The organism is Acidimicrobiales bacterium, assembly GCA_022452035.1.
Classification (GTDB): Bacteria; Actinomycetota; Acidimicrobiia; order Acidimicrobiales; family MedAcidi-G1; genus UBA9410.
Window position 1 is genome coordinate 1 of the sequence record JAKURV010000008.1, and the last position, 82,408, is coordinate 82,408.

The 82,408-nt window shown below is 67.3% G+C and carries 78 protein-coding genes; 30 read left to right on the forward strand and 48 right to left on the reverse strand.

The annotated features are described in order from the left end of the window. The 3 genes from MK181_04140 to MK181_04150 all read right to left on the reverse strand — a co-directional run. The coding region (locus tag MK181_04140; GenBank protein MCH2418988.1) for a hypothetical protein at positions 1 to 270 on the reverse strand (270 nt) is incomplete at its 3' end. Positions 271 to 472: 202 nt separating this feature from the next. Further along, entirely contained in the window at positions 473 to 1,252 is a 780-nt protein-coding gene (locus MK181_04145) for an SDR family NAD(P)-dependent oxidoreductase (protein ID MCH2418989.1), read from the reverse strand. Positions 1,253 to 1,271: 19 nt separating this feature from the next. Then, a complete protein-coding gene (locus MK181_04150) occupies positions 1,272 to 2,069 on the reverse strand; it encodes an SDR family oxidoreductase (protein ID MCH2418990.1) in 798 nt (265 codons plus the stop codon). A gap of 138 nt (positions 2,070 to 2,207) precedes the next feature. Here MK181_04150 and MK181_04155 point away from each other — a divergent pair, with 138 nt between their 5' ends. Continuing rightward, positions 2,208 to 4,355, forward strand: a complete 2,148-nt coding sequence (locus MK181_04155; GenBank protein ID MCH2418991.1) for a molybdopterin-dependent oxidoreductase — start codon at positions 2,208 to 2,210, stop codon at positions 4,353 to 4,355. A gap of 27 nt (positions 4,356 to 4,382) precedes the next feature. Here MK181_04155 and MK181_04160 read toward each other — a convergent pair whose 3' ends face one another. The 5 genes from MK181_04160 to MK181_04180 form a co-directional block, all read right to left on the reverse strand. Then, on the reverse strand, positions 4,383 to 5,864 hold the full coding sequence (locus tag MK181_04160) for a sulfatase-like hydrolase/transferase (GenBank protein MCH2418992.1): 1,482 nt from the start codon (positions 5,862 to 5,864) through the stop codon (positions 4,383 to 4,385). Further along, positions 5,861 to 6,934, reverse strand: coding sequence for an aminoglycoside phosphotransferase family protein (locus MK181_04165; protein ID MCH2418993.1), 1,074 nt, complete (start codon positions 6,932 to 6,934; stop codon positions 5,861 to 5,863). Before MK181_04165 ends, MK181_04160 begins: the two co-directional genes overlap by 4 nt. 66 nt (positions 6,935 to 7,000) lie before the next feature. After that, positions 7,001 to 7,411: a VOC family protein gene (locus MK181_04170; GenBank protein MCH2418994.1), complete on the reverse strand. Its 411-nt coding sequence runs from the start codon at positions 7,409 to 7,411 to the stop codon at positions 7,001 to 7,003. Between the two features lie 152 nt (positions 7,412 to 7,563). After that, positions 7,564 to 8,844, reverse strand: a complete 1,281-nt coding sequence (locus MK181_04175; GenBank protein ID MCH2418995.1) for a cytochrome P450 — start codon at positions 8,842 to 8,844, stop codon at positions 7,564 to 7,566. 55 nt (positions 8,845 to 8,899) lie between these two features. Continuing rightward, complete coding sequence (locus MK181_04180) at positions 8,900 to 9,898, reverse strand: TIGR03621 family F420-dependent LLM class oxidoreductase (protein MCH2418996.1); 999 nt, start codon at positions 9,896 to 9,898, stop codon at positions 8,900 to 8,902. Positions 9,899 to 9,988: 90 nt separating this feature from the next. On the opposite strand from MK181_04180, the gene MK181_04185 reads away from it, so the two are divergent. Beyond that, a complete protein-coding gene (locus MK181_04185) occupies positions 9,989 to 10,519 on the forward strand; it encodes a pyridoxamine 5'-phosphate oxidase family protein (protein ID MCH2418997.1) in 531 nt (176 codons plus the stop codon). Here the strand turns inward: MK181_04185 and MK181_04190 are convergent. From MK181_04190 to lpdA, 7 genes are all read right to left on the reverse strand, one after another. Then, entirely contained in the window at positions 10,511 to 12,052 is a 1,542-nt protein-coding gene (locus MK181_04190; GenBank protein MCH2418998.1) for an AMP-binding protein, read from the reverse strand. The two genes, MK181_04185 and MK181_04190, sit on opposite strands and share 9 nt — an antisense overlap. Positions 12,053 to 12,553: 501 nt before the next feature. After that, complete coding sequence (locus MK181_04195; protein ID MCH2418999.1) at positions 12,554 to 13,693, reverse strand: thiolase family protein; 1,140 nt, start codon at positions 13,691 to 13,693, stop codon at positions 12,554 to 12,556. Continuing rightward, positions 13,686 to 14,126, reverse strand: a complete 441-nt coding sequence (locus tag MK181_04200) for an OB-fold domain-containing protein (protein MCH2419000.1) — start codon at positions 14,124 to 14,126, stop codon at positions 13,686 to 13,688. The genes MK181_04195 and MK181_04200 overlap by 8 nt, the downstream gene beginning before the upstream one ends. Before the next feature lie 121 nt (positions 14,127 to 14,247). Next, the gene (locus MK181_04205) at positions 14,248 to 15,099 is read right to left on the reverse strand and encodes a hypothetical protein (GenBank protein MCH2419001.1); all 852 of its coding nucleotides are present in this window, start codon (positions 15,097 to 15,099) and stop codon (positions 14,248 to 14,250) included. A gap of 25 nt (positions 15,100 to 15,124) precedes the next feature. Next, positions 15,125 to 16,231 (reverse strand): Xaa-Pro peptidase family protein, encoded by a 1,107-nt coding sequence (locus MK181_04210; GenBank protein MCH2419002.1) that lies wholly within the window; start codon positions 16,229 to 16,231, stop codon positions 15,125 to 15,127. Positions 16,232 to 16,274: 43 nt separating this feature from the next. Then, positions 16,275 to 17,927, reverse strand: coding sequence for a lipoyl synthase (lipA, locus tag MK181_04215; GenBank protein ID MCH2419003.1), 1,653 nt, complete (start codon positions 17,925 to 17,927; stop codon positions 16,275 to 16,277). A gap of 53 nt (positions 17,928 to 17,980) precedes the next feature. Beyond that, positions 17,981 to 19,384, reverse strand: coding sequence for a dihydrolipoyl dehydrogenase (lpdA, locus tag MK181_04220; protein ID MCH2419004.1), 1,404 nt, complete (start codon positions 19,382 to 19,384; stop codon positions 17,981 to 17,983). Between the two features lie 116 nt (positions 19,385 to 19,500). Here lpdA and MK181_04225 point away from each other — a divergent pair, with 116 nt between their 5' ends. The 5 genes from MK181_04225 to MK181_04245 all read left to right on the forward strand — a co-directional run bounded on the left by MK181_04225 (position 19,501) and on the right by MK181_04245 (position 24,454). Further along, positions 19,501 to 19,773, forward strand: a complete 273-nt coding sequence (locus tag MK181_04225) for a hypothetical protein (protein MCH2419005.1) — start codon at positions 19,501 to 19,503, stop codon at positions 19,771 to 19,773. Between the two features lie 69 nt (positions 19,774 to 19,842). Next, positions 19,843 to 20,082: a hypothetical protein gene (locus MK181_04230; GenBank protein MCH2419006.1), complete on the forward strand. Its 240-nt coding sequence runs from the start codon at positions 19,843 to 19,845 to the stop codon at positions 20,080 to 20,082. Positions 20,083 to 20,155: 73 nt separating this feature from the next. Next, positions 20,156 to 21,559 (forward strand): 3-isopropylmalate dehydratase large subunit, encoded by a 1,404-nt coding sequence (gene leuC / locus MK181_04235; GenBank protein ID MCH2419007.1) that lies wholly within the window; start codon positions 20,156 to 20,158, stop codon positions 21,557 to 21,559. Between the two features lie 10 nt (positions 21,560 to 21,569). Continuing rightward, entirely contained in the window at positions 21,570 to 22,163 is a 594-nt protein-coding gene (gene leuD, locus MK181_04240) for a 3-isopropylmalate dehydratase small subunit (GenBank protein ID MCH2419008.1), read from the forward strand. Continuing rightward, positions 22,160 to 24,454, forward strand: a complete 2,295-nt coding sequence (locus MK181_04245; GenBank protein MCH2419009.1) for a beta-propeller domain-containing protein — start codon at positions 22,160 to 22,162, stop codon at positions 24,452 to 24,454. The genes leuD and MK181_04245 overlap by 4 nt, the downstream gene beginning before the upstream one ends. A 153-nt stretch (positions 24,455 to 24,607) precedes the next feature. Here MK181_04245 and MK181_04250 read toward each other — a convergent pair whose 3' ends face one another. The 14 genes from MK181_04250 to MK181_04315 all read right to left on the reverse strand — a co-directional run bounded on the left by MK181_04250 (position 24,608) and on the right by MK181_04315 (position 38,190). Then, positions 24,608 to 26,182 (reverse strand): 2-isopropylmalate synthase, encoded by a 1,575-nt coding sequence (locus MK181_04250; GenBank protein MCH2419010.1) that lies wholly within the window; start codon positions 26,180 to 26,182, stop codon positions 24,608 to 24,610. A gap of 273 nt (positions 26,183 to 26,455) precedes the next feature. After that, entirely contained in the window at positions 26,456 to 28,363 is a 1,908-nt protein-coding gene (locus MK181_04255) for a S9 family peptidase (GenBank protein ID MCH2419011.1), read from the reverse strand. A 65-nt stretch (positions 28,364 to 28,428) separates the two neighbouring features. Next, a complete protein-coding gene (locus MK181_04260) occupies positions 28,429 to 29,628 on the reverse strand; it encodes a pyridoxal phosphate-dependent aminotransferase (GenBank protein MCH2419012.1) in 1,200 nt (399 codons plus the stop codon). A 166-nt stretch (positions 29,629 to 29,794) separates the two neighbouring features. After that, entirely contained in the window at positions 29,795 to 30,208 is a 414-nt protein-coding gene (locus MK181_04265; GenBank protein MCH2419013.1) for a hypothetical protein, read from the reverse strand. A gap of 37 nt (positions 30,209 to 30,245) precedes the next feature. After that, positions 30,246 to 30,878: a hemolysin III family protein gene (locus MK181_04270; protein ID MCH2419014.1), complete on the reverse strand. Its 633-nt coding sequence runs from the start codon at positions 30,876 to 30,878 to the stop codon at positions 30,246 to 30,248. Between the two features lie 106 nt (positions 30,879 to 30,984). Then, the gene (locus tag MK181_04275; GenBank protein ID MCH2419015.1) at positions 30,985 to 31,281 is read right to left on the reverse strand and encodes a hypothetical protein; all 297 of its coding nucleotides are present in this window, start codon (positions 31,279 to 31,281) and stop codon (positions 30,985 to 30,987) included. Then, the gene (locus MK181_04280) at positions 31,278 to 31,961 is read right to left on the reverse strand and encodes an AzlC family ABC transporter permease (protein ID MCH2419016.1); all 684 of its coding nucleotides are present in this window, start codon (positions 31,959 to 31,961) and stop codon (positions 31,278 to 31,280) included. The genes MK181_04275 and MK181_04280 overlap by 4 nt, the downstream gene beginning before the upstream one ends. A gap of 11 nt (positions 31,962 to 31,972) precedes the next feature. Continuing rightward, complete coding sequence (locus MK181_04285; protein MCH2419017.1) at positions 31,973 to 32,491, reverse strand: hypothetical protein; 519 nt, start codon at positions 32,489 to 32,491, stop codon at positions 31,973 to 31,975. Further along, positions 32,488 to 33,183, reverse strand: coding sequence for a PaaI family thioesterase (locus MK181_04290; GenBank protein MCH2419018.1), 696 nt, complete (start codon positions 33,181 to 33,183; stop codon positions 32,488 to 32,490). Before MK181_04290 ends, MK181_04285 begins: the two co-directional genes overlap by 4 nt. A gap of 52 nt (positions 33,184 to 33,235) precedes the next feature. Next, on the reverse strand, positions 33,236 to 34,264 hold the full coding sequence (locus MK181_04295; GenBank protein ID MCH2419019.1) for an acyl-CoA/acyl-ACP dehydrogenase: 1,029 nt from the start codon (positions 34,262 to 34,264) through the stop codon (positions 33,236 to 33,238). 11 nt (positions 34,265 to 34,275) lie between these two features. Next, complete coding sequence (locus MK181_04300; protein MCH2419020.1) at positions 34,276 to 35,442, reverse strand: acyl-CoA dehydrogenase family protein; 1,167 nt, start codon at positions 35,440 to 35,442, stop codon at positions 34,276 to 34,278. 3 nt (positions 35,443 to 35,445) lie between these two features. Beyond that, positions 35,446 to 36,540, reverse strand: a complete 1,095-nt coding sequence (locus tag MK181_04305; GenBank protein MCH2419021.1) for a nitronate monooxygenase — start codon at positions 36,538 to 36,540, stop codon at positions 35,446 to 35,448. 7 nt (positions 36,541 to 36,547) lie between these two features. Further along, positions 36,548 to 37,309 carry a CoA-transferase gene (locus tag MK181_04310; protein MCH2419022.1) on the reverse strand — a complete coding sequence of 254 codons (762 nt, stop codon included), beginning with the start codon at positions 37,307 to 37,309 and terminating at the stop codon, positions 36,548 to 36,550. Beyond that, entirely contained in the window at positions 37,306 to 38,190 is an 885-nt protein-coding gene (locus MK181_04315) for an acyl CoA--acetate/3-ketoacid CoA transferase subunit alpha (GenBank protein MCH2419023.1), read from the reverse strand. Before MK181_04315 ends, MK181_04310 begins: the two co-directional genes overlap by 4 nt. Positions 38,191 to 38,323: 133 nt before the next feature. On the opposite strand from MK181_04315, the gene MK181_04320 reads away from it, so the two are divergent. Further along, positions 38,324 to 39,130 (forward strand): SDR family oxidoreductase, encoded by an 807-nt coding sequence (locus MK181_04320; protein ID MCH2419024.1) that lies wholly within the window; start codon positions 38,324 to 38,326, stop codon positions 39,128 to 39,130. Positions 39,131 to 39,145: 15 nt separating this feature from the next. Then, positions 39,146 to 39,661 (forward strand): SET domain-containing protein-lysine N-methyltransferase, encoded by a 516-nt coding sequence (locus MK181_04325; GenBank protein MCH2419025.1) that lies wholly within the window; start codon positions 39,146 to 39,148, stop codon positions 39,659 to 39,661. An 18-nt stretch (positions 39,662 to 39,679) separates the two neighbouring features. Here MK181_04325 and MK181_04330 read toward each other — a convergent pair whose 3' ends face one another. Continuing rightward, positions 39,680 to 39,943: a hypothetical protein gene (locus MK181_04330; protein ID MCH2419026.1), complete on the reverse strand. Its 264-nt coding sequence runs from the start codon at positions 39,941 to 39,943 to the stop codon at positions 39,680 to 39,682. A 172-nt stretch (positions 39,944 to 40,115) separates the two neighbouring features. Here MK181_04330 and MK181_04335 point away from each other — a divergent pair, with 172 nt between their 5' ends. The 4 genes from MK181_04335 to MK181_04350 are packed head-to-tail and all read left to right on the forward strand — an operon-like array spanning position 40,116 to position 44,343. Then, on the forward strand, positions 40,116 to 40,745 hold the full coding sequence (locus MK181_04335; protein MCH2419027.1) for a bifunctional precorrin-2 dehydrogenase/sirohydrochlorin ferrochelatase: 630 nt from the start codon (positions 40,116 to 40,118) through the stop codon (positions 40,743 to 40,745). Then, positions 40,742 to 41,509 (forward strand): uroporphyrinogen-III C-methyltransferase, encoded by a 768-nt coding sequence (cobA, locus tag MK181_04340; protein ID MCH2419028.1) that lies wholly within the window; start codon positions 40,742 to 40,744, stop codon positions 41,507 to 41,509. Before MK181_04335 ends, cobA begins: the two co-directional genes overlap by 4 nt. A gap of 25 nt (positions 41,510 to 41,534) precedes the next feature. Continuing rightward, complete coding sequence (locus MK181_04345) at positions 41,535 to 43,325, forward strand: nitrite/sulfite reductase (protein MCH2419029.1); 1,791 nt, start codon at positions 41,535 to 41,537, stop codon at positions 43,323 to 43,325. Positions 43,326 to 43,383: 58 nt separating this feature from the next. Then, the gene (locus tag MK181_04350; GenBank protein ID MCH2419030.1) at positions 43,384 to 44,343 is read left to right on the forward strand and encodes an MBL fold metallo-hydrolase; all 960 of its coding nucleotides are present in this window, start codon (positions 43,384 to 43,386) and stop codon (positions 44,341 to 44,343) included. A gap of 15 nt (positions 44,344 to 44,358) precedes the next feature. Here MK181_04350 and MK181_04355 read toward each other — a convergent pair whose 3' ends face one another. The 3 genes from MK181_04355 to MK181_04365 all read right to left on the reverse strand — a co-directional run bounded on the left by MK181_04355 (position 44,359) and on the right by MK181_04365 (position 46,950). Beyond that, positions 44,359 to 45,135, reverse strand: coding sequence for an SDR family oxidoreductase (locus MK181_04355; protein ID MCH2419031.1), 777 nt, complete (start codon positions 45,133 to 45,135; stop codon positions 44,359 to 44,361). A gap of 31 nt (positions 45,136 to 45,166) precedes the next feature. Then, positions 45,167 to 46,093, reverse strand: a complete 927-nt coding sequence (locus MK181_04360) for an SDR family oxidoreductase (protein MCH2419032.1) — start codon at positions 46,091 to 46,093, stop codon at positions 45,167 to 45,169. An 80-nt stretch (positions 46,094 to 46,173) separates the two neighbouring features. Further along, complete coding sequence (locus MK181_04365; GenBank protein MCH2419033.1) at positions 46,174 to 46,950, reverse strand: SDR family oxidoreductase; 777 nt, start codon at positions 46,948 to 46,950, stop codon at positions 46,174 to 46,176. Positions 46,951 to 47,023: 73 nt separating this feature from the next. Here MK181_04365 and MK181_04370 point away from each other — a divergent pair, with 73 nt between their 5' ends. Next, on the forward strand, positions 47,024 to 47,959 hold the full coding sequence (locus MK181_04370) for a hypothetical protein (GenBank protein ID MCH2419034.1): 936 nt from the start codon (positions 47,024 to 47,026) through the stop codon (positions 47,957 to 47,959). Positions 47,960 to 47,969: 10 nt separating this feature from the next. Further along, positions 47,970 to 48,887, forward strand: coding sequence for an NAD(P)-dependent oxidoreductase (locus MK181_04375; protein ID MCH2419035.1), 918 nt, complete (start codon positions 47,970 to 47,972; stop codon positions 48,885 to 48,887). A gap of 15 nt (positions 48,888 to 48,902) precedes the next feature. Here the strand turns inward: MK181_04375 and MK181_04380 are convergent, their stop codons facing one another. Further along, a complete protein-coding gene (locus MK181_04380; protein MCH2419036.1) occupies positions 48,903 to 50,150 on the reverse strand; it encodes a cytochrome P450 in 1,248 nt (415 codons plus the stop codon). 76 nt (positions 50,151 to 50,226) lie between these two features. On the opposite strand from MK181_04380, the gene MK181_04385 reads away from it, so the two are divergent. Both MK181_04385 and MK181_04390 read left to right on the forward strand, forming a co-directional pair. Further along, complete coding sequence (locus tag MK181_04385; protein ID MCH2419037.1) at positions 50,227 to 50,652, forward strand: nuclear transport factor 2 family protein; 426 nt, start codon at positions 50,227 to 50,229, stop codon at positions 50,650 to 50,652. Positions 50,653 to 50,699: 47 nt separating this feature from the next. Beyond that, the gene (locus MK181_04390) at positions 50,700 to 51,527 is read left to right on the forward strand and encodes a coniferyl-alcohol dehydrogenase (GenBank protein MCH2419038.1); all 828 of its coding nucleotides are present in this window, start codon (positions 50,700 to 50,702) and stop codon (positions 51,525 to 51,527) included. Between the two features lie 33 nt (positions 51,528 to 51,560). On the opposite strand, the gene MK181_04395 is transcribed toward MK181_04390, so the two are convergent. Beyond that, on the reverse strand, positions 51,561 to 52,382 hold the full coding sequence (locus MK181_04395; GenBank protein MCH2419039.1) for an SDR family NAD(P)-dependent oxidoreductase: 822 nt from the start codon (positions 52,380 to 52,382) through the stop codon (positions 51,561 to 51,563). Positions 52,383 to 52,481: 99 nt separating this feature from the next. Between MK181_04395 and MK181_04400 the strand changes: the two genes are divergently transcribed. The 6 genes from MK181_04400 to MK181_04425 are packed head-to-tail and all read left to right on the forward strand — an operon-like array spanning position 52,482 to position 59,631. Further along, complete coding sequence (locus MK181_04400) at positions 52,482 to 53,669, forward strand: CoA transferase (protein MCH2419040.1); 1,188 nt, start codon at positions 52,482 to 52,484, stop codon at positions 53,667 to 53,669. After that, the gene (locus MK181_04405) at positions 53,666 to 54,415 is read left to right on the forward strand and encodes an NUDIX domain-containing protein (protein ID MCH2419041.1); all 750 of its coding nucleotides are present in this window, start codon (positions 53,666 to 53,668) and stop codon (positions 54,413 to 54,415) included. Before MK181_04400 ends, MK181_04405 begins: the two co-directional genes overlap by 4 nt. Positions 54,416 to 54,459: 44 nt before the next feature. Further along, positions 54,460 to 56,808, forward strand: a complete 2,349-nt coding sequence (locus MK181_04410) for an HAD-IC family P-type ATPase (GenBank protein MCH2419042.1) — start codon at positions 54,460 to 54,462, stop codon at positions 56,806 to 56,808. Between the two features lie 57 nt (positions 56,809 to 56,865). Further along, positions 56,866 to 58,131: a Glu/Leu/Phe/Val dehydrogenase gene (locus MK181_04415; protein ID MCH2419043.1), complete on the forward strand. Its 1,266-nt coding sequence runs from the start codon at positions 56,866 to 56,868 to the stop codon at positions 58,129 to 58,131. Positions 58,132 to 58,183: 52 nt separating this feature from the next. Further along, positions 58,184 to 58,864 (forward strand): SDR family oxidoreductase, encoded by a 681-nt coding sequence (locus tag MK181_04420; GenBank protein ID MCH2419044.1) that lies wholly within the window; start codon positions 58,184 to 58,186, stop codon positions 58,862 to 58,864. Continuing rightward, a complete protein-coding gene (locus MK181_04425) occupies positions 58,861 to 59,631 on the forward strand; it encodes an SDR family oxidoreductase (GenBank protein MCH2419045.1) in 771 nt (256 codons plus the stop codon). Before MK181_04420 ends, MK181_04425 begins: the two co-directional genes overlap by 4 nt. A gap of 58 nt (positions 59,632 to 59,689) precedes the next feature. Here the strand turns inward: MK181_04425 and MK181_04430 are convergent, their stop codons facing one another. Then, positions 59,690 to 60,028, reverse strand: coding sequence for a WhiB family transcriptional regulator (locus MK181_04430; protein ID MCH2419046.1), 339 nt, complete (start codon positions 60,026 to 60,028; stop codon positions 59,690 to 59,692). Positions 60,029 to 60,323: 295 nt separating this feature from the next. On the opposite strand from MK181_04430, the gene MK181_04435 reads away from it, so the two are divergent. Beyond that, entirely contained in the window at positions 60,324 to 61,340 is a 1,017-nt protein-coding gene (locus MK181_04435; GenBank protein MCH2419047.1) for a hypothetical protein, read from the forward strand. Positions 61,341 to 61,359: 19 nt separating this feature from the next. Here the strand turns inward: MK181_04435 and MK181_04440 are convergent, their stop codons facing one another. The 3 genes from MK181_04440 to MK181_04450 form a co-directional block, all read right to left on the reverse strand. Further along, positions 61,360 to 62,574 carry a CoA transferase gene (locus MK181_04440; GenBank protein MCH2419048.1) on the reverse strand — a complete coding sequence of 405 codons (1,215 nt, stop codon included), beginning with the start codon at positions 62,572 to 62,574 and terminating at the stop codon, positions 61,360 to 61,362. Positions 62,575 to 62,596: 22 nt separating this feature from the next. Continuing rightward, a complete protein-coding gene (locus MK181_04445; GenBank protein ID MCH2419049.1) occupies positions 62,597 to 63,049 on the reverse strand; it encodes a peroxiredoxin in 453 nt (150 codons plus the stop codon). 101 nt (positions 63,050 to 63,150) lie between these two features. Further along, entirely contained in the window at positions 63,151 to 64,638 is a 1,488-nt protein-coding gene (locus tag MK181_04450; GenBank protein MCH2419050.1) for an aldehyde dehydrogenase family protein, read from the reverse strand. A gap of 208 nt (positions 64,639 to 64,846) precedes the next feature. On the opposite strand from MK181_04450, the gene MK181_04455 reads away from it, so the two are divergent. Both MK181_04455 and MK181_04460 read left to right on the forward strand, forming a co-directional pair. Further along, on the forward strand, positions 64,847 to 65,572 hold the full coding sequence (locus tag MK181_04455; GenBank protein MCH2419051.1) for an O-methyltransferase: 726 nt from the start codon (positions 64,847 to 64,849) through the stop codon (positions 65,570 to 65,572). A 124-nt stretch (positions 65,573 to 65,696) separates the two neighbouring features. After that, positions 65,697 to 66,899 (forward strand): acetyl-CoA C-acetyltransferase, encoded by a 1,203-nt coding sequence (locus MK181_04460; GenBank protein MCH2419052.1) that lies wholly within the window; start codon positions 65,697 to 65,699, stop codon positions 66,897 to 66,899. 38 nt (positions 66,900 to 66,937) lie between these two features. Here the strand turns inward: MK181_04460 and ilvC are convergent, their stop codons facing one another. The 3 genes from ilvC to ilvB form a co-directional block, all read right to left on the reverse strand. Continuing rightward, positions 66,938 to 67,969: a ketol-acid reductoisomerase gene (ilvC, locus tag MK181_04465; GenBank protein MCH2419053.1), complete on the reverse strand. Its 1,032-nt coding sequence runs from the start codon at positions 67,967 to 67,969 to the stop codon at positions 66,938 to 66,940. An 84-nt stretch (positions 67,970 to 68,053) separates the two neighbouring features. Beyond that, complete coding sequence (gene ilvN, locus MK181_04470) at positions 68,054 to 68,566, reverse strand: acetolactate synthase small subunit (GenBank protein ID MCH2419054.1); 513 nt, start codon at positions 68,564 to 68,566, stop codon at positions 68,054 to 68,056. Next, positions 68,563 to 70,305, reverse strand: a complete 1,743-nt coding sequence (gene ilvB, locus MK181_04475) for a biosynthetic-type acetolactate synthase large subunit (protein ID MCH2419055.1) — start codon at positions 70,303 to 70,305, stop codon at positions 68,563 to 68,565. Before ilvB ends, ilvN begins: the two co-directional genes overlap by 4 nt. 248 nt (positions 70,306 to 70,553) lie before the next feature. Between ilvB and MK181_04480 the strand changes: the two genes are divergently transcribed. Next, positions 70,554 to 71,069, forward strand: coding sequence for a hypothetical protein (locus MK181_04480; protein ID MCH2419056.1), 516 nt, complete (start codon positions 70,554 to 70,556; stop codon positions 71,067 to 71,069). A gap of 21 nt (positions 71,070 to 71,090) precedes the next feature. Here the strand turns inward: MK181_04480 and ilvD are convergent, their stop codons facing one another. Next, a complete protein-coding gene (gene ilvD, locus MK181_04485; protein MCH2419057.1) occupies positions 71,091 to 72,785 on the reverse strand; it encodes a dihydroxy-acid dehydratase in 1,695 nt (564 codons plus the stop codon). A 106-nt stretch (positions 72,786 to 72,891) separates the two neighbouring features. Here ilvD and MK181_04490 point away from each other — a divergent pair, with 106 nt between their 5' ends. Next, the gene (locus tag MK181_04490) at positions 72,892 to 74,214 is read left to right on the forward strand and encodes an MATE family efflux transporter (protein ID MCH2419058.1); all 1,323 of its coding nucleotides are present in this window, start codon (positions 72,892 to 72,894) and stop codon (positions 74,212 to 74,214) included. Here the strand turns inward: MK181_04490 and gatB are convergent. The 4 genes from gatB to MK181_04510 are packed head-to-tail and all read right to left on the reverse strand — an operon-like array spanning position 74,211 to position 79,375. After that, positions 74,211 to 75,659 carry an Asp-tRNA(Asn)/Glu-tRNA(Gln) amidotransferase subunit GatB gene (gene gatB, locus MK181_04495; protein ID MCH2419059.1) on the reverse strand — a complete coding sequence of 483 codons (1,449 nt, stop codon included), beginning with the start codon at positions 75,657 to 75,659 and terminating at the stop codon, positions 74,211 to 74,213. The genes MK181_04490 and gatB overlap by 4 nt on opposite strands. Further along, the gene (gene gatA / locus MK181_04500; GenBank protein ID MCH2419060.1) at positions 75,656 to 77,089 is read right to left on the reverse strand and encodes an Asp-tRNA(Asn)/Glu-tRNA(Gln) amidotransferase subunit GatA; all 1,434 of its coding nucleotides are present in this window, start codon (positions 77,087 to 77,089) and stop codon (positions 75,656 to 75,658) included. Before gatA ends, gatB begins: the two co-directional genes overlap by 4 nt. After that, positions 77,086 to 77,388 (reverse strand): Asp-tRNA(Asn)/Glu-tRNA(Gln) amidotransferase subunit GatC, encoded by a 303-nt coding sequence (gatC, locus tag MK181_04505; protein ID MCH2419061.1) that lies wholly within the window; start codon positions 77,386 to 77,388, stop codon positions 77,086 to 77,088. The genes gatA and gatC overlap by 4 nt, the downstream gene beginning before the upstream one ends. Before the next feature lie 19 nt (positions 77,389 to 77,407). Further along, positions 77,408 to 79,375 carry a PASTA domain-containing protein gene (locus MK181_04510; protein MCH2419062.1) on the reverse strand — a complete coding sequence of 656 codons (1,968 nt, stop codon included), beginning with the start codon at positions 79,373 to 79,375 and terminating at the stop codon, positions 77,408 to 77,410. Between the two features lie 43 nt (positions 79,376 to 79,418). Here MK181_04510 and MK181_04515 point away from each other — a divergent pair, with 43 nt between their 5' ends. Beyond that, positions 79,419 to 79,832: a hypothetical protein gene (locus MK181_04515; protein MCH2419063.1), complete on the forward strand. Its 414-nt coding sequence runs from the start codon at positions 79,419 to 79,421 to the stop codon at positions 79,830 to 79,832. A gap of 25 nt (positions 79,833 to 79,857) precedes the next feature. On the opposite strand, the gene ligA is transcribed toward MK181_04515, so the two are convergent. Next, on the reverse strand, positions 79,858 to 81,879 hold the full coding sequence (gene ligA / locus MK181_04520; protein MCH2419064.1) for an NAD-dependent DNA ligase LigA: 2,022 nt from the start codon (positions 81,877 to 81,879) through the stop codon (positions 79,858 to 79,860). Positions 81,880 to 81,943: 64 nt separating this feature from the next. Here ligA and MK181_04525 point away from each other — a divergent pair. Beyond that, positions 81,944 to 82,408, forward strand: a 465-nt coding sequence (locus tag MK181_04525; GenBank protein MCH2419065.1) for a hypothetical protein, incomplete at its 3' end; no start/stop codon positions are given.

Below are 82,408 nucleotides of genomic sequence, written 5' to 3' on the forward strand. Positions count from 1 at the left end.
CGTCGACTCCAACATCGCACCAACGGCGTAAACGCCAGCGATCTGGGACGACCAGTTGTGAATCGGCAACTTGATCGGATCAGACGAATCCGCAGCAGCAGCCTCTTCAGCAGCTGGCGCCGCCGTAGTAGCCGCCGGCGCAGCCGTAGTAGCCGCCGGAGCCGCCGTCGTAGCGGTGCTCTGACCACCAGACGCGGCATCGTCATCCGACCCGCAGGCCGAGGCCACCATCGCCAGAGCGGCGAAGATGACAATGAGTCGCTTCAACATGAAGACGTTTCCCCTCTGTATGAATCGGAGAAGCGAACTGCTCCCCCCGTTAAATGGCCCCATGAACCCGAGATCGGATCCCAGCAAATAGGGCCTCTGCCCAGATTAGTGACAGCAGACGCAGTCTTCAAGAAGTAACTAGTCAGTTAATAAGAAAAAGTGTGAAGTTGGCGGGAGCCAGGACCTAGCGGGAAGCCGGGATCTAGTAGTAGGCGTCTCCCCCATCAAGCGAGATGGTCCCACCGCTGAAGCCAGCACCCTCATCAGAGGCTAGATGGACCGCGAATGCTGCAACTTCACCCACAGTGACCGGACGCTGAAGAGCGGTATGCGCCGTGTAGAAGGAAACCAATTCGTCGACGCCGCCTAATCCCTGAGCGCGTCCAGCCCGCTCGTGGACCATATCTGTCACCACGATCCCTGGGCAGATGGCATTGACAGTGATCCCTTCTACCCCAACTTCTCGAGCTACCGACTTGACGAACCCGTTGATCGCATGCTTGTTCGCCGCATAACCGGCGATGTTGGGCTTAGCCACCTTTCCTTCGACTGAAGAGATGGCAAGAACCCGTCCTGACCTCTGGGGGACCATGTACCGCAAGGCCCTTCTCGTAGCCCAGAACGTGTGGTTCAAATTCAGGTTGAGTTCGTACTGCCACTCCTCGTCAGACATATCCACCACCGGGGCTGTATCTCTGACACCACCTGCGTTGCAAACCAGAATGTCGATCTGACCGTAGGTCTCCACGGCGTGGTCAACGAGCCCCTCGGCTACTACCTGATCAGTCACACTCCCCGGCCAGAAGGCCACTCGGTCCCCACCGTTCATCTCAGCGAGAGCGGCTGCACCCTTTTCTGGACTCCGACCGTTGATGACAACCGACGCACCCTCGTCAAGAAATGCCTCTGCGATGGCACGTCCGATGCCCCGAGTCCCTCCCGAGACTGCAGCAACTCTTCCGTCAAGTCTGGATCCACCCATCTGATCGCAATCCTCTCCTCTAAGAGTCGTTTTCCTGCCTCGGTCGATAATGATGGGCCCGTTGGGTTCGCCCCCCCGCGACCAACAAGAGTTGGCCGGTCACCCACGATGCAGCATCGGACGCGAGGTAAACCACGGCCGCGGCGATGTCATCTGGGACGCCCATCCGAGCCAAGGGGATGGTGGCCTGGATCTCGTCCAACTGGTCGTCAACGTTAAGTACCTCTCGGAATGCCTCGGTGACCACCGGCCCGGGTGCAACGGCATTGACGCGAATCGCCGGCGCGAGTTCAAGGGCCAGGGTCTGGGTCAAGTTGTTCATCCCAGCTTTCGCGGCCGCATAGGGGCCGGTGAACGGTGAGCCACGGGTCCCTGCGCCTGAGGAAATGTTAATGATGGAACCGGCTTCGCCCATCCGCGGTGCTGCGGCCTTACATCCCTGAAAGGCAGATGTGAGGTTGAGATCGAGTTGGGACCTGAATACTTCATCGCTTGTCTCTACAAGTCGCCTAGTGGTCTTCTCGTCTGACCCACCGACATTGTTGACCCAGATGTCCAGGTGCCCGAATCTCTCCATGGCCTGATCCGCAAGCGTTTCGGAGAAATCTCGGATATCGCCTTGCACTATCAGAGCCGAGCGCCCTCGTTTTTCGATCTCCGCAGCAGTGGCCTCAAGATCATGGATACGCCGGGAATTCAACACGACATCACAACCGAAATCGGCAAGGCCTAACGCAATAGACCGGCCAATCCCCTGTCCCGAGCCAGTGACCACGGCAACTCGGCCGTTCATCTCGAAGAGGTCACGTACCGTCATGCCTTCTGATCCTCACATATCTTGAATGTGCCCAAGCCAGGAAAACGATGATCCACCCAGTCGGATGGCCTATTCAAAAAGTAACCCGGCGATTAGTTTGTCTAGGTGGTCGGACCGAGCGCAACACCAGAGCAGAGAGTGGAGAGGCACGCCTCCTTCTGCCGCTTCTGTCACGCGGCCTGCCCGGTCCTCGTCGACATTGAGGACGGTGACCGGATAGTTGACATTCGCGGCGATCGCTCAGACCCTCTCTTCCAGGGCTTTACCTGCGTGAAGGGCCGACAACTCGCCGACCATCATCATCATCCCGATCGCGTCAGGACTTCCCTTCGGCGAACCCCCACTGGCTCCTTTGAACCAATCTCTTCGACATCAGCCCTGGACGAGATCGCTTCGAAAATCGACCAGATCGTTGCCGATCATGGCCCCCGGGCGGTAGCCAGCTATACGGGAACGGGCGCCTACCAGAACTCGACCGCTGTGCCAGTGGCCGCCGCTTGGCATGAAGGTCTCCAGTCGCCCTCCTTTTACACTTCCGTCACTATCGATCAGCCGGCCCACCGTTCGGCCGCCCTGCGTATGGGGGCTTGGGAGGCTGGCTGGCACAACTTTTCTGACTCCGATGTTCATCTAGCCATCGGCTACAACCCGCTCGCCTCGAGTTACGGCCCAGCCGGAGGCCTACAGGGAACCAACCCGTTCGTTGCTCTGCGGGAGGCGAAAGATCGAGGCCTGAAGACAATTGTCGTGGACCCGCGACGTACTGAATTCGCGGCCAGTGCCGACATCTGGCTACAAGTCCAACCGGGTGAGGACCCGACGCTCCTAGCCGGACTTATAAGAGAGGTCATCCGACTGGGTTATGCCGACAAGGCCTTTTGCAGCCGGCACGTATCCAACATCGATGAACTGACTGCGGCGGTAGAGGCCTTCGATCCTGGATACGTCGCTAGGCGGGCGGGGATCGACGCTCAGGCTGTTACGGAGGCAGCAGAACTCTTTGGGGCGGCCGAGCGCGGATCTGCCGGCACCGGAACCGGGCCGAATATGGCCCCACACTCGATGTTGACCGAACATTTGGCCCTTTGCCTTAACGCCATCTGCGGCCGGGTGAACCGTGCTGGCGACGAACTTGAGAGTGGCCATTTCCTGTCCCCGGGGAACACGCGCCGCGCTGCAGTAGTGCCACCATCGGATCCAGCGCCGGGCGCTGCACACCGTGTTCGGGACTTGCACGGCATGGCAGACGAGATGCTGACCAACACCCTCGCCGATGAGATCCTCCTCGATGGCCCAGGGCAAGTCCGGGCGCTCATCGTCTCAGGTGGCAACCCAGTCGTCGCGTGGCCAGACCAGAAAAAGACCGTTGCTGCACTCAGAGCTCTCGAACTTCTGGTGGTCATTGACCACCGCATGAGCCCGACCAGCGAGCTCGCGGATTTCGTCATTGCTCCGAGACTCCAACTCGAGCGAGCCGACGTGCCCCACATCATGGATCGGCGCTTTCCAGCGCCATACACGAATTACACCCCGGCGATCCTGAACTCGAACGACGACCTCCTAGCGGAGTGGGAGGTGTTTGCCGGTATCGCTGCTCGAAACGGCAGCCCCATAAACCTTCCCGGCGGAGCCATCCCCTTCTCAGGCAACGACGTCGAGCCGGGCATTGGTGACGAGGAGGTACTTGATCTCGTCTACGGGTCCGCCAGAATGCCAATGGCAGAGATCCGCAAGAATCGGGGCGTCATCCACCCGGACCGCGTTCGGGTCGTACCTGATGAAGGCAGATCCGCTGCCCTACTCGATGTCGGCCCAGCGGATGTAGTCCATGAACTGGGAGAGGTCTTGGCTGAGCGGAGTTCAGCCGACCGGTTGCTGGGAGGCCATAGTGAGGCGCAGTTCCCCTATCGCCTCATCAGCCGTCGGGCCAAGCACGTCCTGAACTCCTTCGGACGCGAACTACCGGGGCTAGCACGATTGGGAACGACCAACCCAGCGTTCATGCACCCGAGAGACCTGGCCTCTCTGGGTATTGCTGCAGGTGAACTCGTGCGGATTGAGTCGCCGAACGGGGCCGTCGAAGGCGTCGCCGAACCGTCGCCCGCCGTCAAACAGGGTGTCGTCTCGATGTCCCACGCCTGGGGAACGGCTTCCCAGACAGACGAGGACGTTCGCACGGAAGGTTCACCAACGAACCGACTGGTCTCCAACGAGAGAGGCACCGACCCGATCACCGGGATGGCCGTACAGAGCGCTATCCCAGTCCGAGTAAGTCGCCTGGGTTGACCCGGCGGATTAACTGTTCCGCAGGCTTCAGCGGTCTCTGAACTCCTGACGCTCGAGCTCGAGGAGGTCTTCGAACCTGCGCCGGACCTCTTGGCGACGGCCGCGGTCCATGGCGAGGTTCACTAGCTCATGAGGGTCTTCTTGGAGATCGTAGAACTCGTGCTCGTGGTCTTCGAAGGCTGCATCTCGGTCGACTTGTTTCGCTGAGGTGATCGGTGTACCCCGCGTGGTGCTTGAACCACCAATCCCGTAGTAGCGGCAGTACTTGAATCGGCCATCGAACACTCCGCGGCTCGCGTAGCGGGTTTCTAGGAGGCCGTCGTACCAGGCCCAGTCCTGCGCGAAGAGAACTTCAGGGCGACCGTCAGTCGACGGGTCGGCCAGGACTCCGCTCATCTGTCGACCTGGCCAACCCTCCAGACGGTCCTCTCCGGCTCCACTGAAGCCGGCCAAGGTTCGGGCTAGGTCGACATGGCTGAACATCGCGTCCGTAGTCGAGCCTGCCGCTGTCACCTCGGGAGCGACGATGTAGAGGGGAATCCTCATGGTTTCCTCGTAGTTCCAGGGCCCTTTCGATCGCAGTCCGTGCGAACCACATTGATCGCCGTGGTCCGAGGTGAAGACGACAACGGTGTTGTCCCAGCCTCCCGTGTCATCTAGTGCATCAAGGATGTGGCCGATGTTCGCATCGCTCAACTGATGCAACTTGGCGTAGTAGTCGAGTTGGCGCAGCCAGTGTTCGGTATCAGAACGTTCTAGCCAGCCGCATGACTTGCTTGATTCGTAGAGAAAGCGTCGGTGCACGTCCGGTTTGGTGTGCAGATCATCGTCAAAGTTGGCCGGCAGCTCAGTGAACCACTCTTCGTAGGGGAGTTCGAACGCCGGAAGCGGGTCATCGCGACCCCAGTCCCGCTTGGCGTGTCGGTCTCGCACCGACTCGAAATGAAGGGGATTGGACTCCTGATACCAGGGTTGGTCCATCGGATACCACATGACGTCATGAGGGTTCACCAAACCCACTGCGAGGAACCAGGGCTGATCTGAGGGCGCCGAGTTGCGGATCCAATCAGCAGCCGAAGTCGCTATCGGCCCGTCGAACTCCGTTCCACTTCCTGCCTGGCCCCAGAACGATTTGTCATTTCCTTCCCAGTCCGAGAAGCCGTAGGCGTCCATGTCTGGATACGCCTCGAAAGTGAGGTGCCATTTTCCCTTGTAGGCCGTGTAGTAGCCCTGCTCGCGAAAGATCTTGCCCAAGGTGTCCGCGTCAGTCCCCAGTTCGCCGTTGGCCGGCTCGATGCAGTTCTCGTTCACACCGTGGACGGGCATATAACCGCCAGTGAACAAGGTCCCGCGTGATGGAGAGCACGGCGAGGTGTGTGTGTAGTAGCGGGTGAACTCGAGGCCCTCATCGATGAGGCGCTGCCTGTTTGGGAGTTCCAGGCCGTTGGGAAGCCAGTCCCTCTGGCGCTCTTGATCCGCCAACAACAGGAGCACGTTTGGACGGTTCATGGAAGTTCTGCCTCCAACTGCCCATGGTCGTCCAGGGCGGCCAACGCTCTCAGCGCCATAGTCTCGGCTAGGAGTCGGGTCCGTGGCTCGTCCATGTCTCCGACAACCATAAGTGCGGCCGCGATCGTCAGGCCGTACCACATCGCCTCCTCATACCCGACCATTAGCTCGACGGGATCCAAGCCCGGTTGCAGCGTCCTCACGACATCCGCGTAGAGGTCCAGGAGCTCTTTCTCGTGGTTCCGCCTGTTCTCGATGGTGAGCGACTGGGAGATGAAATAGGCGAGGTCCCACGAAGCAGGTCCGACGCCTACCCCTTGCCAGTCGATGACGGTCACCGTGGTCCCATCAGGCGAAAACAACAGATTGTCGAGTCGAAGGTCCAGATGGATCAGGGTCGCCAGGCACCCGCGGCTATTAGCCAGCGCCTCGTCGAGTCGCCGTTCTAACAACTCCCCCGCAACCGAAATCTTCGGATCCGAACCGGGTCCGATCATCTCGGCGAGAGGGTTCCAGCCGTTGCGGACATGATCCCCCAGAGATCTACGACGATCCGGTGAACCCAAGGTGGGGAGCCACTCGAGGCCCTCGATCTCCGGGTCACCTGCCCATTTCGCATGAAGCGAGGCCATCTCCCGGATGACCAGCTTGGCTCGACCGGCGTCAATCCCGTTGAGTTGGTCCACCTCGACATCCGCCTCGATCGCCTCGAGGAGAAGCAGGAACTCTGCACTCTTGGCGTCGTACCAGGAGGCATATACGTCTGGCAGCCGCATCGGAGTGCGGTTCGCCAAAACGTCAAAGAAGCGCAACTCTCTCTCGTAGATGCCTACGGCCAGAGCCCGACTTCGCACCAGTTCCCGGGAGGAACTGAACTTCGCAACCACGCGAGGCGGGCCATGCGCTGCATCGCCATATCGGAGGTCGAGGAGAAAGAGCTCGCACAGCATTCCGCGGTCTAGGCCCAGTGGTTCGGCCTCGAAGTCCAGGATTTCGACCCCGAGAGCCCTGGAGAGCACCTCTGTGGTCAGGTCATTCAGGCTGACCGGAAACGGTGCAGAACCGATCATGAGAGAAGGCGCCGAAGGCTTGAGCCGCAAATCTGCGAGCGAGGTCGAAGCATTAGTTGTAGTTGATCAGGCGAAGGTCGCGCCTGCCCACCACGCCTCCATACGGGGTCGGACACCAAGGGACACCAGTTCGATGACTCCGATCGCTGGGGTTTCGAGATAGGCAAAATTTCCAAAGCTCTCAGAGGGTGGGCGCGCTGCTGCCAAAAGCGTCGCTCCATGATCCAGAAGGCCCTGTACTCGGACTGAAATGTCGTTGACCCATACCCCAAAGTGATGGATGCCCGACGTTTGCGAACTGTCCCAGATGCTCCCATCAGGTCCTTCGACCAGTTCGACGTGGACCGGCCCCTCCGTTGAGTAGACGAAACGAAGTGGAACAGAAAGTTGTCCTTCTTCGGGGGTCCAAACCGGCTGGTTGGGAACCTCGGCTGGCTCAGCCCAACTGATACCTAGAGTCGATCCCCAGTCCTTCATTGCCTGTGGAAGGTCGTCAACTAAGAAACCAAAATGGAAGATGTCCGCTGGGTCCACGAGGATGCCTTACGCCTCGGGACGGCGATCGATAGTTCTTGGGATACGTAGTAGCGCCACTCGGGAATCGGTCTCCCTCGACTGACGGAGGTGGTTCACGACGTCGTCAATTCGAGGTCAAGCCGTTTCAGCCCGCGGAGCATGAAGCTGGGTTGATACCGGATTTCGTTACCAGAACTTAGGGAGAAGGAATGGATCCGTCGGCTGAGCTCTTCCAACGCAACCGTGGTTTCAAGCCTGGAAAGGCTTGCCCCAAGGCAGAAATGGTTGCCTTTCCCAAAGGACAAGTGCTGCGAGAGGTTGTCCCGATTCGGCTCGAACGAGTCTCCATCGGGAAACAGCGTCTCGTCACGATTGGCGGACGCGTACATGATCACGACCCTGGAGCCAGCGGGGATACTTGTGCCTGCTACGTCAACATCACGTGTGGCAATCCGCCACATCCCCTGGGTGGGAGATGAAAGACGCAGGCTCTCTTCGGCAACCCGACCCGCCATCGTGGGGTCGGTCTGCAACTGATTCCAGACCTCTGGCCGCTCGCTGAGGAGGAGCATCGCCTCGGCTAGGAGCTTCGTCGTGGTCTCGTTCCCCGCGACGAGTATCTGCTGGAGGATGCTGAGAATCTCCTCGGTGGACAGCGGTTCGTCGGGCAGGTCAGGGTCCTCCTGTATGTCGATACGTGCTTGGACCAGGTTTGTCAGGATGTCTTCACGGGGTTCTGCACGCCGCTGATCCAACTGCTCGGCGAAGTAGTGCTGGAACTCGATGATTGATTTCTCACACTCGACCTGCTCATCGACTGTGAGTTCTCTCCCAGTGCCGGCAACCGCATCGTCGCTCCAACGCTTGAAGTCCTCCAGCCGATCACCGGGAACGTTGAGAGCCCGAGCAATGACGGCCACCGGAAGCGGTACCGCGAACTCCTCAACGAATTCACAACGACCAGTGGGAAGGAAACGGTCTATCAACTCATTGGTACGACTCCGGATGAACGGCTCGAGGTCAGCTATGGCACGTGAAGTGAAGGCACGGCTTACGAGTTTCCGATACCGGGTATGTTCCGGCGGGTCGACCGTCAAGAGGGTGTCCCGGCGGGGATAGGCCCCGTATTCCTCCTGTACCTCAATAAGTCGTTTGACTGCTTCCTTGCTCGGCGGAAGGCCAGAACGCCCGAACTTGGAAGAAAACGTCCCAGGGTCCATCAGGACCCGCATGACATCCTCATGTCTGCTGATCAGATAAAACTCGGTTCCTGCTGCTTCGGCGAGAAATACGGGACACGACTCGCGCATGGCCGCGTAGTACAGGTGGGGACACTGCTGGACTTCCGGGTCCAAGATGTCGAAGTCACCAAGGTCTGAATGGGCACCGGTCATGATCTGAGCTCCTCCATCTTTTGCACCTTTGGCGATAGCCCTGCGGCCACCAGAGTCATCGGCCGGCCAACCGTTCGACGATGGGCGCAAAGTCTTCGAGAACCGCTGCGCCAACAGTCACGTATGAGATGCCGTTGACCTCTCGCTGGCTCTCAAGCTGCTCCACGATCTCTTCGACAGAGCCGATAAGCACGTGGGGGTGGTCTCGCAGATCTTCACTCGCCACACCAACCCTCTGCGCTACAAGTTCTGTGTCTGATTGTGCGTTGTGAGTGACCGACGTGAAGTAGGCGCCTATCTCAAGCTCGAGGTCCCCGAATCGTTCTCCGGCTCCTTCTCTAACCCAGTCGATCTTCTTTGACGTCTGGTCTGAGCTGCCCGAACGCACGCCGTCGGAACCGATCCGGCCACTTGAGTTGTCGAAGTTCAGTGACACGATGTCAGCAATACGACCAGCGGCCTTGAGCACCCGTGGTGATCCACCACCCACCATGACGCGGGGACCATCCGGCTGGACCGAAGCGGGCACGGCCCGCATGTTTCTTGCAGTCACATGTGCTCCATGAAACGAAAGTTCCGCACCAGAGAAGAACTCCCGGGTGAACTCCACCGTTTCGATTAGGCGTTCAATCCGGACGCCAGGCGCTTCCATCGGGATCCCGAGTGCCTCGTATTCCGACCCAGCCCAACCAGCTCCGAAACCTGGCTCAAGACGACCATCTGAGAACAGGTCGATTGTGGCGAGCTCCTTGGCCAGTACCACGGGGTGGTGATAGTCGACACAGAGGACCCGACAGCCGATTCGGAGCGATTCCGTCACCCCTGCTGCTGCAGTCATTGCGGGTATGGCAGCAACCGTCTGGAGCGGGTGCCTGGCTTCCTCCAGGGCAAGACCAGGACCGAAGTAGTGGTCCGCGACGTGCAAAGTGGAATAACCCAAGTCTTCGACACGCCGCGCGGTGTCTAGCCATTCGGCCTTCGACGACGGCGCGTATGCCTGACAGGCGAAGCGAAAGGCCCTAGCCAACTCGAGAAGCCCCCGGAAGTTCCTCACATCTCATGTACATTTCTGCAAACTAACCAGTTGATTAGTTTGATGCCAAGGGGTTCCCCACTGTTTCGGGGGATGGGCAAGGAGCACGAAATGACCGAACCGGAAAGCGGAACCGATTATGTCGACAGCTACGAAGACGTGTCGAAGTTCCACCTAGACGACGATCGGGAAGCCGTACTGCTCTCTAAGCAAACCGAATGCACCTTTATGTGGACAACCACCGCAGGTGAACCGGTTGGGGTAATCATGAACTTCGTCTTCCACGAAGGACGGTTCTGGGTTACCTGTACTCGACGTCGGAAACGGGTACCCGCGGTGGAACGTAGGCCAAGAGTCGCCTTGGCGATCTCCAGCCGAGGCACCGACATCGGAATCAGCCAGACGGTGACCTACAAGGGCAACGCAAGAGTGTTGGATGATGCTGCAACTACCGGATGGTTCTACCCCGCCCTAGCTGCCAAAGTCCGACCGGAGACCAACGAGGCTCAGGCTGCGTTCGTTAAACACCTAGACAGCCCTGGTCGGGTCGTGATCGAAATCACTCCCGACCAGCGAATCGGATTCGACGCGGAAGAGATGTTCCGGGACTCACCCGCTGGACCGTCCCGCTCCTCAGTCTGAGGTCGTTGCCGGTTCGTCCCACCACGGTGAACGAAGCTTTCGTTTGTCGATCTTTCCCATGGTCGTCCGACCAAGATCCTCAACCAAGGTGACCGTACGCGGACATTTGTGATGTGAAAGCCGCTGCAAGCAGTACCCAAGAATCTCGCTCTCGTCTACCCGCTTTTCAGGATCCGACAAAACCACAAGGGCCTTGAGTTCCTCACCCATCTCGCGGTGCGGAACGCCGATACAGGCAACATCCGCTACGTCTGGGTGACCAATGAGTACCTGCTCGGCCTCAGCCGGGTAAAGGTTGACACCACCCGAGACGACCATGTCCGAAACGCGGTCACCAATGTAGACATAGCCGTCTCTGTCTATATGGCCAAGCTCACCAAGAGTGAAGACCCCTGGCTTTAGGTGTGCTGCGGCAGACTTAGCCGGATCGCCCGGATACACAACTCCGCGGCCAGTCGAGTCTTGGAAGAAGAGCCGACCCTCTGTCCCTGACGGGACCTCTTCGCCCTGATCGTCCACGACCAATGGAGTAAACGGTGGGACAGCCCGCCCAACAGAACCAGGGTGTTCAAGCCACTCCTCGCTCGTGATCGAGCAAGTAGTGCCTACCTCTGTCGCTCCGTATGCCTCCACAAAGACCGGGCCCCACCACTCGATCATGGCTCGCTTCACTTCAATCGGGCACTTCGATCCCGTGTGGACGACAAGCCGAATCGAGGACACGTCGTATTGCTCTCGAATCTTGGACGGGAGGTCGATGAGTCGAACAAAATGCGTCGGTACCATTAGCGTCGATTCGACCTGGTTGTCGCTGATGACACGCAGCGTCTCCTCAGCGTCAAACCGTCCTGTCACGATTGATGGCACCCCGGCCAACAGCGAGCGCATCCCACTCAGCGGGCCTGTGTGATACATCGGCCCGAGGACGAGGTGGGTCCCGAGTTTCGCGAACCTGTTCTCCCTCACGTTTTCAAGGTGTTCTCGAATTGTCGAACCCCCAGCGAACATGGTCGGAGGGAGCTCCGTTCCTTTAGGGACTCCGGTTGTACCTGAGGTGTACAACATGTTCGGTAGGGGACGCACATCATCAGGGGGCGGAGAATCCGAGCCGGATTCAAGCCACTCGTCCCAAGACAGAGCGCCTGAGGTCTCACAATCCCCCCACGCGACAACGGTCGATACCTCAGCAAGCCGCGCCGCCTCGACTGCCCACTCAACCGTTTCCGGCCCCGCGAAGACGACCTCTGTGCGCGAATCCCGGAGGATGTAGGCAACTTCTGAGGACGTGAGGTGAAAGTTCACCGGAACAGTCGACGCCCCACCAAACAAGCCAGCAAGATGGGCCATGGCTGTTTCACAGGAGTTCTCTGCAAATACGGCAACCCGCCGAGATGCCCCTAAGTCGGCCTGCAAAAGTGCGTTGGCGCACCGGTTGAGAACGAGATCGACTGCCGCCCATGTCAGCCTGGAGTCCGGGCCGACGATTGCAATCGATCCCGGTTCGAGGCCGAGTTCTTCGATGAAGTCCGGCACGACTAGCGGTCGTTCTGACCAGTCGCCGTCGAGACCTCAGGGCCGAGAGGGTCAACTATCGGAGTCGGCCCAGTTTCATCTTCGGCCCCAGAGGTTTGTCGATCGTGTAAGACCAGAGAGCGAACCGCGAAAAGCCATTGGCCATTGACCTTTAGGTATTCGTCGTCATAGTGAGCGACCATGAAACCGGAAGTGCCGTCATTCCGCTCGAAGTGTTCTTTGAAGTACCAACGACCGGAACCGGAACAACCGGACTGGTCAAGATCAACCGTGCCACTGTCGACGATCTGGACGACCTTCCGGAATCGCTGCATCTCCTTAGTCCAAAGACTCAAGATCTCGGCTCGGCCTTTGACTGCCCTTTCGGGCCCCAAGTCCCACGAAGCCTCTAGGGCAAAGGTGCTAGACCAGGCTTCCGAATCGCGATCGTTTACCGCATTGGCATAGCGGTGAACTAGGTCAGAGATTGCGTTATGACTTCGCAGATTCTCTGTCATCAAGTCACCTGCTGAGAATCGTGACCCCAGAAATGCCTGGTGCTCCGTAAACGTGTGTATAGGCCACTCGCGGGTCTCGCGGCACCTGCCGCGGTCCTGCATCTCCTCGGAGTTGCAGAACATTCTCGTACACCTGCCGGAGACCAGAAGCTCCAATAGGTTCACCGTTGGCAAGGCAACCACCGTCAGTATTGATCGGGAGCCGGCCATCGATCTCTGTCTCTCCATGAGCGATGATCCGTTCCTGCTCACCGTGTTGGCATAAGCCGTTCTCTGCCATGTGCATGACCTCTGCGCCCGACTCCGTGTCCTGCAGTTGGGCTAGATCCACATCTTCCGGACCGATCCCCGCCATTTCGAACGCAGTGCGCGACGCGTCGACGGTCGGGCCATCAGAACGCTCAATGGCAAGATGGGGAGCCGTTACCTCAAAAGAACCGAAACGTCGGGAACGGACGGCAGCTGCCCTGAGGAAGACGGGCCGAGCCGCCATCTTCCGAGCCCGCTTGGCGCTGGCAAGGACAATGGCCACGCCACCCTCGCCAGGCGAGCAAAACATGTACTGGGTCAACGGATAGGAAAGCATTTTCGAGCCCTTGATTTGGTCTGCAGACAATGGCTCGCGACGCCAAGCCATAGGGTTCATCGCTCCGTTTCTGTAGGCCTTCTCGGCTACTTGGACTAGAGCCGAATGGGTAACACCAAACTCGTGCATGTACCGGTTGATCTTCATCGCAAAGAACTGAGTGGTCAGGGCAAGGCCGGATCGCCCATACCATTCTCCGATTTCTGCAGTACTCGGGCGGAACGCGCCCCGTTCATGTTTATCGAAGCCGATCGCAATACCCAGGTCGAACATCCCTGATTCGATGGCGTTCCAGGCTGCGAACAGTGCTGAACCCCCGGTCGCGCAACCGTTCGAAACGTTGATGAACTGCAGGCCAGTCAACCCCAACTTTGAAACCATGAGGTCGGCGGCACCTGCTGACTTACTTCCACCAAAGGCGAACTGCATGTCCTGCCAGGTAAGACCTGAGTCGACCAAAGCTCTTCGGACGGCAACCACACCTTGGTCCATGCCCGAAAGCCCCTCATGACGGCCAAACTCATGCATCCCAATACCGACAATCGCTACTTCACTCATTGCTGGCATCCTTCGGAGCAAAGGCGAATGTCACGACCTCTTCGTCCAAGTCGTTGATCGTCAAGGGAACCAACACCAGTTTCATCGGCATTCCGATCCGGAGACGTGACGGGTCATTTTCGGTCAAGCGGGCCTCGACACGGAGTTCATCGGGCAGTTCCACATAACCAACGCCAAATGGTTCAAAGTCGTGCTCTTCGGCATCACCAACATAGGGCGGAGCCTTTGGCGGGTATCCCTGGATGGTCCATGTCCAAAGTTCACCCTCGGCGCCCAACTCGACCTGCTCTACTTCGGTTCCGCTGCACTTGGGACACCCGGTCTGATACGGAAAGACGTGGTTCTGGCAGTCAATGCACCGCCCACCGATAAGTCGGACGGTCTCTGCCGAACCGGAGAAGAGACCGTCTTGAACCGGTACCTGCTTCCTCATGTTCACTGCCTTCCAGTCCAGGGGGTGGTAGTTACGAAAGTAACCATACGATCAATTAGAGACCAACCTCACTGTTTGCCGATTTGGGGCGTTACATCATCCCCTGCCGGGTGGCCGGGCCTCAGGCCAGCGTGGCCCGGGCCACCAGGTCCATGCCAAAGGCAGTGAGGATGGCCAGGTAGAGAAGGCCGGTAGCCGCCATGACGGCCGAATACTGGCGTTCCCGGAGGGCCGCCCGGGTCAGGGCCACCAGTGCGATGGAGGTCACCGAGCACGCCGCCCAGAACCAGCCCAGAAGGCCGTTGTAGCCGTCGTCGATGGTGCCATTCAGTACTGAGCCCATACCGGTCGGCCATAGCAAGACAGCCAACTCGAACGGCCACACCACACCCGTCCACCGAACCAGTTCCAGCAATGGTCCCCGGGCCAGGCCGGGCTGCACGAGGTACCAGTGGCCCAGCAGCATGGCGTCGGTGACCGCTCCCAGGAACAGCGCCCCGACCAGGGTGCGTGCCACGGCTAGCAACGCCGGGTCTCCGGCGTCGAGGCCGCCCGCCACAAGGGCTATCAGGCCCAGGGCGGGCGCCACCAAGTCCAGGGCAGGCGGGAACTCCGACACCGAGTCGTCGAAGGTCCGCCGGTCCCGGTCGATACCAGTCATCTCGGCCACCCGGGTGGTCCGGCGCTCCTCGACCCCCCGCTGGCCGGCTACTCCGGCTCGGCGACGCAGTACCGAGATCACCAGGGCCACTGCGGTGGCGGTCACCATCCCCGCTCCAGCCACCTCGCGGACGGGCACCGGGTCCAGAGCTAGGCCTGCCGCTACCCCGCCCGCCGCTATCAGACCAAACGTGGTCCGCATCATCCAGCCGTAACCGATGCCTACTTCTCGGCGTCGGCTGGTCACCCACAGGAAGAACAGGCCCCCGGCCGCCCACTGGAGCAGCACGGTGGCCGCGTCGAGGTCGATCACCGGCGTACGCGAACTGTCGGACCGGTCAGCCCTCGACCACGGCCAGGCTGCGGTCGATCTGGTTCATAGCCACCGGGCCGTCGGCAGTAGCCACCACGATGTCCTCCAACCGGGCGCCCCACACGCCAGGCACGTAGATACCCGGTTCAACGGAGAAGGCGTGGCCGACAGCTAGCGGCAGTTCGTTGCCGGCCACGATGTTGGGGTGCTCGTGTGCCTCCACGCCGATGCCGTGACCGGTCCGGTGAACGAAGTGCTCACCGTGCCCGGCGTCGACGATGACCCGTCGGGCCGCCGCGTCGACGTCCTCACATGGGGTACCAACGGTGGCTTCTGCCACCCCGGCGGTCTGTGAGGCGTGCAGCACCCCGTAAAGCTCGGCGAACCCATCGGGAGGCGGGCCAATGTGGACGCACCGGGTGATGTCGGAGCAGTAGCCGACATCGCCCGGGCCGACCATGGTGCCGCCGATGTCGAACAGCACCCCCTCGCCGTCGCCGATGACCCGGCCCCCCGGCTCGTGGTGGGGGCTGGCCGCGTTAGGTCCCGAGGCCACGATCACGAAGTTGATCCGGTGGTGACCTTCGTCCAAGATCCGCCGCCCAATCTGGGCTGCCACGTCGGCCTCGGTCCTGCCGACCAGCGGGACCTGCCCGGCCTGGACGTCGGCCAAGATGCGGTCCACGGCGGCACCGGCCCGGCGCAGAGCCTCCACCTCGTCGGCATCCTTAACCATCCGTAGCGGCGCTGTGACCTCCGAGGCCCGGGTGAACGACAGGGTGGGACACGCTGTGCCGAGGTCGACTAGGAACCCGGCCCACATCTGGTCGCCGACGGCCGCCGTAGCCGCCCCGCCGACCAGGTCGACCACCCGGGCAATGGGATCCTCGCCGTCCCGCCAGGTGACTAGGTCAAACACCTCCGGACGCTCCACGACCCGCGGAGCCTCCAGGTGAGGCACCACCAGATGGACATCGCCGTCGCGGGGCACGACCAGCATGGTGAGGCGCTCCAGCGGCATGGCCTCATATCCGCAGAAATACGGCAGGTCGGCACCCACCGACAGGAGCAAAACGTCCACGCCCCGGTCGGCCATAGCCTCGCGGGCCCGATCGATGCGCTGGCTGAACACAGCGACAGGCTACGAGGACTGCGGCGGCCGGGCGGCGACGGGCTCAGCCCCCTCGGGCGGACAGGGACACGGCCACCGGGCCCGTCGCGGCGGACTCGGCGGCCTGGCGGGCGTGGTAGCTGGACCGGGTTAATGGTCCGGCCTCCACGTGGTCGATCCCCCGGGCTTCGCCGTACACCGCCCAACGGTCGAAAGTAGCCGGCTCCACCCAGCGCTCTACCGGAAGGTGGCTGGTGGTCGGCTGCAGATACTGACCGATGGTCACGATGTCGCAACCCACCGCGGTCAGGTCGGCTAGACAGCCCTCCACTTCATCGTCGGTCTCCCCGAGGCCGACGATGATCGACGACTTAGTAGTCAGGCCAGCCGCCTTCGCCCGGGCCAGCACCGACAGACTGCGGGCGTAAGACGCCGACGGCCGGACCCGCCGCTGCAGGCGGGCCACCGTCTCGACGTTGTGGCTCAGGACGTCAGGCCGGGCGTCAAAGACTGCCCTAAGAGCCTCAGGATCGCCCTTGCAGTCCGGGATCAACACCTCGACGGCCGTCCCCGGGTTGCGGTCCCGGACAGTGGTGATAGTGGCCGCGAAGGCCGACGCTCCGCCATCGTGCAGGTCGTCTCGGGCCACCGCGGTCACCACTGCGTGGCGCAGGCCCATCTCGGCCACCGCCTCAGCCACCCGGTGAGGCTCATCGAGATCCGGGGCGTCGGGCCGGCGGGTGTCAACCATGCAGAAGCCACAGGCCCGGGTACATCGCTCGCCGTTGATCATGAAGGTAGCCGTGCCGTCATTCCAGCAATCGAACACGTTGGGGCAGCCAGCCTCCTCGCACACCGTGGTGAGCCGACGGCTACGCATCACGGCCTTGAGGCGCAGGTAGTCGGGCCCCGTCTCCAGCGGCACCCTCATCCACTCGGGCTTACGACCCACCAGCGGACGGGCCCCAACCTCTCCACGCCGGCTAAAGACGCTCAGATCGTCTGCCCGGTAAGCCCATGCCACGTCGGCCCGGTCCAGTGGGCCAGCCGCCCACTGGTCGACGGCCCGGTCGACCACACGGTCGACGACCCGGCGCATCGGGACGTTGACCCCCTCGGCGGCCAGCGACGTGACCCCGTAACCGGTAATCCCGCAGGGAACCATGCGGTCGAAGTACGAAAGGTCGGGATCCACGTTGAGGGCGAAACCGTGCATGGTTCTGCTCCGGGTTAACTTCACCCCGATGGCCGCCACCTTCCGAGGTCGGGGACCTTCGGGTTCTACCCAGACCCCGGGGTACCGGTCCAGGCGGCCCACATCAACAAGGCCGAGGTCTCTGCAGACGTCGATAAGGAGGTCCTCCACCGAGCGCACGTAGGCCACCGTGTCGGCCATGCCACCGCCCCGCTTGCCGGGGAGGTGGAGAAGCGGATAGCCGACTAGCTGGCCGGGACCGTGGAAGGTGATATCACCGCCCCGGTCGGCCCGCTCAAGGTCTGCTCCCACCTCGTTGGGGGGAAGCAGCAGGTTGTCCAGAGAGGCCCGTACGCCGAGCGTGTAGACGGGATGGTGCTCGAGGAGGAGTAGATGGTCCTGCGGATGGTCGGCCGACCCGGCGGGGGCATGGATGCCCTGCTGGAGAGCCAGAGCGTCGCGATAGCGAACACGGCCCAACCATCGGACCCGGAACGGTCGGGAGTGAGAGTTGGAGGTCACGGTGCCACCACCACCTGCAGGGTGATGGCCACCAGTTCGGTGTCTGCCATGACTTAGCCGTGCAGCGGCCGGCCGGTGAGGGCCAGTACCGTCTCGCCAAACATCTCGCTGAGCGTCGGGTGTGGCTGGATAAACGCCGCTACCTCGTCCACCGTGAGCTCCCAGTTGACGGCCAGGTAGCCCTGTCCCAACTGCTCAGTCGCCCACGGTCCGACCAGGTGGACCCCCAAGATCCGCCCGGCGCGACCGGCGGGGTCCCGCTCGGCCACCACCTTCACCAGGCCATCTGTGTCGCCCAAGATTCGGGCCCGCCCATTACCGGCGAGCCGGTGACTGCTAACCACCACGTCGTGTCCGGCCTCTACGGCCGCTGCCTCAGTCAGGCCGGCAAACGCCACCTCGGGGTGGCTATAAATACACCACGGCACGGTTGTCGGGTCGAGAGGAACTGGCGCCTCGCCGAGAATGTCCTTCACCACAAACATCCCCTCGGCGAAGCCAACGTGGGCCAACTGCGGGGTGGCCACCACGTCTCCCGCTGCGTAGACGCCTGGCTCGCCGGTTCGGAGGCGGTCGTCAACCTGGATGAAGCCTCGATCGTCAACCACCACTCGGGTGTCAACTAGGCCTGCCGAATCACCCCGGGGTTGGCGGCCTACAGCCATCACGACCAGGTCGACCTCGACGGCCTCGTCGTTGCCGAACCGGACGGTGGTGGCGCCGCCGGCCGGGTCGTGGCCGTGAACGACCACCCCAGCGTGCACGGAGATCTGACGGCGGTGAAACGAGCGCCGGACGGCCCCGGCCACGTCGGTATCACAACCGGGGAGGATCTCCGGGAGAGCCTCTAGGAGGGTGATCGTCGAGCCATAGTCGGCCAGCATCGAGGCGAACTCGCAGCCGATGGCGCCGGCCCCGATCACCGCTACCCGGTCCGGTACCTCAAGCAGGGACAGCAACTCGTCGCTGGTGACGACCAGCGTCCCATCGACCTCGAAGCCGGGAATGGTGCGAGGCGTCGACCCGGTGGCCAGCACGATGTGGTCGGCAGCCGCCACGGTCGACCCGTTGGGACCGTCCACGGTGACGACATGGTCCGCGCCAAGGCGTCCCGTACCGTCGTAGACGGTGACGTCACGTCCGGCCAGCAGGGAACTCAGCCCGCCGGCCAGGCCGTCGATGACCTCCTGCTTGCGCTGCTGGCTAACCGCCAAGTCCACGACTGGCTTGTGGTCACCAGTCGACACGCCGAACTGGGAGGCGCCCCGGACGGTGCGCAGCACCGAGGCCGTCTCTAACAGTTCCTTGGCCGGGATGCAGCCGAGGTGGAGACAGGTCCCGCCAATCCGCCCCTCTTCGACGAGGCCCACGTCGAGGCCGGTCGCCGCCCCGTAGAGCGCCGCCGCATACCCCGCCGGGCCACCGCCCACCACCAGCAGGTCGTGACGGAGGGTCATAGCGCCACCACTACCTGCACGGTGAAGGCCACCAGTAGCGCCATCCCGCACACCAGGGCCGAGATGATCAGGACGCGGGTGCTCACGACGCCGACGGTACCCCGTAGGGTCGTGATATGACCCCGATCAGGACGGGCTTTCTGGCCGTCCTGGTGCTTGTAACGGGTGCCTGTGGCGGCGCAGTCGATACAACCGCCCCTGTTCCAATACCGGCCCCCACGACCGCCATGGAGGTGGCCGCCTCCGAGTTGGGGTCGGCGGCCGGCGTACGGGGCGCTGCGGTACCGGACGAGTTGGGGTTCGAGGCGGTACTGATTGGCGGCGGCATGCTCCACGGTGCTGATCTGGCCGGCCAGGACGTCCTGTTCTGGTTCTGGGCTCCTACCTGAGCGACGTGCCGTAGAGAGGCCTCGGCGGTCGCCGAGCTCAGCCGCCGACCGGACATCACGGTGGTCGGAGTGTCCACCATCGGCCCGGACGTTGACCCGGAGTGGTCAGCATCCATCCTCCGGGAGTGGGGCATCACCGGGTTCTCACACATTGCTGACGACGGGCGGGTGGGAGTCCTCTTCGATGTCTTCGGGACACCGGGCATGGCCGTGGTCACCGCGAGTGGCTCGGTGGCCTCCCGAACTGGTGACCCGGGACCGGGTGGTTATGACGACCTGATTCAGGCCGCCCGGGCGATGGACACTTAACCACCGCCGGCGCGGGCGCCCTCAACGGCCGACCCCGTATCCTGTCCTGACCCGACCCCTACGAGGAGTCCCGATGTCCGGGAAGACCCTGAGCCAAAAGGTCTGGGACCGTCACGTAGTGCGGTCGGCCGACGGCCAACCCGACTTGCTGTTCATCGACCTGCACTTGGTCCACGAGGTCACCTCCCCACAGGCCTTCGACGGTCTCCGCACGGCCGGACGGCGGGTCCGCCACCCGGAGTTGACGGTGGCCACTGAGGACCACAACGTGCCCACGGTCGACATTGACCAGCCCATCGCTGACCCGATCAGTCGCACCCAGGTCGAGGCCCTGCGGACCAACTGCGAGGAGTTCGGCGTGCCGCTCTACCCGATGGGTGATCCGGGGCAGGGCATCGTGCACGTCATCGGCCCCGAGAAGGGCCTGACCCTGCCCGGCATGACCGTGGTGTGCGGCGACAGCCACACCAGTACCCACGGGGCGTTCGGGGCGCTGGCCTTTGGCATCGGCACCAGTGAGGTGGAACACGTTTTGGCCACCCAAACTCTGCCCCAGCAGGTGCCCGGCACCCTGGCCGTCACCGTGGACGGCACCCTCCCCGAGGGCTCCACGGCCAAGGACGTGATTCTGGCGATCGTGGGCCGCCTGGGCACAGGTGGTGGGATCGGCTCGGTCATCGAGTACCGGGGCGAGGTGATCCGCAACCTTTCAATGGAGGGCCGGATGACTGTCTGCAACATGTCCATCGAGGCCGGGGCCAAGGCCGGCTTGATCGCCCCTGACGACACCACCTTCGAATACCTGGCTGGTCGCCCCCACGCCCCGTTTGGTGCCGACTGGGACGCCGCGGTGAACGATTGGCGGAGCCTGGCTACCGACGACGACGCCGTGTTCGACCGGGAGGTCGTCCTGGACGGTGCCGACATCGTCCCTCACGTGTCGTGGGGCACCAACCCCGGTCAGGTCATGCGCATGGACGGCACCGTGCCCGACCCCGGGTCGTTCGAGGATCCCAGCCAGGCCGAAGCCGCCCAGCGGGCCCTGGACTACATGGGACTGACCGCCGGAACCCCGATCCGCGACGTGGCCGTCGACACCGTGTTCATCGGCTCGTGCACCAACAGCCGCATCGAGGACCTCCGGGCCGCCGCTGAGGTGGCCGACGGTCGCCAGGTGGCCGACGGGATGCGCACGCTGGTCGTTCCCGGCTCCGGGGCGGTCAAAGCCCAAGCCGAGGCTGAGGGCCTCCCCGAGGTGTTCACCGCTGCCGGCTTCGACTGGCGGGAGCCCGGGTGCTCTATGTGCCTGGCCATGAACCCCGACAAGCTCACGGCCGGCGAACGCTGCGCCAGTACCAGCAACCGGAACTTCGAGGGCCGACAGGGACGGGGCGGGCGCACCCACCTGGTCTCCCCGGCCGTCGCCGCTGCCACGGCCATCGCCGGCACGTTCGCCACACCGGCCGACCTGGACTGAGGAGGACAACATGGACGCCGTCCAGATCGTCTCGGGCACCGCGCTGCCGCTCCGACGTTCCGACGTGGACACCGACCAGATCATCCCCAGCGACTGGCTGAAGCGCGTGGAGCGCACTGGCTTCGAGAAGGGTCTGTTCTCCGAGTGGCGCGACAACCGGGACTTTGTGCTCAACGATGAGCGCTACTCCGAGGCTGTGGTGCTGGTGGCCGGGCCCAACTTCGGCACCGGTTCGTCGCGCGAGCACGCCGTATGGGCCATCCAGCAGTACGGGTTCGGGGCCGTGGTCTCGCCGCGGTTCGCTGACATTTTCCGGAACAACTGCACCAAGAACGGCCTGGTGCCCGTGCAGGTAACGCCCGAGGTGGGTGCCGCCCTTCTGGACGCCGTCGAGGCCGACCCCGACCTGGTGGTCACCATCGATCTGGCCAACTTGACGCTGGAGGCCCCGGATGCCGGGATCTCCTGCACGTTCCCGATGGATGACGCCACACGTGAGCGCTATCTGGAGGGCCTGGACGACATCGGCATCTCGCTGCGTCACGAGGACGACATCACCGGCTACGAGTCAACCCGACCGTCCTGGCTACCCACCACGGGATGACCTCCGGGCGGCGGGTCCTGCGCAACGGCCTGGCGGTCACAGTGGTGAGCTTGGTGGTCGTCGGGTGCGGCACCGACCCGGCTGGGCTGGGCCGGTCGGGTAACCCGGTGGCACCCACCACGATGACGGTGGCCCCGTCGACCACCGGTCCGACGGCCACCGTGGCTCCCTCGACGACCGGGGTAGTCGACGTGTCGGGTACCGAGTTAACCGCTGGGCTGGTCCCGTTCACGGAATGTGACGAGTTGTTGCGTCACCTGCGGACGGAGGCCACTGAACGGGTCGGGCCCTACGGCCTAGGCGGTGGGTGGTTCGGCGGACCGGTCGTCATGGAAATGGCGACGATGGACGTGGCGATGGCCGCCCCGGCAGTCGGCATGGCCCGGTCCATGGAGGAAGGTGTCGACTACTCGGGTACCAACGTCCAGGAGGTCGGGATCGACGAACCCGACATCCTCAAGACCGACGGCCGGCGGATCGTGGTCGTCGAGGACGACTACCTCTACTACGTGGACGTGTCCGGTCCGGCGGCGGTGCTGACCGGCTCGCTGCGCCTGGAGGGCCACTGGAGCCGCGACCTGCTGCTGGCCGGGAGCCGGGCGTTCCTTATCGCCGACACCCATATCCCGGGCGACGGTGACACGGACGTCACGGCGCCTGCCCTGACCCGGCTCTCGCCGCCCGGCACCTGGACACCGCTGACCAGCGTGATCGAGGTGGACCTCTCCGATCCAGCCAACCTCCGCATCGTCGGTGTCCTGACCGTGCAGGGCCGGCACGTCAGCAGCCGGGTGGTGGGCGGGGCAGCCCGCGTCGTCGTGGTCTCCACGCCGAGCGAACTGCCGTTCGTCTACCCGGCCAGCCCGACCGGAGAGGAACGTGCCGAACGGTTCAACCGCGAGGTGGTGGCCGAGACCGTCCTGGCCGATTGGATGCCCGACTTTGTCCTCGAATCCGCTGGCACCACGGTGGCCGAAGGGTCACTGAACGCCTGCACCGACGTGTCTCACCCGGTGGACTTCGCCGGCTTCTCCACCCTGTCGGTCCTAACCGTGCCCCTCTACGAGCCGCTGGCCGCTCCGGCGACCACCGCCGTGCTGGCTGAGGGAACCACCGTCTACGCCGGGCACGAGAACCTGTACGTGACGACTAACGCCTGGGTCGATCCCGAGGAGATGCAAGACGAGTCCCTGATGCGGTGGTGGAACGACAACTGGGACACCGCCGTCCACCAGTTCGACGTCACCGACCCGACGGCCGCCACCTACACAGCCTCGGGTGAGGTTCCGGGACACCTCCTGAACCAGTTCTCGCTGTCCGAGCACGACGGTTACCTGAGGGTGGCCACCACCACCGGCGGCCCGTGGCGGTTCGACGAGGACGCCGAGTCGATGGTGACCGTGCTGGCCCGCAACGACGCGACCTTGGAGATAGTGGGCCAAGTGGGTGACATGGGCCGGGGCGAGCGGATCTTCGCCGTGCGCTACGTGGGCGACGTGGCCTACGTGGTGACCTTTCGCCAGACCGATCCCTTCTACACCGTGGACCTCTCGGACCCCACGGCGCCCACCGTGCGGGGCGAGTTGAAGATCACTGGGTTCAGCGGCTACCTGCACCCCGTCGGCCCCGATCGGGTGCTGGGCATTGGCCAGGAGGCCACCGACGAGGGCCGGACCACCGGCACCAAGGTCACCCTGTTTGATGTGTCGGACCTGGACGCGCCCCGCGACCTGGCCACCTGGACCCAGGGTGGCGGCCACAGCGGCGTGGAGTGGGACCACCGAGCCTTCCTGGCCTGGAAGGACCTGGCCGTTCTCCCCTTTAACGACTGGCAGGCCGAGGAGAACGGAGCGGTCGTCCTGCGGGTGGGCCATGACTCTCTCGACGAGGTGGGTCGTATCGACCACGCCGACGATCCGGGTACCGAGCCGGTGCCGCCGTGCCCCGAGGTGGACCCGGCCGAACTGGCCGACGAGGCGACACGCCTGGAGATGATGGGCGGCCCTGTGGTCATGTTTTGCGACCGGGGCGTGAAGGCCACCTTGAAGGGGCACTGGTGCGACCTGCTGCCTCGCGACGACGCCCACTGGTGGGCCGAGGAGTTCGGGGTCGACCCGGACGCCATTCCCGCCGACGTCGACGTGGTGGTCTGCTGGCCGGACGGCGGCTATGTGCAGCCCATCCAGCGCACGCTGGTCATCGGCACCGGCCTGTGGTCGTACTCCCGCCAGCGGCTACAGGAGAACGCCCTGGAGGACCTGGCCCGCCAACAGGTCGTCGACCTGGGCTGAGCCCGGTAAGGCCTCCAGCATGGTGAACGAACCGTGGACGACGGCCGGCATGGCCACATGCCTCACCGTCGATCCCGTCGTCGATGGTGAAGTCCAGAAGCGTCGGGAGGGATAACTCCCCGTACCCAGGGTCGGCAGTCTTCAGGTGCTGTCTCAGCCGATGTGGCCGGGACGGTCCACGGCGTTGGGGTCCTCACCAGACTCCCGGATCCGGGCGATTTTGTTGAGGGCCCCGATAAAGGCCCGTGCCGAAGCCTCTACCACGTCGGTAGACAGACCCCGACCGGAAACCTTGACACCGTCGTTGCTCTCGAAGGTGAGCGCCACGTCGGCCAGGGCGTCCACGCCACCGGTTACCGAGGTGACGTTGTAGTCGGTCATCCGACCCTCGACCCCGGTGGCCTGCTTGATGGCCGTGCAAGAGGCGTCCACCATCCCGTCGCCTTCGCAGGACACCGAGACCTCCTCGCCGTCCACTCGTATCACCAAGTCGGCCGACGGCGTGCTGACGCTGCCGCCCCGTACGTCCAGGCTCAAGAACTCGTAAGCGTGGTCGACCCTGCCGCCCACTTCCTCGATGGCCAGGGCCTCCAGGTCGGCATCACTGAGCTGCACCTTGCGGTCGGCCAACTCCTTGAACCGGGTAAAGGCCGCGTTGAGGGCATCGCCCTGGATGTCGTGGCCGAGTTTCTGGAGGGCGTCGCGGAAGGCGGCCCGACCCGAGTGCTTGCCCAACACCAGCTGGCTCTCGCCCTGGCCCACGGCCGCCGGGTCCATGATCTCGTAGGTGGTGCGCTCGTTCAGCACGCCGTGCTGGTGGATGCCTGCCTCGTGGGCGAAGGCGTTGCGCCCCACCACGGCCTTGTTGTACTGCACCGGGTAACCGGTGAGGCGGCTGACGATCCGGCTGGACTTCGCTAGCTCCTCGGTCCGGATGTCTACCTCGATGTCGGCGTAGGTGTCGGGCCGGGTGCGGATGGCCATGACGATCTCCTCCATGGCCGCGTTGCCAGCCCGCTCGCCGATGCCGTTGATGGTGCACTCCACTTGCCGGGCTCCGGCCTCAACGGCAGCCAGGGAGTTGGCCACGGCTAGGCCGAGGTCGTTGTGGCAGTGCGTGGAGAGCACGTAGTTGCCCGACACCCGCTCCCGGATGGCCCGGATGCGTGCCGCCCACTCCACCGGGGTGGCGAATCCCACGGTGTCCGGGATGTTCAGAGTTCCGGCCCCGGCGTCCACCGCGGCCTGCAGCACGTCGCACATGAAGTCGAAGTCGGAGCGCGATGCGTCCTCGGGGCTGAACTCGACGTCGTCGGTGTACTCCCGGGCCCGGGTGACCGCCGAGGCGGCCTCGGTCAGCACCTGGGCGGGGCTCATCTTGAGCTTGTGTTCCATGTGGGTGGGGCTGGTAGCGATGAAGGTGTGGATGCGTCGTTGGGCCGCCGGTTCGATGGCCTCCCAGCAGCGGTCGATGTCCTTGTGGGCGGTGCGGGAAAGCCCGCAGATGGTCGGTCCCTCTATGGACGAAGCAATGGCGTGGACGGCCTCGAAGTCGCCCTGGCTGGCGATGGGGAACCCGGCCTCGATGTAGTCGACGCCCAGGCGGGCCAGCTGATCGGCGATCTCCAGTTTCTCCCCAACGTCTAGGGAGATGCCCGGCGACTGCTCGCCGTCGCGGAGGGTGGTGTCGAAGATGATCACCCGATCGGTCTTCGTCTGCTCGCTCATGGCTGGTTCCGTTTCTGGTCTGGTCTGGTCTGGTTTGGTCTGGTGGGTGTGACGGTCTCGTTCCGGCTGCGGATCCCCTCCGGCGGACGGTTCCCGAAAACCGAAGAACCTCCTGGCCCAGTGGGCGCAGGAGGTTCGGGCGAACGCGTATGTGGGGCGTTCGCCCTAGGTCAGCAGCAGGAGGTCGAGGACGGGTTGCATTGGGAACCAGTGTAGACGACGTAGTCGGCTCGGCGACAACTCGTCGATCCTTGCCCGGCCTGTCGGGGCTGCTCAGGCGCCGCCGCCCTCCACGGCCAGGGGTGGAAGGTCGTCGGCGGGTTTGAACCCGAAGCTGTCGGCGAAGAAGGCCAGCTCGGCCTCTACGGCCCGAATCACGTTGGCCGCCTTCCGGAACCCGTGGCCCTCGTCCGGGAACTCGATGAGGGCGTACGGCACGCCTCGGTCGCGCAGAGCGTCGGCCATGGCGTGGGCCTGGGCGGGCGGCACCACGGCGTCCTCCGAGCCCTGGAGCAGCAGGAGGGGCGTGGACAGGCGATCCACGTGGTGAATGGGCGACCGCTCCCGGTAGACGGCTTCGTCCTCAGGCCAGCGGCCAACCAGGCGGTCCAGGTAGCGGGCCTCGAACTTGTGCGTGTCGGCGGCTAGGGCGGCCAGGTCGCCAATCCCGTACCGGCTGGCCCCGGCGGTGAACACGTCGTGGAAGGTCAGGGCGGCCAGCACGGTGAAGCCGCCGGCGCTGCCGCCCCGGATGGCCAGGCGGTCCGGGTCGACCCGGTCAGCGTCGGCCAGGTGGCGGGCCACGGCCACACAGTCCTCGACGTCCAGGATCCCCCATCCGGCATGCAGACGGTGCCGGTACTCCCGTCCGTAGCCGGTAGAACCCCGGTAGTCGACGTCGGCCACCGCAAATCCCCGGCTGGTCCAGTAGGTCACGGCCAGCTGCAGTTGGGTGCGCACCGAGCCGGTAGGGCCGCCGTGGACCAGCACCAGCAGCGGGGGGCGTTCGCCGGCTGGGCCCTCATGGTCGGGGCTGGTGGGCGGGTGGATGATGGCGTGGGCTACTTCGCCCCCCGTCGTCGGGAAGGTCACCGGTTCGGGGCGGGAAAACCAGGTGGGGTCCAGGCCCAGGTCGCGGGGTGCCCGCAGGGTGCGGACCCCGGATGGGTCGACTGCCACCACGGCCGGCTCGGTGGTCCACCCGGCAGCCACGGCGATGATCCCGTCCCCGTGGGCGGCCAGCGACCCTAGTGAGGTGGCCGGCCCGTCTCCCGACGGGACTGACACCTCGTCAACGGTGCCGTCGGGTCTCCGCACGGCTAGGCGATCGACGCCGCCCTCCCTGCGGACGAACCACAGGTCTCCGCCGACGAAGGCGTACCGGGACAGGCCGAACACCCACTGGGGGGTGGCCACCTCGGCCTCGCCGCCGGTCAGGGCCTCCAGGTCGCCGGTGTCGGGGTCCACCCGGTGCACGTGCCACCAGTCTCCCCGGTCGGTGACCACGTGCAACATCCCGTCAGACCGCCACTCGGGCTGGAAGAACGACTCGCCCCCGGCGGCTACGCACCGTGCATTGGACAAGGTGCACCCCTCGGTGTCGGCAACCAGGTCGGCCACCCACAGTTCGGTGTCGTCCCACGGCAGGTTGGGGTGGTTCCACCGAACCCAGGCCAGGCGGGTTCCGTCCGGGGAGACCCGGGGCCAGGCCACGAAGTCAGCGCCGGTGGCGAGCACGTCGACCCGCATCGACCCGTCGGTGGCTACGGCTACCAACTCGTTGGCCGGCTCGCCACCTGCCTGGTCGACTGGGTGGGCTTCGCGAACACACACGTACCAGCAACCGTCCGGTGTGGTCCGGCCGTCGGCGTAACGCAGGGCCCTGGGGGCGTCGGGCTCGGGGGTCAGTAGCACGGGACCACTGTCCGGCGTCCGGCGCACCAGCCGCTCGTGGGACCGGTCGGAATGAATGAGGACGCCGTTGGCCACCCACCAGGCCCCTCCGCCGTACTCGTGGACACCGGTCCGCACGTCGACGCCCGGCGGGACCATGTCGGCCACTGTGCCGTCGGGCGAACGCCGGACCACCACGGTCCGCCCACCCTCCTCGGGCCGGCCCTCGGCCCACCAAACATCCCGACCGTCGACCACCACCTCGGCTAGGCCGACCGCGCCGGCCACCAGGGACCCGGCGGTGATGGGCGACGCCCAGCTTCCGTAAGGCAGGACCCGGACCATGGTCCCGGTCAGGAGGTGAGCAGGTCACCCATGCGGGTGAGACCTTCGCCCAAGTCGTCGTCGCCCAGGGCGAACGACAGCCGGGCGTAGCCGGGGGCGCCAAAGGCCTCGCCGGGCACGATGGCTACCTTGGCCTCCTCCAGGATGATGGTCGCCAGCTCCGAGGTGGTGGTGGCCACCCGGCCACCGATCTTCCGCCCCAGGAAGGCCGTCAGGTCGGGAAAGGCGTAGAAGGCGCCCTGCGGGGTGAGTAGGTCCACACCGTCGATGGCCCGCAGCAGTTCGACCATCCGTCGGCGCCGGCGGTCGAACGAGGCCCGCATCTCCTCGACGGCGGTCAGATCTCCGGTAACGGCGGCCAGGGCGGCCCGCTGGGACACGTTGGCCACGTTGCTCGTGCCGTGCGACTGCAGGTTGCTGGCCGCCCGGATGAGGTCGGTTGGCCCGATCATCCACCCCACCCTCCAGCCGGTCATGGCGTATGTCTTGGCCACACCGTTGACGGCCACGAAGTGGTCGGCCAGCTCCGGGACCAGGGCTCGCATCGAGTGGTGGACGTGGTTGTCGTAGATCAGGTGCTCGTAGATTTCGTCGGCGATGACCCAAATGTCGTGTTCCACGGCCCACCGGCCGATGGCCTCCATCTCGTCGGCGGGGTAGACGGCACCGGTCGGGTTGGAGGGTGAGACGAACATCAGGGCTTTGGTAGCCGGAGTGCGGGCTGCTTCCAACTGGTCGACGGTGACCCGGAAGCCGGACGCCGTGTCGGTGGACAGGGGCACCGCCGTACCCCCAGCCAGGGCGATGGACTCCGGGTAGGTGGTCCAGTACGGGGCCGGGAGCAGCACCTCGTCGCCGGGGTTCAGCAGGGTGGCGCACGTGTTGTAGACGGCGTGCTTGCCGCCGTTGGTGACCAGCACCTCGGCCAGCTCGGGTCGCCAACCCGAGTCGCGTTCCGTCTTGTCGACCAGGGCCTCGCGGAGGTCGAGCAGGCCACTGGCCGGCGTGTACTTGTGGTTGGCCGGGTCCAGGCAGGCGGCGACCGCAGCCTCCACGATGTGGGTTGGGGTGGCGAAGTCCGGTTCGCCAGCGCCGAAGCCGATGACCGGCTCACCGGCCGCTTTCAGAGCCTTGGCCTTGGCGTCGACGGCCATGGTGGCCGACTCGGCGATGGCGCTGATGCGTCGGGACAGGCGTTCGGTGGACATGGGACTCCAGTCGGGGAACTCGGAAGATCCCCAGAAGCCTGCCACCGTCGCGGCCGATCGGCGACCGGATTAGGCGGTGTGGCCGTTGGGGCCGGCCCGGGCCCGGTCGTGGGGTGATGGTCACCCGGGGTGCCCGACGGGTCGACGAGGCGGCTCCGCGGTGGGTTCAGTCGCAGGCGGTGAAATAGGGCGCCAGGTAGGCCCGAGCCAGGTCGCCGTGGGCCTGGTGGGACAGCCCCTGGAAAGCGGTGCAGGCCAGGTCGGTCAACTCGGCGTCCCCGCAGCCCAGGTCGGCGGCCCGAGCGGCGAAGACGTCACGACGCAGCACGGGGTTCAGGTCGGCGAACGGCTGGCTGGGATGGTCGGTCTCCAGGTCGGCCAACGTCCGGTTGGCCAGCCTGTCTAGGACTTCCTCTGCGGTGGCCCGACCGGCGTCCACCAGTTCGGCACACGTTGTGGCGCGGACCGGGTCGGTGACCGGCTCCGACCCGCACGCCGGACCCGCCCCTGCGACCAGCACAAGGGCACAGGCCGATGTCCGCCACCACCCGAGCCGGTTTGCCGGGTCGCCGACGATCACGGCGACGACCGTACCGCCGGGAACCCTGGGAGCCCGGTCAGGCGGTGACCACGAGGGCCACCACCCCGAAGTGGGCGGCCACCGCCGTGGTGACCAGTGTGTGCCAGACCTCGTGGTAGCCGAACACCTCCGGGTACGGGTCCGGCCACCGGGCGCCGAGCATCAGGGCGCCGCCGCTGTATAGGAGCCCCTCCACCACCACCAGCAGGATGGCCAGCGGTTCGAGGCCGCGGAACAGGTCCGGCGCAACCACGATCGGCACCCAGCCCAGGGCCAGGAACAGGGAGTTCATCAGCCCCTTCGGAGGGTGGAAGGGCAACAGACGCAGGCCCACCCCGATGGCCGCCCCGATCCACACCGCCCACAGGAGCAGGGTGGCCGACCGACCCTCCAGGACACTCACCCCAATCGGGGTGGCGCTGGCCGCGATCAGCACGAAGATGGCCGCGTGGTCGAAGCGGAAGAGCCCCTCCCAGACCGGGATCGGCCACCGCCGCAGGTGAACCAGGCTGCTAGCCACGAACATGAGGAGGGCGCCAGCCACGAAGACCGCGGCCCCTACCCGGTCGCGACCCGCCGGGGCCGTCGACACCAGCCAACCACCAGCCACCACAGTGGCCGGGACGGCGACCCGGTGCATCACGCCGCGCCAGCGGGGTCGCGGCAGCACCAGAGAACGTTGGACGGAGGGAGAGACGCCCCCGAGGTCCGGCCTCGGGTCAGAAGGTGGCTCGACCCGGCTCACCCTGTCGAACTTAGACGGCGACTCCAGGGGCTCAGGTGACCAGCCGGACCACCGCGGTACCCGCCATGGCCACCAGGACCACCGCCACGAAGGGGGCCCGCCGCCACACGGCGATGGTGGCCAGGCCTACCCCGGCCACACGGGCGTCGATCACGAGGGCTGGCCCGTCAGCCACAGTCATCAGCACGATGATGGCCGAGAAGAGGGCAGGGGGCAGGAGCACGGTCACCGGTTCGAGGGCTGCTGCAAAGCGGGTGCCGGCCACCAGGCCGAGCAGCTTGAACGCGTAGGCGCCCCCGGAGATGACCAGTACAGCCGTCCAGCTCACGTCCCGTCTTCCCCGCCCGGTCCCGCCAGCCGGCTCCGTCGGATCCATAGCCCAGGCAACACGGCCAGGGCGGCCAGCAGCATGGGAACCCCAGCCGCAGTGGTCGGCACGGCCACCACCGCGATGGCCCCACCCCCCAGGGCAGCGGTCCACCCGGGCCGGGTTCGGACGTGGGGCACCAGCAGGGCCACGAATGCGGCCGGGAAGGCGGCGTCCAGCCCCAAGACGCCCGGGTCGTCGAACGTCCCGCCGAGGGCCACCCCGAGCAGTGTGCCGACGTTCCAGAAGGCGAACAGCCACAGGCCAGTGAACCAGAAGGCGTCCCGGGATCGTTCGGCGTCCGGTTGGACGCTGGCCACCGCCGTCGTCTCGTCGATCACGAAGTGGGCGGCCAGGGCCCGCCGCAGTGGCCCGTCTCGCAGTGACGGGGAGAGCACCGGTCCGTAGAGGGCATTGCGGGCCCCGACCAGCAGGGCGCTGCCTACGGCGGCCACCGTCGTCCCGCCGCCGGCCACTACCGACACGGCCGCGAACTGGGAGGCCCCGGTGAAGGTCAGTACCGAGAGCGCTGAGGCCTTCCCTAGTCCCAGGCCGGTGCTGTCAGCGAACACCCCGAAGGTGACGCCGATCAGGAAGCAGGCCGCAGCCAGTAGAAAGCCGTCGCGTCGGTGCGGCGGCATCCGCCGGGGGTTCAGCACGGCGGCCCCAGGCGATCGACTAGCCGGTCGATCAGGGTGGTCAGAGTGGCCGCGCAGGCGTCGAACTCCCCCTGGTCACCGGATGCCGGGTCCACGACCTCCTCCCACTCTTCGACCTCGACGGTGGCCAGAGCCATCGACGCCAGCCGTTCGGACAATGGACCGTCGGTCGGCAGGTGGCGGGCCAGGCGGGGCAGGGTGGCTGTGCGGCCGGCTACTTCCGGGAAGTGCCGTCGAACCCACGCCACCTGGCTGGGTTCCATGGCCACAACGAGGGTGGCCGAGGCGTCGTCCGGTCCGAACTGGCGGCTCCGGTGGTCGGGGTCGGACAGCCCGTGGTCGGCCAGCGCCTGGCGGGTCCGCTGGCTCATGGGCAGGCCCTCCAGGACCAGCGTGCCGGCACCCACCGCCCGGTAGCCAGGTGCACGGGCAGCGAACATGGCCCGAGCCATCACCGAGCGGGCAGCGTTGCCGGTGCACAGGAAGCAGATGGTGGGCCGGTCGGCGGTCACCCGTCGCCCTCCGTGGTCCCACCGGCGGCCTCCTGGGAACGCCGGGGGATGGACACGAAGAGCGCTTCGGCCTCGGCTGTGACGTCCTGGCCTCCGTCGGCCCTAGGGGCCAGGCAGCGGGCCCGAGCCACCAAGCGGCGACCGGAGTGACGGACCACCCGGGCCTCGAACCGCAGGTCGACGTCCAACGGGGTGGGCTGCCGGTATCGGATGGACAGGCGCCCGGTGACCACCGGTCCGGCGTCAACCAGGCTGGGAACCCCGCTCAGGACGTCGTCGAACAGTCCGGCCACGTAGCCGCCGTGGACCCGGGCTGGGGGACCCTCTCGGGACCGGTCTAGGAGGACCTCGCCGATGATCACCGGCTGGCCGTCGTCGTCGGTACCGGTGGTCACCCGCAGCGGTGGGGCCAGCGGGTTCCGGTCCCCCCGGAAGAGGCTGTGGTCGCCGGCTTCCTCTCGCAGGCGAACCGCGAGGTCGTCGTCGATCTCGTCGACGGGAACCTCGTACCACCGGCGGCGGTCGGGGGCCTCCAAGGCCCGACGGGCCGCCGCGACGTATTCGCGGGCCGCCTCTAGCGCCCCGGGGTCTGCTGCCGACCGGTTCACGGCGGCGATCAGGGACCGGACCTCGTCGGCCAGGTCCCACCCGGCACGGCGAGACGTCGCGCCGTCGGCGGGGAGGTCATCCATGGGGCTGCAGTCTGGCGGCTAGGGGAACGTGCGGCGCAGCCGGATGACCAGGTCAGGCGGAAAGGCCCAGTCGGGTGGCAATCCGACGGCGGTGCCAGCGTGCGTCGCCCCACGAGGCGGCCAGCACCCAGCCTCGCTTCAGCCACAGTTGGAGGTCGTACTCGATGGTGTAGCCGATGGCGCCGTGGCACTGGAGGGCTGACCGGCAGGCCCGGTCTACGGCGTCGGAGGCGGCAGCCTTGGCCATCGACGCGTCGACGGCCACCGACCCGCTCTCCTCCGGGCTCTCCCCCGCGGCCAGCGACCAGGCGGCCAGGTGGACGAGGGGCCGGGCGAACTCCAGGGCGATGGCCACTTCGGCGCAGTGGTGTTTGACGGCCTGGTTGGCCCCCACTGGCCTGCCGAACTGCTCCCGGTCGGCCACGTAGGCCACGGTCAGGTCTAGGAGTCGCTGGGCCACGCCGACGGCTTGGGCGGCGGCCGCCCAGGCGCCGCGGTCCACGCAACGGTCGACGACTGCCGAATCGTCGGACAGCAGCGTGTCGGGTGCCGGCGTCCAGTCCACGCTGGCCAGGCGGCGGGAACGGTCCACGCTCTCCTGTTCGACGCAGGCCAGCCGGTCGGCGGGTACGGCGTGGAGTGCACCGTCGGCGGCCAACAGGATCAGGTCGGCCTGTGCGGCAGCCGGGACAAGATCGTCGACAGGCGAGGCAACGGTCACGACCGCGTTGCCGGTGGCCGCCCGTCCAAGCCACTCCCCGACCAGCTTGTCTGAACCGTGGTCGCGGAGGAGGGGAACGGCAACCGCTGCGTGCTCGGCCACCGGCTCTGGACAGGCGGCACGGCCCAGTTCTTCCAGCAGGAGGACCAGGTCGACCTCATCCATGCCCAGCCCGTCGCACGACCCGGGAGCTGTGAGGCCCAGTACGCCGGTCGCCGCCAACGTGTCCCACAGGCCGTCGACCCAACCGGCAGGGTCGTCCCAGGAGGCCCGCACGGCTTCTGGCGGGCAGGTGCCGTCCAGGATGTCGCGGAGGGTCTCAGCGAACAGGCGCTGGTCGTCGGAGAAGGTGGCGTCCATGGTCGGGTCGGTCACTTCCGGGGCAGGCCGAGGACTCGCTCGGCGATGATGTTGCGCTGGATCTCGTTGGTGCCGGCGTAGATCGGGCCGGACAGGGCGAACAGGTAGCCCGACATCCACGAACCACCGTCCACGGCGGCTGGGGCGCCGGCCACTAGTTCGGCCCGGTCGCCGAGCAGTCGCAGTGCCGTGGCGTGGAGTTCCACGTCCAGTTCCGACCAGAACACCTTCATCATTGAGGAGGCTGATCCCAGGTCGCCGCCGCTGGCCAGCCGGGCCGCCGTGGCGTAGGTATGCCATCGGTAGGCTCGGGCCCCGACCCAGGCCCGGACCACCTCGTCAACCAGGTCGGAGTCGGTCGAGCCATCCCCTACTAGTTCCCGGTAGAGGTCGGCTAGACGGTCGGCAGCAGCCAGGAAGCGTCCGGGGGCCCGCAGGTTCAGGCCCCGTTCGCTAGACGTGGTGGCCATGGCCACGTTCCAGCCCTGGCCCTCGTCGCCCAGCAGGTTGGACTCGTGCACCCGGCACTGATCGAAGAACAGCTCGGCGAACGCCGGCTCGCCGTCCAGCCGGCCCACCGGGCGGCGGTCCAAGCCCTCGGAGTCCGCCGGAACCAGCAGGTATGACAGGCCGCGGTGGCGCTCGGCCGACTGGTCGGTCCGCACGATGCAGAACAGCCAGTCGGCCCAGGCCCCCCGAGAACACCAGGTCTTTTGGCCGTCCAGGACGAACCACTCGCCGTCGCGGATGCCCCTGGTAGCGATGGCCGCCAGGTCGCTGCCGGCGTTGGGCTCCGACCACCCCTGGGCCCAGATCTCTTCTCCGGAGGCCATGCGGGGCAGGAAGCGGTCCTTCTGGGCTTCGGTGCCGAAGGCAAACAGGGTTGGGCCGAGCAGCGAGATGCCGTTGTTGTTGACCCGGCCTGGGGCTCCCGACCGGTAGTACTCCTCCTCGAAGATCAGCCACTCCACCAGGCCGACGTCGCGGCCGCCGTAGGCCTCGGGCCAGGACACCACCGACCACCGGGCCTCGTGCAGTTCCCGTTCCCACTGGCGGTGCCGTTCGAAGCCCTCCGGCGTGTCCATCGGGGGGAGCGGCTCGGCCGGGAGGTTGTCGGCTAGCCACCCACGGACCTCATCGCGGAAGGCCTCCTGGGATGGGCTGAATCGGAGGTCCACCGACTAGCCGCCGTCAGGGTCGGGAGCGCACAGGCGGTCGAGGGCCTCGGTGGCCCCGGCCACCATGCGGTCGATCAGTTCGGCACAACTGGGAAGGTCGTCGATAGCGCCGACACCCTGCCCGGTGGGCAGGATTCCTACCTCGGGGTGGCCGTCAACCATGGTGGCCCGGGTGAGCATCGGGGCGTTGGCGGCCATGGCCACCTGGCTCCAGGTCAGGTCGCCTCCCCGCTTCATCCGTAGGCCCTCGGCCAGTAGGTCACGGAGGGACGTCCCGGTCAGCCGGCGGAAGCGCAGGGCGTTGGCCGCTGCCCGAGGGAAGGCCAGCAGGCGGGCCCGCTCCAGCCTGGCCACCATGTCGGTGGCCACCACCCGCTGCGGGGCACCGTCGATGGCCCGTGTAACCACGGTGCCGGTTACCGGGGTAGCCAGGTAGAGGGCCTTGACGGCGTCTGGGACGTCGCTGTCGCTGGTCAGCAGGAAGCGGGTCCCCATGGCGACTCCGGAGGCGCCCCAAGCTAGGGCGGCGGCCAGGCCGCGGCCGTCTGTGATGCCGCCGGCGGCGATGACCGGAACGTCCACGGCGTCCAACACCTGGGGGACGAGCACGGCGGTGGGCACCACACCGGTGTGACCTCCTCCCTCGGCGCCCTGAGCCAGCACGGCGTCCACGCCCCACTCGGCCACCTTCTCGGCGTGGCGTCGGGCGCCGACAGTGGGGACAACTATCACGCCGGCCGACCGCAGACGTTCCACGGTGTCCCGACCGGGGGCCTGGGCAAACGAGGCCACCCGCACCTCGGCGGCAACGAGGTGCTCGACCCGTCGGTCGATGTCGCCGGCGTCGGCCCGGAGGTTGACGCCGAACGGAGCGTCGGTGGCCTCCCGGACCTCGTCGATGGCGGCGACCATCTGGTCGAAGGTCATCGGGACGGCAGCGATGATCCCCAGGCCGCCGGCCCGGGCGGTGGCTGCGGTAAGCCGGGAGCCGGACACCCAACCCATGCCGGTCTGGATGATCGGGTACCGGACGCCCACCAGGTCGCAGAACGCGGTGTGGAGGCGCCGGTCGGCGGTGCCGGGGGTCGTGGTGGACACCGTGGCCTCAGTTGCCGAACTCGGCCTTGCGTAGACCATGGGGATCGATGACTTCCCGGATGAGGCGGAGCTCCTCGTCGGTAGGTAGGCGGGTCTGACCGACCTCGTCACCGACGACCAGCTCGAACCCGGTGGCCTCCACCACATGGTCCACGGTGACGTCGGGGTGCACGGATACGAGCTGCATCCGCTTCTCATCGTTGGCAAAATCGAAAACACCCAGGTTGGACACCACCCGCCGGATCTCGTGCCTGTCCCGCACGGCGGCCGACAGGCCGGCCACCCGGTCGTAACCCGGCCCGGACACCACGTCGACCTCGGGAACGAAGGTCCGGGTGGAGTGGTTGGGCACCCAGTAGGTGGTGGCGTGATTGACCAGGTTCCCTGGGGCACCGCGTAGGCCCAGCAACTGGGCCTTGGGCTTTCGCCAGTCTCCGATTGCAGCCAGGTTCTGGTTACCGCGGGCGTCGATCTGGCTGGCCCCCATGACAATGTGGCGGCGGCCCGACCACACCACGTCGAAGATGTCTCGGTAGGGCATCCAAGCCTCGACCAGCCGCTCGGCGTCTGGGTCTCCTACCGGCAGGGTGTTGGCGGCCAGTACGGAGATCGTGTCGGTCATGACCATGTCGGGCTCGAAGGTGGCCCGGGCCAGGCGTCCGCCAATGATCGGCGTGGTACCGATGGGGTTGCAGAGAATCTCGCCGTCGCCCCGGAAGGCCTCAGCGATGGCCACCGCACAGATCTCGTCGATGGCGACCGGGCTCACGACTCGCTCCCCTCGTCGGACCGGGCGTCCACCCGGGCCAGGTACTCGTCGTGGCTGGGGGCCTCCACGTAGTACTCCCGGAAGGCCTCCCAGGCCTCGGGGTCGCGTGCGGTAGCCGCGTACTCCCGTTGGAAGGCCTCGTCTCTCCCGTAGTCGGGTGGGCACTCGGTGAAGTGGGCGCCCCGGGGGGCCTCCACCACGCCGTCCACGAAGATTCGGGGGATCTTCAGGGTGTGGACTGTGCCCTCGTCGAGGAGGTTCTCGGTGGGCACCACCTTCTCGCACGACAGGTAGGTCCGGCTGGCCGCCTTGGCGAACAGGTCGTCGAAGTAAAGGTCGGGTCCAAGAAACTGGCCGTTGCCGGCGGCGTCGGCCCGGTTCATGTGCACCAGGGCGGCGTCCAGGCGAAAGGCCGGGATGGCCACAAGTTCCTCGTGGTCGCCACCCTCGTCCGGGTACGGGGAGGCCACGGTCCGCAGTTCCGGGTTCATGGTCAGCATGTCGCTGCCCAGACCGGCCCGGGTCGGGTAGAAGGGCACGCGGTGGGCGGCAGCCAGGAGCCCCAGGTAGAAGGCTCCTTCGTCCAGTTCGGTGAACTCGATGGTCGCCTGCTGGCGGGCGTTGCGGAAGTGGGGTTCGAGGGGGATCGAGTCCAGGGAGACGAAGCCATAGACGGCCCGGCGAACCTTGCCCAGTGCGCATAGGACCCCGACGTCGGGCCCGCCGTAGGTGACGATGGTCAGGTCCTCCAGGTTGGAGCGGGCGATGGCCCGGACCAGCGACATGGGCTTCCGACGGGATCCCCAGCCACCGATCCCGATGGTCATCCCACTCTCCAGCTGGGCGACGACGTCGTCCTCGGTCATCAACTTGTCCGGCACGGGCCCGACGGTAGGGCAGGCTGGACCCGACGGCTAGTCCTGACGGTGTGTCAGAAATGGGCATCGGTCACGGCTCCGATGGCCCGGGACCCGGCGACGGCCCCTGCGCAGCGTCGGCGGTAGCGTGCGGTCCGTGAGTAGGACGTCGGATCCACTGGACTTCACCGGCCGAACGGTCGTAGTGACCGGGGGGACTCGGGGATTAGGCCGGGTCATCGTCCGGACCTTTCTGGACGCCGGAGCCGACGTCGTCACCTGTGCACGGTCGGCTCCCGACGAACCGGTGGAATCGACCGATGGGTCGCGAACGGCGGCCTTCGTCGAGGCCGACGTCCGGGACCCCGACCTGGTGGCAGGCGTGGTAGCTACCGCGGTGGAACAGACCGGACGGGTCGACGTTCTGGTCAACAACGCTGGAGGGGCGCCACCGGCCGACTCGGCCACCGTCTCGCCGCGTTTCAATGAGAAGATCCTGGCCCTCAACCTGACCGCCCCGATGACGGCCTCCCAAGCTGTCTACCCCGTGATGTCCGTCCAGGATGGGGGCGGGGTGATTCTCAATATCTCCTCGGTGAGCGGCGGTCGGCCTAATCCCCTGGGTGTTGCCTACGGCGCCGCCAAGGCGGGCCTCGAGAACATGACCCGGACCCTGGCCCACGAGTGGGGCCCGGCCATCCGGGTGGTAGCGGTAACCGTGGGGATGATCGTGACCGAAGAGGCGGGAGCCTTCTACGGCGGCGAGGAGCGCCGCCGCGCCATCGCAGCCAACCTGGCCGCCAGGAGGCTCGGCAACCCGTCGGACGTAGCCGACATGTGCCTGGTCCTGGCCTCCCCCTTGGCCCGGTGGGTCACCGGAACCAGCGTGGAGGTCCACGGTGGCGGCGAGGGCCCCGCCTATCTGGACGCCGGAAGCGCTGACCCGGGTCTCGCCGGCGACTAGGACGGTCCCGGCCCCGTGCCCACCATCCGGAGTTGGCGGTCGCCGAAGGTTGAGGTCCGCGACGGCTCGGTAGCCGGCCTCGGGGTCTTTGCCCGCGAGCCCGTCGCCGCCGGGGAGATCGTGGCTGTCAAGGCCGGGCACATCGTCCACCGCGACGAGGTGGTCCGGCTTACCGCCGAGATCGGCGACCAGAGCCTCCAGATTCACGACGACCTGTACCTCTCGCCCCGGACAGCCGACGAGGTCGACGAGACGTCGATCCGGATCAACCATTCGTGTAACGCCAACGTGGGGTTCCGGGGCCAGGTCCTCTACGTGGCCATTCGCGACATCGAGGTCAACGAGGAACTGTGTCACGACTACGCCATGGACCGTACCGACGACTACCGCCTGGAGTGTGCGTGCGGCACGTTGTCCTGTCGGGGCACGGTGACCGGAGAGGACTGGAGGCTGCCTGAAGTGCAGGCCCGGTATGAGGGGTTCTTCGTGGAGTACGTCGCCGACAAGATCCGGCGGGCGGCCGCCGACTAGGCCCCCGGCCCCGGTCGTTCAGCGGCCGGTGTCCTCTCCCATCTCGGCCAGGGCGTCGCGCAGCGCCTCCCGGAGCCGCCGGGCAATGCCGGGCGAGAGGTGACCCACCAGGCCCTGTCCTGCCCGGCCCACCTCCTCCACGGTCAGCAAAACCCGGGGCCGGGCGTCGGCGTAGTCGTCGCTGATCCCCACCGCCCACGAGATGGGCGTGAGTTCGTCCTCCTCGTAGTCCGGTGGGTAGTCGGCGGCCTCGAAGGGGTAGTCATCGATGGAGCGACGCATGCGGGAAGTCTGACCCGTGGCCGGCCACCGGCCCCGGATCCACGAATCCCGACTATTCCGATCATATTTTGGTTGAATAGGCCAACTGCCGCCGGTAGGTTTAACCCTAATCCCGACTAGACCTATCAGGTTTCACCGAACCCCTCCCCGTATGAACGCCACCCCGTACCCCGTGAACCTCGATCTCCGGGGCCGCCGCGCCCTGGTGGTGGGCGGGGGCTCCGTGGCGGCCCGCAAGGTCGCTGGCCTTCTGGCCTCCGGCGCCCAGGTCACCGTGGTCGCCCCCGAAGCGGTCGACGAGATCGCCGACGACCACCGGGTCCGGTGGCACCAGCGCCCCTACCGTCGCGGCGAGGTCACCTCGTACCGCCTAGCCGTGACGGCCACTGGACACGAGGCCGTGGACCAGCAGGTCTACTGGGACGCCGAGGCGGCCGACGTGTGGCTGAACAGCGCCGACGACCCCGCCCACTGCTCGTTCACCCTGCCCGCTGTGAGCAGGCGCGACGACCTGCAGGTGGCCGTGTCGACCAATGGCCGCAGCCCGGCCGTAGCCGCCTGGCTCCGCCGCACCATCGACAGCGCCATCGGACCAGAGCACGGGACCGTGCTGGCTCTAGCGACCGAGGTCCGGGCCGAACTCCGGGAGTCCACCGGCACCAGCGAGTCGCCCGCCTGGGTCGACGCCCTGGACGACGACCTGCTGGACCTCGTGCGGGCTGGCGACCGGGACGGTGCTCGGGCACGCCTACGCACCGCCTTGGGTCTCGACGGCCCACTGGTCGACGGAGCGTCGCGATGACCGTCCACTTGGTGGGCGCCGGCCCCGGCGATCCGGAACTGCTGACCGTACGGGCCATGCGCTTACTGGAATCCGCCGACGTGGTCGTCCATGACCGCCTGGTGGATCCCCGGATCCTGGACCTGGTTGCCCCGTGGGCCGAGGTCATCGACGTAGGCAAGCGTCCCGGCGGCCCGGCCGACGCCCAGGCCCGTATACACGAGATGCTGGTCGAGGCGTCACGCAGGGTCGACACCGTGGTTCGCCTCAAGGGCGGCGACCCGTTCGTGTTCGGACGGGGCGGCGAGGAGGCCGTAGCACTGCGACGGGCCGGCGTAGATGTGGCCGTCGTCCCTGGCATTACTTCGGCAGTCGCCGGTCCGGCCGCTGCCGGCATCCCGGTCACCATGCGGGGCCACGCCAGTGGCTTCACCGTGGTCACTGGCCATGAGGACCCCGCGGCGGCCCGCCATTTGGACTGGGACGCCCTGGCCCGGCTGGGCACCACGCTGGTCGTCCTGATGGGGGCTTCGCGTGCCGGGGCCATCGCCGAACGGCTACTGGCCGCCGGCATGGACCCCGACACCCCGGTGGCCGCCATTCAGTCGGCCACCACCCAGGCCCAGCACACCCTTCGCACCACCCTGTCCGACCTGGACGGTCGACCGGTCGACGCGCCCGCTGTTCTGGTGGTCGGGTCGGTGGCTGCGCTCGACGTAACCGACGAGGCCCGACTGGACCGCCTGGTTGCCGACCTTGCTCTCGCCGAACCCCCTGCCCGCTGACCTGACTGACCCTGGAGAGCCGACCATGACCCAGCTCACCGACCCCACCGAGGTCTCCCCCATCAATCCCGAGATGGCGGCCGACATCACCAAGTTCGAGGAGATGCTCGCCGACTACCAGGCCGGACGCGTCCCCGAGGATGTGTTCCGCGTCTTCCGGCTGAACAACGGCATCTACGGCCAGCGCCAGGGTGGTACCAACCAGATGGTCCGGGTCAAGGTCCCGTACGGCGCCATGACCGCCGGCCAGCTGGACCTGCTGGCCGACGTGGTCGACGAGCACAGTCGCGGCTGGGGCCACATAACGACCCGACAGAACATCCAGTTCCATTTCGTGGAGCTGGCTGAGATCCCCACCGTGATGCGCAAACTGGCCGAGGTCGGCCTGACCACCCGGGAGGCCTGCGGCGACACGGTGCGCAACGTGCAGGGCTGCCACCTGGCCGGCGCCTGCCCCCTCGAGATCCTGGACGTCACGCCGTGGGCCGAGGCGGCCTACCGGCACTTCGTCCGTAACCCGCTGGCCCAGCGCCTACCCCGGAAGTTCAAGATCAACTTCTCAGGCTGTGACACCGACTGCGGCCAGGCCATGTTCAACGACGTCGGGGTGGTGGCCGCCACACGCACGTTTGACGACGGCAGCGTGGAACGGGGCTTTCGGGTGTACATCGCCGGCGGCCTGGGCACCACCCCGTTCCCGGCCCTCGCTCTGGAGGACTTCACCGCCCGCGAGGACCTGCTTGCCACCATTGAGTCGGTGCTCCGGGTGTTCGAGCAGACCGGCAACCGGGACAACAAGCTGCGGGCCCGTCTCAAGTGGGTCGTTGACCAGTTGGGCATCGACGAGGTTCGACGCCGGGTGGTCGCCACCCGCAAGCTGCTGCCCGCCTCGGCCTCCTGGCCGGGCGGCGTACCGCCCGTGGTCTCCGAATGGGGCGACGATCCGGCCGGTGTGGCCGACGGCGTCACCCCGACGGCTATGGGCCAGGGGACTCCGGTAACCCTGGGCGCCAAGGACGACTACGACCGCTGGATGGAGGCCAACGTGGTTCGAGGGGCCGCCAACGGCACCGTCTCGGCGTACGCCTGGTGCGAGTTGGGCGACGTCACCTCGAATCAGTTCCGGGCCGTGGCCGCCATGGTCCGGGATCTAGACGTGGACGTCCGGGTTACCAACCGACAGAACCTGGTGCTGCGGGACCTCACCGAGGACCAGCTCCCGGTGCTCTACGAGCGACTGGTGGCCGCCGACATGGCCCAACCGGGCGCCGAGCTGTCCCGGGACGTTGTGGCTTGCCCCGGTGCCGATACATGCAACCTGGCCGTTACCCAAAGCCGGGGCCTAGCCAGTGCTATCGGCGCCGCCCTCGACGAGGCCGGCCTGGCCGAGGTGGGCGGGGTCAGGATGAACATCTCGGGCTGCACCAATAGCTGCGGACAGCACCACGCAGCCGACATCGGCTTCTTCGGAGCCGAACGCCGGGCCCACGGCCAGCCCGCTCCCGGATACCAGATGCTGTTGGGCGGCTACGTCGGCCAGGAGCAGATCCACTTTGGTCAGAAGGCGCTGCGCCTGCCGGCTAAGAACGCCGCCGAGGCCACGGTTCGGGTCGTCCGCCGGTTCGCCGGCGAGCGGCAGGCCGGCGAACGCTTCGTGGACTGGCTGGAACGGTCTGGTGGTGCCAAGGAGGTGGCTGTCGACCTCAAGGACCTGGACGAATTCCCCACCCCGGACGAGGCGCCCGAGTTCTACGTGGACTACGACGAGACTGGCCCCTACGTGGCCGAGATCGGCGAGTCGGAGTGCGCCACCTGACGCTGGGTGGCCGGGCCGGTGTCACCCTGTAGGCCCGCCCATCGGGCAGGATCGGGTCGTGGCCCCCACCTACCGCACCGAGGACCCTCCTCCCTACGGGGAGGTTGAGCAGGTCTCGCCCCTGGTTCGACGGGTCGTGGCCCGGAACCCGTCGCCGTTCACCTACCACGGCACGGGCACGTTTCTCGTGGGCCCGCCGTCGGGCGGCGAGGTGGCAATTATCGATCCGGGGCCCGACGACGACGACCACGTGGCCGCCGTGCTGCGGGCCACAGAAGGCCAGCGGGTAAGCCACCTGCTGGTCACTCACACCCACCCCGATCACTCCCCCGCGACGGCCGCCGTGCGGGAGGCCACTGGCGCCCCCGCCTACGGGTTCGGACCCCACCCGGAGGAGGCCGTTCGGGCCCACGAGGAACGGGTCCGCCGGGCCCTGGAGGCCGACCAGGAGCCGGAGTCAGAGGACGGCGAGGGCTCCGGAGACCTTGACTTCGTGCCTGACGTGGCGACCGTCGACGGCGACGTGATCGTCGGCGATGGTTTCACCTTCGAGGCCTTGCACACCCCCGGGCATATCTCCAACCACCTGTGCTTCGCCCTCCGGGAGGAGGCCACGCTGTTCACCGGCGACCACGTGATGGGCTGGTCAACTTCGGTGATTCCGGCCCCCGACGGCGACCTGAACGACTACCTGGCCAATCTGCGTCGGCTCCTGCACCGGAGTGAGACGACCTATCGCCCAACCCACGGCCCTGCCATCACTGATCCGGTGCCCTACGTGGCGGCCCTCGTGGAGCACCGGGAGATGCGGGAGCGCCAGATCGTCGACGCTCTGGCCGACGGCCCCCGGGACATCACCTCGTTGGTGGCCGAGATGTACGCCGACGTGGACGAGAAGCTGCACTTGGCGGCCGGCGCCTCGGTGTACGCCCACCTGCTGGCCCTGTCGCGGTCGGGGCGGGCCGAGAGGCTGGCCGACGACGACTCGGACTGGAAGTCCGACTGGCGGCTCGTCTGAGCTCAATGAGCCAGATCAGGGGTGCTGGCTGGAGACCGACACCACCTCGCCGGTCATGTACGACGAGTAGTCGCTAGCCAAGAACACCACCACGTTGGCCACCTCCCACGGTTCGGCGGCCCGGCCGAACGCCTCGCCGTCGACCAGCGACGCCAGGAGTTCCTCGCTGCTGGTCCGGGCCAGGAAGGGGTGCATGGCCAGGCTGGGCGACACGCAGTTGATCCGGATACCCAAGCCTGCGGCTTCCACGGCCGAGCACCGGGTTAGGGCCATCACGCCGGCCTTGGCCGCCGCGTAGTGGGTCTGTCCGGCCTGGGCCCTCCAGCCGACCACCGAGGCATTGTTCACGATCACGCCGTGGCCCTGGGCCTCCATGATCCGTAGGGCAGCCCGGGTGCACCGCATGGTGCCGGTCAGGGTGATGTCTAGGACCCGGTCCCACTCCTCGTCGTCCATGTCGACGAGGCGAGTGTCGCCCCCTAGGCCGGCGTTGTTGACCAGCACGTCGAGGCGACCGTGCTCGGCCACCGCGGCGTCCAGCAGGTTTTGGACCTGGGTCTCGTCCCGGACGTCACACATGCAAGCCAACGGTCGGCTCCCGCCGAGGGCCTCTAGGGCGTCGGCGGCTTCGGCTAGGCGTCGCTCGTGGATATCGGAGACGACCACCGTGGCGCCCTCCTCGACGGCCCGGGTGGCGACGGCCGAGCCGATGCCGGCCCCAGCCGCTGCGGTGACCACGACGACCTTGCCGGCCAGCAGGCCGTGGCCATCTACGTAAGGGGGTGTGCCCATGGTCGAAGGGTAGGCCAGCCGCCGACGACGCCTAGGACGCCGCGCCGGACTCCTCGGCCGCCTTCTTCTCGGCCATTTCCTTCATCCGACGTTCCAGGTCCGCGAACATCGGCATCTCCTCGACGCCAATATCGGCTGGGAGCTTCTCGGCCACCTCATCGACGGTGAACATCTCGCCGTCGGTGGCCAACATGTGGCGTAGTTCAGCTGGCTGGTTCCAGACGGCGATCCGCTTCCCGGTGCACGTGTAGATCTGGGCCGTGATGTCCCGGGCGGCGTCCGACATGAGGAATACGGCTAGCGGGGCAATGGCCTCGGGGCCGCCGGCCTCGATCTCGAACGGCACGTTCTCCGACATACGGGTCATGGCGGCTGGAGCGATGCAGTTGGCGTTCACGCCGTACCGGCGAAGGGCGAATGCCGCGCTTCGGGTGAGGGAAACAATTCCGCCCTTGGCCGCCGAGTAGTTGGCCTGGGCGGTGGAGGCCACGAAGGCCCCGGAGGTGAATCCGACCAGGCTGCCACCCGTCTCCTGCTTACGCATGACCGCCGAGGCCGCCTTGTAGAGGGTGAAATGGCCCTTGAGGTGGACGGCGACCACGTGGTCGAACTCCTCCTCGCTCATGTTGAACAGCATCCGCTCGCGGACAATGCCGGCCACGCAGGCTACGCCGTCGATGGTCCCCCAGTTCTCGACCGCCGTGTCGACGATGCGCTGGCCAACCTCCATCTGGGACACGTCTCCGGTCACGGCGATCGCCGTGCCACCGGCGGCGGCGATCTCGGCCACTACAGCATCGGCTACCTCGCTGGACGGGTCGCTGCCCTCTATGGACACGCCGTAGTCGGCCACCACCACGTTGGCCCCTTCGCCCGCACAGGCCAGGGCGATGGCCCGGCCGATGCCGTTCCCAGCGCCGGTGACGGCGATGTTCTTTCCTGCGAGGTGGCCGGCCATGGTCTGCTCCCGGTGGGTCGGCGGAGAGGCGAACAAGGATCTGACGGACCGTCAGATCAGGTAGCCACCCTACCGGTCGGTCACCGGGCGGGGACCATCCCTCCGTCGACGGTGAGGCACTGGCCGGTCATGAAGCTCCCGGCGTCCGACGCCATGTAGAGAACTGCCCCCACCATCTCGTCCGGGTCTGCCAGACGCTTCAGGTGGCTGGCCCGGGCCATGGAGGCCGACGCCTCCGGTCCGATGTTGCGAACCATGGTGGTGTCGGTGGCTCCGGGGGCCAAGGCGTTGATCCGGATCCCCCGGGCGGCGTACTCAGCGGCCATGGACCGGGTGAATGACAGCAGGGCCGCCTTACCGGCCCCGTACATCGACACTCCCGGGGTACTCAGGAAGGCCCCAGCCGAGATTACGTTCACCACCGAGGCATGGTCGGAGGCCAGTAGGTGGGGCAGGCAGGCCTGGAACAGGAAGAGGGGCCCCCGCACGTTCACCTCAAACGACTTGGCGAAGGCCTCAGCCGTGATCTCCCCAATGGGCTGGGCCACCGGGTTGGCGGCGTTGTTGACCAGTATGTCGATGCCGCCGTACTCGCCGGCTGCCGAATCAGCCAGGCGCTGCAGGTCATCCAGATTGCCCACATGGGTCGGTACGGCGAGCGCCTCACCGCCGACGGCCCGTATGGCGGCTACCGCCTCGTCGCAGGCCTCGGCCTTGCGGCTGGCCACCACCACCGAGGCGCCCTGGGCAGCGAAGGCCTCGGCCACCGCCCGACCGATGCCGCGGCTACCACCCGTCACCACGGCCACCCGGCCGGTCAGGTCGTGCAGCGCGGCAACCCCATCTCGATCCAGCATGGTCACGCCCCCTCCCGTACGGTCGGGCCGACGGTACTTCCCCACCGTCCCTACCCACTGCCTGGGAGGCGCGGTGACCGAACGACAGGTGGTTGTTCCCACAGGCCTGGACGGCGTGCCGACCGAGCATGGTGACTTCAACGTGCAAGGGCCGTCGGTGCTGCGCTGCCCGACCTGGCTCCCCGATCCTCCGGGCACCTACCTCCTCTACTTCGCCCACCACCGCGGGGCGTCAATCCGGCTGGCCGCTGCCGAGCACCCCACTGGCCCGTGGCACCTCGTGTCGACCGACGTCCTCCACATGGATGATGCGGCGCCAGCTCTTCCCGTCGACCACCCCAACCGCCACGTGGCGTCGCCCGACGTACAGGTTGACGATGCCGGCCGCACCCTCCGGATGACCTTCCACGGCCATGTGTCCCCGGAGGCCGCGGGCCATCTGCCGTCGTGGGGCATCTATCCGGTCTACGACCAGCACACCCTGGTGGCCACCTCCTCCGACGGGAGGCGGTTCACCCCGTTGGCCGACGGCCCAGCCATCTCACCCTCCTACCACCGGGGCTTCACCTGGGACGGGTGGTGGTACGGGCTGTCCATGCCGTCCCAACTGGTCCGGTCGGCCGACGGGGCCACGGGCTACGAGTACGGGCCAACCTTGTTCGACGACCCCGAGATCCGTCACAGCGGCGTGCTGGTCGATGGAAACCGCCTCCGGATCTGGTTCACGAGGGCCGGCGACGCCCCGGAGCGGATCCTGGAGGCTTGGGTCGATCTTCGGGGCGACTGGATGACCTGGACACCGACTGAACCAGTCGAGGTTCTCCGCCCGGTGGAACCCTGGGAGGGCGCCGACCAGCCGGTGGAGCCGACCGTCCGGGGGCCGGCCTTCCGACCCCAAAATGGCCTCCGGGACCCGTTCGTGTTCGATGATGGCGAGGAACGGTGGCTCTTCTACGCGGCGGCCGGCGAGTTCGCCCTGGGTGTCACCCGCCTGCCGGACCCGTCCTAGCGTCAGTGCCGTGCTGTCCGATCGCAGGATCCTCGTCACCGGACTGACTGGCCAGATCGGCCACCCGGTCGCCCGGTTTCTGGCCCGGGACAACGAGGTGTGGGGGGTGGCCCGCTACTCGGCCGACGGCAGTCGGGAACGGGCTGAGGGCATCGGCGTCCACCCCCACGTGGCAGACCTAGCCACCGGCGACTTCGGCGACCTGCCGACCGACTTCACCCACCTTGTGCACTTTGCCGCCTGGCAGGGAGCCGAGGACGACCACGACCGGGCGCTGAGGGCCAACGCCGAGGCCACCGGCCTGCTCATGGCTCATTGCCGGTCCGCCGATGCGGCCCTCATCGCATCGACCAACTCCGTGTACCGGGCCCATGAGGACCCGTTGCACCTTTACACGGAGACCGACCCACTGGGCGATCCCCGGGCACCCCACAGCCCCACCTACGGCGTTTCCAAGGTCTCCCAGGAAGCGGTGGCTCGGACCATGGCCCGGGTTCTGGGCCTGCCCACCACCATCGCCCGCATCAACGCCAGTTACGGCCCCAACGGTGGCTTACCCGCCTACCACGGCGACGCGGTGGCCGCCGGAAAAGCGGTCTGGCTGCGCAATCCCGTTGACGGCCCCTACAGCCCGATCCACGAGGACGACCTGGCTGCCCAGGTAGCACCCCTCCTGAATGCTGCGTCGACACCGGCCACCATCGTGAACTGGTGCGGCGACGAGGCGGTCACCCCCGAGCAGTGGTGCGCCCTGTTCGGGAGGCACCTAGACATCGAACCGCAACTCACGTACTACGACCTACCGGGTAGCCAGCCGGGCAGCGCGGCGGACCCAACCCGTCGACGGTCGCTGACCGGACCGTGCACCGTGGCGTGGCGTGACGGCATGGTGGCCATGGTCGACGCCCGTCACGGCAGCTCTGGCTGACCGGCGTCCGCTGGCTCAGGCCGGGGTGTAGGTGCAGGGTAGGTGCTTGATCCCGTTCACAAAATTGGTCCTGAGCCGGTCCGGTTCGTCGGTGGCCTCGATGTCGGGTAGTCGGGTCAACAGTTGGCGGAACATCGCGCCTATCTCCCGACGGGCCAGATGGGCTCCGAGGCAGAAGTGGGGTCCCGGGCCTCCGAAGCCGACGTGGGGGTTGGGGTCCCGGGTGACGTCGAAGCGGTCAGGGTCGGTGAACACTTCCTCGTCCCGGTTGGCCGAGTTGTACCAGAGCACCACTTTGTCCCCGGCCGAGAACTCGTGGTCGCCGAGGCGGACACCGTCGGTGGTGACCGTCCTACGGAAGTGGATTACCGGGCTGGAAATCCGGACGATCTCCTCGACGGCGGTCGGCGTAACGCCATCGATGTCGGCCTGCCAGAGGGCGCGCTGGTCGGGATTTTCGGTCAGGTAGTGCAGGCCCCAGGAGATGGCGTTTCGGGTCGTCTCATTGCCCGCCACGCAGAGCAGCACGAAGAAGGACGCCAGCTCGTCGGCCGAGAGCCTCTCTCCGTCCACCTCGGCGTTGACGAGCAACGACGTCAGGTCCTGACCGTCTCCACCGCGTCGGGACTCAGATGTCTCGCGCATGATCGCCGCCAGGCCTGCCCCGGCACCCAGAAGCGACTCCAACGGGTCGGCACCAGGCGGTATGTACTCGGGATCCCCTTGGCTTAGAACGACGTTCGAGTGGTTGAAGACCTCGTCATAGCGGTCGGGAGCGATGCCCATCATGTCGCAGATGATCGCCAGCGGCAGGCGCGCTGCAACCTCCGTCACGAAGTCGCACGAGCCCTTGGTGGCCACCCTGTCGATGATCCCGGCTGCGGTCAGCTCCACGCCTTCCTCAAGGGACCGCATCATCCGCGGCGTGAAACCCGCCGAGACCACCTTTCGCAGGCGAGCATGTTGGGGATCGTCCATGGTGATCATCGAACCGAAGAACTCACGGAACTCTGGTGGCAGATCGGTGATGTTGGTGCCCTCTCCTGAGCAGAACCACTCAGGATGGCGGCTGGCCTCGACCACGTCGGCATGACGGGTGATCGCCCAGTATCCGCGTCCTGCCGGCAGGAACTCGGTCTCTTGCTCAGTGAAGAACCGGATCGGGTCCGTCCGTCGGAGGGTGGCGAACCCGGCCTCTCGGTCGGCCATCGGTCCCGACCAGAACGGGTCCACGTTCGACAGGTCAATTTCAGCCAGGTCCATGGCCTTCGAACCTAGGCCGGGGATGGGCAGGCGGCCCGATCCGGATCTCGATCCGACCACCTCCTAGGTTCGAGGGGTGCCCGATGACCGGATTGACGCCCTCACTGACCGCCTCGCTATCGAGGATCTGCTGACTCGCTACGCCACGGCCGTGGATCAGCGGGACTGGGACCTTTACCGGTCGGTGTTCACCGCTGACGCTGAGGTGGACTACACGTCGGCCGGTGGCACCGCCGGGACGGTCGACGAGGTCGTGGCCTTCTTGGACGCCGCCTTGTCCGGCTTCGAGATGACCCAGCATTTGGTGGGCAACGTGGACGCCGTCGTGGATGGTGACGAGGCCCGGGTCACAGCGGTGTTCACCAACCCGCTTCGCCTGGCCGGAGGCGATACCTGGTTCACCGGCGGCTGGTACCACCATGACCTAGTCCGCACCGCCGACGGCTGGCGTAGCCGCCGACTCCGCGAGGAGTCAGCGTGGTTCGACCGGGCTCCTTTCTGATCGCAACGCCCTCAACACCCCACCCAACGCAGAAGAAAGAACCGACCATGGCCCATCCTCTCGACTACAACGACCGGACCGTGGTGGTCACCGGCGCCGCCACCGGTATGGGCGCCGAGACGGTGGCCCTGCTGGACACCCTGGGCGCCTACGTCCACGCTGTGGACATCGTCGACGTCGCTGGCCCGGTGGCCTCCACCCACCGGGTGGACATCGGCGACCCTGCATCTATCGATGTCGTGCTGGCTGACCTGCCTGACCGGATCCATGCCTTAGTGAACTGCGCCGGGATCCCCGGTGGCACCCGCTTCGACGCCCGCACCGTCATGCGGGTCAACTTCCTCGGCCTCCGCTACCTCTCCGAGGCCATCTTCGACCGCATCGCCCCCGGTGGCTCGATCACCAGCGTCGCCTCGTTGGCCGGCGGCGGGTGGACCAACCACGTGGCCGAACTATCCGAACTGATGGCCGCCGATAGCTTCGCCGACGGCGACACTTGGCTGAACGGGCGCGAGGAACTGCTCGGCGACGGATACAGCTTCTCCAAGGAGTGCGTCCAGTACTGGACCATGTGGCGGTCGACCACCGCCGTGAAGGCCGGAGTCCGGGTGAACAGCATCTGCCCCGGCGTAACCGACACCAAGATCTTGGTCGACTTCCGGGAAGCCATGGGCGAAGGGGCTATCCAGATGGCCACCGACGCCGGTATCGGCCGACCGGCCACGCCCGACGAGATGGCTCCGGCCCTGCTGTTCCTGGGTAGCGACCGGGCGGCCAGCTACGTGAACGGCGTCAACCTGATCATCGATGGGGGCTTCATGGCCGCCATGACTACCGGTCAGGTCGACTTCTCGCGCTACGACCTCGGGAGCTGAGGCCCCAAAGGTTGTCGACCTTGATGGTCGACCTCAGCGCAGGGGTTCCGGGTTGCGGTCGGCCCGGAGGTCCTCGATTCGCTTCTCGGCGAACCCCACGGTGAACGGGTGGGTGAACACCCAGAAGCGGTCGGTACGCACGGCGTCCACCACCCGGGCGGCCACGTCAACCGGCTCGATGCCCCGCTCCTCAAGCATGGCCGACAGGCCGGGGATCATGGCATCGTGTCCGTCCTCGACCTCCACCCAGTCGGGACGGACCCGGGCCACGTCGAAAACTTGCGTCCGGACGAACTCCGGGCATAGGCACGACACCCCAACCGGCGTCGGCTCCAACTCGCGGTAAAGGGCCTCGGACAAGCCAACCACAGCGTGTTTGGACGCGCAGTACATGCCCAGGACCTCAGTGGTCATCACGCCAGCCTGAGATGACACGTTGACGATGTGGCCGACGCCCGCCTCCACCATCCGAGGGGCGAACGTCGTCACGCCGTGAGCCACCCCCAGCACGTTGACGCCGATCGTCCACCTCCACTCGGCCGGCGTGGTGGCCAGCATGGGTCCGGTCGGCCCAACACCAGCGTTGTTGCACAGGACGTGCACGTCGCCGTGCCGCTCCCAGCATTGCTCGGCCATCCTGGCAACGGCATCGGGATCGGCTACGTCGCACACCACGCCGAAGACGTCGCCGCCGTCGGCCGACAGCCGGGCCACCTGGGCGTCCAGCCCGGAACCGTCTAGGTCCGACAGCACGACCGACATCCCCTCGCCTAGGAACGCCTCCACCATGGCCAGCCCGATGCCCGACGCCGCTCCGGTCACCACGGCCACCCGACCCTCCAACTGCTCGATCACGGCCCCTCCCTCCGATCACCGGATACATGCGGGTCCGCCGACCGTAGGCGCCCACCGTCCAACTCATCCACCGTCGAACGCCACGGCTACCGTCGCCCTATGCCCGGTCCCCTCGACGGAATCCGTATCGTTGACCTGTCGGTGGCCCTCACCGGACCGCTGGCTACAGGAATGCTGGTCGACCAGGGCGCCGAGTGCATCAAGATCGAGCAGGCCCCCATCGGCGACGTCGTCCGCTGGCTGGGGACCTCGATGGCTGGCGTGTCGGCCATGTTCCAGGTAGCGAACCGGGGCAAACGATCCATCGTGCTGGATCTTCGCCAGGAGGAGGGTTTGGCCATCCTGCGCGACCTGGTGGCCGAGGCCGACGTGTTCGTCCAGAACTTCCGTCCCGGGGTGGCCGAACGCCTCGGCGTGGCCTTCGAAGACATCCGAGCCCTCCGCCCCGACATCGTCTATGCCGACCTGACCGGCTTCGGCCCCGACGGCCCTTACAGCCAGCGTCGGGTCTACGACACGGTGATTCAGGGCCAGTCGGGGCTGGCGGCCAGCCAGACCGGCATCCGCGACGACCAACCCAAGCTCATCAAGCAGTTGATCTGCGACAAGGTCACGGCCTACACGGCCTGCCAGGCCATCACGGCCGCCCTTCTGGCCCGGGAGCGGGGTTCTGGCGGACAGCACCTGGAGCTGTCCATGCTGGACGCCTGCATCGCCTTCATGTTCGTGGACGCCGCCGACCACGAGGTAATCCTGGATGGCGACCACTCAGGACCCCAGGCCGTGGCCGCCTATAACACCCCGTTTGCCTTCCGCGACGGGTTCGCCACGGTCGCCGTTCCCGACGACGAGGAATTCCACGGCCTAGCCCGGGCCATGGGCGTAGATAGCTCCGACCCCGACCTGGCCACCGTGAGGGACCGGGTAGCACACCCCGACAAGACCCGGAGCTTCCACCTCCAGGTCCGGGAAAACGCTCGGCAGCTCACCACGGCAGAGGCTGAGGCCCACCTGGAGAACAACGGCGTCCCGTTCGGCATCGTGCGGCTGGTGAGCGAGGTCGCCCACGACCCGCAGGTAGTGGCTAACGCCCTATTTTCCGAGTTCGACCACCCCGCCGCCGGGCGGATCCGACACCACCGGTCGCCGACTCGGTTCCACGGCACCCCGGCGGAGTTCCGGGAGCCGGCGGCTCCCACCCTGGGACAGCACTCCGACGAGGTCGCCGCGGAGACCGGACGAGGTGACCGAATCAATCAACTGCGGTCCGCCGGCGTGATTCGGTGACGTCGTCCGGGCACCGGGACCACCGGCGCTACGACGCCTACGCCCGAAACCACGAGGAGTACGGGGACTCGGAACTCATCCCGGCCGCCACCGTGGTCGTCCTGCGGGACACCGAAACCGGGCTAGAGACCCTCATGCTCCACAGAAACTCGAAGATCGCCTTTGGCGGGATGTGGGTGTTCCCGGGTGGACGGGTCGACGAGGAGGACACCGTGGCTAGCGCCGACGGCCAAATCGACGAGTTGACCACGGCCGCTGCGGCCGCCGCACGCGAAGCCGCCGAAGAGGCCGCCGTAGTCGTGGACCCGACAGGCCTGGTCTGGTTCGCCCACTGGGTACCCCCGCCGATCACGCCCCGCCGCTACGCCACCTTTTTCTTCGCTGCCCGGCTGGACGACGCAGCCGGCCCGGTTACCGTCGACGAGGGCGAGATCACCGAGCACGAGTGGATGCGACCCGACGACGCCTTGGCCCGCCGTGACGCTGGGGAGATTGAACTGGCCCCGCCCACCTGGATGACCCTGCACCGGCTAGACGGGTTCGATGACGTAAACACCGCCCTGACCGCCCTGACCGCCGCCGAACCTGCCTTCTACGAGACCCACATGGCCCGGACCGACGAGGGCCCGGTGGCCATGTGGGAGGGCGACGCCGGCTACGAGGGCGTTGACCCGTCACAGCCCGGACCACGCCACCGGCTCACCATGGCCGAGGACCGCTACTCCTTCCAGGACGACCGGACCTGACCACGCCCGGGTCAACGGCCCCGCCCGACCTACCATCGGCGCCCGTGGACCCTGCATCGCCCGACCTGGTCGGCCTGAGCGCCGACGACGTCACCACCCGCCGGGCCGACGGCCGGGTAAACGACGTACCCGACGCCCCGGTCCGCACTACAAGCCAGATCCTGCGAGCCAACGTCCTCACCCCAGTCAACGCCATCATGGGCAGCCTGCTGGCCGTCATCCTGGTGGCCGGCTTCCCGGGTGACGCCCTGTTCGCCGGAGTGATTGTCTCCAACAGTGTGATCGGCACCTTCCAAGAACTACGGGCCCGACGCACCCTGACCACCCTGGCCGTGCTCTCGGCCCCCCGAGCCCGGGTAGTCCGCGAGGCAGCCACCAGCGAGGTGCCGGTCTCCGAGGTGGTGGCCGACGAGCTCCTGGCGCTCGAACCGGGCGACCAGGTGGTGGTCGACGGGACGGTCGTGGCGGCCACCGGGCTGGAGGTCGACGAGTCCCTGCTGACCGGAGAGGCCGACCCGGTCGACAAGACAGTTGGCGACGAGGTCCTCTCGGGCAGCTTCGTATCGGCCGGTTCGGGCCACTACCGAGCCACCCGGATCGGGGCCGGCTCGTACGCCGTATCCCTGGCCGAGGAGGCGCGACGGTTCACGCTGGTCGATAGCGAGCTCCGCTCGGGGGTTGACGTCATCCTGTGGTGGCTGACCCTCATCATCCCTCCAGCAGCCGGCCTGCTCCTGCTCCGCCTGCTGGTCACCGAAGACCATTGGGAAGAAGCCCTCCGGGGCACGGTGGCCGCTGCGGTGGCCATGGTCCCTGACGGGCTGGTCCTCCTGACCAGCCTCTCGTTCATCGTGGGCGTGATAGCCCTGGCCCGGCGACAGGCCCTGGCCCGCGAGCTGGCCTCCGTCGAGCTACTGGCCCGGGTCGACGTGTTGTGCCTCGACAAAACGGGGACAATCACCACCGGGGAGATCGCGTTCGCCGACCTGGAGACCATCGGTGCTACCAGTAGAACCGAGGCGGAAGCTGCGGTCGGCGCCATGGCCGGAGTCGACCCTTCACCCAACGCCACCCTGGCCGCTCTGGCTGCCGCCCTAGACGACCCCGGCTGGTCGGCCAACGCCGTGGTGCCCTTCTCCTCGGCCCGCAAGTGGGCAGCCGCTGACTTCGGAGACCACGGCACCCTGCACCTGGGGGCCCCGGACGTCCTACTCCCCGAAGGCGAGTGGGCCGTGGCCCGGGACCGGGTGGCCAACCTGGCCGCTGCCGGACAGCGGGTCATGGTCCTCACCCGATCGGACGCCGGAACGTGTGATCCCGATGCACTCCCGTCGGCCCGCCTACCCATGTGCCTGGTGCTCCTGGAGGACACCGTGAAGCCGGACGCCCCGGAGATCCTGTCCTGGTTCGTCGACCAGGGGGTGACCCTGAAGGTCGTCTCAGGTGACCACCCGGAGACAGCGGCGGCCGTAGCCCGACGAGCTGGCGTCCCCAACGCACAAACGGGGGTCGACGCCCGCACACTGCCCGACGACTCGGAGGCTCTGGCCGACGCGATGGCCGACTCGGCGGTCTTCGGCCGGGTCACCCCCCACCAGAAGCGGGCCATGGTCGACGCCCTGCAGGCCCGGGGCCACACGGTGGCTATGACGGGAGACGGAGTGAACGACGTCCTGGCCCTCAAGGACGCCGACATGGGCATAGCCATGGGGTCGGGTAGCTCGGCCACCCGGGCTGTGGCCCAGCTGGTGCTACTCGACGACCGGTTCGCCACCTTGCCCCGGGTGATGGCCGAGGGGCGGCGAGTCATCAACAACGTGGAGCGGGTGGCCAACCTGTTCATCGCCAAGGCCACCTACGCCGTCCTGCTGACCGCCCTAGTGGGCCTGTTCGGCGTGCCGTTTCCGTTCCTGCCCAAACAGCTGACCCTCATCGGGACGATCTCCGTGGGAGTTCCCGGTTTCTTCCTAGCCCTAGCACCCGATGCCTCGCTGGTCCGTCCGGGGTTCCTCCCCCGGGTGTTGCGCTACGCCGCGCCGGTGGGAGCGGTGGCCGCTGCGGCGACCTTCACCGCCTACGAGGTGGTGCGACGGAGCGAAGCCCCACTGGCCGAAGCCCGCACCGCGGCCACCCTCACGCTGCTGGCCATCAGCCTGGTCATCCTGTTGGGTATCAGCCGACCCCTGCGGCCCTGGAAGGTCGGCCTGGCAGCCGCCATGGGCGGCTGGTACGCGCTGACCATGGCCTGGGACTTCCCCCGGGACTACTTCGAGCTGGTGGTACCCGACGCACGGGCCTGGCTGGTCGCCGCGGTAGCCACGGTGGGCGGCGGGCTCCTAGTCGCCGTCGTACCGCGGTGGGTGGCCCGACGGCGGGCCGGGACAGACGACTAGCGTCCCCTTCCGGAGCAGGTTTCAACGACGATCCCCGCTAAGTCCGAAGGGTCACCGATGACCGACACCACCAGCCTCTTCGCCACGGCGCTGGCCCAGTTCAAACGGGGAGCCGACCTGATCGACCTCCCCGACGACCTTCGGTCGATCCTCTCGCAGCCCAAGAACGAGGTCATCGTCAACTTCCCAGTCCGGATGAACGACGGTTCCTACCGGGTGTTCCGTGGCTACCGGATCCAGCACAGCAACCTGCTGGGCCCCTACAAGGGCGGGGTTCGGTTCCACCCCCTGGTGAACCTGGACGAGGTGAAAGCCCTGGCCTCGTGGATGACCTGGAAGTCGGCCTTGTGCGAGATCCCATTCGGCGGGGCCAAGGGCGGCATCTCGTTCGACCCGAACACCCTGGAAGCCGACGAACTGGAGCGGGTGGTGCGCCGGTTCACCCACGCCCTGGGCGAAAACATCGGGCCCGACCACGACATCCCAGCCCCCGACCTGGGCAGCAACGCCCAGTCAATGGTGTGGATGATGGACACCTACGCCAACTCCACCGGCGCGACCGAGCGTCAGAACGTCAAGCGGATCGTGACCGGCAAGACGCTAGAGACAGGGGGAAGCCCCGGCCGGGAGAAGGCCACCGGGCAGGGCGTGGTGTTCTGCCTCCAGCACTGGGCCGACGAGGTGGGGTTTGATCTGGCCGGTGCGACAGCCAGCCTCCAGGGCTTCGGCAACGTGGGCTCAGCCGCCGGTCGGATCCTCCAGGTCCACGGTGTCCGGATAGTGGCCGTCGCCGACCACGGAGGGGCAATCGCCGACGAGGATGGGATTGACGCCTTTGAACTGACCGACTGGGTCCGGGAGCACGGCTCGGTTGCCGGCTTCCCGCGGGCCATGTGGATCGACCCCGACGACTACTGGGCCGTCCCAACCGACCTCCTCTTGCCGGCCGCCCTGGAGAACCAGATCACGATCGAGAACGTGCACCAGATCCAGGCCCGGGTCGTCGTGGAGGCGGCCAACGGCCCGACCTCGTTGGAGGCCGAGCAGGTCCTGGCCGATCGGGGGATCGACGTTCTGCCTGACATCCTGGTAAACGCCGGCGGCGTGATCGTCTCGTACTTTGAGTGGCTCCAGAACCGTTCAGCGCAACGATGGAGCCTCGAGGACGTGGACTTCAAGCTCCGGGACACCCTGTGGCAGGCCTGCGACGCAGTGGCCAACCTGCGCGCCGAGCTCGAGGCACCGTCGCGACGGGACGCCGCCTATGCGGTGGCCCTGCGTCGGCTCCAGGTCGTTTACCAGCAGCGGGGCATCTTCCCCTGATCCCCAAGGGCCCCCGGTCGGGCACGACGGCTGGCACACCGAGGTGGTAGGCGTGGAGCCCACGGCCGGTGAGGTCCGAACGCTTTTGATCGGCGACGACCCCCTGACCGAGGGGCTGCACGAGGGCCTGGTCGTTCAGGGGCACATAGTGGCCACCGTGGCCACGCGCCCCTCCGGAGGCCGAGAGACCCTGGCAGCAGCCGTCGACGCCGCCGTAGCCCTACTGGGACGGACCGACCTGGTCGTCCACGTCCCCCGTCGCCCCATGGATCCCGTTTCCCTGGTCGATCAGGCCACCGCCGACTGGGTGGCTGCCTGCGAGGCCCCGATGGCCGAGGCGTTGGCCGTGGTCCGGACATGTCGACCACATCTGGGCAGTGGCTCCCGGCTGGCCTGGGTGGTGCCCACGGTGGCCCTGGGAGGCGCCGCCGGATTCGCCGGGGCAGCGGCGGCCGCCGAGGGGATCCGGTCGCTAGCCAAGGGAGCAGCACGCCAGTGGGGATCCGAGGGCATCGGAACGGCGGTCCTCGCAGTGTCCCCCGAGGTGGCCTTCGGACCCGACGCCGGTGCGCCACTGGTTGCCACCACCACGTTGGCCGATTCCGCCCTAGCCCGACCAGGTCACCCGGTTTACGACCTGGCGCCGATCCTAAGCCTCCTGGCCGATCCGGCCTCAGCAGCCCTCACCGGGGCCACGCTGGTCGCCGATGGCGGCGTCTGGATGTCGCCGTGACCGGGACGCTCCTCCTTAAGGACCGGGTGGCCCTGGTCACCGGCGGCGGCTCTGGCCTGGGCCTCGGTATGGCCACCGCCATGGCCCGCCACGGGGCGGCCGTGGTCCTGGCCTGTCGCCGACCGGAGACCGGCGAGGTGGCGGCCGCTGCCCTCCGGGACACCGGGTACGACGCCCGGTGCGTCCGGTGTGACGTGACATCGACCGAGGATCTGGAAGCCGCCGTTGCGTCCACCGTGACAACCCACGGACGGTTGGACTGCCTGGTTCACAACGCAGTGGCCCCACCCGGCCCCCCGGGCCCGGTGGAGGAGGTGGACCTCAACCGGTGGGAAGCCCTGGTGGCCACCTCCCTGCGCGCCGTATTCGACGGGGCTCGGGCCGCCTACCCGTACCTGAGGGCGGCCGGCGGCTCGATGGTTCTGATGACCTCGGCTTCGGGCATCGAGGGGAGCGCCTCACTCCCCGCCTACGCCATGGTGAAGGCCGCTCAACGCACCCTGGCCAAGGGCCTGGCCGTCGAGTGGGGCCCGGTCGGAATCCGGGTGAACTGCATCGCCCCGCTGGGGCTGACCGGCGCTCTGTCAGCAGCGTGCGAGGTGAACCCGGTCCTCGAGGAGCGGCTGGTGCGCCGAACCCCGCTGGGACGGCTCGGTGACCCCGTTGAAGACGTGGGTCCGGCAGCGGTGTTCCTAGCCAGCGACCTGGCGCGCTACGTCACCGGCCAGACACTGGTGGTAGACGGGGGTGGGTTCCTAGGGCTCTGACCGTCGGTCGACGGAGGCGGGTTTCCAGGACCGGGACCGTCGATGGACGGTCGCCCGCTCAGCCGGTCTCGGCCAGAGCCGCAGCAGCCCTGCGGGCGGCCACCTGGCGGCGCCCGATGATCGGGGTGGTTGGGGCAAAGCCGGCCGTGGCCCGCTCGGCCTCTGACTCTCCACCCCAAAATCCCAGCTCCCGGTGGTCACGGGCGTGCTGTCGACAGGTGTCCATGGCCGGACAGGCCGCGCAAAGTTCGGAGGCCCGTGCCTCGCGTCGGACCCGGGCCTCGGGACGCTCAGCGAACGGGGCGAAGAACAGGTCGCTTTTGCCTGCGCACAGGACGCCGTCCACCCAGCCCATGGTTTGCGGGTCGACGTACAGGTTCGTCGCTGCGTCCGACATGGTTTGTGCCCCTTCCGGTCTCCGGGGAGGAACCGATCGGATGGGGCGAGTTGCCCCTCCTGATCCCACTCCGTTATGCCGTCACCTACTCCGTAGGGTCAGATAGTAGAAACGGTCTCCTCCGCGCTCCAGAGACTCGCAATGATTGTTAGAGAACCTATCTATCGTTATTAGTGATGTCACAGCCTATGTCAGATACCTCCTTACGATGACTACCGGGTAATAACAACGGCGGTGTTTCCGCCCGCTCCGACAAGACCACGCGACGGCCGCTCGTTGCTGCCAAAGTGTCGCCGTGCCCGATCCCGCCCCCGTCCACGAGGACCATGACCCCGGTCCCTACTTCGACGATCTAGCCGTCGGCCAGACCTTGGACCCCGCACCGGCCGTCACCATCGGCTCCGGCGAGGCCGCCATCTACCAGGCCATCTGTGGCGACCCGCTGGCCACCGCGGTCAACCGGCCTCTGGCCGAGGCGGTGACCGGCCAGCCCGGCTCCTTGGTCAATCCAGCTCTCGTCCTCCATGTGTCGATCGGACAGAGCACGGTCGCCACCCGGCAGGTCTTTGCCAACCTCTTTTACCGCGGCGTGGTCCTGCACCAGCCGGTCCGCCACGGCGAGACCCTCCGGACGACCGTCGCGGTTCGGGGCCTCCTCGAGCTGTCACGCCGCGACGACCGCCCAGCCCGGGGTCTCGCCCTCCTTGGAATCCACACGGTCCGGGTGGACGACGACGCCACGGTGGCCGACTACGAACGGTGCGCCATGCTCCGGTTCCGGAATCCCGATGCCGCTACCGGCCACCACGACGATCTGGGAGACGTGGAGGCCGAAATCGACCTGGCGGCCTGGGCCGATCGGGTCCCCGTCGGCTGGGACGCCAGCCCCCTCGCCGGTGCCTCCGTGCCGGGTTGGAACGTCGGGGCCCGACGAACCGACGGCCTACGCGACACGGTCACCGACGCCATCGCCCTGGCCCGTCTCACCCTCAACCAGGCACCAGTACATCGCGACCCGGTGCTCGGCCCGGAGGGCCGACGCCTCGTCTACGGCGGCCACACCATCGGCCTGGCCCAGGCCTCACTGACCCGCATGTTCCCCGATACGGCCACCGTGCTCGGTTGGCAGGCTTGTGACCACCTCGCGCCGGTTTTTGAGAAAGACGTCCTGGGCTGCCACCACACATTGCTCGACGAGCAACCGGCAGCGGGGGGACGGCTCCGAGCCATCCGGGTCGAGGTCGACGCCCAGGGGGGCGACGACCCTCCCCGGCCCGTCCTTGACTGGCGGGTGGTGACCTGGGGCGCCTGACCCCACCCACCCCGACCGGTCAGCCAGCGACGGCGACCGCCCCTCGGTCGACCAGGCGTGCCACCTCTGCCGCCGATAGGCCAAGTTCAAGAGTCAGGATCTCCTCGGTGTGCTGCCCCAGGACCGGGGCCACGGCTGCTCCCCGGTCCACGGTGTCCTGCCCGCCGAAGGCCAGAGGAGAGCCCGGCACCAGGTGGGTGCCCACACGCGGCTGGTCCAACTCAGCGAACAGCGGGTTGGCCGTCGAGCACCGCGGGTCCTCAGCCAGCATCTGGGTGACCGTGCGGTAAGGCCCCCAGCAGACGCCGTGGGCATCCAGGGCGATGGACGCCTCATTCAGGGTCCGAGCAACGAACCACGGTGCCAGGACTTCGCACAGGCGGTCGGTGGCTCGGAATCGGGCCCCCTCGTCGGCGAAGTCCACGCCCAACTCGGCGGCTAGGTCGGCTACCGCCTCCGTGGTCCCGGTCGCCTCCTGCAGAGCCGTCCACTGCCGGGCCGTGATGGCCACCGCCATGATCCGGCGACCGTCAACGGTGGCGAAGTCCCGGCCGAACGCCCCGTAGATGGCGTTGCCCACCCCCTCCCGCTCCCGGCCGTTGACCTGAACTTCGGCCAAGTTGCCTAGTGACCCCACGGCCGCCATGGCCACGTCGGACAGGGCGATGGTCACGAGTTGGCCCTCGCCGGTTCGCATACGGTGCCGGTCGGCAGACACCAGGCCGAGGGCCGCCATCTGGCCGCACACCAGGTCCCAGGCCGGAACCACGTTGTTGACCGGACGGGGGTCGTCCGGGTGACCGGTTAGGTCCGGATAGCCAACGGCGCAGTTGACGGTGTAGTCCAACGCCGTCGTCCCGTCGTGCGATCCGGTGATGGCCACCATCACCAGGTCCTCCCGGCGGACCCGTAACTCCTCGTAGGCCATCCAGCCCCGGGCCGGGAAGTTGGTCAGGAAGTTGCCTGCCCGGGCGACTAGCTCTGCCAGCAGGTCGTTGACCTCCGGGTCGCGCAGGTCCACGGCCAACGAGCGCTTGCCGCGGTTCAGGCCGTTCCAGTACAGGCTCACGCCGTCGGCGGTCAGGGGCCAGCGGCCGTGGTCGATCCCGCCCCCCACCTGGTCAAAGCGAATGACGTCGGCTCCCAACTGGGCAAGGGCCATCCCCCCAGTGGGGGCAGCCACGAACGCCGTACCCTCCACCACCGACAGCCCAGCCAGTGGGGCGGTCACCATTGCCTCCGCCTGACCAGAAGACTCAGGACAGGGCTCGGATGTCGTCCAGGACGACGCCGGCGTGGGCCTCCAGGTCCTCGCCGCGCAGGTCGTAGGTTCGGACGATGGTGCCCTCCGGGTCGATCAGGTAGGTGGTCCGCCGGGCAAACCCGGTATCCGACGGGTCGGCGTCGTACGCCATGCCCATGGTCCGGTCAGTGTCGGCCAGCAGGCGGTATGGAAACCCCTGGTCGTCGGCAAAGTGCTTCTGCGCCTCGACGGTGTCGAAGCTGACACCCAGCACCACGGCACCAGCCTCCTCGAACTCCGGGGTTCGGTCACGGAACCCCCCGCCCTGAACCGTTCAACCGGGGGTGGACGCCATCGGGTACCACCACATGGCCACCCAGTGGCCCCGCAGGGACTCCAAGGTGACCACTGTGCCGTCCTGGTCGGGCACTGCGAAGTCCGGAGCCGGTGTTCCCGCTTCCAACATGTCCGTGCCCCGATTCGATCGTCCGTCGGAGCGGAACCTAGTCCTGGTCCGGCTCACACCGGTGACCGAGGCAGCCGACCGACGCGACGCTCGTCAGGTGGTCAGGCCAGCCAGGAGATGGCTTGCACCTCGCTGTAGGCCTCTAGGCCGGCGATCCCGCGGTCCCGTCCGATCCCCGACTCCTTAAATCCGCCGAACGGGGCGTTGGGATGGGGCACCACGCTGTTCAGGGCTACGTTGCCGGACTCCAGGCGGCGGGCGATCCGGTAGGCCCGGGCCATGTCGCCGGCGTACACGTAGCTGTACAACCCGTACGCCGAGTCGTTGGCCATGGCAACGGCCTCGTCGTCACCGTCGTGTGACAGCACCACAACAACCGGCCCGAAGGCCTCCTCACGGACAGCGTGCATGTCCGGCGTGCAGTCGGCCAGCAGCGTGGGGGCCACGAAGTAACCAGGCAGGTCTGGGCGTTCCCCACCACACACCAGGGTGGCCCCCGCTTCGACCCCTCCCCGGACGAAGGCCTCCACGTTGTCGCGCTGCTGCTCGCTGACCAGTGGCCCCACCAGGGTGTCGCGCTCAATCGCGTCGCCCACCTTGAGCATGCCAGCCACGTTGGCCAGCGTGGAGACCAGCTCGTCGTAGAGACTGCGATGGCAGATGACCCGGGTCGGGGCCGTGCAGATCTGGCCGCTATGGAATCCCCACACGCTGGCGATGGCGCCGACTGCCTTCCCGACGTCGGCGTCCTCCGTCATGACCAGGGCACCCTTTCCCCCCAGTTCCATCAGCACCCGGGTCATGGACGCCGCCCCGTCGGCCATGATCCGCTTTCCCACGGCCGAGGACCCGGTGAAGCTGACCATATTGACGTCAGGAGAGGACACCAGGGCTGCTGAGGCGTCGACCCCCGAGGAGGTCAAGACGTTGACCACGCCGGGTGGGAACCCGGCCTCTACCACGGCCTCGCCGAGGCGCAGAACACCCAGCGGGTCCTGGGGCGCTGGCTTGATGATGCAGGTGTTGCCCATAGCCAGGGCTGGGGCCAGCTTTCCGGCCACGTTGACCAACGGGAAGTTGTACGACGTGATGCAGGCCACCACCCCCGCCGGCTGACGATGGGCCACCGCCCCAACGAGGCCGGCCGGCCCTAGGGCTGAGGCGGCCTGGGTGACCGGAAGCTCGGCCCGATCCAGGTTCTGCGGAACGGCGTACTGCGAGTAGCGGTCGGCCAGGTTCGGGCCGACCTGCATGGTCTCGGCCACGTTGATAGTGGAACCCGTCTCAGCCTGTACCAGGGTCGACCAGGTGGGCGCCCGTTCCCGGAGGATGTCGGCCAGACGGTCCAGCAGCGCTCCTCGTTCGGCCGGCGGGGTGTCCCGCCAGCCCGGGAGGGCGGCCCCGGCGGCGGTGATGGCCGCCTCGGCATCGGCCACCGTGCCGTCCGGAGCGTGGCCCACCACCGCTGTGGTGTTGGGATCCACGATCTCGTAGGTCCCGGAGGTCGCCGTCCACTCCCCGCCGATGAGGAGCCGCCATTTCTCCTGCGGGTCGACCGGCTGGCGGTCGATCGTTGGGGTGTCGCCCATGGGCGGTGCTCCTCCTCAGTGGTCGCCGATCCGGGCCGTTTGGGGGCCGGGGACGTGACACGGCGTCAGGAATCGCCCCTGAGGGTACCGAGGCGCCCCGTTCGGCCCCCCACCGGACCGGTGGCTACCGTCGTAGAGCGGCCAACCGTGCCGTCGGGGGAGCCCATGTTCGACAGGCCGGCACGCCGGGAACAGCTGGTAGACGGCGGTGAGGCCGCTAACCGGCGACCGGGCTGGGCGACACGCCGCAGCATCGACGGTCGCTGAGGGTCCAGTGGCCGACCACCGTTCCTTCTTCCTGGACGAAGCCCTCTACCGCTACGTACTGGACCACACCTCGCCGGCCGACGAGGTGCAGCACGCCCTGGCCGAGGCCACGACGGCCCTCGGGCCGCAAGCCCGGATGCAGGTGGCCCGGGACCAGGCTGCCTTTCTCTCCATGTTGACGGCCGCCCTCCGGCCCCATCTGGCCGTCGAGGTGGGCACATTCACCGGCACCTCCTCGCTGGCCATAGCGCGGGCACTCCCCGACGGCGGCCGTCTCCTGTGCTGCGACGTGTCCAAGGAGTGGACCGACGTGGCCCGGCACCACTGGGAGGCCGGCGGGGTCGCTGACCGCATCGACCTGGTGATCGCACCGGCTATCGAGACTCTCCGGAGCCTGCCCGCCAACACCGTGGTGGACCTCGCCTTCATCGACGCCGACAAAACTGGCTACCTCGGCTACTACGAGGAGTTGGTCCCCCGGCTGGCTCCTCACGGGCTGATCGTCGTGGACAACGTGTTGTGGTCAGGCCGGGTGCTGGACCCTGCGGTGGGAGACGCCGACACGGTCGCCCTGCGGGAGTTCAACGACCGAGTGGTGTCCGACGAACGGGTAGACGTGGTGGTCCTGTCGATCGGGGATGGAGTGTCCCTCATCCGGCTCCGGTGAACGCCGGACCGGCTGACTCCGGTGGGAGCGCGGGGACGGTCCGGGGATAGCATCGGTACGGTTACCGGTCGGTAGCCCATCGGACCGTCGCTACCCGACGGTCCCCAGCGAGAGGACCACCCCCATGGCCGAAGCCGTCATCGTCGCCACCAGCCGAACCGCCATCGGACGAGCCGGTAAGGGAAGCCTCGTCGAGGCCCGCCCCGACGACCTGTCCGCCTTTGTCATCAACGACGTGCTCGGGAAGGTCCCCGAGCTTCCCCGCGACCAAGTCGAGGATGTCATCTGGGGCACCGCCCAGCCGGGCGGCGAGCAGGGCTACAACCTGGGCCGAGTGGCCGGCCTGCTGGCAGGCCTAGAGGCCCCGGGCACCACCGTGAACCGGTACTGCTCCTCCTCTCTCCAGACCATCCGCATGGCCGCCCACGCAATCCGGGCCGGCGAGGGCGACGCCTTCGTTTCGGGCGGAGTGGAGTGTGTGAGCCGCTTCCAGTACGGCGTGTCTGACAACGGTCCCCACAACCCCCGGTTCGCCGATGCCGAGGGCCGCACAGCCGACCGGTCCGGCGACGAGGCCGGTGATTGGACCGCCCCCGAGGGGCTTCCCGACATCTACATCGCCATGGGCCAAACGGCAGAGAACGTGGCCCAGCACAAGGGCGTGTCCCGCCAAGCCCAGGACGAGTGGGGCGTCCGATCACAGAACCGGGCTGAGGCCGCACAGGACCGTGGCTTCTTCGAGCGGGAGATCTCGCCATACACCCTTCCCGATGGCTCGGTGGCCGCCACCGACGACGGCATCCGGGCCGGCACCACCTACGAGAAGGTGTCCCAGCTGAACCCGGTGTTCCGGCCCGACGGCACGGTGACAGCCGGCAACGCCTGCCCGCTCAATGACGGCGCAGCTGCCGTGGTGGTGATGAGCGAATCCCGGGCCGAGGAGTTGGGGATCAGGCCCCTGGCCCGCATCATCTCGTCGGGCGTATCAGCCCTGAACCCTGAGATCATGGGCCTCGGGCCCATCCAGGCCATCCGCCAGGCCCTCAGCCGGGCCGGTATGACCCCAGACGACATCGACCTGTTCGAGATCAACGAAGCTTTCGCCGCTCAGGTTCTGCCGTCGGCCAACGAGGTCGGGATCGACCTCGACAAGTTGAATGTGAACGGCGGGGCCATCGCCCTCGGCCACCCGTTCGGCATGACCGGCGCCCGCATCATGACCACCCTTCTCAATGGCCTGGAGGACGCCGACAAGGAGTTCGGCGTGGAGTCCATGTGTGTTGGCGGGGGCCAGGGCATGGCCATGGTGGTCCAGCGGCTGAGCTGACCGTCCACCGACCCGCCCCGGCGGATCGGACCCCGGGATTAACCCTGGCCGCCAGAGGCCTCCTGAACCGAAACCTTGCCGGCGCTGATCCACGGCATCATGGCCCGCAGTTCGGCACCAACCTGCTCGATGCGGTGGGCCTTGCCCTCCTCCTCGAGCCGGTAGAAGTTCTCGCGGCCACCGTGAGCCTCGGCCACCCACTCCTCAGCGAACCTGCCACTCTGGATCTCCCCCAGGATCTCCTTCATGGTGGCTCGCACCTTGTCGTCTACCACCCGGGGCCCACGGGAAAGGTCGCCGTACTCTGCGGTGTCTGACACTGAGTAGCGCATACCGCCGATGCCCTGCTCGTACATCAAGTCCACAATGAGTTTCAACTCGTGGAGGCATTCGAAGTAGCAGATCTCCGGCTGGTACCCGGCGTCCACCAAGGTGTCGAAAGCGCTCCGGACCAGCTCGGTCATGCCTCCGCACAGCACCACCTGCTCACCGAACAAATCGGTTTCGCACTCCTCGGTGAACGTGGTCTCGATCACCCCGGCCCGAGCACCTCCCAGGCCGTCGGCGTAGGCCAGTGCCAGGGCCTTGGCGCCCCCGGTCGGATCCTGCTCCACAGCGATCAGGCAGGGAACGCCGCCACCCTCCTCGTAGGTCCGACGCACCAGGTGCCCGGGGCCCTTGGGGGCAATCATGATCACGTCCACGTCGGCCGGCGGGTCGATCAGGTCGAACCGGATGTTGAAACCGTGGGCGAAGGCTAGGGCGTCGCCGGCCGACAAGTTCGGAGCGATGTACTCCTCGTAGACGGCAGCCTGATCGGTGTCGGGTAACAGGATCATGATCACATCGGCCCAGGCCGAGGCATCAGAGAGGGACCGCACCTCCAGGCCGGCCTCGGCTGCCTTAGCCGCCGACGAGGAGCCGTCGCGTAGGCCGACACACACGTCGATTCCGGACTCCTTCAGGTTAAGGGCGTGCGCGTGGCCCTGGGAGCCGTAACCCAGAATGGCCACCTTTCGCTCGGCGATCGCCGAACGGTCAACGTCGATCTCGTAGTAAACGTTTGCCACGGGGTTCTCCTGGCTGTTCTCTGGGTTGTTTCTGGTTGTTTTCGATGGCCCATGGTCCGGCAAGGCGGACCGGCGGGCTGGTAGTCAGTCAGCGACGTCGTCTAGTGACGCCAGGGCCACACGGCCGGTCCGCTGCAGTTCCACGATCCCGAACGGGCGCATCAGATCCTCGAAGTCGTCCACCCGACCAGGCGGGCCGACTAGAGACAGCATCATGTGGTCGGTTCCGACGCTCAGCACCTTGCCCCCGGCCCGGTCCAGGTGCTCCACGATCTCGTCCCGGCGGTCCGGTTCGGCGGTCACCGTGACCAGCATGAGCTCTCGCTCCACGGCGTGCCCGGGGTGCAACTCGCGAATCTCAACCACGTTCACCAACTTGTCCAACTGCTTGATGACCTGATCCAGCGGGGCTGACTCCAGGTCGACCACCACGGTGATCCGGCTGAACCGCTCGTCATCGGTGGGCGCCACGGCCAGCGACTCGATGTTGAAGGCCCGTCGGGCAAACAGGGAGGCCACCCGGGCCAGCACGCCGGATCTGTTCTCCACCTTCACGACCAGCGTGTGGTACCGGTACTCGGGCGCCGGGACGTTCATCGGGGCTGGTCCTGCTGGAACGGTGGCACAACCAAATCGGAGTTCGAGGCCCCAGACGGGACCATGGGGTAGACCTTCTCCTCGGCGGCCACCCGGAAGTCGATAACCACCGGGCGGTCGTCCACCTCGTTGGCCTTGGCAATGGCCCCCTCGACTTCGTCGGGATCGTCGACCCGCATGGCCTCGCACCCCATGGACTCGGCCCACATCCGGTAGTCGGGGACGTCCTTGGACAGGAACACCTCCGAGTAGCGCTCGTCGTAGAACATCTCCTGCCACTGGCGGACCATCCCCAGGTAGGAGTTATTGAGCAACGCGACCTTGATAGGGATGTTCTCGACTGTGGCCGTGACCAGTTCCTGGCCGGTCATCTGGAAGCAGCCGTCGCCGTCTACGGCCCACACCATGCGGTCTGGGTGGGCCACCTTGGCGCCGATAGCCGCCGGGATGGCAAAGCCCATTGTCCCCAGGCCACCCGAGTTGATCCACGTGTACGGGTGGTCGAACTTCCAGTACTGGCTGGCCCACATTTGGTGTTGGCCGACGCCCGAGGAGACGATGGTGTCGTCCGGCGTGGCGTCCCGCAGGCACTCAATGACGTGCTGGGGCTTCAGGGCCTCGCCCGGCGCCCACGGCTCGTAGGCCAGAGGGAACCGCTCCTGCCAACCGCTTATCCGGGAGCGCCAGGCCCCCCGATCCACGTCGCCGGTGCCATTGGCCGACAGTTCGGCGACCAGCGCCTCGATGGCCACCCGGACGTCGCCGCGTATAGCCACGTCAGGACGACGGACCTTGCCTAGTTCGGCCGGGTCGATGTCGACGTGAATGACCTTGGCCTCGGGAGCGAAGCCGTCCAACTTGCCGGTCACCCGGTCGTCGAAGCGGGCACCCAGAGCGACCAGCAGGTCGGACTCCTGCATGGCGGTGACCGCGGTGAAGTTTCCGTGCATGCCGGGCATGCCCAGGCACAACTCGTGACTGTCTGGGAAGGCGCCTCGGGCCATGAGCGTGGTGACCACACCGATGCCGGTCAGCTCGGCTAGCTCCCGAAGGGCCTCGACGGCCCGTGCCTTGAGGATCCCGCCGCCCACGTACAACACGGGCCGCTCGGCTCCCCGCAGGAGGTCGGCGGCAGCTCGGATGCCTTCCGGGTCGACTTCCACCAGTGGGTGGTAGCCGGGGAGGTCGATCTGGACGTCGTCGGTCCACGTCATGGCCGACCGCGGGTTGCCGGGGTCCACGATGTCCTTCGGGACGTCCACCAAAACGGGACCTGGACGGCCCGTGGTGGCGATGTGGAACGCCTCCTTGATGGTGCGCGGGATGTCCTGGGCTTCGGTGACCAGGAAATTGTGTTTGGTGATCGACTGGGTGATGCCCGTCGTATCGCACTCCTGGAAGGCGTCGGTGCCGATCGCCGGGTAGGGAACCTGGCCGGTGATGACCACCATGGGAATCGAGTCGAGGTACGCGTCACACAGCGGGGTAACGATGTTGGTGGCCGCCGGCCCGCTGGTCACCATGGCCACGCCGGGTCGGCCCGTGGCCTGGGCGTAGCCCTCGGCCATGTGGCCGGCGCCCTGCTCGTGGCGGACCAGGACGTGGCGAATCGACGAGTCGATGATCGGGTCGTAGACCGGCAGGATCGCTCCGCCGGGCAGCCCGAACATGACCTCAACGCCCTCCTCCTCGAGGGCGCGGATCAAGGCTCGACCGCCGTCCATCTGTTCTGTGGCCATGGGACTCATGATCTTTTGGGGGACCGGGTGAAAAGCGAAACGACCTCCCTCATCGGGAGGTCGAGGCACGCAACCGTCGGGCGGAGGGGCGCGTGCCTACGGCAGTACCGCTACCTCGGGGGTCGGGGAGGTCGGGAACGGCCGCATGGACCGTAATTATGCGCCGACAGTCCTAGTGACCACAACCTGCCCGGTTGATCGGACCACCGGTGCCACGCGATTACGGGCCCGTCGACCACCATGGGGCCGTGCGACACGGTGTCTACCCGGGGTCCTTCGACCCTCCGACGCTGGCCCATTTGGCCGTGGCTGACGCCGCCCGACGCCGCCACGGCCTGGATCGTGTGGTCTGGACACTGTCTCGCCATCCGCTGGGTAAAGAACGAGGCCGGACCACCGTGGAGGAGCGCCGGACGGTGCTCGACCAGGTGGCCACCGACCACGCCTGGCTAGAGGTCAACGTGGTCGACGCTCGCCTTGTGGCCGACCTGGCCGATGGCTACGACGTGGTGGTCATGGGAGCTGACAAATGGCACCAGCTCCACGACCCCTCGTTCTACGAGGATGGAGCGGCCATGGCCGAGGCCCTGTCTCGCCTCCCGACCTGTGCCGTGGCCCCGCGGGACGGCCTGGAGGTGCCCCGGGAGGCGCTGCTCGAAGTTCCTCGGTGGGTGGCCCGGCAGTCGTCCACGGCAGCCGCCACAGCCGAGCCGTGGACCATGCTCTCCGCTGCCCGTTCCTTCGGGCTGTGGGACGGGTCCTGACCAGACAGGGAACCGCTCGGGCTAGGCCTGGGTGACGGCGCCCTTCTCCGCCCCCTGGGCCAGAGCGGCGTACTTGGCCAGGAAGCCGGACCGGTAGCGAGGCTCAAACGGCTTTAGGTTCGCCCGTCGGTCGGCCAGCGTGACCTCGTCGACCTGCAGATCGATGGTGTGGGTCCCGACGTCAATGAGGATCCGGTCGCCCTCCTCAACTAGGGCGATCGGACCGCCGTCAACGGCCTCTGGTGCCACGTGGCCCACGCAGAATCCGTGGGTTCCGCCGGAAAACCGGCCGTCGGTGACCAGGGCTGCGTCGCCGCCGCGACCGGCACCCTTCATGGCGCCGGTAATAGCCAGCATTTCGCGCATTCCCGGGCCGCCCTTAGGTCCCTCGTAGCGGATCACCACGATGTCGCCGGCCTCGATCCGGTCGGCCAGCACGGCCTCCATGGCCAGGTCCTCGCCATCAAACACCCGAGCCCGACCCTCAAAGTGGTCGAAGTCCAAGCCGGCCACCTTGACCACCGAGCCCTGCGGGGCCAGTGTCCCCCGCAGGATGGCCAGGCCACCCACCTCGTTGATCGGGTCATCGAAGGCGTGGATGACCTCCCCGTCGGGGGCCGGTACGTCCAGTAGGGCCAAGTTCTCGGCCACCGTTCGTCCGGTGACCGTCACCTCTTCGCCGTTCAGGAGGCCCTCATCTAGGAGCATCTGCATGACGACCGGTACGCCACCGATCCGGTCTATGTCCACCATGTGGTAGTTGCCGTGCGGCTTGGTGTCAGCCAGGTGGGGCACCCGTGCGGCCACCCGGTTGAAGTCCTCCAGCTCCAACTCCACTCCGGCCTCGAAGGCGATGGCCATCAGGTGGAGCACGGCGTTTGTCGAGCCGCCGAGGGCCATGACTACGGCGATGGCGTTCTCGAAAGCCCCCCTGGTCATGATCTGGCGGGGTCGGATGCCCTGGCGCAGGAGGTTCATCACGGCATGGCCGCTGGCGAACGCCACGTCGGCCCGTCGGTCGTCGATGGCAGCCGCCGAGGCCGAGCCGGGGAGCGACATCCCGATGGCTTCGCCTACCGAGGCCATGGTGTTGGCGGTGAACATGCCAGCACAACTGCCGATCGTCGGGCAGGCAGCCCGCTCGATGGCCAGCAACTCGTCGTCGTCGATGTCGCCCACCGCATGGGCGCCGACCGCTTCGAACACGCTGACCACGTCCAACTTGCGGCCGTCGTGGTGCTCGCCAGGCATGATCGATCCGCCGTAGACGAAAACCGACGGCAGGTTGATGCGGGCCGACGCCATAAGCATTCCTGGGAGCGACTTGTCGCAGCCTGCGAAGCTCACGAAGGCGTCTAAGCGCTCAGCGTGCATGACCGCCTCGACGGAGTCGGCGATGATCTCGCGGCTCACCAGGCTGGCCCGCATTCCCTCGTGGCCCATCGAGATGCCGTCGCTGACTGCGATGGTGTTGAACTCGATCGGGAACCCGCCGGCCTCCACCACCCCTGCCTTGCACCGCTTGGCCAGGGCATCCAGCGGCATGTTGCAGGGGGTGACCTCGTTCCACGACGACGCCACACCCACCTGGGCTTTGGAGAAGTCGTCCTCGGTCATGCCGATGGCCCGGAGCATGGCCCGGGCGGGGGCGCGGCTGGGACCGTCAGTGACCTCGTGGCTGCGGGGCTTCATCCCCCCGTGGATGGCGTCCGTCATGGACCTGCAGGCTACGCCCACCGGGGCCTTCACCCCCGGTCGAAATGCCCTCCCACGGGCGCCTCCGTGCGGCGGTCTCTCCGACCACCGGACCTACCCTTGCCCGATGGCTTCCCGCCCCCACTTCCGGTCCGACGATCGGGAGCTATTCCGCCTGGCCGTTCCGGCCCTCGGGGCCCTGGTGGCCGAGCCGCTGTACGTGCTAGCCGACACCGCGGTGGTAGGTCACCTGGGCACGGCGCCGCTGGCCGGGCTGGGGGTGGCGTCGGGCTTCCTGATGTTCGGCTATGGCCTCTGCGTGTTCTTGGCCTACGGGACGACGGCCACCGTGGCTCGGCTGAGCGGTGCCGGTGAGCACCGCTGGGCCGCTGACCAGGCCGTCCAGGGACTCTGGCTGGCCCTCGCCCTCGGGGTGGTGCTGGCCGCCACCGGCATCGCCCTGGCCGACCGGATTGTGACCCTGGTCGGGGCAGAAGGTGACGTAGCCGGCCAGGCCAGTATTTACCTACGGATCAGCCTGCTGGGTGCCCCGGCCATGCTGGTCATGCTGGCCGGCGTGGGGTACCTGCGGGGGCTCAAGGACACCTTGCGGCCCCTCCAGGTGGCGGTCGGCACGGCCGTTCTGAACCTGGTTGTAGAACTCGTCCTCATCGTGGGCCTCGGGTACGGCATAGGCGCCTCGGCGGCCGCCACCGTCGTAGCTCAGTGGTTGGGCGCCGCCTGCTACCTGGCCTGGGTGGGACGCGCTGTCCGACGGAACCACGCCTCGTTGGTGCCCCGCGCCAGGTCGATCCGGCGGCTGCTGGTAGTCAGTGGTCGCCTGCTGGTCCGCAACCTCTCGTTGACCGGCACGTTCCTAGTTGGCACCTCGGTGGCGGCCCGGATCGGCCGGGTCGACGTAGCCGCCCACCAGATCGCCTTCCAAGTATGGATGGCGTCAGCCCTCATCATGGACGCCGTAGCTATCGCCGCCCAGGCCATGGTCGGGAACCTCCTGGGAGCCGGTGAGGTTTCGGGTACCCGCCGGCTGGGGCGACGGGTCATCGGCTGGTCAGTGGCCACGGGCGCTTTGATCGGCCTGATGCTCCTGATAACCCGTGGACTGGTTGCTGGGGCGTTCTCCGGCGACCCTGACGTGGTGGGCTTGGCCGGATTCCTGCTCCTGCACGTCGCCCTCATGGCACCCCTCGGCGGGGTGGCGTTTGCCCTGGATGGGATCTTGATCGGTGCCGGCGACGAGCGCTTTATGGCCCGGGCTATGGCCGCCTCAGCGGTCCTGGCTGTGGCCGCCATGGTCAGCGGGCGGCTGGCCGGCCTCGGGATCGGTTGGCTCTGGGCCGCCATCTGGCTGTTCATGGCCGCCCGCTCAGCCCTGTTCATCCGTCGCTTCGCCGGCCACCGCTGGCAGGTGGTGGGTGCCGAGCGCTAGGAACGGGCTCGGTGGGCCAGCAACTCGTTGACGGCCCGACCGTCGGCCTGCCCGCCGGTGGCCTTCATAACCTGGCCGACGAAGAAGCCGGACTTCTTCTTCCGTTCCTGCTCGTCGCCTGAGGTGAAGGCCGCCCAGTCGTCCGGGTGCTCGGCGATCAGGCGGTCCACGAGGGCCTCCATCTCTCCAATTTCCATTGCCTCGAAGCCCAGATCGGTGGCCACGATCGCCGGGTCGCCCCCGTCGGCCACCAGGGTGGACAGCACTGTCTTGGCCTGGGTGGCCGTCAGGTCGCCGCCGGTCTCCATTTTGACCAGGGCGGCGAACGAGGCAGCGTCCAGCCTCCCCGCACCGTCGGCCAGGTTGTTCTCAGCGTGGACTAGGACCCGGGGGCCAGCAGCTCCCTCGGCGATGGCGTCCACTGCGAGGTCGTCTAGCCCCCGCTCCACGGTTAGGGCGGCTGCCTCGGTGTCGACGCTGGCCGCCTCGGCCAGACGGAGTCGGCGTTCCCTGGGAAGCATGGGCAGGGCGGCCCGGATGGCGTCGATCCACTCGTCGGACGGCGCCACCGGGACCAGATCAGGCTCCGGGAAGTACCGGTAGTCGTAGGCCTCCTCCTTGGACCGGAGCTTGTGCGTCCGGCCCTCGTCCTCGTTCCAGTGGCGGGTCTGCTGTTCGACCCTCTCCCCGGCGGTGATCAGGTCGACCTGCCGGCGGGCCTCGTAGCCGATGGCCCGCCCGAGAGACCGCAGCGAGTTGATGTTCTTGATTTCGCAACGGGTACCGAACTCGGCCTGCCCGACGGGGCGGACCGACACGTTGCAGTCCACCCGCATCGAGCCCTCCTCCATCTTCCCATCGGAGGCGCCGATGGCCACCAAGATGGCCCGCAGCTCACCTACGTAGGATCGGGCCTCCTCAGCCGAGCGTAGGTCTGGGGCACCGACAATTTCGATGAGTGGAACGCCGGCCCGGTTGTAGTCGACCAGCGAGTAGCCGGCCTCGTGGATCCGACCTCCCCCACCCACATGGGTGCTTTTGCCCGTGTCCTCCTCGAGGTGGGCCCGCTCAATGCCCACCCGGCGTCCGTCAGGCAGTTCCAGCCAGCCCTCTCCGTTGATCGGGAGGTCGTACTGGGAGATCTGGAAGTCCTTTGGCATATCCGGGTAGAAGTAGTTCTTGCGGGCGAAAACTGACCGCTGAACCTGGCAGTTCAGGGCTAGGCCGACCCGGATGGCCAACTCCACCGCCTGCTCGTTGAGCACGGGCAGCGAGCCCGGCAGGCCGAGGGACACTGGGTCGACGTTGGTGTTGGGCTGGCCGCCAAACCGGTTGGGGGCCGAGCTAAACAGCTTGGTGGCCGTGGCCAGCTCGGCGTGGACCTCCAGGCCGATGACCGTCTCCCAGCCGGGGACGACCTCCGGGGCGGTGGCCTCGGCGTTCACGACCCGCTCCCCGCGGCCTCAAGCACGGCGGCGGCCTGGAACATGGTGGGCTCACCCATGGCCGGGGCCAGGATCTGCACCCCGACCGGCATGCCGTCGTCCCCCACCCCGAACGGCACCGACATGGCCGGGTGCCCAGCCAGATTGGACGGGATGGTGCAGACATCGTTCAGGTACATGGTCATTGGGTCGGCGGTCTTCTCGCCGATGGGGAACGCCGTGGTGGGAGCGGTCGGGCAGAGGAGCAGGTCGAACTCCTCGTAGGCCCGGGCGAAGTCCTGCACGATCAGCGTACGGACCTTCTGGGACTTGCCGTAGTAGGCGTCGTAGTACCCAGCTGAAAGGGCGTAGGTACCAAGCATGATGCGGCGCTTGACCTCGTCACCGAAACCGGCGGTCCGTGTGGCCGTGTTCATGTCGCCGGCGTTGGGGGCGTCAACCCGTAGCCCATACCGAACGCCGTCGTAGCGAGCCAGGTTGGATGAGGCCTCGGCCGGGGCGATCACGTAGTACGCCGACAGGCCGTACACCGTCGACGGAACCGAGGTGGTCTCGACGGTGGCACCGGCCTCATCCAGGGCCGAGGCGGCCTCACCCAGGCGGGACCGCACATCGTCGGCGATGCCCTCAAGGCCGTCGCCGGAGAGCTCCTCGATGACCCCGATCCGCAAGCCTTCAACGCCCCGGTCCAGGACCTCAGTGAGGCTCGCCGCCGGCTCCGGAATGGAGGTGGAGTCCCTGGGGTCGTGGCCCCCAATGGCCTCTAGGAGCAAGGCAGCGTCGGAGACCGTGCGAGCGAATGGACCGATCTGGTCGAGGCTGGAGGCAAAGGCCACCAGGCCATAACGGGACACCGCCCCGTAGGTGGGCTTCACGCCGACCACTCCGCACAAGGCTGCCGGCTGACGGATCGACCCACCGGTGTCGCTACCTAGGGCCAGGGGGGCGAAACCGGCAGCCACTGCGGCAGCCGACCCGCCGGACGAACCTCCAGGGACCCGGGTGAGGTCCAACGGGTTGCGAGTCACGCCGAACGCCGAGTTCTCCGTCGAGCTACCCATGGCGAACTCGTCCAAGTTGGTCTTACCGACCACCACGGCCCCGGCAGCGGCCAGCCGCTCTACCACGGTGGCGTCGTAGGGAGGGAGCCAGCCCTCCAGGATCCGCGATGAGCAGGTGGTGGGCACCCCGCGGGTGCACAGGTTGTCCTTTAGGGCCACCGGAACGCCGGCCAACGGGCCGGGATCCTCGCCAGCCGCCACCCGCCGGTCCACCTCGTCGGCCGCAGCGAGCGCCTCGTCGGCCAGCACCAGGTTGAAGGCGTGGATCTCAGGCTCGCCGGAGCGAATGGTCTCCAGGTGCTCGTCGACCACCGACCGGGCCGACCGCTCCCCAGAGCGCACGGCGGCCGCCAGACCCCGGGCGCTCACGGCTCCTCCCCGAGGACGGGGGGCACCCGGAACTGCGCCTCCTCCACCGACGGTGCGGCGGCCAGCACCTCGTCGCGGTCGCTGGTCGGACCAGGCACGTCAGCCCGAAAAACGTTAACCATCGGCAGAGGGTGGGCCGTCGGCGAAACGTCGGTCAGGTCCAGGGCGTCGAGGTCTGCCGCGTGGTCCAGCACGTCGGCCAGTTGGCCAGTGAAGGCGTCCAGCTCGGCGTCAGACAGGGTGAGCCGGGCCAAGTCGGCCACGTGGGCTACGTCGTCGCGGGTGATCCGTTCGGTCATCGGGAGGGCAGGGTAGGGCTCAGCCGGGCTGGACGACGATCGTGACCTCGACGTCCGGCTGGTTCTGCCGGCCCGGTGCCGGGTCCTGGGAGGCCACCACAAGGGCGTTGCGGTCTACCGGCTGGTCTCCGCCGGTGTCGGGCAGGCCCACGACTATTACGTTGCGGAACCCCGCCACCTGGAGCCGGCTCTCAGCCACGGCCAGGGTCAGCCCCTCTATCGCCGGCACCGACCTTGGAACGGCCCCCATCGAAACGACAACTCGTACGTCGTCACCAACCGACAGCTGAGTACCAGCAGGGGGCTCGATCCGGGACACCCGGCCAGCCACCACCCACTCGTCGTACTCCTCTCCCATGGTGGGGGCTAGGCGCAGAGCAATCAGCTCGGCCACCACATCGGCCGGCATCAGGCCAACCAGCCCTTCGGGAACCTGCCGGGGCAGCGGTCCAGCGGACACCCGGAGGCTCACCTCGGTTCCCTGCGGTACCGGCTCTCCCGAGGCCAGGACCTCCAGCACCAGGCCGGCGGGCACGTCCTCGTCGGAGGTGCGGGTCACTTCACCCACTTCTAAGCCGGCGTCGGTCAAAACCCGCTCAGCCTCGGTCAGGCTCACCCCGACCAGCCCGCCGGGAACAGGCAGGCGCAACGGGCCCAACGACACCTCCAAAAGGACCGTCTCCCCGGCGGCCAGCCGGGTCCCGGCCTCCGGACGCATGCCGAGTACCTCCCCGGAGTCGCTCCCGTCCTGCCGGACGTCGCGGGTCTCGACCGTCCACCCCAACTCGGTGAGCAGCGAGCGGGCGCTGTCGCCCGAGGACCCCACGAGGGACGGGACGGCCCGACGGGACGGCCGGCTGACCTCCCACAGCATGGCACCACCAACCACCGCGCCGACGGTCAGGATCCCGGCCAGTAGCAAGCCGGTCCAGCGGCGACGGGGGCCGACCGGACGGGGAGGCGGTGGGGCCGGTGTCGGTGGCTCGGTAGGTGATGGGAAGACGGTCGGAGTGGCCCGGGTCGGCTCGCCGGGCACCGGCGAGGCGCCCACCTCGCCCGGACCGACCAGCGGTAGGGGCTCGGGACGTGACATCCGGCCAGCGATGTCCAGCAGCATGCGGCCCAGCTCGCGGGCCGTCGGTCGGTTCGCCGGGTCGGCAACACCGGCGTGGGCCACCACCGGGACCAGTGGACCCAGGGCGTCGGGAATGGGCACGTTCTGTCCGATCCGGGCGGCCAGTGTGCCCTCCAGGGTCTCGGCCACGAACGGGAGGTGGCCGGTGACGCCCTCGACCATGCAGAGGGCTAGGGCGTAGACGTCGGACCGACCATCCAGAGCCAGGCCCTGGGCCTGTTCCGGTGAGGCGTAGCGGGCCGTGCCGATCACCCCACCGCCGCCGAACAGCTCCCGACTGGCGGTCCCGGTAAGGGCATCAGCCAGGCCGAAGTCGGCGATCCGCAGACGGGAGTCTTGGCCAAAAAGCAGGTTGGCGGGCTTGACGTCGCGGTGGACGATGCCCTGCCGGTGGGCGTGATCCAGCGCCCGGCAGGCCTCGAGGGCCACCGTCAGCATCTGCGAAGGGGCCAGGGTACGGCCCGAGGAAAGGATGCTCCGCAAGCTGCCGCCCCCGAGATACTCGGTCACCAGGTAGGCCTGGCCGTCGACCCCCCAGTCGTAGATCGACACCACGTGGGGGTCGGCCAGTGAAGCCACCAGGCGGGCCTCGGCCCGGAAGCGGTCCACGAATGCCTCGTCACCTACCAGCGAGGAATGCAGCACCTTGACCGCCACCTGACGGCCCAGCGAGAGGTCGTCGGCCAGGTAGACGGTCCCCGACCCGCCAGTCCCAATGGCGTTACCCAGGCGGTAGCGGCCACCCAGCATCCGACCCACCATGTTCCCGCTGGGCGCGCCCGGTCCCCCGGGGTTCGCTGTGGGGACGTGGGCGGAGAACCGGGGATCTCCCCCGAACGGTCCGTCGGTCACCCCCTGAGGCTACCCGTGCAGACCCCGTGGATAGCCTGCACCCGTGACTCGCCGGAACGCCCTTGTCATCAGCGTTCTGCTCGGGTTAGGGGCCGGGATCATGGTCCTCACGGTCCTGCTGCCCTCCGGGGACCCGGGTGACGTCTCGGTGGACTCCAACCCGTCGATCCTGGAACTCTTGCCTCCCCGCGGCGACACCGTCCTCCCGCAAGCCAACGTCGGAGTGATCCTGGCCCCCGGGTGGGCGGGCGAAATCCTCCACATCGGGGGCACGGTGGTCCCGGTGGACCAACAGCGCATCGAGAAGGCGCTCAACTCGGTGATCTTCCGACCCGGTGCCGACCTGGCCCTGGTGCGGCTTCCGGCCCAGGAGGTGTGCACCACCGTGCGCTACTGGCCGGTCCGCAACCCGGACCGAACGGCGAACATCGACTGGTGCTTCCGGGTCGACGGCTAATCCGGCTGCAGTCGACCAGGACGGCTCAGCCGGGCAACTCTCCAGTATCCAGTAGGCGGGCGAAGGCCTCCTCGTCGAGAACGGGTACGCCCAGCTCCTCGGCTCGAGCCAACTTAGAGCCCCCGCCCTCGCCGGCGACCAGGGCGGTGGTCCTGACCGACACGCTGCCCGGTGAGGTTCCTCCTCGGGCCACGATGGCCGCCTTCGCCCCATCGCGGGAGTAGCCAGCCAGGGTGCCGGTGACCACCACGGCCATGTCGGCCAGCAGGGGTTCGACGTCGGCCCCAACGACAGGCACCGCCACCAGATTCACCCCAGCACCCCGCAGGCGGTCCAACAGGTCGCGACTGGACGGTCGACGCAACCAGCCGTGCACGCTGGCCGCGATGACCGGGCCGAGGCCATCGACAGCCTCCAGGTCCTCGATTGAGGCCCCCTCCAGCCCGTCCAGATCACCAAAGGCGGCAGCCACCGCGTCGGCCACCGTGGTACCCACGTGCGGGATCCGCAGCCCGAACAACAGGCGTCCCAGGGGCCGGTCCCGGGACCCCTCGACGGCCTCGCGCAGGTTGCGAACCGACGTCTCCCCGAAGCCGTCCCAGCCGGCGATCCGGTCGTAGTCCAGCGAGTAGATCCCGGCTACATCGGCGAGGAGGCCCTCGCCTACGAACAGGTCGACCCGCTGTTCACCGAAGCCCTCGATATCCATGGCCCCTCGGGAGGAGAAGTGCTCGATCCGGCCCCGGACCTGCCGGGGACATGAATGGTCGGTGCAGAAGGTGGCCGCCTCGCCCTCCGGGCGGACCAGCGGGCCACCGCACTCCGGGCACGACGTGGGAAACGACCACTCGCGCAGCCCCTCCGGACGCTCGGCCAGCACGGGTCGCAGTACCTCAGGGATGACGTCGCCCGCCTTGCGGACCACCACCAGGTCGCCCGGCCGGACATCTTTCTCCCCGACCTGGTCAGCGTTGTGCAGGGTGGCCGCGGTGACCGTCGAGCCGCCCACGAACACCGGCTCCAGCCGAGCGAACGGCGTGGCCTGGCCCCCCGGCCCGATCGACACCTCGATGTCCAGCAGCCGGGTGGTTCGCTCCTCGGGAGGCAGCTTGTAGGCCACGGCCCACCGGGGGGCCCGAGCGGTGAACCCCAACCGCTCCTGAAGCCCCAGATCGTCCACCTTTACCACCACGCCATCGATCTCGTAGTCCAGGTCATGTCGGGAGTCCTCCACCCGGGCCACATGAGCCACCACTTCCTCGAAGTCGGTAAACCGGTGGAGGTGCTCGTTAACCGAAAGGCCGAGCGTGGACAGCCAGGCCAGAGTGTCGCCGTGCGAGCCCAGGTCGGGGCCGCCGACCATCTCACCCAACTGGTAGGCCCAGAAGGAGAGATCCCGAGTGGCAGTCACCGCAGCGTCCTTCTGGCGCAGCGAACCCGCCGCCGTGTTGCGGGGGTTGACGTAGGCCCTCTCCCCGGCCGCCGCCTGGGCGGCGTTCAGGGCTTCGAAAGCCGACCGGCCCATGTAAACCTCGCCCCGTACTTCCACAACAGCCGGTGCCCCGTCGGACAAACGGTCTGGGACGTCGTTGATAGTGCGGACGTTGGCTGTGACGTCCTCTCCGACCCGGCCGTCGCCCCGAGTGGCCGCCTGTACCAGGTGGCCGTCCTCGTAGCGCAGCGACACGGCCAAGCCATCGAACTTCAACTCGCAGGCCCAGGCGGGAACCGGGTCATCGTCGAGGCGACGGAGGACCCGCTCGGACCAGGCCCGTAGTTCATCCATGTCAAAGGCGTTGTCCAGCGACCGCAGGGGAACTCGATGGGCCACCTCGTCGAACGTGGACCGTCCGGTGCTGCCCACCCGGCGGGTAGGCGAGTCGTCGGTGGCCAGTTCCGGGTACTCGGCTTCCAAGGCCCGAAGCTCCACCACGAGAGCGTCGTAGTCAGCGTCCGGGATCTCCGGCTCGTCCTCGGCGTGGTAACGCTCAAAGTGATATCCCACCAGGGCTCGAAGCTCGTCGATCCGGGTCGCCGCGTCCTGCACAAGCCGATTCTACCGGCGGCCCGCGACGGGCTTCGGGCCGGCGACCGGCCCGTAGCCTGATCGGGTGAACCGCCCGACACCCTTCTTCGGCAATTTCCCACCACCAGGGCGGCGGGCCGAGTGGGCCGACGTCTGGGGCCTGCGATCGATCTGGTTACTCCTCCCCGTCCTGGCAGGACCGGCGATCGCTGATGCCCTCCACGACATGGACGCCACGCCCCGTTCGACGGCTTCAGTGGCGCTGTGGGTCCTGTGGGCGGCCGGGCTGACGGCCACCCTCGTCCCCCTGCCGCTGACCCTGACCGCGCTCCGCCTCGGGGGTCCGGCCGTCGCCGCTCTGGCCGCGTGGAGTGCGGCGACCACCGGCGACGCCGTGCACACCGCCTTCGCGCTGGCCGCCGCGGTCTTCGTTGTCCTTGCTACCTCCGCCGCCCCGGTAGCCGACCGCTTCGTGGACGGCGCCTCCTACGGCGATGAACGCCGATTCCTACTCCGGGCACCCGGACCGGTCGCCCTGGTGCTGGGGCCG

What these genes read in the sequence shown, in the direction of transcription:
- ilvN (MCH2419054.1), bottom strand. Translation starts at nt 68,566, where the DNA reads ATGAACGTCCCGGCGCCCGAGTACCGGTACCACACGCTGGTCGTGAAG.
- MK181_04415 (MCH2419043.1), top strand. Translation starts at nt 56,866, where the DNA reads ATGACCGACACCACCAGCCTCTTCGCCACGGCGCTGGCCCAGTTCAAA.
- MK181_04330 (MCH2419026.1), bottom strand. Translation starts at nt 39,943, where the DNA reads ATGCGTCGCTCCATCGATGACTACCCCTTCGAGGCCGCCGACTACCCA.
- MK181_04195 (MCH2418999.1), bottom strand. Translation starts at nt 13,693, where the DNA reads ATGAGTGAAGTAGCGATTGTCGGTATTGGGATGCATGAGTTTGGCCGT.
- MK181_04145 (MCH2418989.1), bottom strand. Translation starts at nt 1,252, where the DNA reads ATGGGTGGATCCAGACTTGACGGAAGAGTTGCTGCAGTCTCGGGAGGG.
- MK181_04260 (MCH2419012.1), bottom strand. Translation starts at nt 29,628, where the DNA reads ATGTCCACCGAACGCCTGTCCCGACGCATCAGCGCCATCGCCGAGTCG.
- MK181_04175 (MCH2418995.1), bottom strand. Translation starts at nt 8,844, where the DNA reads ATGACCGGTGCCCATTCAGACCTTGGTGACTTCGACATCTTGGACCCG.
- MK181_04450 (MCH2419050.1), bottom strand. Translation starts at nt 64,638, where the DNA reads ATGGGCGACACCCCAACGATCGACCGCCAGCCGGTCGACCCGCAGGAG.
- MK181_04225 (MCH2419005.1), top strand. Translation starts at nt 19,501, where the DNA reads ATGACCCCGATCAGGACGGGCTTTCTGGCCGTCCTGGTGCTTGTAACG.
- MK181_04360 (MCH2419032.1), bottom strand. Translation starts at nt 46,093, where the DNA reads ATGGCCGGCCACCTCGCAGGAAAGAACATCGCCGTCACCGGCGCTGGG.
- MK181_04250 (MCH2419010.1), bottom strand. Translation starts at nt 26,182, where the DNA reads ATGAGCGAGCAGACGAAGACCGATCGGGTGATCATCTTCGACACCACC.
- ilvD (MCH2419057.1), bottom strand. Translation starts at nt 72,785, where the DNA reads ATGACGGACGCCATCCACGGGGGGATGAAGCCCCGCAGCCACGAGGTC.
- MK181_04295 (MCH2419019.1), bottom strand. Translation starts at nt 34,264, where the DNA reads ATGGACGCCACCTTCTCCGACGACCAGCGCCTGTTCGCTGAGACCCTC.
- MK181_04430 (MCH2419046.1), bottom strand. Translation starts at nt 60,028, where the DNA reads ATGTCGGACGCAGCGACGAACCTGTACGTCGACCCGCAAACCATGGGC.
- MK181_04380 (MCH2419036.1), bottom strand. Translation starts at nt 50,150, where the DNA reads ATGGACCTGGCTGAAATTGACCTGTCGAACGTGGACCCGTTCTGGTCG.
- lpdA (MCH2419004.1), bottom strand. Translation starts at nt 19,384, where the DNA reads ATGACCCTCCGTCACGACCTGCTGGTGGTGGGCGGTGGCCCGGCGGGG.
- leuC (MCH2419007.1), top strand. Translation starts at nt 20,156, where the DNA reads ATGTCCGGGAAGACCCTGAGCCAAAAGGTCTGGGACCGTCACGTAGTG.
- cobA (MCH2419028.1), top strand. Translation starts at nt 40,742, where the DNA reads ATGACCGTCCACTTGGTGGGCGCCGGCCCCGGCGATCCGGAACTGCTG.
- MK181_04165 (MCH2418993.1), bottom strand. Translation starts at nt 6,934, where the DNA reads ATGATCGGTTCTGCACCGTTTCCGGTCAGCCTGAATGACCTGACCACA.
- MK181_04160 (MCH2418992.1), bottom strand. Translation starts at nt 5,864, where the DNA reads ATGAACCGTCCAAACGTGCTCCTGTTGTTGGCGGATCAAGAGCGCCAG.
- MK181_04170 (MCH2418994.1), bottom strand. Translation starts at nt 7,411, where the DNA reads ATGAAGGACTGGGGATCGACTCTAGGTATCAGTTGGGCTGAGCCAGCC.
- MK181_04355 (MCH2419031.1), bottom strand. Translation starts at nt 45,135, where the DNA reads ATGGGCACACCCCCTTACGTAGATGGCCACGGCCTGCTGGCCGGCAAG.
- MK181_04245 (MCH2419009.1), top strand. Translation starts at nt 22,160, where the DNA reads ATGACCTCCGGGCGGCGGGTCCTGCGCAACGGCCTGGCGGTCACAGTG.
- ilvB (MCH2419055.1), bottom strand. Translation starts at nt 70,305, where the DNA reads ATGGCCACAGAACAGATGGACGGCGGTCGAGCCTTGATCCGCGCCCTC.
- MK181_04200 (MCH2419000.1), bottom strand. Translation starts at nt 14,126, where the DNA reads ATGAGGAAGCAGGTACCGGTTCAAGACGGTCTCTTCTCCGGTTCGGCA.
- MK181_04440 (MCH2419048.1), bottom strand. Translation starts at nt 62,574, where the DNA reads ATGGTGACCGCCCCACTGGCTGGGCTGTCGGTGGTGGAGGGTACGGCG.
- MK181_04490 (MCH2419058.1), top strand. Translation starts at nt 72,892, where the DNA reads ATGGCTTCCCGCCCCCACTTCCGGTCCGACGATCGGGAGCTATTCCGC.
- MK181_04185 (MCH2418997.1), top strand. Translation starts at nt 9,989, where the DNA reads ATGACCGAACCGGAAAGCGGAACCGATTATGTCGACAGCTACGAAGAC.
- gatC (MCH2419061.1), bottom strand. Translation starts at nt 77,388, where the DNA reads ATGACCGAACGGATCACCCGCGACGACGTAGCCCACGTGGCCGACTTG.
- MK181_04400 (MCH2419040.1), top strand. Translation starts at nt 52,482, where the DNA reads ATGCCCGGTCCCCTCGACGGAATCCGTATCGTTGACCTGTCGGTGGCC.
- MK181_04460 (MCH2419052.1), top strand. Translation starts at nt 65,697, where the DNA reads ATGGCCGAAGCCGTCATCGTCGCCACCAGCCGAACCGCCATCGGACGA.
- MK181_04280 (MCH2419016.1), bottom strand. Translation starts at nt 31,961, where the DNA reads ATGCCGCCGCACCGACGCGACGGCTTTCTACTGGCTGCGGCCTGCTTC.
- MK181_04390 (MCH2419038.1), top strand. Translation starts at nt 50,700, where the DNA reads ATGGCCCATCCTCTCGACTACAACGACCGGACCGTGGTGGTCACCGGC.
- MK181_04150 (MCH2418990.1), bottom strand. Translation starts at nt 2,069, where the DNA reads ATGACGGTACGTGACCTCTTCGAGATGAACGGCCGAGTTGCCGTGGTC.
- MK181_04365 (MCH2419033.1), bottom strand. Translation starts at nt 46,950, where the DNA reads ATGCTGGATCGAGATGGGGTTGCCGCGCTGCACGACCTGACCGGCCGG.
- MK181_04290 (MCH2419018.1), bottom strand. Translation starts at nt 33,183, where the DNA reads ATGGATGACCTCCCCGCCGACGGCGCGACGTCTCGCCGTGCCGGGTGG.
- leuD (MCH2419008.1), top strand. Translation starts at nt 21,570, where the DNA reads ATGGACGCCGTCCAGATCGTCTCGGGCACCGCGCTGCCGCTCCGACGT.
- MK181_04345 (MCH2419029.1), top strand. Translation starts at nt 41,535, where the DNA reads ATGACCCAGCTCACCGACCCCACCGAGGTCTCCCCCATCAATCCCGAG.